A 112,673-nucleotide genomic window follows, 5' to 3' on the forward strand; every position below is an offset into this window, starting at 1 on the left:
GCGCTTTCAACGACCGGATCTCGTTCGTCACGAGCGGCAAACCTACTCAGTTCCGGGCGCGAGTCAACACGGTTCGCCTGCCGCACATTCCCGGTCGGCTGCGGGCGCTCCACCCTGGGTGTCGTACACCCCTTGCAGTTGACGCGGCGTCAAGCACTACAGTCGCCAGCATGAGCGCATCGACAGGCCCGGACGGCGCAGCTGCGAAAGCTCCCCACGCCATCACCGAGATGGCGCGTTCCGCCGGTGTGTCGAGTCGGACCCTGCGGCACTACGAGGCCGTCGGGCTGCTGCCGGCCACGGCCGTCGGCGCGGGCGGGCTCCGGCGTTACGACGACCGTGCGCTCGTCCGGTTGCAGCGCATCCTGCTGTTGCGCGGGCTCGGACTCGGGCTGCCCGCGATCGCGCGACGACTCGACGACGAGGCCGACGACGTCGCGGCGCTCACGGCACACCTGACGTGGCTCGAGCACGAACGGGACCGACTGGCCCGGCAGCTCGCGGCCGTGCGCACCACCGTGGCGCGCGTCGAACGCGGGGAGGACCTGACGGCGGCCGACGCGTTCGCCGGCTTCCCGCCGACACGGCTGCCGGCTTCCTGATGCGTCGGCGGCGCCCCCGCACGCAGCGGGCCGACAGACGGTGCGGACGACGGCCGGGAGGCCCTGGTCGCCACCGCCTGTCGGCCGCCGGCGGTCAGAGCGACTTGCGCAGCGCCTCCAGGCCGTCACGCAGACGCGTCACGGTGTCCGCACCGAGCGTCCCGCGGGTCGCTCGACGGCGCAGGTCCGCGCGCACCTGTTGCCGGAACGACGACAGGGCCATCTCGAGCTCGCGCAGGGCGCGGGCGCTGTCCGACGGCACGGACACGGGCTCCTCGGCGGAACCGGTCGCCGGACTCTCGGCGGCGGCGGCCAGGTCGGCACGGAGCGACCGCATGGCCTCGCCGACCGAGGCGCGCACGCCGTCGGCCAACGACTTGACCGAGTCGCTCACGCCGGACTCGACCGCGGCGATCTCGTCGGCACGCGCCGCGAGCTCGGCACGGCCGGCGTCCGTGATCGCGTAGACGGTCTTGCGGCCGTCGGCGGTCTTCGTGACCAGTCCGTCGTCCTCGAGCTTGGCGAGCCGAGGGTAGACGGTGCCGGCGCTCGGCACGTAGGTGCCGCCGAAGCGGTCCCCGAGTGCCTGGATGAGCTCGTAGCCGTGCATCGGGTGGTCGGCCAGCAGGACGAGCAGGTAGAGGCGCAGGTGGCCGTGGGCGAAGACGGGGCTCATTCGGGCACCTCGCTCTCGTTCGTCGGGGTGGTCGGCGGCGTGGTCGGCGTCGTCGGGGGTGTCGGCTCGGCGACCGGCGGGGCGTGCAGCACGGCGATGTCGCCGGAGACCGAGTTCACCCGCAGGTCGAGCCACTGGCCGGACAGCTCGCCGCCCTGCTTGACGTACGAACCGCGCACCCCGCGGATCTCGGCGTCGTCGAACTGCAGCTTGCCGGTCGCGGTGTTCACCGTGCACTTGTAGGCGACGCCGTCCGCCAGGCGGACGCTCACCGACCCGGACACCGTGTTGACGCGGGCGGACTCGGGGACCTCGTGCAGGTCGAGCACGACGTCGGCCGAGACGCCGTCGGCCTGGAACCGCGGGATCTCGCCGGTGGCCACGACGTCGCCGGAGACGGTGTGCACCGCGAGCGCGCCGTCGAGGTCGCGGATCGTGGTGGCTCCCGAGACGGCGTTGACCGTGACGTCACCCGCGACGCCGTCGACGACCAGGTCGCCGGACACCGTGTTGAGCGTCGCCCCGCGGTTCGTGCCGGACAGCAGTGCACCGGCCGAGACGACACCGAGCGTGATGCCGGCGTCGCGGGGGACCAGGATGCTGACGTCGGCGTGGGCCTTGCCGCGGAAGGACTTCAGGAACCCGATGGGGTCGTCCCACCGGACCTGGGGGTGGTCGACGGTGAGGGTGTCGCCGTCGACCTCGATGAGCATCTGCTTGCCGGACACGCTGTGGATCTCGACCCGGGCCGTGGGTTCGTCGTGTGCGACGACGTCCACCTGCCCGCCGACGAGGCCGACACGCACGGTGCGCACGATGCCGGTGTCGATGACCTTGGGCTCGTCGACGAGCCACTTCTCCTGCGCCATGTTGCCTCCTGGAACTCGCGATGTATCGCGTCTGTGCTGATCACGCTATATCGCGTTCCGCGCCGCCGCAAGGGGTCGCGCGGGATCGTGAGCAGGAATGGTCGGGTCGGGGTCGTGGACCCGACCGTTCCTGCTCACGAAGCGGGCGTGTCGGGGGTGGGGCGGGCCTCCCGGGCCGGTGCGGCGACGCTCGGAGCGGGCGCTGCTGCCGTGCGCTCGGGGCTCCACGGGAACCGGCGGAAGTGCGGCATGAGCGGCTGGACCATCGGGCCGATCGCGAAGGCGGCGACGACGGTGCCGGCGCCGACGTTCCCGCCGAGGACCCAGCCCACGATGACGACCGACACCTCGACCAGGGTGCGCGCGAGCCAGAGTGGCCAGCCGAAGCGCTCGTGCAGCCCGACCATCAGGCCGTCACGCGCGCCGGTGCCGAACCCCGCTCCGATGTAGAACGCCGTCGCGACGGCGAGCAGCGCCAGGCCCGCGGCGAACAGGGCGATCCGGGCGAGCAGTCCGGACGGCTCCGGCATGAGCCAGAGCACCAGGTCGGCGCTCGGCCCGATCGCCAGGGCGTTCAGCAGCGTCCCGATGCCCGGCTTCTGGCGCAGCGGGATCCACAGCAGCAGGATGACGCCGCTCGACACCACCGTGATGACGCCGAACGACCACGGCACGACGTTCTCGAGCCCCTGGGTCAGCACGGTCCACGAACTCACACCGACCACCGCGCGGACCTGCAGTGCGGTCGAGGCGCCGTAGAGGAACAGTCCGACGAGGAGCTGGACGAAGCGCAGGGTGCGGGCGGTGCGGCGGGGCATGTGGCCATCGTCCCGACAGATTGGCCTGCTGGTCGAGAGCCAATCGCGCTACCGTGGACCCGTGCCCCCTGTCCTGATCAGTGCCCGTGCCGCCTCCCACCTGCTGACCGACTGGCGCGCCGGCACCGACGCGCCCGCGTACGAGGCGCTCGCCGACGCCCTCCGGGTCCTCGTCATCGACGGGCGGGTCGCCCAGGGTGTCCGGCTGCCGGCCGAGCGCGGCCTGGCCGCGGCCCTCGGCGTCTCGCGCACCACCGTCGCGAACGCCTACGCCCGGCTGCGCTCCGACGGCTTCCTGGTGTCCGTCCGTGGCTCCGGCAGCGTGGTCCACCTGCCCCGTGACCTGGTCGGCCGGCCCGACCCCGAACGCCTGGGCGGGGTCGTCGAGGGGGACCTGCTCGACCTGCGCAAGGCGGCCCTGCACGCGGCCCCCGGCATCGACGAGGCGGTCGAGCGGGCGGTCCGGCACGTCCCGGCGGCGCTCGCCGGGATCGGCTACGACACCGTCGGCGACCCCGGCCTCCGCGCCGCGATCGCCGCGCGCTACACCGAGCGCGGACTGCCGACCGAGCCCACCCAGGTCATCGTCACGATCGGCGCGCAGCACGCGATCGCCCTGCTCGCGCGGGTGCTCGTCCGCCGCGGCGACGCCGTGCTCGTCGAGTCCCCGACCTACCCGCACGCGCACGAGGCCTTCCGCGAGGTCGGCGGCCGCCTGGTCGGCGTCCCCGTCGACGCGCGGACGGGGTGGGACGCCGCCGCGCTCGAGACGACGCTGCGTCGCACCGCGCCCTCCGTCGCGTACGTCATGCCCGAGCTCCACAACCCGACCGGTGCGACCATGTCCGCGTCGACCCGCCAGCTCCTGCTGTCGGTCGCGTCCTCGGTCGGCACGATCGTCATCGCGGACGAGACGATGGGGGAGCTCCGGATCGACGGATCGCCGTCACCGCCCTTGGCGTCGGCGGACCCGTCGGGGGCATCGGTCGTGATGATCGGTTCCGCCGCGAAGGTGTTCTGGGGCGGGCTGCGGATTGGCTGGATCCGCGCCGACCCGGCGCTGCTGCAGCGGCTGCTGCTCGCCCGCCCGACGGGCGACCTCGGCACCCCCGTGCTCGACCAGCTGGTCGTGCGCGAGCTGGTCCCGCGGACGGCGGCCGTCCTGGAGGCGCGGCGTGCGTCCCTGCGCGAAGGTCGCGACGCGGTCGTGGGGGCGCTCCGGGCGCGGCTCCCGGAGTGGGACGTCCCGGCACCGGCGGGCGGGTTGACGACGTGGGTGGGTCTCGGTCGGCCGGTGTCGAGCGCGCTCGTGCTCGCCACGCGGGCCGAGGGCGTGGTGCTGGCCTCGGGCGGGGTGTTCGGGCCGGACGGCGGGTTCGAGCGGTTCCTGCGGGTGCCGTTCACGATGGCCCCGGCCGACCGGGGGCGGTTGGTCGACGTGCTGTCGCGGTCGTGGGAACGGGTGGGCGGCGAGTCGAGCGGCGTGCGGGGGTCGTTGGCGGCGGTGGTCTGAGAGGTCATCCTCCGGGGTGAGGTCCGGTCGGGGGTTCTCGCTCCTCGGGGTGATGCGGCGTCGGTGGGATCCGGCGAGGCTGGTGCCATGAACGCCACCCTGTCCGCCGGAACCCCCTCGGCTGTGCCGACGCCCGTCGATCCGCCCGCGGCGGTCCCCGCCGTGGTGCGGGTCACCATCGCGCTGAGCGGGGCGTTCCTGGCGGGCGTCCTGACCTCGTTCGGGCAGGCGGTGCCCGCTCTCGCCGCCGTGTCGAACTCGGCCGGACCGTGGTTCCTCGTCGCCGCGCTGCTGTGCCTGGTGGCCGGAGTACGAGGGGGCCGGGTCGCCCTGCCGCTGGCGATGGTGCTCGGCGTCGTGCTCCTCGAGCTCATGCACGTCGGGTACTGGGCCGCGACGGTCCTGCGCGGGTTCCCCGACGTGCTGTCGATCACGAACCCCTGGGTGCTGCTCGGGGTGCCGGCCGGGCTGCTGGCCGGAGCGGCCGCCGTGGCGGTGCGGTCCCGCGATGCCCGGTGGCGAGCGGGGGCGCTCGGTGTGACGGCCGCGGTGCTCGTCGGGGAGGGGATCCGCGGGCTGCTGCAGGTCGCCGTGACGACGGGGCACGTCACCTGGGTCGTCGAGATCGTCGTCGGGGTGGCGCTCCTGGGCATCGGGGTGCTCGGCACACGGTCGCCCGTGGGGCGCGTGGTGGCGCTCGGCACCGGGGTGGTCGGGACCGTCGCGGTGCTCGGGGCGTACCTGGTGCTCGGCGGCTCCTGATCCGTCGGTCCTGATCAGACGGCGGGCCCTGGTCCCTCGGTCCTGATCCGACGGCGGGTTCTGGCTGCCAGCCGAGCGTTCGTCGGTCGGTCCTGCGAGGATCGATGACGTGCACCTCCTCTCGGTCTTCAGCCTGCGCAACCGGGCCCTCATCGCGCTCGTCACGATCGTGGTCGCGGTCTTCGGCGGCATCGCGCTCTCGAGCCTCAAGCAGGAGCTGATCCCCAGTGTCGAGTTCCCGCAGGTCGCGATCGTCAGCGCGTACCCCGGAGCCACGCCGGAGGTCGTGTCGAACGACGTCTCGACCAAGATCGAGCAGGCGATCCAGGTCGTCCCGGACCTCGAGTCGACCAGTGCGACGTCGTCGACCGGGCAGAGCGTGGTGTCGGCGTCGTTCCAGTACGGATCGAACCTGGCCAGCGCCGAGGACAAGATCCAGACCGCGGTGAACGCGCTGTCGCTGCCCGACTCGGTGCAGACGCAGATCGTCACCGGTTCCTTCGACGACCTGCCGGTGCTGCAGGTCGCCGTGTCGGCGTCCGGCAACCAGGAGCAGCTCGTCGACCGGCTGCAGGCCTCGGCGATCCCCGACCTCGAGAAGCTCGACGGTGTTCGGCAGGCGGACGTCTTCGGCAACCCGGGACGACGGGTCGTCATCACGCCGGACCCGGACGAGCTCGCCGCGCGCGGCCTGAGCCAGACCGCGATCTCGGACGCGCTCGACGACAACGGCACCCTGATCCCCGGCGGCACGATCACCGAGGACGGCTCGACCCTGTCGGTGCAGACGGGCGAGCGGATCGCTTCGCTCAAGGACATCCGCGCCCTGCCGCTGACGAGCTCGTCGAGTTCGTCGGGGTCGGACGGGTCCGGGTCGGGTGTCGCCGGTGCCGACGGGACTGCGACGTCCGGTGACGGCACGGCTCCGGGTGCCACCGGCACGGGGGCGACCGGCACGGGGGCGACCGGCACGGGGGCGACCGGCGCCGGTGCGGCCGGGACCGGCACGGGTGCGGCCGGTGCCGCGCCCTCGGGAGACGCCGCGACGGACGGGTCGACGACCGCGGCCACGGCGACGGACACCACCCTGGGCGACGTCGCGAAGGTCGCCATCACCGAGTCGCCGCGCACCTCCATCAGCCGTGTGGACGGGCGGCAGGCGCTGACGATCTCGATCACGAAGACGCAGGAAGCGAACACCGTCGACGTCTCGAACACCGTCCGCGACGCCCTGCCCGGGATCGAGGACAAGATCGAGGGCGACCCCCGCTTCACCGTCGTCTTCGACCAGGCGCCCTACATCCAGCAGTCGATCGACTCCCTGGCCGAGGAGGGCCTGCTCGGGCTCGCCTTCGCGGTGCTCGTCATCCTGGTGTTCCTGCTGTCGTGGCGCTCCACGCTCGTCACCGCGATCTCCATCCCGACGTCGGTGCTCCTCGCCGCGATCGGCATGCGTGCTGCCGGGTACACGCTCAACATCATCACGCTGGCCGCCCTCACGATCGCGATCGGCCGCGTGGTCGACGACTCGATCGTCGTCATCGAGAACATCAAGCGGCACATGCTCCCTGGTGTCGACCGCGGCCAGGCCGTGCGGGACGCCGTTCGCGAGGTGGCCGGTGCCGTCACCGCCTCGACCCTGACCACCGTCGCGGTGTTCCTGCCGGTCGCCTTCGTCGCCGAACTCGTGGGGGAGCTGTTCCGACCGTTCGCCGTGACGGTCACCCTGGCGCTCGTCGCGTCGCTGTTCGTCTCGCTCACGATCGTGCCGGTGCTGGCGTACTGGTGGCTGCGCCCGCCGAAGGCGAAGCCGGGCGACGCGACGGTGGCAGCGGATGCAGGGGTGGACGCCGCGCCGTCGGCTGCCGATGCCGACCGCGATCGCAACCGCGATCGCGATCGGGATCGCTCCGAGGGTGCGCTCGCCTCCGCCGCGGACCTGCACGACGCCGACCGGGTCGACCGCCTGCGCCGTGTCTACCTGCCGGTGCTCCGTTGGGTCGTCCGCAAGCCGGTCGTCGTCATCCTGCTCGCCGTGATCGTGCTCGGCGGCACGGCCGCCACGCTGCCGTTCGTCACCACGAACTACCTCGGCGACTCGGGGCAGAACACGTTCACGGTCACGCAGGACCTGAAGGCCGGTTCGAGCCTCGCCGTCCAGTCCGAGTCCGCACGCAAGGTCGAGCGGGCACTGCAGGACGTCGACGGCGTCGAGACCGTGCAGACCACCATCGGCACGAGCGGCCAGTCGATCCAGGCGGCGTTCGGCGGGGGCGGCAGCGCCTCGGTGCAGTACGCCGTGACGACCGACGCCGAGGCCGACCAGCCGACGATCCAGGCCGACGCCCGGAAGTCGATCGGGGCGATCGAGGACGTCGGCGAGGTCACCATCGCGTCCTCCGGCGGAGGGTTCGGTGGCAGCAGCGACATCGAGGTGGACGTCACCGCGCCCACCCAGTCGCAGCTCGAGACGGCGTCGCGCCAGGTGCTGCAGACCATGCAGTCGGTCCCGGACACCACGGGCGCCACGAGCAACCTGTCCGCCGCGGAGCCGTTCCTCGCCGTCCGGGTCGACCGCCAGAAGGCCGCGTCACTCGGCCTGACCGAGACCCAGGTGGGTGGCCTCGTCGCCGCAGCGGTCTCGCCGCGGGACACCGGCAGCATCGAGATCGACGACGCGACGCTCGACGTCTACATCGCCGACCCGGAGCCGCCGACGACCATCGCCGCACTCCGTGCCCTCGACGTGCCGACGAGCACCGGCACGGTCCCGCTGTCCGACGTCGCCACGGTCGAGGAGTCCGAGGGCCCCACCACCGTCACCACGACGAACGCGGCCCGTACCGCCACGATCACCGTGACGCCGGACGCGACGAACCTCGGTGCGGCCGTGCAGTCCGTCACGACCGCCGTCGACGAGCTCGACCTGCCGAAGGGGGCGACCGCCTCGATCGGTGGCGTCGCCGCCAGCCAGTCGTCGGCGTTCTCGCAGCTCGGGCTCGCGGTGCTGGTCGCCGTGCTGATCGTCTACGTGATCATGGTCGCGACGTTCCGGAGCCTGCTCCAGCCGCTGCTGCTGCTCGTGTCGGTGCCGTTCGCGGCGACGGGCGCGATCCTGCTGCAGATCGCCTCGGGCGTCCCGATCGGCGTCGCGTCGCTGATCGGGCTGCTCATGCTCGTCGGCATCGTCGTGACGAACGCGATCGTGCTCATCGACCTCGTCAACCAGTACCGACGGCGCGGGTTGCGGGTGCGCGAGGCCCTGATCGAGGGGGCCACCCGACGCCTCCGTCCGATCCTGATGACGGCGATGGCGACGATCTTCGCGCTGCTGCCGATGGCGATCGGGCTGACCGGCAAGTCCGGCTTCATCTCGCAGCCGCTGGCACTGGTCGTGATCGGTGGCCTGGTGTCCTCGACGCTGCTGACGCTCGTGGTGCTGCCAGCGCTGTACTTCGTGGTCGAGCGGGCTCGCGAACGCAACGACGACCGGATCGCCGCGGGGAAGACCCGCAAACAGGCGCGCGCTGAGCGACGCCAGGAACGCGCGGAGCTCCGGCAGGAACGACAGCGGCGACGGGCGGCGCGATCCGGCGGCGCTGCCTAGCGGCGGTACTCGGCGTCGATCGCGGCGAGGGGCGAGACGACGACGCGCTCGGGTCGCTCTTCGCGCTCGACGGCCCGGAACCACGACACCAGCACAAGGGTCAGTGTCACGAGGAACACCACGGCGGCGCACTGCGACACGACGGCCAGCTGCCCGGTGACCGAGGCGTACCCGCCGAAGGCCACCGCTGCGACGAACGACAGCCCGAGCAGCAGCTCCCCGAACGTCTGCAGCGCCGGGCGGTCCCAGCGGGTCGCAGCGGCGCGGGCAGGGCGGGTCGAGGTGTCGGTCACCCCCGAAGTCTGCGGCCGGGGGCTCGGCAGCGGCAGTCCCGACTCCGGGTGGCACCCACCCGGGGCACGCGGTCGGTCGCCGGCGCCGGCGCCGGCAGCCTGTCGGCCGATCGCGCTGCCAGCCCGTCGAGCGACCGTGCGGTCAGCCCAACTGCGTCCGCAGGAACGTGACCACCCGGCGGCTCATCGCCTCGTCGAGCTGGGCGATCGAGTGCGCCGTGCCCTCGACCGCCACGAACGTCACCGGGACGTCGTGGGACCGGAGCGTCGCGGCGAACTCCTGTGACTCCCACATCGGGATGAACTCGTCGGTGGAGTGGCCGATGAAGAACGGCGCGGTGTCCGAGGTGACGTGGAACTCCGGCGACGCCCGAGTGGCCGCCGGGCACCTGGCGTAGGACCGGCACCCCAGGTAGAGCAGCTGCTTGCGCTGGAAAGCCGCCGAAACACCGTCGGGCTCGGTGGACCGGGTGGTCAGGTTCGTCGGCCCGCTCAGGTCCACCACGGCGCGGATCCGGTCGCCGTCGGCGTACGCGGCGGAGTCGTGGTCGGTGACGGCGAGCATCGCGGCGAGGTTGCCGCCGGCGCTCCCGCCGAACACACCCACGCGCTGGGAGTCGACGTCGTAGGTCTCGAGCGTCGCCGGACGGAACACGTAGTCGAGCGCACGGCGGACGTCGTCGAGCCCGGCCGGGAACGGATCCGTCGGTGCCAGGCGGTAGTCGACGTTGAACGTCACGAAGCCCTCGGACGCCAGGTACTTGCACACGGACCGGTACGCGGCCGTCGCCTTGTCGCCGTGTGACCAGCTGCCGCCGTGGATCATCAGGACCGCCGGACGTCCGGTGGTGGCCTCGACCGCTTCGGCATCGGGGTCGGCGGTCGCCGAGGCGGACGGCGTCGTGGTGGGCGTCGCCGTCGTCGCGGGGGCGCTGTCAGAGGGCAGGCACACGTCGAGGCGCTGCAACGGGTCGGCGCCGTAGGGCACGTCGGCCACCACGTCGATGCCGTGGTACCGCAGCGACAGCGGGTAGATGATGCTGTCCGCGGTCACGGTGGCGTTCTCGTCACCGACCGGGTCCGTGCTGCAGGACGCCATCGCGCCGAGCGCCACGACCGCGGCGACGAGCGCGAGCACTGAGCGGCGGCCGGACTTCATCACGTCCACGCTAGCCGCCCCGGCGGCCGCCCACGTCACCCGAGCGGAGGAACCGCGAGCAGCGCTCCCGGCGTCGACCGGCCACACCGACGTCACCGGGCAGTGCGAGGATGAGCACGGCAGTCGCCGACCGGAGCACCGCAGGAGGACCCGTGAGCAGTCGCAAGGCCTGGAACGCCGATCCCGAACCACTGCTCCGCGTCGAACCCGGGTTCCGCCTCGACCAGGTCGACCCCGATGGCACCCCGGGCTTCCCCGGTCGCAAGATCGACGGCCTCGAGGCCCTCGCCGCCGGAGCCTCCCGCCTCGCCGCCCTGCAGGAACGCCTGTACGCGGCCTCGACCGCCGGTGACGAGCGCCGGGTGCTGCTCGTGCTGCAGGCGATGGACACCGCGGGCAAGGGCGGCATCGTCTCGCACGTCGTCGGAGCGGTCGACCCGAACGGCGTGCACTACGCGGGCTTCAGGGCCCCGACAGCCGAGGAACGCGAGCACGACTTCCTCTGGCGCATCGAGAAGCAGCTGCCCGCAGCCGGGCAGCTCGGCGTGTTCGACCGCTCGCACTACGAGGACGTGCTCGCCCAGCGGGTCCGTGGGCTCGCCGCGCCGGACGAGATCGAACGTCGGTACGGCGCGATCACCGCCTTCGAGGACGGGCTCGCCGCCGCCGGCACGACCATCGTCAAGGTGATGCTGCACATCTCGAAGGACGAACAGCGCGAGCGCCTCGGCGACCGACTCGACCGCCCCGACAAGCACTGGAAGTTCAACCCGGGCGACATCGACGACCGCCTGCTCTGGGACCGCTACCAGCAGGCGTACCAGATCGCCCTCGACCGCACTTCCACCCCGCAGGCGCCCTGGTACGTCGTTCCCGCGAACCGCAAGTGGTACGCGCGCCTCGCCGTGCAGCAGCTCCTGCTCCGGGCGCTGGAGGACATGCACCTGTCCTGGCCCAAGGCGGACTTCGACGTCGCCGAGCAGCGTCGTCGGCTCGCGGAGTCCTGAGCGCGACCACCGGCCTGGAGGCCGTCCCGCGCCCGGTACGCCGCCACCGGACCGCGTGGGGCTGGCGTCAGCGCGCCGGCTCGCGTAGACTCACTCGGTCGGCCTTCGACGTCGTGACATTGTGATCACGGAAATTCTGCTGGGTGTGTGTTGCTCGAGGGCTGGAATCACGTCGACTCGCGACGGGATGAACCCCCTCTCCGCAAGCAGCCCCCGCCGATGTCGCTGTCGGGCGCTGCGGTACGTTGCGCACCCGAGAAAGCAGCCATGGCCCCGTACAACAAGGGCGGCGCGGACAACCGCGCCTCCGACCGCGTCCGCCACCCGAACGGCACCCCCGCCGCCCGCAGCAGCAAGCACCGCGGGTTCCGCGCCGCCGACTCCTCGCAGCCGCGCCAGAAGCAGCGCTGGGACGCCGAGGAGCGTCGCGGTCGCGCGTCGCAGGGCGAGCGTCCGGCTCGTCCGAACTGGGAGCCGCGCGACAGCGGCGGCCAGCGTCGCCCCGACCGCGACGACCGTGGCGGCCGTGGCTTCAACCGCGACGACCGCGCACCGCGCAGCTTCAACCGCGACGACCGTGCACCGCGCAGTTTCAACCGCGACGACCGTGCTCCCCGTCGTGACAACGAGGACCGTCCGCGTCGCTTCGACCGTGACGACCGTGCTCCCCGTCGCTTCGACCGTGACGACCGTGCTCCCCGTCGTGACAATGACGACCGTCCGCGTCGTTCGTTCGACCGCGATGACCGTGCACCGCGCAGCTTCAACCGTGACGACCGTGCTCCCCGTCGTGACAACGACGACCGTCCGCGTCGTTCGTTCGACCGCGATGACCGTGCACCGCGCAGCTTCAACCGTGACGACCGTGCTCCCCGTCGTGACAACGACGACCGTCCGCGTCGTTCGTTCGACCGCGATGACCGTGCACCGCGTCGTGACAGCGACGACCGTCCGCGTCGTTCGTTCGACCGCGATGACCGTGCACCGCGTCGTGACAACGACGACCGTCCGCGTCGCTCGTTCGACCGCGATGCTCCGCGCAAGTTCGACCGTGACGGCCGCGCCCCGCGCAAGTTCGACCGCGACGACCGCACCGACCGTGCCCCGCGCCGCTCGTTCGACGAGCCCGAGCGCGGCGGGTTCGTGCCGGCCGACGACGTCAAGCTCGAGAAGCTCCAGGCCGAGGCCACCATCGCGGCCGACGTCGAGGGCGTGACCTTCGGCGACCTCGGCATCGGCGGCAACATCTCCCGCGCCCTGCAGGAGCTCGGCGCCTCGAGCCCGTTCCCGATCCAGGCGGCGACGATTCCCGACGTGCTCGCCGGCAAGGACGTCCTCGGCCGTGGCCGCACCGGCTCCGGCAAGACCATCGCCTTCGGCGCGCCGCTGGTCGAGAAGCTCATGGAGCACGGCGGTGGCACCAAGCGCAAGATGGGCCGCGCCCCGCGTGCGCTCATCCTCGCGCCGACCCGCGAGCTCGCCCTGCAGATCGACCGCACGGTGCAGCCCATCGCGCGTTCGGTCGGCCTGTTCACGACGCAGATCTACGGCGGCGTGCCCTACGGCCGTCAGGAGGGCGCGCTCGAGCGCGGCGTCGACATCATCGTCGGCACCCCCGGCCGCGTCCAGGACCTCATGAACAAGGGGAAGCTCGACCTCAGCGAGGTCATCATCTCCGTGCTCGACGAGGCCGACCACATGTGCGACCTCGGGTTCCTCGAGCCGGTGCAGGAGATCCTCTCCGCCACGGCCGAGGTCACCCCGCAGGGCAACCGCGCGCAGAAGCTGCTGTTCAGCGCGACGCTCGACACCCAGGTCGCGGCGCTCGTCGAGCAGTTCCTGCACGAGCCGAGCGTGCACGAGGTCGCGGGTGAGGACCAGGCGTCCTCGACCATCGACCACCGTGTCCTCGTGGTCGAGCAGCGCGAGAAGGACCGTCTCCTCGAGGAGCTGGTCGCCGGCGACGGCAAGACCATCGTCTTCGCCCGGACCCGTGCCTACGCCGAGCGTCTGGCCGACCAGTTCGAGGACGCCGGCATCCGCGCGACCTCGCTCCACGGCGACCTGAACCAGTCGCGCCGCACCCGCAACCTGCAGCTGCTCACCAGCGGCCGGGTGAACGTGCTCGTCGCCACCGACGTCGCCGCCCGCGGCATCCACGTCGACGACGTCTCACTCGTCGTGCAGGCGGACGCCCCGGACGACTACAAGGCGTACATGCACCGCTCCGGCCGCACGGGCCGTGCCGGCAAGGAGGGCACGGTCGTGACGATCGTCCCGCGTGGCCGCATCCGCAAGATCGAGGGCATCCTCGAGCGCGCGGAGATCGAGGCGGACCTGGTGCAGGCTGCACCCGGTGACGGCATCGTGTCGGAGCTCGCCGCGCGGTAGTCGCGACCACACGACGGACAGGAGGTGGGCCCCACCAGCTGGTACCGGGCCTCCCGTCCGTCACATGGTGCGCAGGAATGGTCGGGTCGCGAAGTCGGACCCGACCATTCCTGCTCACGAAGCGGCCGCGCGGCAGCGCGCCTTCAGCGGTTGAAGAACAGCAGCCCGCGTACGAAGCCGGCCTGCCCCGCGTGCTGCGTGCAGTCGTCCAGGATGCTCACGAGTCGCGCGCCGGCCGTCACGGGCGGGTCCCACGCGTCGTCGACGACGGGGTCGAGGTCGTCCGGGCCGAGCGTGCCGAGGTACGCGACCGTGCGCTCGTGCACGGCGCGCAGGTACCCGGTGAGCAGCTCGGCGGACGCCCGCACCCGCCCGACGTCGTCGCGGGACATGCCGTAGCCGAGCGCCTCGGCAGGGAACGGCAGGCCGAACCGGTCGTACCAGCCGTCCGCCGTCCAGACCTGCTCGGAGCCGGCGAGGTCGGCGATCTGCACGTCCTGGCCGCGGGCGATGTGCCATGCGAGCCACGCCAGGGTGTTCGCCCCGGCGGCCGGGCGTGCGGCGAGCTGGTCTTCGGAGAGCCCGTCGACGGCCCGCTCGACCGTCTCGGGGACGCGGGAGAACGCTTCGATGAGGAGTTCAGAGGGGGTCATGGCGCTCACGCTACGCGGGGGCCGTGACACCCGCTGTCACACGGCGGTGCTGCGGTGGTGGCGCTCCAGGGCGGCGCCGAGCCCCTCGAACGCGGCCGCGACCGCGGCACGTTCCGACGGTGCGACGACCTGCCGGAACGCGTCGGAGTAGACGGCGCCGACCTCGCGGGCGACCGCCGTGCCCGACGGTGTGAGGTGCAGCAGCACGCTCCGGCGGTCCTCGGGGTTCGGGCGACGCTCCAGGTGTCCGTGCTTCTCGAGCCGGTCGATCAGCGACGTCATCGCACCGGTGGTGAGTTCGAGGTACTCGCCGGCCTGCTTCGGGGTCACGCCGTGGCCACCGGCGGCGCTGAGGAAGAACACGAAGCGGGTGTCCGTGTCGTGCAGCCCGCGGATCGTGCTCTCGTGGTGCAGGACGCGCGCGTGCTGCACCTGGAGCACGCGGAAGGCGGTGAGGAGACGCGACAGGTCGACGTCCGGGTCCGCCTCGGTGCCGATCGGGTCGAGCGCCGTCACGTCGGGCGACACCGGCGCCGACGGGGTCACGGGGTCGACGCGTGCTGCGGGGGCGGCGGGTGTGTGCGGGGGGAGGACGACCGGGTCGGTGTCCGTCATGGGGGCTCGTCTCGGGTTCGGGGTGGGAATCTCAGTCAACAAGTATCTCAATCATTAAGATACCCCCAGCACGGGGGGTGTCCTCGCCCTTGTGAGCAACTCGACCGCAAAGTAGCTTGATCGTCGTACCACCTCGGCACGTAGCGCGACCAACCACCGCGGGCCCGTCCGAACCACCGATCAGATCTCTTCCTCACGGAGTCCAACCATGTCTCGTGTCACGCCTCGTGCTGCCCGCCTCGCCGCCTGGATCGCCATCCCCGCCGCCCTCGTCGCCTCGGGGGTCGTCGTCTCAACGGCCTCGTACGCGGCCTTCTCCTCGACCACGGTCAACCCGACGAACAACTGGACGGCCGGCAGTGTCGCCCTGTCCGACGACGACAACAACACCGCGCTGTTCACGGCGAACAACCTGAAGCCCGGCTCGACCGGTGCGAACTGCATCGCGGTGACGTCGACCGGTTCGCTGCCCTCGGCCGTGAAGCTCTACGGCACGAACGTCTCGACCACGAAGGACCTGGCGGCGAACGTCAACCTGACCGTCGAGCAGGGCACCGGCGGCGGCTTCGGCTCCTGCTCCGGCTTCACCCCGGCCGCCACGGGCGGGTCGCTCTACAGCGGCACCGTCGCGGGCTTCGGCGCCGCCTCGACCAACTACGCGACCGGCGTCGGCACCTGGGCCCCGACGGGCACCGCGTCCGAGACGCGCGTCTACCGCGTCACCTACACGGTCTCGAGCACCGCGCCGAACACGGTGCAGGGCGGCACCGCAGCCCTCGGCTTCACCTGGGAGGCCCAGAACAGCTGAGCCGGGCCCGGGGCCGAACCAGCCCCGTCCGTTCCCGCCCCGCAACGCGCCCCCGGTCGAAGGCAGTCATGAGCAGCATCGCAGTGCACGGTGGTCCCGCACCGCACGCAGCGGTCCGTGACGCCGTCGACTGGGGGCGCGTCGTCGTCGCCACCGTCGCCCGGGGCGTGGTCGCGACGCTGCTCGGCCTCGCGCTCTGGGCGGCCGCGCCGGCGCTCATCGGCTGGCAGCCGACCACCGTGATGACCGGTTCGATGCAGCCGCGGATCGTCCCCGGTGACGTGGTCGTCTCGCGTCCGGTCGGCTCCGGCGAGATCGCGACGGGCAAGGTCCTGCTCGCCGACGACCCGGACCAGGCGGACCACCTGCGCATGCACCGCTACGTCGAGGACGGCCCCGGCGGCACCATGGTCACGAAGGGCGACGCCAACCCGCAACAGGACTCGACACCGATCGAGCGCTCCGCGGTGCACGGCGTCGCCTTCCTGCGCATCCCCTTCATCGGCACCCCGATCCGGTGGATCAGTGCAGGGGAGTGGGGCCTGGTCGCGATGCTCGCGCTCGGCCTGACCGCGGTGCTCGCGCTCTGCACGATCGACGGGTCGCTCCGGCGACTCGTCGAAGCCGACGACGACACCGACGGTGCAGCCGGCGGTCCGGACGCCGCGGCTGGCCCGGACCACGCGGCCGGTCCGGCAGCCGGTACCGACGACGGCCTGGAGGCGCGGGTCGGCGCCGCCACGGGCCTCCCGGCCGCTGCGTCCAGCGTCCTCACGCGTCGCGCGCTGCGGCGACGAGCGCGTCGCGTGCGCCGACTGCGCCGCGTCGGCGGCGGCGCCGCGGTGCTCGTGCTCGCTGCGGCAGCCAGTGTCCTGCTGCCCGGAGCGGCGGACGCGGCTCCTTGGTCACGGACCACCGTCGCACCGACCGCGGCCTTCACGGCGGGCACGGCGACCCCCGCCACGGCGCTGACCTGCATGCCGAACGGTGACGGCTCGGTGAACATCGGCTTCGCGTACAACGGGCCGGCAGCGGCGTCCTTCTCGGTGCTCAACACGAACGCGAACACGATCGCGGCGACCGGACCGGCGGGCAGCACGGCGCCGATCCGGGTCACGGGCAGCGGCATCCTCACCCTCGGTGCGGTCGTCACCGTGAAGATCCGCACCAACTGGGCAGGTTCTTGGTACGTCGACAGCACGGCGACGACGCGCATCCAGACCGCGCTCGTCGGCACGAACCTGAGCTGCGCGAACTGACGCCCGATCGGTTGTCCACAGGGCACCGCGAGGTGTCCGGGGATGTCCCCGGCCGGCGTTACCGTGGCCGCATGCGCATCCTGCACACCGGCGACTGGCACCTCGGCCGCACACTGCTGGGTGCCGACCTGCTCGAGCACCAGGCCGCGTTCACCGACTGGCTCGTCGACCTCGCCCGCGAGCGCGCGGTCGACCTCGTCGTCATCGCCGGCGACGTCTACGACCGTGCGATCCCGCCGGTGGACGCCGTCCGCATGCTCTCCCGCGTGCTGGAGCGCCTCGCCGAGACCACGACGGTGGTGCTCACGCCGGGCAACCACGACTCCGCCGCGCGGCTCGGCTTCGGGGCCGGCGTGATGGGGCAGCGCGTGCGCATCCTCGCCGAGCCCGCACACGTGGCCGATCCGGTGCTCGTGACCGACGACGACGGCCCGGTGGCCGTGTACGGCATCCCGTACCTGCACCCCGACCTCACGCGGTACGCCCTGGCGGCGGTCCCCGACGAACCCCTCGCCCGCTCGCACCACGCCGTCGTGCACGCCGCCACCGAACGGGTCCGCGCCGACCTCGAGACGCGGGCCGGCACCCGGAGCGTCGTCGTCGCGCACGCCTTCGTCGGGGGCGCCGACCCGAGCGACAGCGAGCAGGACATCCGCGTCGGCGGGGTCGACCGCGTGGCCGAGTCGGTGTTCGACGGGTTCGACTACGTCGCCCTCGGACACCTGCACGGCCCGCAACGCGTCGGCGACGACGACCGGGTCCGGTACGCCGGGTCACCGCTGGCGTTCTCGTTCGGCGAGCGGCACCAGCGGAAGTCCGTGACCATCGCCGAACTCGACGCGGCCGGTGCCGTCACCGTCGAGCTCGTGCCGACCCCGGTGCCGCGGCGGCTCGTGGACGTCCGGGGCAGCATCGACGCCATCGAGTCCGGGGACTTCCGGGCCGATGCCGATGCCTGGGTCCGCGTCGCGGTGACCGACACCGTGCACCCGGAACGCATGTACGCCCGCGTGAAGGACCACTTCCCGCACGCCCTGGCGATCACGCACGAACCGGCGGACCGGCCGACCGCCACCGCCGCGCGGGCCGTCACCGCGACGTCCGACCCGGTCGAGGTCGCCGGTGACTTCGTGGCCTTCGCCACCGGCGGGCTGCCCGACGACGACGAACGGGCGGTGCTCACCGAGGCGTACGAGGCCGCGGCGCTCGCCCTGCAGCGTGAGGGGGACCGCTGATGTACCTGCACCGACTCGAACTGCGCGCCATCGGGCCGTACCCCGACCTCGTGACCATCGACTTCGCGGCGCTGGCCGCGTCCGGGGTCTTCCTGCTCGAAGGGCCGACCGGTTCCGGCAAGTCGACGATCATCGACGCCGTCGTGTTCGCCCTGTACGGCGGACTCGCCGGGTCCGACGCCAGCTCGGACCGGCTGCACAGCCAGCACGCCGACCCCGTGGTCGAGCCGTTCGTCGAGCTCGTGTTCGAGACCGGTGCGGGGGTGTTCCGGGTCCGGCGCACCCCGCAGTACGACCGACCGAAGCAGCGGGGGACCGGCACGGTGAAGCAGCAGGCGTCCGTGCAGCTGTTCCGGCTCGCGGCGTCCACCGACGTCGCCGGCGAACCCATGTCGTCCCGCATCCCCGAGGTCGGGGTCGAGATCGCCCGGATCGTCGGGCTCGACCGCGCGCAGTTCCTGCAGACCGTGGTGCTGCCGCAGGGCGAGTTCGCACGGTTCCTCCGCTCCCCGGGGGAAGACCGCCGGAAGCTCCTGCAGTCGCTGTTCGGCACCCAGGTCTACGACCGCACCGCCGACGAGCTCGCCGCTCGCCGCCGAGCCGTGCAGGCCGAGGTCGAGGGGGCCGACGACCGCGTCCGCGACGCCCTGGCCCGGTTCGCGCAGGCGGCCGGCCTCGCCGACGCTGACGAATCCGTGGTCCCCGGCACGGTGGCGTCCCTCCGCGCGACGGCCGACGCCGCCGGGGCAGCCCGGGCGGCTGCGGCTGCCGCTGCGACGGCGGCGACCGAACACGAACGATCGGTGACGGCTCGTGCGGCCGCCCTCGACCGGCGAGCGGCACTGCTGCGGCGGCAGGCGCTGCTCGACGACGACGCCCCGCAGATCGAGCAGGCGCGGGCAGCGGTCGCGACGGCCGAGCGTGCCGCCCGGGTCGCGGCGGTTGCCGACGGCCTCGACGCCGCAACCGTGCGGGCCGACGACACCGCCGCGGCAGCGGCCCGGCTGCGTGACCAGCACGCGCTCCTCGCCGCCGATGCAGGGCAGGTCGTCCGGCGCCGCGACACGTTGACCGACGCCCTGTCCGACGTCCGGCACGTCGTCGCGGTCGAGGCCGAAGCGGACGCACGACGCACCGCCATCGCCGAGACCACTGCGACCGCATCGCGGCTCACCGACGACCTCGCCGCCCTCGACACCGCGCTCGAAGCCCGGCCGACGGAACGAGCCCGGATCGTCGAGGCCGCCCGCACCGCCTCGACGACCGCTGCCGACGCCGACGCAGCCGCGCACGAGGTCGCCCGGGTGCAGTCGCTCCGCGCCGACCTGGCCGCGCGCGACCGCGCCGAGCAGCGCGTCGCCGATGCCGAACGCATCGTGGCCGGTGCCCGCCGTCGTGCCACCGAGGCGCTCGACGCCGAACGTTCCCTGCGCGAGCGGCGGATCGCCGGGCTCGCCGGAGAGCTCGGAGCCGCGCTGACCCCCGGTGACCCGTGCCCGGTCTGCGGGTCGACCGTCCACCCCTCCGTGGCCGCGCCGCAGGACGACCACCCGACGATCCAGGCGGTGGAGTCCGCCGGCGACGCCACGCGTCTGGCCGACCAGCAGCTCGCGGACGCCGCGGCCGACCTGGCCGTCGAGCGCGCCGAGCACCTCCGACTGGTCGCCGTCGTCGGCGCGGTCGACGCGGTCGCCCTCGACGCCATGGCGGTCGCCGCCGACGAGCGGGTCCGAGCGGCGCACGACGCCGCGGCGCTCGTGCTGGACCACGAGCGTGAGCGGACGGCGCACGACACCGCGACCAGGGCGCTCGAGCGTGAGCGGAACGACCTCGACGCCCGGCGGACGGTGCTCGTGACGACTGCGGCCGCAGATGCCGAGCGGCTCGAGGCCGACCTGCGATCCGTGCACGAGGCGATCGACCGGCTCGGCGCGCTGCTCGACGGCGACGACACCAGCGACAGCGCGCCGGTCTCGCTCCGGGCCGTGGTCGACGAGCTCGACGGACGGCTGACGGTGCTCCGCGCCGTCGCCGAGGCCGACGACCGCGCGGCAGCCGCGGCCCGCGCACGCGACGAGCGCAGCGCCGAGGTCGCCCGGGTCCTCGACGAGCAGGCGTTCCCAGACGTCGACGCCGCACGAGCCGGCCTGCTCGAGCCCGACACCGTCGCACGCTTCCGCAGCAGCATCAGCGCAGCCGAGGCCGAACGCGCCGTCGTCCGGGCAGGGCTCGACGACCCCGCGGTGGTGCAGGCCGCCGACGACGATCCGGAGCAGCTCGACCTGCAGGCGGCCCAGGCCGAACGGGTCCGCGCCACGGCCGAGCTCGACGAGGCCACCCGGCTCGCGGTCACCGCAGCGCACCGCGCCGAGGCCGTCGAGCAGTGTGCGACCGAGGTCGACCGCGCCGTTCGCGCGCGGCAGGAGACCTCGGCCCGCAGCCGCGCCGTCGTCCGGCTCGCCGACGTCGCAAACGGTGTGGCATCGGTGAACCCGACCGGCATCACGCTCGGCACCTACGTGCTCATGCGGCGCTTCGAGGACGTCGTGGCGGCGGCGAACGACCGGTTGCGCGGCATGCTCGCCGGGCGGTTCACCCTCGAGACCTCCGACGAACGGGAATCCGGGTCACGGTCGCGACGGACGGGGCTCGCCCTCGCCGTGCACGACCACACGACCGACACCATCCGTGATCCCCGCAGCCTGTCGGGCGGCGAGACGTTCACCGTGTCGCTGTGCCTGGCGCTCGGCCTGGCCGACGTCGTGCAGGCCGAGGCCGGCGGGGTCTCGCTCGGCACCCTGTTCGTCGACGAGGGGTTCGGCACGCTCGACCCCGAGACCCTCGACGACGTCATCGGGCAGTTGTCGCGACTGACCGCGGGCGGGCGACAGGTCGGGATCGTCAGCCACGTCGAGGAACTCAAGCAGCGGATCCCGGAGCGGATCGCCGTGCGACGCACCCCGGCCGGCGGGTCGCAGGTGACGACCACGGTCTGACCGGCGGGACGCTACGGGGTCGGCGTCGACTCCACCGTGCCGTCGGGCGGCGGCAGGATGTCCGCCGCGATCCACGGGAACACCCACTGGAACAGCACGAACACGATGGCGACGAGGAGCACGAGCAGCTCGAGCACCTTCAGGGCGGTGGGGCCGGGCAGCAGCCGCCAGACCAGGGGGAAGATCACTTGGCGGTCTCCGAGAGTTCCTTCGGGGTGCCCTCGGACGCGGGCATCCAGTAGTCGAGCTTCGCGTGCGTCACGAACCGCTCCGCCGCGGACCACATCGGGTGACAGGCGGTCAGCGTGAGCCAGCGGTCCTGGGGGGTCGGTTCCACGCCCGGCTCGTTCGGCACCGGCGCGATCGTCTCGATCTTGTCGGGCGTGACGATCTGGCTGTCGGTGACCTTGTAGACGTACCAGACGTCGAACTTCGTCTTGGCGTCGGTGACCCGGACCACGACCGAGTCGCCCTTCTGCAGCTCAGCGATCTGGTTGAGCGGCTTGCCGTAGGTGACGCGGTGTCCGGCCACGGCGAAGTTGCCGGGTGCTCCGGGCATCGCGGTGTCCTGGTAGTGGCCGAGCCCGATGGTGTTGAGGACCTGCTCACGATCCGTGCCCTCGCCGATCGGCCGGTTGTAGTCCTTGCCGAACCGGGGGATCTGCATCGTGCCGAACACGTCCGACAACCCCGGCGGTTCGTCCAGCACGGGTGCGGTGCCACGGTGCTCGGTGCCCTCGACCTTCGGCGTCTTGACCTGGTCGAGGCCCTGCACGAGCTTCGTCTGCTCGTTCACGGCGACGACGTCGGTCCACCACGCCGTCCACACGACGTACAGGCCGGTGCCGGCGCCCGCGATGATGAGCAACTCGGCGATGAGCGACACGATCGCGCCGCCGACCGTCTGCCGTCTGCGCGGGGAACGCCGGGACCGCGAACCGGCTTCGTCGTCCCGTGCGCTGCGGCGCGACGGGAGGGTGTCGTGTGCGGTCACGGGGCTCCTGATCGGCTTGGTGGTCGGACAGGTCTATCAGATCACGGCGACAGGCCGGTGACGACGTTCTCCCCACCCCCGTTAACGTGGGGGCATGGAGTACCGGATCCGCCCGTTCCGCACCGAGGACACCGACGCGGTCGTCGCCCTGTGGGAATCGTGCGACCTCGTCCGACCCTGGAACGACCCCCGGCGTGACATCGCCCGCAAGCTGACGGTCCAGCCCGAGCTCTTCCTGGTCGCGGAGCCGGACGGTTCCGACACCGCCGAAGTGGTCGCCGCGGGCATGGCAGGCTTCGACGGGCACCGCGGCTGGGTGAACTACCTCGCCGTGCGCCCGGACCTGCAGGGCTCCGGCCTCGGTCGCACCCTGATGGCCGAGTTCGAGCGGCTGCTCACCGACCTCGGCTGCCCGAAGCTCAACCTCCAGGTGCGGACGGGCAACGAGCAGGTGCTCGGGTTCTACGCGGCCCTCGGCTACACCGACGACCGCACGGTCTCGCTCGGCAAGCGCCTCATCCCCGACGCCTGAGGGCCTCCTCGTGCTCCGGGGCCCAGGCTGCACGGTGCGGGTTCGCTCATCGGGTGCGGTGTCGGCGGCCTCGTGCGGTGCTGCAGGTCTGCACCGGGCGGTCGACCTCGCACGGGGTGGCCGCCCCCGACCGGCCCAACCCCGCCCCGACCAGCCCCGCCCCGACCAGCCCCGACCCGACCCGATCCGACCCGTCCCGACCCGACCCGGCACCGTGCCAGCCCCGAACGGGCCCTACGCCAGCGCCAGCGCCACCGACGCGACGAACGCCAGCACGATGCCGATCCACTGCTGCGCGGTCAACCGTTCCCGCAGCACCACCCCGGCCAGCACCACCGTGCCGATCGGGTAGAGCGCGTTGAGCACACTCACGACGGGCAGGGTCGCCGGGTCGTCGCTGCTGTGCAGTCCCGCCTGGATGAACACGTTCGCCATCGCGTCGAAGACGCCGCACACGGCCACCGTGACCAGCAGCCGCGGACCCCATGCGCGACGCGACCGAGGCTCGAGGACGGCGGCAGCCCCGTCGGGGCGGGCCGACGTCGGGGCGGACACCGGGCCTCCCGTCCGGAGCACGACGACGATCGTCGCCGCACCCAGCAGCACCGCCTGCAGCACCCGCGCGACCACGAGGGGTGCGACGCCCGAGTCGGACGGCGTCATGTCGTAGGCCAGCACGATCCCGCCGAAGCCGCACCCGGCGACGGCGGCGGCGACGATGCCCCGCGCGGTGAGCCGTGTGCCCGAGGCGTCCCGGACCACCGCGACCAGGACCACCGCGACGACGGCGACCCCGAGCGCGCCGGTGGCCACGGGCGACAGCACCGTGCCGCGGAGCACCGCGACGAGCACCGGCACGACGGCCGCGAACACGGCGGTGACGGGGGAGAGCACGCTCATCGGTCCGATCGCGAGTGCCGCGTAGAGCAGCAGCACCCCGACACCGCCGGAGAGCCCGGCGACCGCGCCCCAGCCGCGGCCGGCCACGAGAACACGCCACCCAGGACCACCAGTCCGACGAGCAGCGGCACGATCCCGATCGCGGCGGCCACCGCGGTGACGACGACCGGGCGGATCTGGCGCGAGGCGAGTCCGCCCAGGAAGTCGGCGAACCCGTAGACGATCGCGCCGGACAGGCCGAACAGGACGGTGAGCACGGCTCCCATCCTGCCCGGCCCGGTACCCTGCGGTGCGTGAGTGTTCCCTACCAGCGCCTGCCCCGGATCGACGCGCGCTGGAGGTGGTGGCGGCCGCTCGTCGCCCTCGCGTTCCTGGCGGGGTGGTACCTCGTGTCGCAGATCGTCATCGCGGTCGCGTACTTCGTTCCGATCCTCCGCGCACAGGGCGCCGACGGCCTGATCCAGTTGCAGAACGACCTGGCGAGCGGTGCGCTCGACCCCACCGACCCGGTCGTGCTCTCGATGTCGCTGGTGTCGCTCGTGGTCCTGCTGCCGGGGATCCTGCTCGCCGTGAAGATCGCGCGGATCGGACCGGCCGGCATCCTGTCGTCGACGCGGTTCCGGGTCCGGTGGGCCTGGACGGCGTGGTGCCTGCTGCCGACGCTCGTCATCGCCGCGTTCATGTTCTGGGTGCAGGGGAGCGGCATGCTCACCCTCGACGGGGGCCTGGCGTGGAACCACGACGCGATCGGCCAGTCGACGGTCTCCCTCGGCACCCTCACCCTGACGATCGTCCTCGTCGTCCTGCTCGTCCCGTTCCAGGGCGCGGCCGAGGAGTACATCTTCCGTGGATTCCTCATGCAGACGATCGCGTCGTGGATCCCGCGTCGCGCCGGCACGATCATCGCCGTGGCGATCTCGACGGTCGTGTTCGCGGTGCTGCACATCCCGAACGGCTACAACGTCTGGGGCATCCTCGACGTCGGCTCGTTCGGCCTGATCGCGGCGATCATCGTCCTCCGGACCGGTGGGCTCGAGGCCACGGTCCTGCAGCACGCGTTCAACAACATCATGATCTTCGTGCTGCAGGCGCCCGGCTGGTCGCGGATCGACCTGACCTCGTCCGACGCGAACGGCACGTGGCAGGGCTGGCTCGTCACGCTGGGCACGTCGCTCGCGTTCTGGGGCATGGTCGAGTTCCTGGCGTGGTGGCGGGGCCTGGACCGCCGGTTCGCCGGGCACGAGGCACCCAGGTTCCGCGGTGTGACCCCGGCCTGGGCGGGCGGGGTGCGATGGACGCGGCCTGGAGGCACGGGCTGGGCGACCACGCCGGCCCGCGCCGACGACGTGGCCGGTTCCGACCGCCGTGCCGACTCCGGCACGGACGGCGCCGAGCACGGCGAGGCGCGCTGACCCCGACTGTGGACAGTGCGGTGGGTGTCGCCGGTCGCCCGTAGGCTCGTGGCATGAGCACCACGCCCGCGCCCGCTGCCGTGCCTGCTCCCGATGCCGTGTCCGCACCGCGTGCCGCTGCGCTCGACGTGCTGCACCGCGTGTGGGGCTACGACGACTTCCGCGGTGAGCAGGCGGCCATCATCGACCAGGTGGTCGGCGGTGGTGACGCCCTCGTGCTCATGCCCACCGGCGGTGGCAAGTCCCTCTGCTACCAGGTGCCCTCGCTCGTCCGCGACGGCGTCGGGGTCGTGGTGTCGCCGCTCATCGCCCTGATGCAGGACCAGGTCGACGCCCTCGCTGCGAACGGCGTGCGCGCCGCGTTCCTCAACTCCACGCAGGGCCCCGACGAACGGTCTCGAGTCGAGCGCGCGATCGTGCAGGGCGAGGTCGACATGCTCTACCTCGCGCCCGAGCGGCTCCGACTCGAGTCCACCCGTGCGCTCCTCGACCGTGCGCGCGTCTCGCTGTTCGCCATCGACGAGGCACACTGCGTCGCCCAGTGGGGCCACGACTTCCGCCCGGACTACCTCGAGCTGAGCGTCCTGCACGAGCGGTGGCCGACGGTGCCGCGCATCGCCCTGACCGCCACCGCGACGCCGCAGACCCACCGCGAGATCTCCGCACGGCTCGGCCTCGACGACGCCGCGCACTTCGTCGCCGACTTCGACCGGCCGAACATCCAGTACCGCATCGAGCCGAAGACCGGCGCGCTGCAGCAGCTGCTCACCTTCATCCGCACGGAGCACAGCGGCGACGCCGGCATCGTGTACTGCCTGTCCCGCAACTCCGTCGAGCGCACCGCGACCGCCCTGGCCGAGCAGGGGATCAACGCCCTGCCGTACCACGCGGGCCTCGACGCCCGGGTGCGTGCGCGCAACCAGTCGACGTTCCTGCGCGAGGACGGCGTCGTCATGGTGGCCACCATCGCGTTCGGCATGGGCATCGACAAGCCCGACGTCCGGTTCGTGGCGCACCTCGACCTGCCGAAGTCGGTCGAGGGGTACTACCAGGAGACGGGCCGTGCGGGTCGTGACGGGCTGCCGGCCACCGCGTGGCTCGCGTACGGCCTGAACGACGTCGTGCAGCAGCGGCGGATGATCGACCAGTCCGAGGGCGACGCCGCGCACCGTCGGCAGCTCAGCGCCCACCTCGACGCGATGCTCAGCCTGTGCGAGACGATCGAGTGCCGCCGGGTGCGGCTGCTCGCGTACTTCGGGCAGGAGAGCTCCCCGTGCGGCAACTGCGACACGTGCATCGCGCCGCCGGAGTCGTGGGACGGCACGATCCCCGCGCAGAAGCTCCTGTCCACCGTCGTGCGGCTCGAGCGCGAGCGCCGCCAGCGGTACGGCGTCTCGCACCTGGTCGACATCCTGATCGGCAAGCGTTCGCCCCGCGTGCAGGAGCTGCAGCACGACACCCTGGCGACCTTCGGCATCGGTGCCGACCTGTCCGAGGGCGAGTGGCGCGCGGTCGCACGACAGGTGCTGGCCCAGGGCTACGCGGCGGTGTCGGGCGACGGCTTCGGCACGGTCGTCCTCAGTCCCACGAGCGCCGAGGTCCTGACCGGCAAGGTGCAGGTGCGGATGCGTCGCGACCCGGTCAAGGCACCGCGGGCCGGACGCAGCGGTCGACGGACGGTCGTCACCGACATGCCGCAGGAAGCCGTCGGCCTGTTCGAGGCCCTTCGTGCCTGGCGTGCAGCCGAGGCCCGCGAGCAGGGCGTCCCCGCGTACGTGGTCTTCAACGACGCGACGCTCCGCGGCATCTCCGCCGTCCGACCCGCCGACGTCGACCAGCTCGGCGAGATCTCCGGGGTCGGCGCGGCGAAGCTCGAGCGGTACGGGCGCGCGGTCCTCGACGTCGTCGCCGCGGCCGACTGACGCCCTGCCACCACTGCATGCCGTTCCGGGCATGTGCCCTCCGCACGCCTCATTACACTCGGTAGCTCGTCACCACGAGGAGGTCCGGTGTCCGGTTCGACGAAGTTCGCCACCGTGCTCAGTCGCGCGGTGGTGACCCCGCTCGCCCGGTTGCTGTGGCGCCCGAAGATCATCGGTCGTCGGAACGTCCCGAAGCGCGGCCCGGTGATCCTCGCGAGCAACCACCGCTCGTTCATCGACTCGCCTGCGATCACGCTCATGGCGCCGCGCAAGGTGTCGTTCCTGGCGAAGCAGGAGTACTTCACGGGCTCGGGTCTCAAGGGAGCCGTCTCGCGGGCGTTCTTCGGTGGCATCGGCGCCATCGGGGTCGAGCGTGGCGCGGGTGCGGCGGCCCAGCAGGCCCTCGATCTCGGGCTGGCACGCCTGCAGGAGGGCGAGGCGTTCGCGATCTACCCGGAGGGCACGCGCTCGCTCGACGGCCGGATCTACAAGGGCCGCACGGGTGTGGCGTGGCTGGCGTTGACGAGCGGTGCCCCCGTGGTCCCCGTCGCGCTCTCCGGCACCGAGGACGTGCAGCCGGTCGGCTCCCGGCTGCCGAAGCTCGCCCGCGTGACGATCGAGTTCGGGCAGCCGATCGACCTGTCGTCCTTCGGCGAGGCGTCGTCCGGCCGTGCTCGGCGCCACGCGACCGATGCGGTGATGGCGGCGATCCAGGAGCTCAGCGGCCAGGAGCCGGCGAACGCCTACAACAACCCACCCGCGACGATCGTCGAGCGGGTCCGTCGTGCGCTGCAGCCGGACGACCCGACCGCTGCCGCCGTCGACCCCGACTGATCGCCGCCACTGTCCGGTCACTATTGCACATCTGAAATATCGATGGTTGAATGGCGGACGTGCCGCTCGGCACGCCGCCATCGCCGGTCGCCCGAGAACGACCAGCCACGACATCCAGATCGGACCGTCCGCAGCATGTCCTCCACCCCGCTCTTCGACTCCATCGCCCAGCGTCGCGATCAGGCCGACGCCCCGCACTCCACCGCGCACTCCACCCTGTCGCCGGCGATCGCCGTCGTGACCCCGGTGCCGACCTCGCCGATGTCCGCGCCCGTCCGACCGGGTGACTCCACGCTGGTGCCGGCCGCGCTCGTCGCCGCGATCGACGAGATCCCGGTGCGGGTGGCGTCGGCTCTCGTGACCGAGGTCACGATCCGTCCCGAGCACCTCGTCCTGGTCGAGACCGTCGCCGACGCGATCACCCGCGCGGTCGTCGACGCCGTCGTGGGCGAGCTCGACCGGATCGCCCGTGACGGCGTCGTCCGCGTCTGACCGGGCCGGTCTCCGCACGATGTCGACCCTCGACGATGGCCTGCCCCGACGCCCACGCGGCGCCGAGCGCCGCGCCGCCGACCGACCGCCCGCGCCCCGGCCGCGCCGTGCACGGCACGCTGCACAGCCGGGGCCGCTCCGAGCCGCCGGGGTGGCGGTGCCCCCTCCCGCCACCCCGGCTTCCACACAGCCGATGCGACGCATCCGGCCTGCACAGCCCATCCGGCCCGCGCACCCCGCCCGGCCCACGGAGTCGGCTGCTCCCGCACAGCCTGTCGCTCCCGCACGTCGCCGCCCCGCGTCCTTCCGGATCCCCGCCCGGCGGACCCTGCCCGCCGTGGCGGTGACCGCGGTCACGTGCCTGTTCGTCGCGGTCGGCTCCCCGCAGACCGCCTTCGCTGCTCCGGCCGCTCCGGAACCCACGTCGGCACCCGCTGGTGTGCAGCACTTCGTCGCCGACGGTTCGACCGGGCCGACCGCCGGCCGCGACGACTTCTCGGTCGGTCGTGCTGCTGCGGCGCTCCGGGTCCCCGGCGGCGCGGCCCCGGCCGGTGGAGCCGTCCGCCCCACGGCCGGTGCGATCCCCGAGGCCGGTGCCTTCGGCTCCCGCTGGGTCGTCGGCTGCGCGGCCTGCTCCTCGAATCACCAGGGGGTCGACTTCGCGGCGGACATCGGGACCCCGGTCGTCGCCGCGCTGCCTGGGCGGGTCGTCTCGGCGGGTGTGCTCGGTGGCTACGGCAACCAGGTCCTCCTGCAGCACGCCGACGGCACCGCGACGCGGTACGGGCACCTGTCGGCGATCGACGTCCGCCCCGGACAGGTCCTCCGCGCGGGGGAGCGCCTGGGGGCCGTCGGCAACACGGGCGTCTCGACCGGCGCCCACCTGCACTTCGAGGTCATCGTGGCCGGCACCCCGATTGACCCGGCCGCGTGGCTGCAGGCTCGCGGGCTCCTCTGACGGCGTCGGGCGTAGCGTCGGAGCGGTCGCGGCATGCTGTCGCGCCAGGACGGAGACGCACGTGCGAGTGACGGTGTTGGGGACGGGTGCGATGGGTGCAGGCGTGGCGGGATCACTGCTCCGCGACGGCCACGAGGTGACGGTCTGGAACCGCAGTGCCGACAAGGCCTCGCCCCTGGGTGACCGCGGCGCGACGGTGGCGAGCGACCCGGGCAGCGCCGTCGAGCGCGCCGAGGTCGTCCTGCTCACCCTGTTCGACACCGACGCGGTCGTCGACGTCCTCGAGCGGGCCGCCGGCGACGCCCCGACCGACGCCGTGTGGGTGCAGGCCTCGACGATCGGGGTCGACGGCACCGCGACGGTCCTGCAACTGGCCGAGCAGTGCGGCATCACCCTGGTCGAGGCGATGATGCTCGGCACGAAGGCCCCCGCCGAACAGGGCAAGCTCACGATGCTCGCGGCCGGCCCGGCGGACCTGCTCGACCGCGTCGACCCCGTGCTCGACGCGATCGGCGCGAAGACCGTCCGCGCCGGCGACCACGTCGGCGACGGCACCGCACTCAAGCTCGCCGCGAACGCCTGGATCGCCTCGATCACCGCGGCGACCGGGCAGTCGCTGGCCCTCGCGGCGGCGCTCGGGCTCGACCCCGCGCTGTTCCTGCAGGCCATCGAGGGCAGCGCGAGCGACTCCGCCTACGCCCACACCAAGGGCGCTGCGATGATCGCCGGTGAGTTCCCCGCCCAGTTCGCACTCGACGGCCTGCGGAAGGACATCGGGCTCATCACCGATGCCGCCCGGACGGCGGGGGTGGCCACCACGCTGCTCGAGGCACTCGGGCGGGTCTACGCCGATGCCAGTGCAGCCGGGCACGGGCGTGACGACATCGCCGCGGTCGGCACCGCGTTCTGACGCACAGGCACAGGCACAGGCACACGCACGCGCAGGCACACGCACGGGCACGGGCACACGCACGGGCCTGCCGAGCGATCAGCCCCGGCGGAACACCTGCCGGAGGCGCTTCGTGAGCCGCCCCACGGCCTCGTCGTTCATGGTGTTGGCGAGGTCGAACGCCTCACGAGCCGGGTCGGACCCGGCCTGGATGCGTCGGAGTGCGGCATCGGCGCGGGCCCGCGAGTCGAGTTCGGCGAGCGGCATGTCGTCCTCGGGGTGGTGCTCGCCGCGAGGGTCCATGCGGTCCAGGTTACGCGCGACCGGGGTCGTCCGACCCGGCGTCGAGCTCGTCCACGACGCGGACCATCTCGTCCAGGAAGTCCACGACGACCGCCATCTCGTTGCTCGGCAGGTGCTCGGTGACCTCGAGCGCGCGTGCGTCGAGCTCCTCGATGACCCGAAGTGCGTGCCGCATCGAGGTGCCGGTGGCGGTGAGGATCACGCCACGGCGGTCGTTCGGGTCGGCGTGCCGTTCGACGTGGCCGCTGCGGACGAGCCGGTCGACGAGCGCCGACGTCGACGCTGCCGTGATCTCGAGCCGCTCGGCGAGGTCCTTCGCGTTGACGGTGCGGCCGTCGTGCTCGGCGTCGATCAGGAACCGGAGCGCCAGCAGCGCGTTCTCGCCGATCCCCAGTGCCTCTCGCGCTCGGCGCTGGGCAGCGCTCTCGGCCGTTCGGTACCGCCGCAGGGCGTTGAGGACGTCCACGGCGGAGACCGCGGAGTCCTCGTACCAGTACCCCGCGGTGCTGGTCATCACCTCGGACGTCATGCCCCCAATGCTAGACGCTCTAGTTAGATTGTCTAGCGAGCACGGAGACGGGACACCTGCAACACCCGTGACGCGGTTCTGTAACACCCCGGCAACGCCGGCTCGTTAGGTTCTGGACATGCAGGAGCAGCCGTGCTGAGTCGCCTCGCGGGGAACGTCTTCCACGTCGGGAGCGCGGTGGAGCGCACCGACGTCGTCGCACGGTTGCTCGACGTCTACGTCGCCCGCCGCGAACCAGGCACGCTCGACGACGACCGACTCGTGTCCACCGAGCTCCGCAGCGTCATCGGGACCACCGGCCCTGCGAACGACCCGGACCGCGCCGCCACCGTCGACGCCCTCGCGCTCGACCGGCACGAACCCGCGTCCATCGCCGCCGCGGTCGCCGTTGCCCGCGACCACGCACGTCGTGCCCGCGAGGTCGTCTCGAGCGAGCTCTGGGACTGCCTCGACGTCACGCGGTCGCGGATGCCCCGGAAGATCGCCCCGGACCGTGCGCACGAGTTCCTCAGTTGGGTGCGGGAGCGCAGTGCCCTCGCGATCGGGGTGGTCGAGGGGGACGCCAGCCGTGACGAGGTGTGGGAGTTCTTCACCCTCGGGCGCTCGCTCACCCGCTGCGCCTCCACGGCACGGCTGCTGGCGTCGCGGCTGCTCGAGCCGGACGCGGTCACCTCGTGGACGGCGGCGCTCCGGGCGTGCGGCGCGGGCGAGGCCTTCCTGCGTGGCCGTGACCACCTACCGGTGCCGTCCGACGCCGCCGCCTTCCTGCTCCTCGACGCGCACAGCCCGCGGTCGTTGCGCTTCACGGTGCACCGCGCGGCCGAGTGCCTGGCTGACGTCGCGCCGGCCTGCGTCGCGGACGAGGTCGCCGGGTTCGACGAGGTCCGCGCCCTGCTCGACGGGATCCCGGAAGAGTCGGCGCTCGCCGTGGCGGGCGACGTCGGGCTCCGGCTGGCGGTGGCTGCCGACCGGGTCGCCGCGGCCCTCGACGAGCGCGTCTTCGCGTCGTCCGCGCCCGTGCTCTGAACCCGCCCGGCGCGCGTGTCCGGAGCCGGGTCGGCGCGTGTGTGGGGACCGGGTCGGTCCGCGCGGCGCGACCGCGGCCGTGTGTCCGGGTGACGTCGGACGGGAGGCCCGTGGCGGCGCCGGTGCGGGCCTCCCGTCCGACCGTCGGTGCGTCACGGGCCGTCGGCCGACGGGCAGGGCGACCCGCCTGTCCGTCAGACGGCGCTGGACCGGTCGGCGAGCGTCTCGTCCCGTTCCAGCTCGCGGCGGAGCGCCGCGCGCGAGCCGACCACCGGCACGGCGTGCGTGATCGCCAGGTGCAGCCGCGAGTCGGCGTCGTAGCGCAGCCGGACCCGCTGGTACCGGACGAGCCAGACGAGCGCGATCCCGAGTGCGACGAAGCCCGAGGCCGCGCCGACGACGATCGCCCAGCGCGGGCCGAAGGCGTCGGCGACGGCGCCGACGAGCGGGGCGCCGATGGGAGTGCCGCCCGCGAAGATCGCCATGTACAGGGCCATCACGCGGCCACGCATCGCGGGCTTCGTCGTGGTCTGCACCAGGGCGTTCGCCGTGGTCATGAAGGTCAGGGACGCGAGCCCGACGAACACCAGGACGATCGCGAAGGTCCAGTACGTCGGGGCGAGGGCGGCCGCGGTGCACGCGAGCCCGAACCCGCCGGCGGCGAGCACGAGGGTGCGCATCCGCGGCTTGTCCCGGCGGGCGGACAGCAGCGCACCGAGCACGGAGCCGATGGCCATCACCGAGTTGAGCAGCCCGAACTCGCCGGCGCCCTGGTGGAACTCGACCCGCGCCATCGTCGAGGTGAAGATCGGGAAGTTCACGCCGAACGTGCCGACGACGAAGATCATGCAGAGCACGACGACGATGTCCGGCCGGGTGCGGACGTACCGGAAGCCGGCGACGATCTGCCCCTTCCCTCGGCCCGCCCGGACCCGTTCGGCGAGCTGGGCGGGGTCGACGAACCGGAGTGCGACGAGGACGGCCAGGAACGACCCGGCGTTGATGACGAACACCCAGCCGGACCCGATCGCCGCGATGAGCACACCGGCGACCGCGGGGCCGATCAGGCGCGCGGCGTTGAACGACGCGGAGTTCAGGGCGACGGCGTTCGAGACGTCCTCGCCCTGCACGACGTCGGAGACGAAGGCCTGCCGGATCGGGGCGTCGAACGCGGCGACGATGCCGAGTGCCAGGGCGAAGCCGTACAGCGCGAGCAGGGTGGCGGTGTGGGTCAGGACCATCACGCCGAGTCCCAGCCCGAGCAGCCCCATCAGGCCCTGGGTGACCATGAGCATCTTCCGGCGGTCGAACCGGTCGGCGGCGAGCCCGGTGAGCGGCAGGAGCAGCAGCTGGGGGCCGAACTGCAGGGCCATCGTGATGCCCACCGCGACGGCGTCGTCGTCGGAGAGCTGGGTCAGCACGATCCAGTCCTGGGCGGTGCGCTGCATCCAGGTGCCGACGTTCGACACCAGGGCCCCGGCGAACCAGATGCGGTAGTTGCGTCCGGCGAGGGAGCGGAACATGGCGGTCACTGCTGGGCCAGCCTCCTCATGATCTCGGTGGCGTCGGCGAGGGTGCTCCGCTCGTCAGCCGTGAGCGCTGCGAGTCGCGGGCTGAGCCAGCCGTCGCGGCGACATCGGGTCTCCTCGACGAAGGCCACTCCGGCGGGCGTCGCGCCGAGCAGCACCTTGCGGCGGTCGTCGCCGTGCCCGCACTTCGACACCAGACCCCGCTCGACCAGCACCGCGATGGTCTTCGTCATCGAGGGCGGTGTGACGCCGTCCTGTCGGCTCAGGTCGGCCAGGGTCATGGCGCCGTCGCGGTGGAGTCGCGCGAGGGCGGAGAACTGCGCGTCCGTGACGCTCGAGTCGGCCTTCTGGGCACGGAGTGTGCGGGACAGCCGGTTCACCGCGGTGCGGAGGTCGGTGGCGTCGGTCATCGGTCGTCAGCCTATCTCATTAGTTCAGCGAACGAACTTGATTTCGGGTGTACCGTGCTCATAGACAACACGTGTTGCCGAGAGAGAAGGAGAACATGTCCGAGTTCGAGGGCAAGGTCGCCGTCGTCACCGGTGGTGGCAGCGGCATCGGCGAGTCCGTCGCGAAGGAGCTCGCCGCGGCGGGCGCCACGGTGGTCGTCGCCGACATCAACCTGGCGGGCGCCGAGCGCGTCGCCGCGTCGATCGTGGAGGCCGGTGGCACCGCCCGCGCGTTCGAGGCGAACTCCGCGGTCGCCGCGGACAACGAGCGCATGGTGCAGTTCGCGGTCGACACGTTCGGCGCGCTGCACCTGGCCGTGAACAACGCCGGCATCGGCGCAGCACCGCAGCCCATCGGCGAGTACGACGTCGCCGGCTGGGACCGCGTCCGTGCGGTCGACCTGGACGGCGTCTTCTACGGGCTGCGCTACGAGATCCCCGCGATGGTGGCTGCCGGTGGTGGCGCGATCGTGAACATGGCGTCGGTGCTCGGCACGGTCGGCATGGCGCAGAACGCCGCCTACGTCGCCTCGAAGCACGCGCTCGCCGGGCTGACCAAGGTCGCCGCACTGGAGTACTCGTCGCAGGGCGTCCGCACGAACGCCGTGGGCCCCGGGTTCATCGACACCCCGCTGCTCCGCGGGTCGCTCTCGTCCGAGGCCATCGCGGCGCTCGAGGACGAGCACGCCTCGAAGCGGCTCGGCACCGACGCCGAGGTCGCCGCGCTCGTGCTGTTCCTGCTGAGCGACAAGGCCTCGTTCATCACGGGCAGCTACCACCTGGTGGACGGCGGCTACTCCGCCCACTGACGGCTCGGGTGCACCGCGTCGTTCCGGGCGTACCTGGTCGAAACGGGCGTACCTGGTCGGTTCTTCCGACCAGGTACGCCCGTTTCCGCTCTCCAGCGCTGGTGCGATGGGAAGGAACGTCGGACGGGAGGCCCGCCCAGCGTGCGCCGGTCGGCTCGCGCTGGGCGGGCCTCCCGGCCTTCAGAGCCGCGGGTCCGTCAGGATCGCGTCGTGCGGGAGCAGGGCGTGCACGCCCCACGTGCGGTTCGCGACCTGCGTGATGCGCATGCTCACCGCCACGCTCGCCATCGCGAGGGCCTCGGCGCGGCCGATCCCGTGCATCCCGGCGATCCAGTCGACCATCCGGTCGAGTGCCGTGGCCGTCGCGAGGTTGAGGTCGGCGTCGAAGCCGAAGGTGACGCGCCCCGCGGGGGTGTCGGCGTGCACGCCCTCGACCGGGGCCTGGTCGAGGAGCGTCAGGGTCATCGTCGTCGTCATGCCGCACTCGACCGCCGTGCCGGAGACCTCGCCGTCGCCCTGGGCCGCGTGCCCGTCCCCGACGTGGAGCAGGGCGTCCGGCACCGTCACGGGCAGGTACAGGGTCGAGCCGGCGATCAGCTCGCGGCAGTCGACGTTGCCGCCGCCGACCGTGCGGGGCGGGATCGTCGAGTGCGCCCCGGTGGCCTCTGGTGGGACGCCGACGACGCCGAGGAACGGTGCCGTCCGCACCCCGAGGCCGAGCTGGTTGACAGCCACCCGGGCAGCCACGTCGATGTCCCAGAGGAGCGGGCCGCGCGACGCCGGGTCGGTCAGGCCGAGTGCGCGGTTCACGGGGGAGTCGACCCCGCCCGAGGCCGTGTAGCCCCAGTCGTCGGGCACGAGGTCGTCGAAGTGCACCGCCAGGACCATCCCCGGACGTGCTCCCGCGACGGCGATCGGCCCGACCAGGCAGTGGCCTCGGCGCGGGTCGATCAGGGTCGGGGCGTCCAGGCCCGGGCCCGGCTGGCGTTCCGTGTAGCCCGCGGCGCTCAGGGTGCGGACGGTCACCGTGTCGCCCGGCTCCACGGTCAGGACCGGCTGGCGTTCGGCAGTGAAGACGTCGACGGCGGAGTCGACCGTGGCGTCGAGGTGGTGGGTGGTCACCGCTCGATCATCCCAGGGGGCGGTTCTGGCGGTTCCGGGCGTTCTGGGAAGGAACGTCCTCAGTGGAACTGGGGGATCGTGAGCCAGATGCCGGCCAGCACGGCGGCGGTGCACAGCGCGAAGCACACCACGGCTCCCGCCAGTGCCGCCGGCGGGGTGTGCCCGGAGCGCGGGGTCTCGTCGGAGTACTGCGTGCGCTCGCCGCCCGCGTCGTCCGGCTGCCCCGTGCCGAGCAGCCGGAGGCCGAGCGTGTACACGAGCACCAGGCCCACGGCGGCCACGAAGCCGACGCCGGCGACCGTGCCGATCGCGGTGAAGTCGATGTCCATCGTCGTTCCCCTCAGTTCGTCGCGCCGGTCGGCTGCGGCTCGGTCTGCTCGGCCGGCCCTGCAGCGCCGGTCGTGATGTCCTCGTGCGAGATCGGCTTGCGCTTGGCGAGGAGGAGGAAGGTGAGCCCGCCGGCCAGGGCGAGGACCGCGACGAGCACCAGCCCGAACACCGAGGTCGACGCGAGCCAGGTCGCGAGCGCCCCGACCACCGCAGCGGCCGGCAGCGTGATCACCCATGCGACGACGATGCGGCCGACGACCGACCAGTGCACGTCGGCGAGCTTCTTGCCGAGGCCCGAGCCGACGACCGCGCCGCTCGTCACGTGGGTCGTCGAGAGCGCGAAGCCCAGGTGCGACGAGATGAGGATCGTCGCGGCGGAGCTCGTCTCGGCGGCGAAGCCCTGCGGCGACTGCACGTCGGAGATCTTCTTGCCGACGGTCTGCATGATCCGCCAGCCGCCCATGTAGGTGCCGAGGCCGATCGCGAGCCCGCAGGCCAGGATCACCCAGAGCGCCGGACCGGTGCCGGCGGCCTGGTAGTTCGCGGCGATGAGGGTCAGCGTGATGACGCCCATCGTCTTCTGCGCGTCGTTCGTGCCGTGCGCGAGCGACACCAGCGACGCCGAGATCGTCTGTCCGTGCCGGAACCCGGTCGCGGCACCGTGGGTCGTCGCGTTCTTCGTGAGCACGTACGCCAGGTACGTCGCGACCAGGGCGATCACCCCGGCGATGACCGGGGAGAGCAGCGCCGGCAGCACGACCTTCGACACCACCGTCGCCCAGCTGATCGAGTTCAGCCCCGCCCCGATGATCGAGGCGCCGATGAGCCCACCGAACAGCGCGTGGGTGGACGACGACGGCAGCCCGAGGTACCAGGTCGCCAGGTTCCACAGCACCGCGCCGACGAGTCCCGCGAAGATCATCGTCGGGGAGATGTGGATGCCGTCCTGCCCCTCGCGGATGATGCCCTGCGAGACGGTCTTGGCGACCTCGGTGGACAGGAACGCGCCGACCACGTTGAGCACGGCGGAGATGAGCACGGCGGTCCGGGGCTTGAGCGCTCCCGTGGCGACCGACGTGGCCATGGCGTTCGCGGTGTCGTGGAACCCGTTCGTGAAGTCGAACACGAGGGCCACGACGATCACCAGCGTGACGATGACGATGACGTCCATGCGCAGGACGGTAGGCCCGCCCGGAACCCGCTGCGTGAACGCCGGGTGAACAGGTCCGGGATGGGGCGCGTCTGCGAAGATGCGGGTGTGCCAACCTTCTCCGCCGCTCGCGGCGACGCCTCGTTCACCGACGCCCACGGCGTCGAGATCGTCTACTCGACCTGGCGTGCGGCGCGGCCGAAGGGCGTCGTGCAGATCGCGCACGGCGTCGGGGAACACGGGCTCCGCTACGAACCGCTCGCGCAGGACCTGGTGCGCGCCGGGTACACCGTGCACGCCAACGACCACCGCGGGCACGGGCGTACCGGGCTGACCCAGTGGGACGGCGACCACGCCAAGCTCGGTCGGCTCGGCCCCGGCGGCCTGCGCGCTGCGATCGCCGCGGTCGAGCAGATGAGCGCGGTCGCGCGGGCCGACGAACCCGGGCTGCCGCTCGTGCTGCTCGGTCACTCGTGGGGGTCGCTCATGGCGCAGCGGATCGTGAACACCTCGTCGGACCGCTACGACGGCGTCGTCCTGTCCGCGAGCGCCTACCGGCTGCCCGGTTGGATGAACAGCGGCGACCTCAACGCCCGGCACGCAGGGTCCGGGCCCACCAAGTACGAGTGGCTCACCCGCGACCGGAAGATCATCGACGCGATGGCGCTCGACCCCCTGGCGGTCGAGGCCGACGTCATCGGGCTGTTCGGGCTCGCCGACACCCTCCGGCTGCTCGGTGTGCCGCGGCGGGGGATCCCGCACGACCTGCCGATGCTGCTGCAGGTCGGCTCCGACGACACCCTCGGGGGCCCGCGTTCGATCGAGCGTCTGGCGCAGGCGTACCGCCGACGCGGCCGGCTGTCCGACGTGACCGTGCAGGTGTACGACGGCGCCCGGCACGAGGTCTACAACGAGACGAACCGCGCCGAGGTCATCGGGGACCTGGTCGCGTGGCTCGACCGGGTGACCACGCGCTGACGGCGCTCGCCGGATCCTGCGACGCGACCGGTGACGGCCTGGAGGCCCGTGGCGGCGCCGCCACGCGCCTCCAGGCCGTCACCGGGCCGACTCACTGCCGGGCCGTCGGCCGTCCGGAATAGGGTTGCGGCATGCACGGTGAGTACAAGGTCCCCGGAGGCAAGCTGGTCGTCGTCGACCTCGAGGTCGTCGACGGCACGATCCAGCAGTTCCGCCTGGCGGGTGACTTCTTCCTGGAACCCGACGACGCGCTGCCGCTCATCGACGCGGCCGTGAACGGGCTCCCCGCCACCACCGACGCCGCGGGCATCGCCGCAGCGGTGCGGGCGGCCCTGCCGACCGATGCCGTGCTGCTCGGCTTCACGCCCGAGTCCGTCGGCGTCGCGGTGCGCCGTGCGCTGTCGCGGGCCTCGACCTGGCGCGACCACGACTGGCAGATCGTGCACGAGGGGCCGATCAGCCCGAACGAGCACCTCGCGCTCGACCAGGTGCTGACCGAAGAGGTCGGCGCCGGCCGCCGCGGTCCGACGCTGCGCATCTGGGAGTGGGACCAGCCGGCCGTCGTGATCGGCTCGTTCCAGTCGCTGAAGAACGAGGTCGACCCCGCCGGCGCCGAGAAGTACGGCGTGCAGGTGGTCCGACGCATCTCCGGCGGGGGCGCGATGTTCATGGACGCCGGGGCCGTCATCTCGTACTCGCTCTACGTGCCGTCCGACCTGGTGCAGGGCATGACGTTCGCCGACTCGTACGCGTTCCTCGACGAATGGGTGATCGAGGCGCTCAAGTCGCTCGGCATCGAGGCGTACTACCAGCCCCTCAACGACATCACCTCGACCAAGGGCAAGATCGGCGGGGCCGCACAGAAGCGCCTCGGCACCGGTTCGCTGCTGCACCACGCCACCATGAGCTACGACATGGACGGCGAGAAGATGGTGCAGGTGCTGCGCATCGGGCGCGAGAAGATGAGCGACAAGGGCACCACCAGCGCCGCGAAGCGTGTCGACCCGCTGCGCTCGCAGACGGGGCTGTCCCGCGCCGAGATCATCGAGCGGCTGATCGGCACCTTCACCCGGCTCTACGGGGCGACTCCCGGCGCGGTCACCGATGCCGAGCGTGAGAAGGCACAGGAGCTCGTGCGGACGAAGTTCGCGACGAAGGAGTGGCTCGAGCGGGTGCCGTGAGCCTGCGCCCGATCGACGGTGGACGCGGCGGCCGGAGCTGAGGGGGGACGTCCCGGCCGCCGCTGCTGTCGAGTGTGCGCCTCGACCTCATGAACCAGACGTGTGGATGATGAGAATCCCCCGCGCGGCTGATCCGCTCACCGCGCAGCCCACGTAGCGTCGCTGCCGTGAACTGGTTGATCTTCCTGGGGGCGGTGGCCGCCGTGGCCGTCGTGGTGTGGATCGCCGATCGCATGGGGTGGATCGACCTGTCGAACAAGTCCCAGCGGAGCGGCGGATCCGGAGGCATGGGCGGAATGCTGGACGAGGTGTTCGCGCCGACCCGGCACGAGACGCAGGCCGAGTACGAACGGCAGGCGAGCCTGCCGGAACAGGCCCCGTCACCGGCGGATCACGACCACGACCTGCTCAGCGGCAGTGTGCTCATCCGGGTGCCGACGGTGCGGACCGCCGGGCGGCACGAGGCCCGCGCGGGGACGCACGACCGGTCGTACTGAGCGGACGGGCGTCGCGCCCGTCTGTGCGTCGCTCGCGTCAGCGGGTCGTGAGCTCCTGGTAGTCCGGGTGCCGCTCGATCCACGCGTGCACGTAGCTGCACTGCGCGACGACCCGGCGCGACGAACTCGCGCGAACGTCGTCGAGGGCGTGCTGCACCAGGATCGACGCGTGCCCACCACCGCGGTGCTCGGGATCGACCTCGGTGTGCACGAAGCGGATCTCGTCGCCGTCGATCTCGTACGCAGCGAGACCGATGACCTCGCCGTCCTCGATCAGGGAGTACTGCTGCTTGTCGGTGTCGTTGCGGACCTCGGGTGCTGCTGCCATGCACTCGACCGTACGCCGGGGGCTGGGCGTGCGGTGCGTGTCTGCTCGGTGCGGTGCGGTGCGGTGCGGTGCGCGTCGAGCGTGTCCGCGCGGTGCGCGACAATGGGTCCGTGCGCAGGGGAGACGACCGAGGCCCGGACCGCGTCGTCCTCGGCGACGCCCTCGACGTGGTCCCCGCGTACCCGGAGGGCTCCTTCACGCTGGTGTACCTGGACCCGCCGTTCAACACCGGCCGGTACCAGCGTCGGCACGCGACCTCCGCCGTACCGAAGGCCGACGGCCCCGTGATGGGGTTCCACGGCCGGACCTACGAACGGGTGCGCGGCGACCTGATGCGCTTCGACGACCGATTCGAGGACTACTGGTCGTTCCTCGAACCCCGACTCATCGAGGCCTGGCGGCTGCTCGCCGCCGACGGCACGCTGTACCTGCACCTCGACTACCGCGAGTCGCACTACGCGAAGGTGCTGCTCGACGCGCTGTTCGGCCGCGAGTCGTTCCTGAACGAGATCGTCTGGGCCTACGACTTCGGTGCCAAGTCCAAGACGCGCTGGCCCACCAAGCACGACACGATCCTGGTCTACGTGAAGGACCCGTCGCGGTACTGGTTCGACTCCGAGGCCGTCGACCGCGAGCCGTACATGGCGCCGGGGCTCGTCACCCCCGAGAAGCGCGAGCGCGGCAAGCTGCCCACCGACGTCTGGTGGCACACGATCGTCTCGCCGACGGGCCGCGAGAAGACCGGCTACCCGACGCAGAAGCCCGAGGGCGTGCTGCGGCGGATCGTGCAGGCGTCGTCACGCGAGGGGGACTGGGTCCTCGACTTCTTCGCGGGCAGCGGGACCACGGGTGCCGTGGCACAAGCGTTGGGCCGACGGTACGTGCTGGTGGACGACAACCCTGCGGCGATCGACGTGATGCGGAAGCGGTTGCCGGGGGCGTCGTTCGAGGTGGCGGCAGCCGGGGCGGGGTCGGCATCGGGGGACGCGGCGCCGGCCGTCTGAGGCACGGTGTCGGCGGTGGCCGGTGCGCGGTGCGCGTGGTACACACGGGTGCATCGAGCGACAATGCGCGAGTCGTTCGACGCCCGTTCTGTCGGATGTTGCCCACGCACACGATGCGGGTGCGTGCTTCGACGATCCGCGAGTCGTTCGACGCGTGGATCGTCGGAACATGCCCACGCACCGAGCGAGCGTCCGCGCCGGCTACTCGACCGAGTGCCGCCCGTGCCCGTGCCCGTGCCCGTGCGCGTCGTCAGCGTCCGGCCGGGAGGCCCGGCTCGCCTCCGCCGCATCAGCGCTGGCACCATGGGCGTCCGGCTCCACGACCGCAGCCGCATGGGCGGCCCTGGTCCGGATCGCACCAGTCGTCGTCGGGGGTTCGTCGACCGGCGCAGCCGCCGAGTGCGCACCGTGCGTCGTGGCGTTCGGCAGCGGAGCGCGGGTGTCGTCGACCCCGCTCGGCAGCACCGAGACGTCCGACGCTCCGGCGGCCCGGGCGGACCGAGGCTGCACGTCCGGCGAGGTCGGCACGTCGGGCGAACGCGGCACGTCGGCGGAGGACGACCCCGACGGCACCGGACCAGCCCCGGGTGCCGCGGCGCCAGCGGCTGCGGCGGCACTCCCGTCCGACTCCGCACCGGCAGCGGTCCGCGCGGCGTCCGCCTGCTCCTGCAGCGCCGACGTCTTGCGCAGCGGCGGCACCCGGAAGAACCAGGTCAGCACGAACGCGAGCAGGATCACCGCGAGGCCGACGTAGTACACGCGGACGGCCGAGTCGCTGAACCCGACCAGGAACGGACGGCTGAGCCGGGGGTCCGCCCCGTTCAGGAACGACGTGTCGCTCGTCGCCGAGTCGGTGGACGAGCTCGCGGCCGAGTCGCCGCTCTTGAGCTGCTTGATGAGCGTCGGCGCGACCTGGTCGACGACGTTCTGCCGCTGCGCCTCGTCCGAGTAGTCGATCTGCAGCTTCCCGTCGACGACCGAGGCGTTCGCCTTCGAGGCCGCGGTCTCGAGCGCCTGCTGCTCGGCCGCGGGCTTCGCGTCGTCGACCTGCTGGGCGATGATCGTGTCCGCTGCGGCGGCGGGGACCGTGCCCGCGGCGACCTGCCGCTGCACGGCTGCCGTCACCTGCTTGGTCACGGCAGCATCCGCGGCCTGCTTCGCCTGCGCGGTGCCCTGGTCGAGACCGTCCTGCACGTTCTGCTGCACCGGGTCGACGATCTTCGTCCAGATCTCGTCCATCACGCCCTGGTTCTTCGACGCGTTCGCGACCGACGGGGTCATCGCGGCGTTCAGCGCGCTCTTCAGGTCGGACTCGTTCTGCATGGCGGCGCTGATGTTCGTCGGCATCAGGGTGAACAGCACGGAGAGCAGGACGGCGGTGCCCATCGTGCCGCCGATCTGCCGGAAGAACGTCGCGGCGCTCGTGGCGACACCGATGTCCCGCGGCGAGACCGAGTTCTGCGCGGCCAGGGTCAGCGTCTGCATGAGCTGCCCGAGTCCGAGCCCGATGCCGAACATGCCGAGCATCAGGAACCACAGGGGCCGGTCGGCGGTCAGGAACGTCAGGACCGTGAAGCCGACGGCCGTGAACGCCGTGCCGGTGATCGGGAAGGCCTGGTAGTTGCCGGTGCGGGAGATGATCTGGCCGGAGGCGATCGACGAGATCATCAGACCGAGCACCATGGGCAGCATGGCGAACCCGGACTCGGTCGGGGTCACGCCCTTGACGATCTGCAGGTACAGCGGGATCGTCAGCATCGCGCCGAACATGCCGAAGCCGACGAGCACGGACAGGATCGCGGACATCGAGAACACCCGCGATCCGAAGAGCTTCATCGGCAGGATCGCGTCGTCGCCCATGGCCCGCTCGACGATGATGAACGCGATCAGGCCGAGGGCGCCGATGGCGTAGCAGGCGAAGGCGGCGGGGGAGTCCCAGCCCCACTCGCGGCCCTGCTCGGCGATGAGCAGCAGCGGCACGAGCGTGACGATGACGAGCGTCGCGCCCCACCAGTCGATGCGGGGCTTGCCGCGGTCGCCGAACTTCGGCAGGTGCAGGAACGTCAGCACCATGAACAGGGCGATGATGCCGATCGGCACGTTGATCAGGAACACCCAGCGCCAGCCGGCGATGAACAGCAGCTGGTCCGCGCCGGCGAAGACGCCGCCGACGAGCGGCCCGATGACGGACGAGATGCCGAAGACCGCCAGGAAGTAGCCCTGGTACTTCGCCCGCTCGCGAGGGGCGAGCATGTCGCCCATGATCGCCAGCGGCAGGGACATCAGACCACCGGCACCCAGGCCCTGCAAGGCGCGGAAGCCGGCGAGCATGAGCATCGAGTCGGAGAACGACGCCGCGAACGAGCCGACGATGAAGATGCCGATCGCGGTGATGAAGAGCGGCCGGCGACCGAAGATGTCGGAGAGCTTGCCGTAGATCGGGGTGGTCACCGTCGACGCGATGAGGTACCCGGTGGTGACCCAGGCCTGCTGGTCGAGTCCGTGCAGGTCGTCACCGATGGTGCGGATCGCGGTGCCGACGATCGTCTGGTCGAGGGCACCGAGGAACATGCCGGCCATCAGGCCGTAGATCACCAACAGGATCTGTCGGTGGTTCATCACGACGTTGGACGCCGTGGTGGGGGCCGCGGGTGCGGTCGCCGTCTGGGTCATGAGCAGGGTCTCCCGGGTACCGATGCGCTGGCAGAACGATTTTTGCGCTGCCTGCAAAGTTACAACTGCCGCAAGTGCTCGGTCGCGCCGAGACCGCTTCCTGAGTGGATCGGCAGTCACGGTACGCCCGGTTCACCCCGGCGGCACACGGCCTGGAGGCCCGGCTCGGTTCCGTCGACGGGCTGCGGTGTCCGAGACCCGCAGCCCGTCCGACGAGGGCGCTACGCGCCCAGTGCTGCGTCGACGATCTCCTTGGCCTCGCGCTGCACCTGCTCGAGGTGCTCCTGCCCGACGAAGCTCTCCGCGTAGATCTTGTAGACGTCCTCGGTGCCCGACGGGCGCGCGGCGAACCACGCCTTGTCGGTGACGACCTTCACGCCGCCGACGGCTGCGTCGTTGCCCGGGGCCTTCGACAGCTTCGCGGTGATCGGGTCACCGGCCAGGGTGTCCGCGGTGATGGCGTCGCCGTCGAGCTTGCCGAGGCGCGCCTTCTGCTCCTTCGAGGCCGCGGCGTCGACGCGCTGGTAGACCGGGGCGCCGAAGCGCTCGGTCAGCTCGGCGTAGAGCTGGGACGGGGTCTTGCCCGTGACGGCGACGATCTCGGACGCCAGGAGCGCCAGGATGATGCCGTCCTTGTCGGTGGTCCACGCGGTGCCGTCGGTGCGCAGGAACGACGCACCCGCGGATTCCTCGCCGCCGAAGGCCACGGAGCCGTCGATCAGGCCGGGGACGAACCACTTGAAGCCGACCGGGACCTCCCACAGGCGACGGCCCAGGGACTCGGCGACGCGGTCGATGATGCTCGACGACACCAGGGTCTTGCCGATCGCGGCGTCGTCGCGCCACTCGGGTCGGTGCGCGTAGAGGTACTCGATCGCGACCGCGAGGTAGTGGTTCGGGTTCATCAGCCCGCCGTCGGGCGTGACGATGCCGTGCCGGTCGGAGTCGGCGTCGTTGCCGGTCAGGACGTCGAAGTCGTCCTTGCGCGCGAGCACCGAGGCCATCGCCGAGGGGCTCGACGGGTCCATCCGGATCTTGCCGTCCCAGTCGAGCGTCATGAACGCCCACGTGGGGTCGACCTCGGGGTTCACGACGGTCAGGTCGAGGCCGTAGTGGTCGCGGATGGCGTTCCAGTACGGCAGCGAGGCGCCACCGAGCGGGTCGGCGCCGATCTTCACGCCGGCACGCTTGATCGCCGCGATGTCGATGATGTTCTCGAGGTCGGCGACGTACGTGTTCAGGAAGTCGTAGCGCTCGGGCTCGGCATCCTCGGTGCGCTGCACCTCGGCGTTGCCGCCCTCGATGATCGCGTTCGCCCGGTTCGCGATCCAGCTCGTGGCGTCGCTGTCGGCGGGACCACCGTGCGGCGGGTTGTACTTGAAGCCACCGTCGCGGGGCGGGTTGTGGCTCGGCGTGATGACGATGCCGTCGGCGGTGTCCGGGTTGCCGGCACGGTTGTAGCGGATGATCGCGTGGCTCAGCGCCGGCGTCGGCACGAAGCCGTCCGCGCTGTCGGCGAGCACGCGCACGCCGTTGGCGGCGAGGACCTGCAGTGCAGTCTGCTCGGCGGGGGCGGAGAGCGCGTGGGTGTCGCGGCCGATGAAGAGCGGCCCGTCGGTGCCCTGGTCGCGGCGGTACTCCACGATCGCCTGGGTGATGGCGGCGATGTGGGTGTCGTTGAAAGCGGTGTCGAGCGACGACCCGCGGTGTCCGGACGTGCCGAACACGACCTTCTGCTCGGGGACCGAGACGTCGGGGACTCGGTCGTGGTACGCGGCGAGGAGCTCGTCGAGGTCGACGAGGTCGTCTGCGGTCGCTGGGGTGCCGGCACGGTCGTTCATGCGTCCATCCTGGCACCGAGTTGCCGAACTGGTCCGAACCTGACTTAGAATCAGGTCCGGAGGGACTTTGATGTTTGATGGTGAAGCGCAACCCGGCTGGTTCGACTGGCTTGGTATCGCTCTCGCGGTGATCGGCTTCGGCATCGGTTGGTGGCAGCTTCATAAAACGACCGACGCGGCTGAGGTTGCTACGACTGCCCTTGCAAAGGCTCGCAAGAAGCTAGTTTTTGATCAACTCGCTGCCGTTCAGGGCCAAGTAAGCTCGGTGATCGCCGATCTAGACTTTGCGATCGATTCGAACGACCGAGAAGTTGCTCACCGCGCTCTCCTTCGGTTCAGCTATGCAGCTTCGGAGATACGAGCTCTTTTGGCGGCGGTCGATGAGGAATTTGGCGACTACTTCGACCTGACCGAGCGTTTCGCTAGTTCAAGCGGGACGGCGCTCGATGTTAAGGCGAACATCGTTGGGCGGCCAAGCCCAGATATTGCTCGCCTGGCTAAGGCCGTGACCAAAGAGATTAGATCGGTGTCGGTTTCTTTAGACAACGAGATTGCCAAGGGTCGATATGAATTAGGAGATAGTGCAAATGTTTGATGAACGCGAGTGGTCGCAAATCGTCGACCGCCTTATCAGACTAACTCGCCAGCAGTCGGTTGCGTGGAAGACGGTACAAACGGAGGACGGATCGCGTGAGTGGGTCGAAACGCGCGCTGGAGATCTGGAGTTTTTGGTCGGGTCTGTCGATGAGGACCGAAGGCCGCCATTTTACCTGGCGGTTTGGGATGTTGAAGCAACTCGTTACTTGGCTCGCGTAGAATCAGAGCCTTGGCCCGACGACGTGGGGTCAGACGCCTCACTCAGTGCTGCTCAAAAGTTGATCGAGCTCCGTGCATTGGCCTATCGATCCGCGCAGGGCTCTCCGCAGTTACTCGCCCGAATCATGGAGAACCTCAACGAGGTCGAGCGGGACCAGGATCTGTTCTGACAGCTCGGGGGAAGTGGCTTGCGCCGCGTGTTTCCCGGCGAAGCGGCTAGCGCCTAGGGGGAAGTGCACGAGCGGCCGCCCGGCCCGGGTCGAGGGGGGACACCCGGGAGGACGACCGCTCGCGGTCTGGGGGAGGCCGGAGCCTCAGGCGGTGCGGAACGAACCCGTCGCGGTGCGGAACGAGCCGGTGACCGTGCGGGTCGACGCGGTGACCGTACCGGGACGCGACCGCTGCGTGTCCACGAAGCGGCCGAGGCGCCCGGCGACCGGCACGCCCGTGTAGGTGCCCGACGGCTCGGTGGTGCTGCGGCCGGTGTACGACCCGCGCACGTCACGCCCGTCGATGCCGGACACGAAGCTGCCGCCGAACGGGAAGGTGCTGTTCGTCATGGGGTCTCCTCGGTGGTGACGCCGTCGGGACCGTCGGACCGACGACCCTGGCGACGTCGGCTGTGACCCGAGCCTACGACACAGTCTTGCATCATGCAAAAGAACTGCACGAACGTGCACGGTCAGGCCAGCAGCTCGCAGAAGTTCCGTCCCTCGGTCGTCCAGCTCTGCCGTGCGACCAGCCCGGCGTCGGCCGCGTGCCGGTGCAGCGCGTCGAGCCCGACCTCGGCCCACGGGAACTCGGCGCTCTCGTTGCCGTCCGCGTCGACCACGCGGGCCGTGTAGACCCGGTCGGCGTCGACGTCGGGGTTCGTCTCGACGACGACGCGACCACCGACCCGCACGATCTCACGGCAGCGGACGAGCAGTGCGGTGGGGTCGCCGCCGATGCCGATGTTCCCGTCGATCACCAGCGCGGTGTCCCAGTGGCCCTCGTCCGGGACCGCGTCGAACACCGATCCCTGCATGGCGGTGCCGCCGGAGCGCTGCGCGATCGCGACGGCCTCGGCCGAGACGTCGACGCCGAGCGCCGGGATGCCACGAGCCTGCGCGGCGACGAGCATCCGCCCGGGGCCGCAGCCGATGTCGATGACCCCGCCGTCGACGTCGTCCAGGAGCGAGCGGTCGACCCGGTCGGCCGCGGCGCTCCAGCGACCGACGTCCATCGTCGTGACCTCGCCGGGACGCGACGGGTCGGTGAGGCGCAGGCGGCCGTCGGTACGGAGGGCCCTGGCGTAGGGCTCGCCGCCACCGGCGCCGAACGAGACGGGTGCGTGCATGGTCATCGGGTGCTCCCCACGGTCTCGGCACGGAGTGCCCGGCTGAACTCGGAGTCGGGCACCAGTTCGGCGACCCGTTCGGCGTCGGCGACGGTGTCCACGTCGAGCAGCTCGCCCAGGATCCCCACGTCGAGACCGGCGTCGGTCAGGCGGGCGAGCTGGACGGCGCCGGTGTCCTCGCGGGACATCGGGACGCCGCGGAGCAGGTCGCCGGAGGGCTCCCGCAGGTACAGCGACCAGAAGCCGCCGTCCTCGGCCGGTCCGAACCAGCCGTCGCGCTCGGGGGCGTCGAACACCGGGGCGAGCTCGGCGGCGGACGCCTGCGGAGTGTCCATGCCGACCAGGAGCAGCGGGCCGTCGACCGCGTCGAACAGGAACCCGAGGCGCTCGTCCAGGCCGCCGCCAGGCTGGTGCAGGACCTCGAAGCCCTCGGCGCCGGCTGGCACGACGGTGCCGTCGAAGAACAGGACCCGACGCGCCGCGGGCAGGGCCTGCACGGTGGCGAGGGTGTCGGCGAGGCTGCCGGCGGCGACGCGGGCCGCGCCCTCGGGGGAGAGCGCCGGTGTCAGGCGGGTCTTCACCTTGCCGGGCAGGCACTCCTTCGCGACGACGGCCACGGTGACGGGCGTGCTGGTGGGGGTCTCGGTGGTCACGAGCGCGCCTCCTCGGCGACGGTGCCGGATGCGGCGACGGGGGCGGATGCGGCGCCGGCGAACGGGGCGGAAGCGGACGCAGCGGGACCGGCCACGGGGGTGGAGCCGGCCACGGTGCGGACGGGGGCCGGCGCGACGACGCGGGTCCGCGCCTCCCGGCGGTACGCACGGAGCAGACGGGACATGTCCCGCACCGCGTTGATCGTGCCGCGGAGCGTGCCCGTGACCTTGCTGTCGCCGATGCGCTGTGCGTACCCGATGTCGGACTCGTCGACGCGCCATCCGGCGGCGTGGGCGGCCAGGACCATCTCGAGCGGGTAGCCGCTGCGGCGGTCGCGCAGGTCGAGGGAGACGAGGTCCTCGCGGCGCATCACGCGCATCGGGCCGAGGTCGCGCAGGCGGTAGCCGGTCGCGCGGTGCATGAGGACGGCGAGGACGCGGTTCGCGAAGCGCGCGTGCGGGGCCCACGCACCGCGGCCGGTCGGGACGCGACGGCCGAGTGCCAGGTCCACGCGGCCACTGGCCACGCGGTCGACCAGGGGCGGGAGCTCGGCGGGGTCCATCGAGGCGTCGGCGTCGCAGAACGCGACGAAGTCGGCGGTCGCCGCGGCGACCCCGGCGGCACAGGCCGACCCGAACCCCTTGACGGGTTCCGTCACCACCAGGGCACCGTGGGCGCGGGCGACGTCGGCCGATCCGTCGGTCGACCCGTTGTCGACGACGATCGCCCGGTAGCCCGTGGGGAGGCGCGCGATGACCTTCGGCAGGGCATCCGCCTCGTCGAGGCACGGCAGGATCACGTCGACAGTCATGTCCGTCATTCGGTGCGGTCGGTCGGATCGACGGGTCTGTCCTGGCATGCACTCGACACAACACGACGACGCGCTGCGGGGTACAGGAAACTGCCGGGTCCTGGTCGTTCAGCGCGCTCGACGCGCGTCCGGTCCCCAGAACGGGGGACAGGGGCACGCGCGGGTCTCGCGTCCTGGGGGTCCCAGGAGGCCGTCGTGTCGTCGAGACGCCGCCGAGTACGGCGGCGTCTCGCGCACCAGGGGGCGTGGTTCCGACACGACGGCGTCCCGCGGGGACGTGGGGGGCGGGGACTCCGGACGGGAGGCGCGGGGCGGGGCCGTCACGGGCCTCCCGTCCGGTGGCTGGCCGCGTTCTCAGGCACGGCCTGCGGTGCGCCGCTCGCGCACGCGTTCCGGCTAGCGGACGGCGCTGCGGAGCGGAGCCGTCGCGAAGTCGCGCATGCCGGCCTCGAAGTCGACCTCGGCGTGCCAGCCGAGCTCGGCGGCGATGCGTGCCGAACTCGCCGTGACGTGGCGGACGTCGCCCAGACGGTACTCGCCCGTGACGACCGGCTGCGGGCCGTCGGGGCCGGCGATGGCGGCGGCCATGTCGCCGATGGTGTGCACGGTGCCGGAGCCGACGTTGTACGCGCGGAACGTGTCCGACGGCAGGTCGGCGGTCGCCGCGATGGAGGCAGCGTTCGCGCCGGCGACGTCGTCGACGTGCACGAAGTCGCGTCGCTGGGCGCCGTCCTCGAAGACGCGGGGTGCCTCGCCGCGGGCCAGCGCCGAGCGGAACAGGGACGCGACACCGGCGTAGGGGGTGTTCGCCGGCATGCCCGGTCCGTACACGTTGTGGTAGCGGAGGGCGATCGCGCGACCGCCCGTGGCGCGTGCCCAGCTCGAGGCGAGGTGCTCCTGCGCGACCTTCGTCTGCGCGTACACGTTGCGGGGGTCGAGTGCGGCCGACTCGTCGATCAAGCCGGGCAGCAGGGGCTGACCGTCGGAGCCGATCGGGTCGAAGCGGCCGGCGTCGAGGTCCTCGCGGCGGCGAGCCGGCGGACGGGTGGGTTCGCCGGAGGCGGTGGTGTACGCACCCTCGCCGTAGACGACCATCGAGCTGGCGACGACGAGCCGGCCGATGTCGTGCCGGTCCATGCCGGCGAGGACGTGGGCGGTGCCGGCGTCGTTCGACGAGACGTAGTCGGGGGCGTCCTGGAAGTCCACGCCGAGGCCGACCTTGGCGGCCTGGTGGCACACGACGTCGATGCCGTCGAGGGCGGCGTCGAGGGCGACCCGGTCGCGGACGTTGCCGTGCACGAACGCGATGCCCTGCTGCTGGTGGGCGTGGACGACCTCGGCGGGGTCGCCGTGCACGTCGTCGCGCAGCGAGTCGAGGACGCGGACCTCGTGGCCGTCGGCCAGGGCATGGCGGACGATCGCGGAGCCGATGAAGCCCGCGCCGCCGGTGACGAGGAGGCGGCTCATGCGGTGACACCCGCGTTGGCGGTGGCGTCGTCGGTGGCATCGGCGGTGGGCCGGGCCTGCATGATGCGGGCGCTCGCGCTGGTCGGGACGAGTTCGCGCGGGGTGAAGTCAGCGGGGACGGCGGCGACGATCCGGCCGATGGCGCGGACGATGACCTCGTTTGCGCGGGCGAGGCGTTCCATGACGAGGGCGTGGGTGACGACGGCTCCGGCGTCGTCGACGTCGGGACTGCTGGCTGCTGCAGCGGCTGCGGCCTCGTCCTCGGTCGGGGCCAGGCCGGCGTCGGCGTCGGTGACGAACGACAGGTTGACCGTGGCGATGCCGAGTTCGGCGGCGAGCGGGACCTCGGGCGTCATCGTCATGTTGATGGTGTGGCCTCCGGCCTGGCGGAGCCAGACGGACTCGGCGCGCGTCGAGAAGCGGGGGCCCTGGATGACGACGCACGTGCCGGTCGGACGGAACGGCACGTCGAGCCCGGCGACGGCGTCGATCGCCGCGCGGCGGAGCGTCGGGTCGAACGGGTCGGCGAAGGACAGGTGCTGCACGTCGTCCTCGAAGAACGTGTCGGCGCGGCCCCAGGTGCGATCGATGAGCTGGTCGGTCACGACGAAGGTGCCCGGGGCGTAGTCGGGATGCAGGCCGCCGACGGCGCTCGAGGACACGACCGCGCGGACGCCGAGCGAACGGAGCGCCCAGACGTTCGCACGGTGGTTGATGCGGTGTGGGGCGACGGAGTGCTCACGGCCGTGGCGGGTCAGGAACGCGACCCGTCGTCCGGCCATCGTGCCGATGCTGATCGGGCTCGACGTCGGGCCGAACGGGGTCGGGACGTCGAGCTCGTCGGCGGTGCCCTCCTCGAACAGCTGGTAGAGGCCGGAGCCTCCGATGACACCGATCGTCACGGCTTCGTCGTTCTCCACAGGTCCTCCGGTTGGTCGTCGGCGCGGGCTGCGCGCTGGATACGCTACTGACGGCGCCACCGGGCGAACCGGGAGCGGCGCCGCCAACCCCTGTTCGGAGGCACCTGTGCGAACGATCGGTCAGCACCGCGACGACCTGGCGGCGTTGCTCGCGCCGGTGGTGGCGGGCCTCGGAGCGGAAGAACTGTCGCTCGACGAGCTCGTGGGTGCGGGTGCGCGTGTCGGATCCGCGCACCGCGTGCTCGCTGCTCCCGTCGCGTCGCCCGTTCCGCTGCCGCCCTTCGACAACAGCCAGATGGACGGGTTCGCCGTGCGGGTCGCCGAGGCCGGGCAGCAGGTCCGGGTCGTCGGACCGGTGCCGGCCGGCGTGGTGCCCGAACCGCTCGAACCCGGCACCGCCGCGCCGATCATGACCGGTGCGCGGATCCCCACCGGTGCAGACGCGGTGTTCCCCGTCGAGGCGACCGAGCCCGGTGCGTTCCCGGCGGCGCTGGAGCTGCCATGGGTGACGGTGCCCGCCGACCTGACCGCGGGCACCTTCGTGCGGGTCACCGGCAGCGACCTGCCCACCGGCGCCGAGCTCGCTCCGGCCGGTTCCGCCGTCACGCCGGCGCTGCTCGGGGCCCTGGCTGCTGCGGGGGTGACGACCGTTTCGGTGCGCCGACCCCTGCGGGTCCTCGTCGTGTCGACCGGCTCGGAGCTGCAGGGCGCCGACACGGACGCGGCGACCATCGGCGACGCGAACGGCATCGCGCTGCGCGCGGCCCTGGCGCAGGTCGGTGCGGACCCGCGTACGGTCCGGGTGCCCGACGACGTTGCCGCCTTCGACGGCGCGCTCGATGCGGCCGTGGGGGACTGGGCCGACCTCGTGGTGACCACCGGGGGCATCAGTGCGGGGGCATACGAGGTCGTGCGACAGGCACTCGGACCCCGTGGGCTCGCGGTGACGCCGGTCGCGATGCAGCCCGGTGGGCCGCAGGCATTCGGCAGCGTCGTGTTCGGAGACGGTCGCGCCGTACCGGTCGTGTCCTTCCCCGGCAACCCGGTGTCGGCGCTCGTCTCGTTCGAGGTGTTCCTGCGCCCCCTGCTCGCCGCCGCCGTCGGGCTCACGCCGGACCGCCCCACGCAGGTCCTGCCGGCGGCGTCCGCTGCCGGCTCACCCGCCGGCAAGCACCAGATCCGCCGCGGCCGGGTGCAGGACGGCGCCGTGCACTTCGTCGGTGGGCCGAGCTCGCACCTGCTCGTGCACTACGCCGCCGCCACCCACCTGGTGCACGTCCCCGTCGGCGTCGACACCGTCGAACCCGGCGACCCCCTGACCGTCTGGAGCCTCCGATGACCGACCCGTCCGCCTCCGACCAGCTGTCGCACGTCCGCGCGGACGGCAGCGCGCACATGGTCGACGTCTCCGCGAAGGACGTCACCGACCGCTCGGCGACCGCCACCGCCACCGTCGTCAGCCGCCCCGACGTCGTCGCACGCATCCTCGACGGCTCGCTGCCCAAGGGCGAGGTCGTCGGCACCGCCCGCATCGCCGCGATCATGGCGGTGAAGAAGACCTCCGACCTGATCCCGCTGTGTCACCCGCTGCCGATCGCCGGCGTGCAGGTCGACATCACCGGCGCCGACGACCGCGTGCTGATCGAGGTGTCGGTCCGCACGACCTCGCGCACGGGCGTCGAGATGGAAGCCCTGACCGGGGCGAGCGTCGCCGCCCTGACGGTGTACGACATGGTGAAGGCCGTCGACCGAGCGGCCGTGATCACGGACGTCCGCGTGCTCGAGAAGCACGGCGGACGCTCCGGGGACTGGAGCAACCGATGACCGCCGAGCCGACCAGGGGCCGGGCGGCCGTCGTCGTGGTGTCCACGCAGGCCGCCGCCGACGCCGCGCTCGACCGCACCGGACCCGTCATCGCCGACTGGCTGCGCGAGCTGGACTTCACCGTCGCCGAGCCCGTGATCGTCCCCGACGGCGGGGCGATCACCGAGACCGTCACCGCCGCACTGCTGGCCGGGGCCCGGATCGTCATCACGACCGGGGGCACCGGCGTCACCCCGACCGACCGGACGCCCGAGGCCGTCGCGCCCCTCATCGACCTGGAGTTACCCGGTCTCCTCGAAGAGATCCGTCGTCGCGGGCTCGTGGGCGCCGGTCCGACCGCACTGTTGAGCCGCGGCATCGCCGGCATCAGCAGCGGCGGATCCCTGATCGTCACCCTGCCCGGGTCGCGCGGCGGGGTGGCGGACGGGCTGGCCGTGCTCGACGGGCTGGTCGAACACGTGCTCGCGCAGGTGCACGGCGAGGGCCACGCCCGGCGGAGCGCGTCGTGAGCGTCACCGAGGCCGCCGCACGGGTCGTGCTCGCTGACGTCGTCGACCGAGACATCAGCGTCGACGAGGTCGCAGCCGTGGTGGCCACCGAGCAGGACGGCGCCGTGGTGACCTTCGCCGGCGTCGTCCGCGACCACGACGGTGGCAAGGGCGTCACCGCGCTCGACTACGAGCGGCACCCCAGCGCCGGCGAGGTCATCGCCGAGGTCGCCCGGACCATCGCCGAGGACCACCCCGACGTCCGGATCGCCGTGCTGCACCGGGTCGGGGCGCTCGGCATCGGGGACGTCGCGCTCGCCGCAGCGGTGTCGTCGTCGCACCGTGCGCAGGCGTTCGCCGCGTGCGGTGCCCTGGTCGACCGGGTGAAGGAGCGCGTGCCGATCTGGAAGCACCAGCGGTTCACCGACGGGACGGACGAGTGGGTCGCGGCGCTGTGACATCTGCCGAACGGTCCAACGCCGAACTGACAGCGGTGGAACGCCGGTGGACCGAGTCCGAGGACCGCGCTCGCGCCGTCTCGGCGAAGCCCCAGGGTGCGCTCCTGCAGGTCCGTTGGTTCGTCCTGGCGATCGTGCTGGTGTTGGTCGTGCTCGGCGTCGGGGCGATCGTCCTGCCCGCCGGCTCCGACGCGCGCTTCGCACTCTCGGCGGCGGTCGCCGCACTGGGTTTCGGGGCCGGTCTCGGTGAAGCCGTGCAGGTCGGCATCCGCCGGAGACGGAACGGGGTGGCAGCTCGTCCTGCGCCGGTGCTCGCGCCGTTGCAGCAACACGAGCAGCGCGCGGTGACCGCGGCTGCGACCGGGCGGCGCGCTGCCCCCGCCGACCGGCTGGCGATCGTTCGAGCTCGAGCCGTCGAACTCGCCGACGGCACCGGCCTCCAGCTGACCGTGGGGCTCGTCGTCGTTTGGGCGGCGGTTGCGTTCTCCGGGTTCACGTTCTGGCCCGTCTACCTGGCGGGTGGTATCGCCGCCGCGGGGCAGTTCGCCTTGACGGCACGTTCCGTCGTGCTCGCCCGTCGGTACCTCGACGCCCACCCTGTGCACCTTCGCAACCACGACGCTCGTTCGGGGAATGGTGAGACTCCAAGCGGGTCCATAGAATCGCGAACATGAGCGTCTTGCTGCCCGGGATCACCGTCATCCTGTTGGTCTTCGCCCTGATCGACATCCTGACGAAGACGGATGACCAGATCCGCGGCCTGCCGAAGATCGCGTGGGTGATCCTCGTGATCCTGGTCCCCGTCGTCGGCAGCATCGTCTGGTTCGCCATCGGGCACGACTGGGCTCCGGGCGAACGGAACCACGGTCGCTACATCGAGCCCACCCGCCACGAGGACCGCTACGCCACCCTCGGCGAGGCCCGCAGCGCCCACGGCACGAAGCGCGTGACCGGCACCGAGCAGGAGCTCGCCGAGCTCGAGCGCGAGATCGAGTACTGGGAGGCGCAGGCCCGCCTGAAGCGCGCGAAGGAAGCCGCGGGCGAGGGCGACACCGCCCCCGCGAGCTGATCGTGTCCACGCCGGCCCCGCATGAGTTCGCCGGAGCCACGGTCTCCGAGGAGACCTGGCAGCAGGTGGAGGACCGTCTCGCGGGGGCGCCAGTCGGACCGCGTGTCCGCCGTTCGATGGTCCGGCGGGTCATCTGGATCGTGCTGGCCGTCGTCGCCGCGGTTGCAGCCGGGTGGCTGAGCGCCGAACACCTGCCGCGCTTCGAGCTGCCCTCGACCGGAAGTGGCCTGCCGGACTGGGCGTTCTTCGTCATCGTCCCGCTCATGATCGTTGGCCCGGTCTGCTGGGTCACCGCAACCGTCCGAGGCGGTGGACAGTTCCAGAGCGCGCTGTCCGACCCGATGCTCGGGCTTCCTCGTGCCGTCCGCCGACGGATCGAGCGCATGGCTCGTGGGCAGCAGCCCGCCGATCCGCAGCACCGGACCGCGCTCGTCGCACTCGCCGGCCGTCGGCTCGGTCAATCGACATCGACGTTCTGGCTCGCCCTCGGATGGACGCCGTTCGCGTTCGCGCAGTTCCTGCTCAACTGGGCGACGATGTTCGGGCTGCTGTACGCGCTCCTCACCGTGTTCTTCCTCGCGATGCTGCTCTGGACCGTCAGCAAGCGGAAGCAGTGGCGAGCGTTCCTACAGGAGACCGAGCCCCGCGCAGGAGCGGAGCCAGCCCCCGCGAGCTGACCCGGGCCTCCAGGCCATCGCACCGTGCGCGGTCCGTCGGCTGGTGCGAGGTTGCGCGTTCCGTGTGCCGCTCCAGGCTCGCACCGAGCGGGCAACCTCGCACCACTCGAACAAGCGCGCACGCCCCCAACCACCCGCCCCGCACCCACCACCCCGCCGCGCCACCTACCCTTGACGCGTGGCACATCTCCTCGGCGCCGAGAACCTGCATCTCGAGTTCCCCACCAAGGTCGTCTTCGACAACGTCACCCTCGGCATCGACGAGGGTGACCGGATCGGCGTGGTCGGTCGGAACGGCGACGGCAAGTCGACCCTCCTCGCACTGCTGTCGCAGCGCCTCGAGCCGGACGGCGGCCGCGTCACGCACCGCCGCGGGCTGACGATCGGCTACCTGGACCAGCGCGACATCCTGCCCGAGGGCGCGACCGTCGGCAGCACCGTCGTCGGCGAGCTCGAGGAGCACGAGTGGGCCGGCGACCCGAAGATCCGCGACATCATCGGTGGGCTGGTCTCGGACATCCCGTGGGACGTCAGCGTCGACGACCTGTCCGGTGGGCAGCGTCGTCGTGTGGCACTCGCGCGGCTGCTGGTCGGCGACTGGGACGTCCTGTTCCTGGACGAGCCGACCAACCACCTGGACGTCGAGGGCATCGAGTGGCTCGCCGGGCACATCAACCGCCGCTGGTCGTCGAACCAGGGCGGCATGGTCGTCGTGACGCACGACCGGTGGTTCCTCGACGCCGTGTCGACCGACACGTGGGAGGTCCACGACGGCGTCGTCGACCCCTTCGAGGGCGGCTACGCCGCGTACATCCTGCAGCGCGTCGAGCGTGACCGGCAGGCGGCCACGATCGAGCAGCGCCGGCAGAACCTGGCCCGCAAGGAGCTCGCGTGGCTGCGCCGCGGTGCCCCGGCCCGCACGAGCAAGCCGAAGTTCCGCATCGACGCGGCGAACGCCCTGATCGACGACGTCCCGCCCATCCGCGACACGGTCGCGCTGTCCCGGACCGCGACCGCACGCCTCGGCAAGGACGTCGTCGACCTGCTCGACGTGAGCGTCTCGTTCGACGGCACGCAGATCCTCGACCGCATCGAGTGGCGCATCGCCCCGGGGGAGCGGACCGGCATCCTCGGCCCGAACGGTGCCGGCAAGTCGACGCTCCTCAACCTGGTCTCGGGTCGGCTGCAGCCGACGAGCGGGCGGGTGAAGACCGGCAAGACCGTGCAGGTGGCGGTGCTCGACCAGCAGCTCGCCGACCTGCAGCAGTTCGCCGACGACCGCGTGCGCGAGGTCGTGGCGCGCAAGAAGACGAGCTACGTCGCCGACGGCAAGGAGATGACGCCGTCGCAGCTGCTCGAGCGGCTCGGCTTCACCTCGGAGCAGCTCTCCACGCCGGTCAAGGACCTGTCCGGTGGGCAGAAGCGGCGCCTGCAGCTCATGCTCATCCTGCTCGACGAGCCGAACGTGCTCATCCTCGACGAGCCCACCAACGACCTCGACACCGACATGCTCGCCGCCATGGAGGACCTGCTCGACACCTGGCCCGGCACCCTGCTGGTCGTCAGCCACGACCGGTACCTGCTCGAGCGCGTCACCGACCAGCAGTACGCCGTGCTCGGCGGGCACCTGCGCCACCTGCCCGGCGGCGTCGACGAGTACATGCGTCTGCGCGAGGCCGGCACCGGTGGCGGGACCGCCTCTGCGGCTGCCGCCGCATCTGCCGGGAGGCCCGACACCGTCGGCGGGACCGGCTCGGCCGGTGCCGTGGCCGGGTCCAGTGCATCGACGTCCGGTTCCGGGTCTGCCGCGTCGTCGCTGTCGGGCGCGGAGCGTCGCACGGCCGAGAAGGAGATGTCGGCGCTCGACCGGAAGATCGCGAAGGTCGGCGCGGACCGCAAGAAGCTGCTCGACCAGTTCGCGACGCACGACCAGTCCGACTACGCCGGGTTGGGGACGCTCCAGGCTCGTCTGGGGGAGCTCGAGGCGGAGGTCGAGCAGCTCGAGGAGCGCTGGCTCGAGGTCGCGGAGCTGCTCGGGGTCTGAGTCGGTCTACTCGACCGATGCGGGGTCGACCGTCTCCTGGCCGCTGTCCGTCGGTGTGGCGTCCTGGGGTGCCCCACCGCCGGGGTTCGCCACGACCTCCCACAGGTGCCCGTCCGGGTCCTGGAAGAAGCCGGACCACATGCCCCACGGGCGTGTGTACGGCGGTTCGGGCATCGTTGCGCCCGCTGCCTGCGCTCGCTCGAGGAACGCCTCGGCCTCGGCCTGACTGCCCGTGAAGTGCCCGATCGTGCTGCTCGGCGCCGTGGCCAGCTGCACGCCGGAGTCCTTCGCCATGTCGTCCCGGCCGTAGACGCTGACGATCAGGCCGTCGTCGAGAGTGAACATCGCCGTGGTGCCGCCGGCCTGCGTCTCGGTGGCGGGGTATTCGGTGCCGATGACGCCGCTGCCCTCGACGCCGAGCAGGGCGCGGTAGAACTCGGCCGATCGAGCGACGTCGGCGACGGCGAGGGTGATGGCGTGCATGCGCCGCACGCTACGCCGGGGCCGCTCGGCCCGCGTCGCGCTTTCGGTCAGTCCCCGAGACCCAGGATGAGTCGGCGGAGCAGCCCGGCCAACTGGCCCTGCTCGTCGGCGGAGACCCCGGACAGGATGTCGCGCTCGGCGGCCAGCAGGTCCGCGATCGCCGCGTCCACCGCCACCCGGCCCTTGCTCGTCAGCGAGACGAGGATGCCGCGACCGTCCTTCGGGTCGGTCCGTCGGCCCACGAACCCCCGGGCCGCCAGGCGATCAACCCGGTTCGTCATCGTGCCGCTCGACACCAGGGTCTGCTGCAGCAGGGTCTTCGGGCTCAGCTCGTACGGCTCACCCGCTCGCCGCAGGGCGGACAGCACGTCGAACTCCCACGGCTCCATGTCGCTCGCGTCGAAGGCCGTCCGCCGGGCACGGTCCAGGTGTCGGGCGAGCCGGTCCACGCGGGACAGCACCTCGAGCGGGCCGAAGTCGAGGTCGGCACGCTCACGACCCCACGCCGCGACGATGCGATCGACCTCGTCCTCATGCGGCATCCCTCCATCTTGGCCGAACCCGGAGCGGACAGCCAGCCTCGTCGGTCGTGGGAGGATGGAGGAGCACCTGCGGGTGCGTTCCGCCTTGGTGTAATGGCAGCACGACGGCCTTTGGTGCCGTTAGGTCCGGGTTCGAATCCTGGAGGCGGAGCGGTTTCGTGCTCCGAGCCGCACTGGTGCTCGCCCGCACCGGCGGGGAGCTCGTGCTGCACCCCGTGCCCGACGACGAGCTGCCCTTCGCCGAATGCGGACACACGCGACCGGGTGTGTGACGGAGACCACCACCGTGGTGTCCTCGGTCGTCATCGTCGCTGGCCTCCCGGTCTCTCCGGCTGGCGCTCGAACCCGCTGCGCGACACAGCTGGTACCGGATCGCCCGGTTGCCCACCGAGCTCCTGAACGGACTTCGTGGTCGTTCGGCGCAGCTGCCGCAGCTGCCGCAGCGCCGAGTCCGTCGGCGACTCCGGCGTGGCTCGGTAGGTGACGAGGGTCTTGTCCTCTTCCCCCGAGACGCGGAACGACTCGACGTGCAGTTCGAGCGGGCCGACGTCGGGGTGGTCGATGCGGTGGAGGCGGTGGCAGCGGTCCTGGATCTCGTGTCGGGCCCAGAGCCGGGCGAACGTCGGGCTCTTGACGGCCAGTTCGCCGACGAGTGCTGCGAGGTGCGGATCGTTCGGGTGGAAGCCGGCGTCGACCCGGAGCTGTCCCACGACGTCGGCTGCCTTCTGGTGCCAGTCGATGAAGCGGTTCCGGTACTCCGGGTGCAGGAACACCAGCCGCGCCCAGTTGCGCTCCGAGCGGGGGAGACGCGCGAGGTCGCCGAACACGAGCGACCCCAGGGTGTTCCAGGCCAGGATGTCCGATCGTCGGCCGACGATCATCGCAGGGACGTCGCCGAGGACGTCGAGCAGCGACTGCAGTTCCGGTCGGATCGCTGGATCGCTGCAGGTGTTCCTCCGTGCTTCGGCTCGCGGGTTCACGAGGCGGAAGAGATGGTCGGCCTCCACCGGCGTGAGGTGCAGGGCTCGGGACAACGCACCAACGACCTCGTCGGACACCCGGCCGGCGTCACCCTGTTCCAACCGCGTGTAGTAGGCCGGGGAGACGCCGGCGAGCATGGCGACCTCTTCGCGCCGCAGTCCCGGTACCCGGCGGCGACCACCCGCTGGCAGTCCGACGTCGTCCGGCCGTATCCGCGCCCGCCTCGCGGCGAGGAACCGTCCCAGTTCCTGTCCCTCGTCCTCGTCGGCGGTCACCAGCGGAGCCACCGGATCGGACGAGGAGGGCATCTGACCAGTATGTGGGCGATCGCTCCGGTTTCCCCACCACTGCCAGTGGTACCCACGGCGGACGTACGCAGCAGGAGGGTCTGGCTCCGGACGGTGTCCGGGGTGAGTGTTGACGTGTTCGTGGGGCAGGACTCGCCCTGCTCCGGCACCACCGTCGAGGAGAACCACCCATGCCGATCGTCCCCGCCTACGCCGCTGCAGCCGCCGGAGCCCCCTTGGAGCCGACGACGGTCGAACTCCGGGAACTCGGTGCGCACGACGTCCTCATCGACGTCCGGTTCACCGGCCTGTGCCACACCGACATCCACCTGACGCGCGACGAGTGGGGTCCGGGGACGTACCCGATGGTCCCGGGACACGAGATCGCGGGCACCGTGGCCGCCGTCGGCTCCGCGGTCACCGCGCACCAGGTCGGTGACCGTGTCGGCGTGGGGTGCCTGGTCGACTCCTGTGGCGAGTGCGAGCGTTGTCTCGCAGGCCAGGAGCAACAGTGCCTCCGGGGTGCCACCGACACGTACAACGCGATCGGCCGCGACGGGAAGCCGACGTACGGCGGGTACGCGAAGCAGGTCGTCGTCACCGAGGCCTTCGTCCTCCGCATCCCGGACGCCCTTCCGCTCGACGTCGCTGCACCGCTGCTCTGCGCGGGCGTCACCACGTACTCTCCGCTGAAACGCTGGAACGCCGGCCCCGGCAAGGAGGTCGCGGTCGTCGGGCTCGGCGGTGTCGGCCACATGGCGGTGAAGATCGCCCACGCCATGGGCGCAGAGGTCACGGTGCTGTCCCAGACGCTCAGCAAGCAGGAGGACGGGTTGCGTCTCGGTGCGGCGGGCTACCGTGCGACGTCGGACCCGGCGATCTTCACCGAGCTCGCCGGCCGTTTCGACCTCATCCTGTCGACCGTGTCCGCCCCGATCGACCTCAGCGCCTACCTCGGCCTCCTGCACGCCGAGGGGACCATGGTCATGGTCGGCATCCCCGACGAGCCGCTGCCGCTGCACGCCTTCTCCTTGGTCGCCGGCAACCGGGCACTCGCCGGTTCCATGATCGGCGGCATCGCCGAGACCCAGGAGATGCTCGACTTCTGCGCGGAGCACGGCCTCGGCGCGGAGATCGAGACGGTCGCCGCGTCGGACATCAACGACTCCTACACGCGGATACTGAGGAGCGACGTCCGGTACCGGTTCGTGCTGGACGCCAACACGATCTGACGCCGCGCCGCGCCGCACCGCGCCGCGCGGCGTCGTATCGCACCGCGCTCGAGCCGGAGCTCGAGCTCCCGTCGACGTCCCACGACGGTGCCGCCGACCGGTCGTCGGCGGCACCGTCGACGCCGTGGTCAGTCGGTCCGCTCGGCGGCTCGGATCTCCTCGATGCGTTCGCCCTGCCCGCCGATCTGCTCCAGCTCGTGCGCCAGCTGTTCGAGCTCGGCACCGCCGGCCATCATGCCGGTCAGTTCCGGCAGGGTGATCTCGTCCTTCTCGAAGTAGCCGATGCTCTTGCCCCGTCGGAGCAGCAGGAACCGGTCGCCGACGGGGTAGGCGTGGTGGGGGTTGTGGGTGATGAAGATGACGCCGAGACCACGATCGCGCGCTCGGAGGATGTACTTCAGCACGACCCCGGACTGCTTCACCCCGAGTGCGGCGGTGGGTTCGTCGAGTATCAGGGCCTTGGCGCCGAAGTAGACGGCCCGGGCGATGGCGACGCACTGACGCTCACCGCCCGACAGGGTGCCGATCGGCTGGTCGACGTCGCGCAGGTCGATGCCTATCTCGAGTAGTTCGTGCTTCGTGATGTCCTTCATCCGCTGGACGTCGAGCACTCCGAGGCGCTTCCGGAGCTCCGAGCCGAGGAAGAAGTTCCGCCAGATGGGCATGAGCGACACGACCGCCAGGTCCTGGTAGACCGCGGCGATGCCGGCGTCGAGCGCTTCGCGTGGCGAGGAGAGTCTCCGGTCCTCACCCATGATGGAGAACGTCCCGGCCGAGTGCTCGTGCAGGCCGGCGATGATCTTGATCAGCGTGGACTTGCCGGCACCGTTGTCACCGAGGACGCACGTCACGCGGGCTGCGTCGACGTCCATCGAGATGTCGGACAGCGCGATGACGTTGCCGTAGTGCTTCCCGACGTCGCGCAGGGAGATCAGGTGCGGTGCGCCGGCGACGGTCTCGGAGCTGTCGGAGACCGGGACTGCGACGGATTCGGTGGTGGGTGTGTCGGTCATCACTTCTGCTCCGCTCGCTTCTTCACGATGAGGTTGATGATCGTGGCCAGTAGGAGCATCAGCCCGAGGAAGAACTTGAACCAGTCCGGGTTCCACTGCGCGTAGACGATGCCCTTGTTGGCCATCCCGAAGATGAACGCACCGATCGCTCCGCCCAGTGCCGATCCGTACCCGCCGGTGAGCAGGCATCCGCCGATCACCGCGGCGATGATGTAGAGGAACTCGTTCCCCACTCCTTCGCCGGACTGCACGACGTTGAAGGCGAACAGGTTGTGCATCCCGGCGATCCAGGCGCAGAACCCGACGCCCATGAACAGGCCGATCTTGGTCTTGGTGACGGGGACGCCGACCGCGCGGGCGGCGTTCTCGTCGCCGCCGACGGCGAAGATCCAGTTGCCCACGCGGGTCCGGAGCAGGATGAACGACGCGATCGCGACGAGGACCACCCAGATGAAGACGGTGACCTTCACGTTCACGCCGCCGATCGGGATGTCGGCCGCGAACACCTGCTGTGCGACGGCGAACCCGTCGAGCTGTGACACGTCGGGTGACGAGACCCCGCCGGCGATGATGCGGGTGATCGCGAGGTTCAGTCCGGTGAGCATCAGGAACGTCGCCAGGGTCACGATGAAGCTGGGCAGCTTGGTCCGGACGAGGATCCAGCCGTTCAGGGCGCCGACGCCGAGCGACAGGACGAGGCCGAGCGCGACGCCGACCCAGATGTTCGTCGCGAAGTACCAGGAGAACAGGCTCGCGGTGAGCGAGGACGAGATGACGCCGACACCGGCGGACAGGTCGAACTCCCCGCCGATCATGAGGAGTGAGACGCCGACGGCCATGATGCCGATCGTCGACGAGCCGTACAGGACGGTGGAGATGGAGTCGGCCTGCACGAAGACGGGAGCGATGATCGCGAAGAACACGAACATCGCGATCGCCCCGACGACGGCACCGACCTCGGGACGGCTGAGGGCTCTGCGGAGTGGACTGCGGCGGGCGATGCGTTCGTCGCCGGCCGGGATGGCGGTTGCGGTGGTCATGAGGGTTCCGTTCTGCGGGTCCGGTCTGGAGGGTCGGCGTGGGTCCGCAGCGTCGGCTGCGGACCCACGCGGGGCCGGATCAGCGGATGCCCTGCTCCGCGTACTCCAGGACGGCGTCGACGTTGTCCCGGTCGACGATGGTGGGGCCGGTGAGCGTCGGCTGGCCGCCGCCGAGTTCGAAGCCGCCCTGCTCGTACATGACGAGAGAGTCGACGGCTTCGTAGCCCTGCAGGAACGGCTGCTGGTCGACGGTGAAGAGCACATCGCCGTCCTTGACGCTCTTCGCGAGGTCGGCGTTCAGGTCGAACGACGCGATCTTCACGTCACTGCTGGCTGCGGCGACGGCCTTCTGGATGACGGCGGTGTACGGCGCACCGAGGCCCACGATCGAGTCGGCGGTCTCGTCCGCCTGCAGCTTCGCGGTGACGGTCGACTGCACGGCGCTGTTGTCGGTGCCGTTGACGTAGAGCGTCTCGGTGTCGGGGAGGACCTTCTTGATGCCGGCGCACCGCTGGTCGAGTGCCACGTTGCCCTGTTCCTGCACGACGCAGATCGGCTTGCTGAGGCCCTCCGCCTTGAGCTCGTCACCGACCGCAGCACCGGCCACGTCCTCGTCCTGGCCGAAGTGCGCGAGGATGCCGAGGTCCTTGTAGGCGGCGCTCCCGGCGTTGAGGGAGACGACCGGGATGCCGGCCTCGGTCGCCGCCTCGACGGAGCTCTTCAGCGCGTCGGGCTTCGCGAGCGACACGGCGATGCCGTCGACCTTCTGGTCGGTGTACTGCTGCACGAGCTGCGCCTGCTTCGACCCGTCGGGGTCCGACGCGTAGACGAGCTTGACACCGTTCTTCTTCGCGGCGTCCTCGGCGCCCTTGCGGACGATGTCCCAGAAGGTGTCGCCGGCGGACGCGTGTGTGACCAGGGCGATGGTGAGCCCGGAGCTCTTGCCGCCGCTGGAGGCTCCAGCGGCATCGTTCGTCGTGCGACCGCCCTGGCTGGAGCAGCCGGCCAGGGCGAGGGTTCCTGCTGCGACGACGGCGGTCAGGCTGATGAGTGCAGGGATGCGCTTCACGGGGGACTCCTTTGTCTCGTGTTCCGATCCCGTCGTCCGGCGGTGGACGAGCGGGCGCCTGGTGCTGTGGGACCGGCTCGTCGGGTGTGACATCTCCGTCGATGCCGACCGGTCTCCGAGCGGTGCCGCCGGGTCGATCCGGCGTTCCTGCTGAGGATTGTGAGGAAAGTAGCACGTGCAACTCGCACGTGCTAGTGCCAGTTTTGTTCTTTGTCGGAACCAGTGGTGCGTTGCTCCTGGAGCGGCTCTGCGGACTCGACGGAGAACACGCTCGGCGAGAGCTGCGCGACGATGCTGCACGTCCGACCGGTGAACAGGTCGGCGATGTCGGTGCGGATCCGCAGCATGAGGGTCGTTCCCGTCGTCGCCGGGTCCAGGTCGACCCGCGTCCGGCGTCGGCAGCCTTCCCATCCACGGTTCCCGCCGAGGACGTCGATGTCCGCGAGCTCGTCGGGGGTCTTCCACGAGGCGGGGTGCAGGGTGACCTGGAACTGTCCGACGGTTGCTCCGTGCGCGACGGCCGTCACCTGCACGGACGGTCCGGAAGGGACATCCGGCAGGAGGGCGAGGGCTTCGGTGGCGTGGATCCGGACGGTCGTCGTCGGCGGCATCCGTTGCGCCGTGGTGACGAACGTACCGATGCCCTGACGTCGCTGGACGAGGCCCTGAGCGGCGAGGTGACGAACGGCGCGGACGACGGTGTGTCGACTCGCACCGAAGGAGCCCGCGAGTTCGTGCTCCCCGGGGAGTCGCGAGCCGACGGGGAGCGAGCCGCTGGTGATCGCCTGCTCGATCGCCGACGCGATTCCCCGCCACAGGAGGGCGTCCGGGGTGGCGGGGAACGCGTCCGACGGCACGTTCAGACAGCGCTGGGTTCGGCCACCGGGAACGCTCGGCGGAAGGCTGCCAGGGCGTCCTCGCTCGAGTCGCGTGCCCAGCCCTCGAGGCCGACCACGCCGGTGTACCCGATGCGTGTCAGGGCCCGTGCGACGGCCGGGTAGGCGATCTCGCCGGTGCCCGGCTCGAACCGTCCGGGCACGTCGGCCACCTGGATCTCTCCGATGAGCGGCTGTGCTCGCTGGATGAGCTCGATGAGGTTCCCTTCACCGATCTGCGCGTGGTACAGGTCGAGGTTGAGCCGGAGGTACGGGCTGTCGACCGCCTCGACGAGCGTGATGGTGTCGGCCGCGCGGGCGAACGGCGTGCCGGGGTGGTCGACCGCGGTGTTCAGGTTCTCCAGCGTGAAGACGCGTCCGGCTCGCTCACCGAGTGCGGCGACCTGCTCGAGCGTGTTCGCCGCGGTCAACCAATCGGCCGCCGACACCGTCTCGCGGGGGAGCACGGGGAGCCCGGATCCATCGAGGCCGGTGCCGTGCAGGTTGAGACGGGGGCTGTCGATGACGGCGGCGGCCTCGAGTGACTGTTCCGCGGTGCGGAGGAGTTCGGCGATGCCGTCCTCGTCTGTCAGGTTGCCTGCCAAGTACCCGGTCATCGACGAGAAGGTCGCTCCGGTGTCCGCCAGGGCGGCCAGGTCCTTGGTCGTCCAGTCCCAGATCTCCACCTGGAACCCCCGCTCGTCGAGCGCGCGCACCCGCTCCTCGAACGGGAGATCGGTGAAGAGCATCTCCGCCGACGCGGCGAGCGTCACGCCCCGAGCCTCGGTCGGCACACTCACGCGACGCCCCCGTCCTCGCCGAAGCGCACGACCGTGTTCCGTTCGACCGATGCGCGACAGGCGAGGGCGATCGCGAGGGCTGCCCTGGCGTCCTCGCCGCGGGCGCCGACGACCTCGCCGGTCCGGACCGCTTCGGCGAACGAGGCAAGCTCGTCGGTGTACGCCTGGTGGAAGAGGTCGATGTTCAGTCGAGTGGTGTCGGTCGACTCGCCGTCGGCACCGTAGTAGCGCATGGACGTCGCGCGGACGTCGCCCGCCGTGACCATGCCGGCGTCGCCGAAGACCTCGCCGCGGACGTCGTACCCGTAGACGGCCGAGAAGTTCGCCTCGGCGACCGCGATGGCACCGTTGTCGTAGCGGATCGTGACGACGGCGGTGTCGAGCAGGCCGCCGTCCTTGAAGTCGGGAGCCACGAGTGCGTCCGCGAGGGCGACGACCTCGACCGGCTTCGCGCCGGCGTTGAACCAGTTGAGCGTGTCGAAGTCGTGGATGAGGGTCTCGTTGAAGATGGTCCACGGTTTGACGGCCCCGGGGTTCGCGAGCCCGGGGTCGCGCGTCAGCGACCGGAGCAGCTGCGGAGTGCCGACCCTGCCGTCACGGACGACCCGCCCGGCGGTGGCGAAGTCGGTGGAGAACCGGCGGTTGAAGCCGACCTGCAAGGGGACGCCGGCGCTCGACGCCGCAGCGATGGCGCGGTCGGCGTCCTCGAGTGTGAGGGCCATCGGCTTCTCGACGAACACGGCCTTGCCCGCCTCTGCGGCGCGGACCACCAGATCCGTGTGTGTGAACGCCGGAGAAGCGATCACGACGCCGTCGATGTCCGGCTCGGCCAGCAGTTCGGCGGCGTCGAGGAACGTCCTGTCGACTCCGAGCGGGCCGGCGACGCGTTGTGCGGCACCGGGGACGGGGTCGGCGACCGCGGCGAGGGCTGCACCAGGGAGCCGACGGGCGATGGACTCGGCGTGGAACGCGCCGATCCAACCGGAGCCGATCAGCCCCAGCCGGACGGGGCGGGTCGGGCCGGCTCGGCCGGACGAGGCCTCGGCGACGGGGGTGGAGAGGGTCATGGGTGCCTCCAGCACATCGTTGTGCGGCGCTGTCCTGCACAGCAGCCGGTGCGGGCAAGGTAGCACGTGCTAGGCGCACGTGCCAGTACACGTCCGCCTCGCGGTCGCTCGCGTCGTCCACGGCAAACGGCCGGGCGCGTGCCACGATGGGGTGTGCCCGAACAGCGCCCGACGATGAAGGACGTTGCTGACAAGGTGGGAGTGTCTCGTCAGCTCGTCTCGCTCGTGTTGCGCGATCTCCCCGGCGCGAGCGGCGAGACCAGGCGGCGCGTGCGAGAAGTGGCGCAGGAGATCGGCTACTACCCCGATGCCTCCGCTCGGGTCCTCCGCGGGCACCGGAGTTTCCAGCTCGGTGTCCTCTTCACCATGCACGAGCCGTTCGAGATCGACCTCGTCGAAGCGCTGCTGCGCGAGGCCTCGTCGAGGGGGTACTCCCTGGTGTTGGGGCCGCTGACCGCCGAGCGCACACAGCGCAGCGTCGTCGCTGAGCTGCTGGGGCAGCGGATCGAAGGCCTCATCGTCCTCGCCGCTGACGGAGGCGGTTCCCGCATCTCCGACCTGCCCGAGCGGATCCCGGTCGTGCAGCTCGGTGGCCCGCGCAGTGACGGCCCGGTGGACGACGTCCGCGTCGACGACCAGATCGGCATCGCCCTGCTCCTCGACCACCTCGTGGGACTCGGGCACCGCGCCATCACCCACGTCACCGGCGGGGCGGGTCCGAACGCCGCCGAGCGGCGGAGCGAGTACTGCGCGGCGATGACCGGACGAGGCCTCGCTCCGGACGTCGTCGAGGCCGAGTACACCGAGGAGGCCGGGGCACATGCAGCAGAGGTCCTGCTCGCCCGGCCGGATCTCCCGACCGCGATCCTCGCCGCGAACGACCGGTGCGCGACGGGGGTGCTCGGCACGCTCGTCCGTCGGGGGATCGCCGTCCCGAACGACGTCTCGATCGTCGGGTTCGACGACAGCTCGGTCGCGCGCCTGCCCTACGTCGAGCTGACCACGGTCCGTCACGATCCGCGGCGGCTCGCGGCGCAAGCGCTCGACGCCGTCACCGCACGCATCGATTCCCCCGGGGCTGAGCGCGTGGCCCGCCGCGATGCGCCCGAACTCGTCATCCGCCGCAGCACGGGCCCGGCACGCTCCTAGTCGCTCCGAGGCGCTGCGCTGCGCTCGACCGTCGGGTGAGTACTGTCCACGGCGACTAGCACGTGCTACTGTCCTCGTCGTCGCCTTGTCAGGACAAAGGAGTTCCCATGTCGAGCACCACCGACCGCACCCCGGCCGAGCGGGTCCCGCTGCCCCCACTCACGCATGGGCCACACCGGAAGCGCCTGGGCGTCGTCGCCCTCGTCGCGACCTTCGGTGGCCTCGCCTTCGGGTACGACACGAGCGTCATCAACGGCGCCCTCGACCCGATGGTCCGCGAGCTCGGGCTCACCCCGCTCACCGAGGGGGTGGTCACGAGCTCCCTGCTCTTCGGCGCCGCCGTCGGCGCCATTCTGGGTGGTCGCCTGTCGGACGCGTGGGGACGGCGGAAGACGCTGATCCTCCTCGCCACCCTCTTCTTCGTCGGCACCCTCGTCTGTGTCTTCGCTCCGACGTTCGGTGTGATGGTCATCGGCCGGTCCCTGCTCGGTCTGGGGGTCGGCGGCGCGTCCACCGTCGTGCCGGTGTTCCTCGCGGAGCTGGCGCCGTACGAGATCCGCGGTTCGCTCGCCGGTCGCAACGAGATGATGATCGTCTCCGCCCAGTTGGCTGCCTTCGTCGTGAACGCGATCATCGGCAACACCCTCGGCGAGGGCAACGGTGTCTGGCGGATCATGCTCTCGGTGCAGATCCTGCCCGCGATCGGACTGTTCGTCGGCATGCTCCGGATGCCCGAATCGCCCCGTTGGCTGGTCGATCACGGACGCACGGACGAGGCGCTGCGCGTGCTCGCCACCATCCGCTCGAAGGACCGCGCCGAGGCCGAAGTGCAGGACATCGCGCAGGTCGCGAGTGCGGACGCGGAGGTCGTCAAGATGGACTGGCGCAGCATCCTCCGGAACAAGTGGCTCGTCCGCATCGTGCTGATCGGCATCGGGATCGGGGTCTTCCAGCAGCTCACCGGCATCAACTCGATCCTCTACTACGGCCAAACCGTCCTAAAGGAGGCGGGTTTCTCATCGAGCGCTGCGCTCATCGCCAACATCGCTCCCGGTGTGATCTCCGTGATCGGTGCGGTCGTGGCGCTCCGTATGATCGACCACGTCAGTCGCCGGAAGACCTTCATCGCGGGCTACGCGCTCACCACCCTCTGCCACCTGCTGATCGGCCTCGGCGCTCTGCTGCTCCCCGCCGGCAATCCGGCGCGACCGTGGGTCCTGTTCGTGCTCATCGTCGCCTTCGTCGGCTCGATGCAGACCTTCCTCAACGTCGCGACCTGGGTGACGCTGTCCGAGGTCTTCCCGCTGAAGATGCGGGCGTTCGGCATGGGGGTGTCGGTGTTCATGCTCTGGATCACCAACGCGTTCCTCGGGCTCTCCTTCCCGACGATCGTCAACGGGATCGGCATCACCGGCTCGTTCTTCGCCTTCGCGGTGGTGAACGCGGTCGCGCTGGTCTTCGTGACGAAGCAGCTCCCGGAGACCCACGGCGCCACCCTCGAGCAGCTCGAAGAAGACGTCACGACAGGGTCCATCCACGTCCGCACACCCCGTTCGTGACCTGTACTACTGCCGTGAAGTGATATCACAGTGAAGGTACTCTGATCGGCGGGGCAGCACTCCGCTGCCCGACGAGCAGAGGATCACCCATGGCGACCGTGCCCCACCACCGACCGCGCGTCCTGATCACCGGCGCGAGCGTCGCCGGACCCGCACTGGCGTGGGGGCTCGATCGATCCGGGTTCGACGTCACCCTGCTGGAGCGGTCGCCACAGCAGCGCACCACCGGTCAGAACATCGACGTGCGCGGACCGGGGCACGAGGTGCTCCGGCGGATGGGTCTCCGCGACACCGTGATGCAACACCTCACGGGCGAAGCGGGCACCCGGTACGTGGACGACGAGGGTGCCCCGTACGCCACGTTCCCGAAGGCCGAGGGGCAGGACGGCCCGACCGCCGAGATCGAGATCCTGCGCGGGACGTTCGCCGGGATCCTCGTCGATGCGTTGCCGGACACGATCGAGCGCCGCTACGGGGACTTCATCACCGGAGCCGAGCAGGACGACACCGGGGTGGACGTCCGGTACGACAGCGGCGCTCCGGAGCGGTTCGACCTGGTCGTCGTCGCCGAGGGCAGGAGCTCGCGGAGCCGCCGGATCCTGTTCGCCGACGAGACCGAGTACCGCGACTTCGGCGTCAGCATCACCTACGGCACCATCGACCGGATCAGCAGCGACACCGACCACTGGGACTGGTACACGGCACCGCGTGGACGTGTCGCGTCGATCCGCCCGGACAACGAGGGGACGATCCGGGCGAGCATGTCGTTCGAGTCGGAGCCGATGGGTTTCGAGCAGCTCCCCGTCGACGTGCAGCTGCGGATCCTGCGCGAGCGCTTCCGGGGAGCGGGGTGGCAGACCGAGCGGATCCTCGACGGGTTCACCGAGCGGTCCGACGAGTTCTACACGCAGCGGATGGAGCAGGTCGTCGTGTCGCGGTGGAGCAAGGGTCGGATCGCCCTGCTCGGTGACGCTGCCTGGGGCTCCGGGCCGACCGGCATGGGCACCACGCTGTCACTGGTCGGCGCACACATCCTGGCCGGGGAGCTGGCGCGGACGATCGAGCCCGGCACGGGCTTCGCGATCGCGGACGCCTTCGCGCGCTACGAGGACCTGCTCCGCGGGTACGCCGACAGCGCCCAGGGCCTGCCCCGCGGCGGTGCACGCCTGCTGCACCCGTCGTCGACGACCGGAGTCCGCGCGATGCGGACGGTGTTCCGGGTGGCGTCCCTCGGTCCGGTCCGCGGTTTCGCCCAGAAGTACCTGCTGACGAGCGAGAAGCACGTCCCCGTCTTGCCGCACTACCCGACACTGCAGGGGGCACCGAACGCGGGAGAATCGGTCGCATGACCGACCTGCGCTCCCAGACCCTCGAGGCGCTCCGCCACTACGCCGTCCGGTACCAGGAGTCGGCGTTGCACTTCGCGGCGTGGATGGAGCTGCCGACGTCGGACGGCGTCGCGCTGGGGGAGATCCTCTGGGCCGAGAACGAGGGCGAGCCGATGACCGGCACGCGTCTCGCCCGGCGGATCGGGATTACCTCGGGTGCGGCGAACGCGTTGGTCAACCGACTCGAGGAGCGCGGGTTGGTCGAGCGGAGCCGTGAGAGCACGGACCGCCGGATCGTCACCCTCCGCGTCACCGAGCTGACCCGAGAGCGCAGTAGCGGGTTCCTCGGGGCACGCGCCGCAGAACTGGACGCGGCGCTCGCTTCGTACGACGACGCAACGCTGACGGCGGTGCGGGACTTCCTGCTGCGGTTCGCCGCTGTCCTGCCGCAGGAGACGGCCGCGCCCGAGCGCTGACGGGACCGGTCCGGTCAGCCGCCCGTCACCACGAACTGGGCGCGTAGTCCTTCAGGAAGACGCCGAACACGTCCTCGCCCGCTTCGCCTCGGACGATCGGGTCGTAGACACGGGCCGCCCCGTCGACCAGGTCGAGCGGCGCGTGGAAGCCCTCTTCCGCGAGCCGGACCTTCGTGGGGTGCGGCCGTTCGTCGGTGATCCAGCCGGTGTCGACGCTCGTCATCAGGATGTCGTCGGTCTCGAACATCTCCTGCGCGCTCGTGCGGGTGAGCATGTTCACGGCGGCCTTCGCCATGTTCGTGTGCGGGTGTCCCGGCCCCTTGTAGGCGCGGCCGAACACGCCTTCCATGGCACTGACGTTCACCACGTAGGTGCGGCGTCCCGTGCTCGCGGCCATCGCGGGGCGGAGCTTCGAGATCAGGATGAACGGTGCCGTGGTGTTGGCCAGCTGGACCTCGAGCATCTCGAGCGGGTCGACCTCGTCGACGGCTTGCGTCCACGAGTTCTCGTCGTGCAGGTCGGGGACCAGGCCGCCGGCGTCGATCGCGGTGCCCAGGGCGAGCCGTTCGAGCGAGCTCGATCCCGGTGCCATCGCCTGTTCCGTCAGTTCGTCGGCTCGGGCTGCGGCCGCCGCGAGGATCGGGTGCGCGGCCACCGAGCGGGCGAGCGCCAGCGGGTGCTGGTCGTTCGTGTGCCCGAAGGTGACGAGTTCGGGCAGCGGTCCGTCGGGCAACGGCGCGAGTTCCGCGTCGACCAGCGGCTGGTAGGCCCCGGTCGACCGGCGCACGGTCTGCGTCGCGTTGTTGATCAGGATGTCGAGGGGACCGGATGCGGCGACGTCCTCGGCGAGCCCGATCACCTGCGCGGGGTCGCGCAGGTCGATGCCGACGACCTTCAACCGGTCCATCCAGTCGGCGGCGTCGGGCAGGCTCGCGAACCGGCGTACGGCGTCTCGGGGGAACCGCGTGGTGATGGTGGTGTGGGCGCCGTCGCGCAGCAGCCGGAGGGCGATGTACATGCCGATCTTCGCGCGGCCACCGGTGAGCAGCGCCCGCTTGCCGGTCAGGTCCGTCCGGGCGTCGCGCTTCGCGTGGCTCATGCGAGCGCACGCCGGGCAGAGCTGGTGGTAGAACGCGTCGACGACCGTGTAGTGCTGCTTGCACATGTAGCAGGGCCGCGATTTCAGCAGCGTGCCGGCGGTCGTCGACGCGGTCGAGGTGCTGATCGGGACGCCGCGGGTCTCGTCGTCGATCCGGTCGGCGGCACCTGTGGCGGTGGCGGCGATCACCCGACGGTCGGCCTCGGCGATGACGCTGCGCTTCTCGAGACGGTGCGCACGCTTGACCGCCTTGAACATCTTCGCGGTGGCCTGGCGGACCCGGATGAAGTCCGGATGCGTCTCGTCGATCGACGGCAGCTGCTCGAGCACCCGGAGCGCGACGCTCAGGTCGTCGGGGTCGATGCCGCTGGGTTCGGGGTGCTCGGAGCTCACACGCGATCCTACGTCGGGACCGAGGGCCGAACAGACGAGCTGCTGCGCGCCGATCAGCCGAGCTGCCGCTCCATGCACACGCTCGTCGGGTCGTCGACGTACGGGCCGAACCGCGGGATGTCCGCGTACCCGGCCTTCCGGTACAGCGCGATGGCCGCGGCCTGCGGCAGGCCGGTCTCGAGCCGGACGGTCCCGATGCCGACCGCACGGGCCCGGTCGTGCAGGGCGTCGAGCAGCCGCGTCCCCACGCCGAGCCCACGCGCGGCGTCGCTCACGAACATGCGCTTGACCTCGCCGGTGCCGTCACCGGCGTCGACGAGCGCCACCGTGCCGAGGGCGGTACCGTCCTCGCGCGCCACCAGGAACGTGACGTCGGGCTGGTCCAGATCGTCGACGTCGAGGGCGTGGTAGTTCTCGGCCGCGTAGAGGCTCAGTCCGTAGTCGTCGCCCTGCTGCAGCAGGTGCAGGACGTCGTCCTGCCGGGGGCTCTCGATCCGCACGGTCAGCACCGTCACACAGTAGCGAGGACGACGAGGACGATGAGTAGACGAGGCCCCCCGGCCGACCACGATCAGGCCAGGAGCCCCTCGCTGACCTCCCACAGTCGCCGGGCATCGTCGGCGTCGAGCATCGCCGAGTTCGCGACCGACGGGATGCGGTCCGCGGTGAGGGGCAGGACCCGGTCGTCGATCACGGCGACGTCGCTGTCCTTCAGGTAGACCCCGCCGACGCCGTCGAGCAACGGGCTCGCGGCACCGAACACGAGCGTCGCTGCGCCCTGCTCGACGGTCTTCTTGCCGACCTCGGGGTCGATGACGGTCACCCCGTGGTCGTCGACCAGCCCCTGCTCGCGGTACGACGCGAGCACCGTCGGGTCGTGCGGGCCGGGCCCGATGATGACGCCCGGGTGCGCGGCGAAAGCACGGATGCCCTGGTCGGCGTACCGGCTGTCGAGCTCCACCGTGAACAGGACGTTCGCCCGCTTCGACTGCCCGTAGGCGGTGACCGGGTCGTACTCGCGGGCGAACGTCAGGTCGTCCCACCGGATCTCGCCGAACCGGGCAGCGCCGGAGGTGACGGTCAGGACCCGCGCACCACGGGCCTCCAGGAGGGCGGGGAGGAGCGCCCGCGTGAGCTGGAAGTGCCCGAGGTGCGTCGTCGAGAACGCCAGCTCGTTGCCGCGCCCGTCGAGCCGGCGGTCCGGGGTGAAGAGCATCGCGGCACTGTTCACGAGCATGTGCAGCGGGCGGCCGGAGGCCGACCAGCGCGTGGCGAAGGCATCGACCGACGCCGGGTCGGTGAGGTCGAGGGCCTCGACGTGGATGCCCGGGATGTCGGCGACGGCTGCCGATGCCCGGTCGACGTCACGGGACGCGACGGTGACGTCGGCGCCGACCGCCGCGAGGGCGCGGCTGGTCTCGCGTCCGAGCCGGCTGTGTCCGCCGGTCACGACGACGTTCCGGCCGGTCAGGTCGATGCCGTGCAGGACGTCGGCGGCGGTGGATGCGGCGGTGAACGGAGTGGGCAGGGGGTGCTGGTCGGTGATCACGAGTGGTGCTCCTTCGATTCGATGTGGCCGACGGCGGCAGCAGAGCCGACGGCGGTGGCAGGGCCGACGGCGTCGACGATCGCCGACCACGCGTCGGGGTCGAGGCCGAGCTCGGTGCGGAGGAACGCCGTCGTGGTGCGGCGGACGAGGTCCACACGTTCGGGGCTCTCGTCCGTGGTGGCGGTCGACTCGTAGTCCTGGATCCCGCCGAGCAGGTGCTCCCCGCCGTGGACGGTCACCAGGTGCCGCGCACCGGGGCTCAGGTGGTAGACATCGGTGAACCAGTCCGGGCCTCGCGTCGAGAGCTGGGACTGGTCGTGATCGCCGGCGACGACGAGCGACGGGGTGTGCAGTCGGCTGAAGTCGGGGCTCATGAACGCGAAGTGCTCCTGCGCGAACGGCACGAGGTCGCCGCGCGCGATCCCCGTGGTGGACAGCAGGACCCCGGCACGCAGGCGGTGGTCGGTGCGGTCCTCACCCGGCCGTCCGTCGGCGTCCAGGACGCGGGCCCCGAGCAGCATGCCCACGGACTGTCCGCCCCACGAGTGTCCGACCGCCGCGATGCGCGCGGTGTCGACGCGTCCGGTGAGGCCGGGGACCGCGTCGATGATCTGGTCGAGGTCGTCGAGCACCCGCTCGAGGTCGTCGACCCGTGTCTGCCAGATGGTCGGGTACCGCGGGTCGTCGAGCGTCAGTCCGTAGGCCTTCGCGTCGAGGAACGTCGGCTGGACGACGACGAAGCCGTTCGCGGTCCAGTGGTCGACCAGCGGGTCGCCGCCGGTCATGGACTGGCCGAAGCCGTGGGCGAAGACGATGACGGGCAGGTCCGTGCCGGTCGTCGGTGCGGTGATGCGGACCTCGAGGTCCTGACCACGTGAAGGGGCCGAGAGCGTGACGGGGCGCACGCTGATGACCTGCGGTCGAGGTGCTGTGGGTGCCATGGGGGCCTTTCCTGAAAGCGGTGTCGCCCTCGGATGGGGCGACTGTCACTCGAAACGGAGCGACGTTCCGGAACGATACGGAACAACGATCCGGATTGCAAGAGAAAGCGGATCGCTGTTCCGCATCGCGTCGGTGGCGTGCGATGATCGATGCATGAGCACCCCGTCGACCGACCCCGTGCCGCGTCGCCGTCGCGACGTCGAGCGCAACGAGCGCACGATCCTCGACGCCGCTGCCGCGGTCTTCACGGCCTCGGGCGTCGGAGCACCGGTGCGCGAGGTCGCCGCCGCCGCCGGTGTCGGGGTGGGCACGCTCTACCGGCACTTCCCGACCCGTTCGGACCTGGTCGTCGCCGTCTACCGGCACCAGATCGAGGCCCTGGTCGACGCGGGGCCGGCGCTGCTCGACTCCGAGCCGACACCGTTCGCCGCCCTGCTGCGCTGGGTGCACCAGTTCGTCGACTTCCTCGGAACCAAGCACGGTCTGGCGCGCGTCTGGGAGGGCGACGCCGACGGGTTCACGGCGCTGCACACCCTGTTCGTCGACGAGCTCGTGCCTGTGCTCGGACGGCTGCTCGACGCCGCGCGGGAGTCCGGTGAGGTGGCGGCGCCGACCCCGCCCTACCAGCTGCTCCGGGCCGTCGGCGACCTGGTGGCGTGGAGCCCCGAGGACCCCGACTACGACGTCCGGACGATCGTGACGCTCCTGGTCACCGGGCTGCGGCAGGCGCAGCCGACGGCGACCGACAGCGCGTAGCCGGCCACGCGCACTGGTCGCGACCGGCGTCGGACTGGAGGCGCGGGGCGGGCCCGTGACGCGCCTCCCGTCCGTCGTCGCTGCCGCCTCGGGCCGCACCGGCGCCCGTGCCGCCCGGGCCGGGCCCTACGATCGTTCCGACGAAGGGGGACCACCATGACGGAACCGGCGGACTGGGAGACCGAGGGGGCCCGGGCCCGTCCGGCTCGTCCTGGTGACCACGAACCGGTGCCGACCGCGCTGCGGGCCGTGACGATCATCGGGGTGTTGTTCCTGATCGCCGCGGGGTGCGTGTTCGTCGCGTCGGCGTTCCTCCCCGCGTCCGACGAGACGGCCGTGCCGGACGGCCTTCGGATGCTGATGGCGACGGTCGTGTCGGTCGGGATCGCCGCGGTCGGTGTGGTCGCCCTGCTGCTCCGACTCGTCGCCGGGGTGCTCGTCCGGCGCTGAGGTGCTGGGGCGCTCAGTCGCGCGGGCGCTCAGCCCGCCGGCGTCGAGTACAGGACCGCCAGGGTCGCCACCAGGCCGACGGCCACGATGCCGAGGTCGAGTGCGGCCAGGGTGACGAGTCGTGCACGTCGTGGACGGATGGCCGCCCGCACCACGACCATCGCCACGAACAACGCGACGACGAGCAGCAGCGCCGGCCAGCCGATCGCCGGCGCTCGGATCGCCATGAGCACCATCACCGCGGCGACGATGACGGCCGTGACGGCTCCCCACACGAGCCAGTTCGAGCCCGACGCCGTCCGGAGTGCGGGCTGGTCGCCGACGCGGGTGGGATCGGGGCGGCGGGGCTGTTCGTCGGACACGAGCCGGACGGTACGCGGCGGCCCCTGCCCGGGCCCGCAGCCGCTCAGCCACGAAGGGACACGAGAGGATGGGGTGTGCACACCGCCGCGACCATCCTCGACGCCGTCGTTCGCCACATCGACTCGACGGGGTTCGCCGCGCACGGCATCCACGTGCACACGCGGACCGCGGCTCCGGGTACCGACGGCACCGCCGACGACGTCGCCGAGCACCACTGGACCCCCGACGTCCGCCGCGAGGTCCACTCCGCCGCGAAGGGCGTCTGCGTCCTGGCCACCGGCATCGCGGCCGACGACGGCCTGGTCGACCTCGACGAACCGATTGCGACGTCCCTGGTCGGCAGCGGCCTCGCGCTCGGCCCCGGCGTCGACCGGGTCACCCTCCGGCACCTGCTCACCATGGCGAGTGGCATCGACATGCCGTGGTCGGCCTCCGAGCTGACGGACTGGCCGGACCTGGCCGCCGAGTTCCTGCGGCGACCGTCCCGCGGCCGGGTGTTCCAGTACGCGAACGCCAGCACCTACACCGCGATGCGCGTGCTCGAGACCCGGGTCGGTGACGTCGGCGCGTTCGTCACCGAGCGGCTGTTCGCCCCGCTCGGCATCCAGGACGTCGAGTGGCAACGCTGCCCGAACGGGTTCGTCGCCGGCGGCGAGGGGCTGGCACTCCGCACCGAGGAGCTCGCCCGCATCGGACGCCTGATCCGCGACCGCGGGGTCGTCGACGGACAGCGGATCGTCGGCGCGCGGTGGTGCGACGCGATGCACACCGACTGGGTGGAGCGCGAGGGCACCGGCCCCGGCTACGAGCGGTACGCGATGGCCGGGTGGGGTGGCCCCGGCCGACTCTGGCGGCTGCACGGCGCGTACGGCCAGATGCTGCTGTTCGACGAGCCCGCGGCGAACTCCGACTCCGGCACCGGCACCGTCGTCACCATCACCGCCGACGACCACTTCGGCGCCGACGCGCTCGCCGCCTTCGTCGCCGACGAGCTGGCCCGCCAGGACCCCCGCCGGTAGCGACCGCGACGACCCGGCCTGCACGTCCGCGCGCGCCCGGCGTGGGAGGATCGGTCAGTGCAGCAGCAACCCGTCGCGATCATCATCGCGGCCATGAGCGAAGAGGTCTCGGCCTTCGCCGACCTCTTCGGCGGTGTCCCCGTCCTCGACGGCCCCGTCGGTGGCCACGACCCGCACCAGCTGCTCGACATCGGCGGCGCCACGGTCGTCGTGCGCCGCAGCGGCATCGGCTTCACGAACGCCACGGCCGCCGTCGCCCACGGCTTCCACGACTTCGGCCCGGGCATCCCGGTCATCAGCGTCGGGACCGCCGGCGGGCTCATGCACGGCGTCGCCATCGGTGACGTCGTGGTCGGTGACCGGTACGTGAACCTCAACGCCGACGCCACCGCGTTCGGCTACGCCCTGGGCCAGGTCCCCGGCATGCCGACCGGCTACGCGCCGGACGCCCGGCTCGTCGAGCTGGCGATGGGCGCCGAGATCGCGTGGCCGCTGCGGTCGGCGACGATCGGCTCGAGCGAGGTCTTCGTGACCGAGGGCCGTGCCCGCGCACTCCGGGTCGCGTTCCCCGAGGTGGCCGCGGTCGACATGGAGTCGGCAGCGATCGCGCAGTTCGCCCACGTGCACGACATGCCGTTCGTGTCGGTCCGGTGCATCAGCGACCTCTGCGCGCCGGACGGCGCCGAGTTCCGCGAGCACCTGGACGACGCGGCGGCGCGCGCAGCGCGCGTGGTCCACGACCTGGTGCTCGGCCTGCGTTCCTGAGCCCGCCCCGCTCTCCGGCCTGGAGGCGCGACTCGCCGCCGCCGGTCTGCCGACGGTGATCCGGGCCTCCCGTCCGTCCCCGCCTGGTCGCGTACGTCCGCCCACCCGCTCCGTCAGCGCTCGACGACGCGCCACTCGCTGACGAACGTCGTGACGTCCTTCTCGTCCAGGTCTCGTTCCACGGTCTCGAGGAGTCGCTCGGCCTGATCTGCGTCTCCGGCTCGTGTCCGGAGGACCTCCGCGCCGTCGTCACGACGGCGGACGACCAGGTCGAAGCTCGGCAGGAAGTCCTCACCCGCGCCGCCCATCGCGGCCAGAGCCAATGCGGCCGTCGTCCTGGCCAGACGCCTGAACGAGTTCTGTCGGGAGCCCTCCACGGCCGCCTGCAGCACATCGCCGGCTCGCGTGCCGCCGTTCACGCGACGGCCCCCACGGCACGGAGCCGACGGACGGCGAGCCGGTCCGCGGCTCCGGGTGCTGCGCCGAGGGCGTGCGACGCGATCGTGACGTCACCGTGCCGGAGCAGGCAGACGCCGGCGTCCCGTGTCTGCCCGCTGTGCCAGATCAGCCCGTCGCGGTGCTCCCACGCCAGGAAGTCCGGCTCGATGCGTCCGATCCCCACGCCGAGTCGCAGGAGGTCGGACATGGTCGACCAGATCCCGCCGGCCGGTGCGTAGGGACCTGATCCGACGCTCCAGGGTTCACGGGGGCGGCCCCGCCACGATCGGAGCAGAGTTCGTCGTTCGCGTGCCGGGTCGAGGGTGGCGCTGGTGATGCCGAGCGGAGCCAAGACCGTCCGCTCGGCGACCGTGAACCATGCTTCCCGCGTGACGTGCTCGACCAGCCGACCGAGCACCGCGTAGCCGAGGTTGGAGTAGTCACGCTCACCCGGTGTGGTCGGGGTCTGCCGCAGCGCACGCGTGACGTCCGCCTCGGACACGGTCGCGTACGGGTCGCCGACGATCCCGGCCGACATGCCCTGGTGCACACGGGGCAGGCCCGAGCGGTGTCGGATCAAGTCATCGACCGTGTAGGTGGCGTCGTCGGGGACGTCCGGTACCAGGTCGCGTGCGGGGGTGTCCCGCGGGATGTCCCGTTCAGCGAGGACGGCGAGCGCGGCGGCGGCGGTCACGGTCTTCGTGACGCTCGCCCACTCCACCAGCGCGCCCGCTTCGTAGCGATCGCCGAGGTCGGCGGTGACGTCGCCCCCCACGTCGGTGATCACGGCTCGGTTCGCAGCGGTCACGCTCGTCCTCCTGATCGGGTCGGAGCCTCCATGATCGCAGCCGGTCATGCGGGGATCCGCGTTCGGGGCGTGTGGGCCCCAGGTGCCGGAGGGGCGCGTTCCGGCTCGCTGCACGGCCGGAACTGCGTTCGACGGACGTTCCGGGACGGATCGCGAACTCGGCGCCGCGCCCCTCGCTAGCCTCCCTTTCGGGGGGCCAAGGAACCACGGCCAATCACACAGGGAGATCAGCCATGAGCGCCTACACGAGCGACGAGAACGTCGAACCAGCACGCATCACCACCTTCAAGCGCGTCCGCAAGCAGTGGCGTCGGACGGGTGAGGTCGGCTACAACCACAGTGGCAGCGACTTCTTCCGCGACGACGCCCCGGAGGCGGTCGAGCGGTAACCAACGGCAACCACGGAGTGCCCGCCAGGAGCGATCCTGGCGGGCACTCCTGCGTCAGCGACCGAGCTGGTCCCGCAAGTAGGGCGCGGTCCGGCTGGCGGTCGAGGCGGCGACCTCGGCAGGCGTACCGGAGGCGACGACCCGGCCGCCGGCATCGCCGCCCGAGGGACCCATGTCGATGACGTGGTCGGCGCTCGCGACGACGTCCATCGCGTGCTCGACCACGACGACGGTGTTGCCGGCGTCGGTCAGGCGGGCGAGCTGGGCGGTGAGCAGCTCGACATCGGCCGGGTGCAGGCCGGTGGTGGGCTCGTCGAGCAGGTACAGGGTGTGGCCGGTCCGTGCGCGCTGCAGCTCCGTCGCGAGCTTGATGCGCTGCGCCTCACCGCCGGACAGCTCCGGAGCGGGCTGCCCGAGCCGCAGGTAGCCGAGGCCGACCTCGCGGAGGGTCTCCAGTCCGCGCCCGGCTGCGGGCAGGGGCGCCAGGAACGGTGCGGCTTCGTCGACGGTCATACCGAGGACGTCGGCGATGGACGCCCCGTTCCACCGGACCTCGAGCGTCTCGGCGGTGTAGCGGGAGCCGTGGCACTCGGGGCACGGTGCCCAGCTGCCCGGCAGGAAGAGGAGTTCGACGGACACCGATCCCTCGCCCTGGCAGACCTCGCACCGGCCGCCGGCGACGTTGAACGAGAACCGTCCGGCGGTCCAGCCCCGCGCCTTCGCCTCGTCGGTCTGGGCGAAGGCGGCTCGAACCGCGTCGAACAGGCCGGTGTAGGTGGCGAGGTTCGAGCGGGGCGTCCGGCCGATCGGCTTCTGGTCGACCTGCACGACGCGGTCGACGAGTGGGTGCGACGTCGCGACGCCGGGCAGCACGCCGCCGACGAGCGACGACTTGCCGGACCCGCTGACCCCGGTGACCGCGGTGAGGACACCGAGCGGCAGGTCGACGTCGAGCCCTCGCAGGTTGTGCAGGGTGAGGTCGCGGAGCTCGAGCGTGCCGACGGGGGTCCGGACGGCTCGGTCGGCGGTCGGCTGCCGGGGCTCCAGGAAGCGCCGGGTGACCGACGCCTCGACCTCGGCCAGGCCGGCGACCGGCCCGCTGTACAGGACGGTGCCGCCGCCGGTGCCCGCGCGGGGGCCGACGTCGACGATCCAGTCGGCTCGGCGCACGATGCTCATGTCGTGTTCGACGACGAAGACGCTGTTGCCGCCGGCGCGGAGGTCGTCCAGGACGTCGACGAGGGACTCGGCATCGGCGGGGTGCAGCCCGGCGCTCGGTTCGTCGAGCACGTAGACGACGCCGAACAGGCCGGAGCGCAGCTGCGTCGCGATCCGCAGCCGCTGGCTCTCGCCGGGGGAGAGCGTCGGGGTGGCGCGGTCGAGCGCCAGGTACCCGAGACCCAGGCCGACCAGGACCTCGACGCGCGTGAGCAGGTCGCGGGAGATCGCCACGGCGACCTCGGTGTGCTCGCCGGACGATGCCCGCGACGTCGCCGCTGCCGCGTCCGTGATCGCGGCGATCGGGCGCAGGACGTCGGCCAGGCCGGTCAGCGGCAGCGCGTTCAGCTCGGCGATCGAGTGGCCGCCGATCGTGACGGCGAGGGCTGCTCGGGTCAGGCCGGTGCCGCCGCAGAGCGCGCACGGGCCGGACTCGACGAACTGCAGCACCTTCCCGCGCTGGGTCTCGCTCTGCGAGTCGGCGAGGGTGTGCAGCACGAACTGGCGAGCGCTCCAGAACCGGCCCTTGTAGGGCTTCGCCACGCGGTCGCGCTTCGGCTGCACCTGCACGACGGGCTGCTCCTCAGTGAAGAGCAGCCAGTCGCGGTCCTCCCGGGACAGCTCGCGCCACGGGCGGTCGATGTCGTAGCCGAGCACGGCGGTGACGTCGCGCAGGTTCTTGCCCTGCCACGCTCCGGGCCAGGCGGTGATCGCGCCGTCGCGGATGCTCAGCGACGGATCGTGCACGGCCGATGCCTCGGTGACCTCGTGCGCGGTCCCGATGCCGTGGCACCGGGGGCAGGCACCGGCGACGGTGTTCGGCGAGAAGGAGTCCGACTCGAGCCGGTCGGCGCCGGACGGGTAGGTGCCGGCGCGCGAGTAGAGCATGCGCATCGAGTTCGACAGCGTGGTCATGGTGCCGACGGTGGAGCGGGAGCTCGGGGCGCCGCGACGCTGCTGCAGGGCGACGGCGGGCGGCAGCCCGGTGATCGAGTCGACGTGCGGGGTGGACCCCTGCGCGATCAGCCGCCGCGCGTACGGGGCGACGGACTCCAGGAACCGGCGCTGCGCCTCGGCGAAGACGGTGCCGAAGGCGAGCGAGGACTTGCCGGAGCCGGAGACGCCGGTGAACGCGACGATCCGGTCGCGGGGGATGTCCACGTCGACGTCGCGCAGGTTGTTCTCGCGGGCGCCACGGACGCGGATGAAGTCGTCCGGCCCGGGTCGGTCGTCGGTCTGGGTCGAGCGGGGAGCGGGCATTCGCTCGATCGTAGGCTCGGCCACTGGGAGGAGCAGCACCACCGGCGGAACCGCGAACGACGAAGAGCCGCTCCGCCCTGATCGGCGGAGCGACTCTTCGTGTCGCGTGGTGGTGCGGGGTGTTACTTGATCTGTGCGGTGATGGTGGCGGTGCCGACGAGGAGGCCGCGCTTGACGGCGTCGGTGCCGAAGGTCTTGTTCAGCAGGCCGGCGGCGTCCTCGGAGATGTGGACGGTGGTGCCGGTGAGGATGGCGTTGTCGCCCTCGAGCTGGAGGGGCTTGAGGGAGCCGCCGTGCAGCTCGAACAGGAACGCGTTGGCCGCGGCGACCTTGCCGTTGACGAGGACGTCGCCGTAGAGCTTGGACGAGCCCGGGTTCACGACGAAGTTCTCCAGCGTGACGGTGGTGTCACCGGCCTTCAGGGTCAGACCCGAGTCGTCGTGGTTCAGCAGGCCCTGCACGTAGGGGCGGTAGTTGCCGTCCGGGGACCAGTAGGTGACCGACCCGGCGGTGATCGGGAACGACACCGACCCGTCTTCCAGGGTTGCGTCGCCGGAGACGCCGGGGGTGAGCTTCAGGGCGGTGAGGGCGTCGGTGAAGCCGGAGTCGAGCTTCACGGCGGTGGAACCACCGAGGACCTCGGGGACCGAGGCGACGGGTGCGGGGATCTTCGACTCGGACGACGAGGACACCGTGTGCACGGTCGGGGTCGCGGCCTGGGCGGAGGAGATCCCGAACGCGGCACCGCCGAGGACGAGGGCGCCGGTCGTGGCGAGGGTGATGGAGGTCTTGAGGCTCTTACGCATCGTGATCAGTCCTTTGCTGTTGTCGCGCTCGGCGCGGCTGCTGTGTGCGCGCCGAACACACCCTTGGTGGGGTGGAGAACCAGCGATGTGCGGCTGGTGAGCGCTCCGGGTGTTTCCCGGTCGTTGCAGGTGATTCGGCACCCTCCGGCGAAGGGTTTGGACCGGTCTCCGGTCGTTACCGCTCTGTGACCTTCGAGCCTCCGTCGCCACTGAGCGGGCGTGCGTGCGGAGGCGCTCCTGCGTGACGCACACCGGTCGCTGAACGCGACCACCTGACGCAACGGGAGGCCCGGTGCCAGCTGGCACCGGGCCTCCCGTTGCGTCGTCCACCGGGTCAGAACGCCTTGCCCGGGTTCAGGGTCCCTGCCGGGTCGAGCGCGTCCTTGACGGAGCGGTGCATCGCGAGCACGCGTTCGCCGAGTTCGACGCGCAGGCCCGGCAGCTTCAGCAGCCCGACGCCGTGCTCACCGGTCACGGTCCCACCGAGCGCCAGGCAGTCCGCCACGATCTGGTCGAACGCGGTCTTCGCGCGGGCCTTCGCGGCGTCGTCGCCCTCGGGCGCGATGATCAGCGGGTGCAGGTTGCCGTCGCCGGCGTGCGCGATGTTGGCGATCGTGACGTCCTGCGCGTCCGCGGTCACCTGGATCCGCCGGAGCATCTCGGGCACCGCGCTCCGTGGCACGCAGATGTCCTCGGTCAGTACCGGACCGAGCCGTTCGAGCGCCGGGTAGGCGAGCCGGCGGGCCTGGAACAGCCGGTCGATGTCCTGAGGGTCGGTGGCCCGCTCGACGTCCGTGCCACCGGCCTCGGCGAAGACGTCCGCGACGTGGTCGGCGATCGCGTCCCCGGCGGCACCGCGCTCGTCGACCCGCGCGAGCAGCAGGGTGTCGACGTCCGCCGGCAGCCCGAGGTGCATCCAGTCGTCGACGGCCCGAAGGCAGGTGCGGTCGACGATCTCGAGCGCGGCGGGGACGATCCCCGCACGCGAGATCGCGGCCACGGCGTCGCCCGCGGCGGTCAGCGAGGGGAAGTACCCGATCACCGCACGTTCGTCACGGCCGGCCAGGGGGAGCAGCTTCACGGTGACCGAGACGACGATGCCGAGCGTGCCCTCGGAACCGACCATCAGTCCGGTGAGGTCGTACCCGGCGACGCCCTTCGCCGTCCGGCGGCCGAGTTCGACCACCGACCCGTCGGCCAGCACGACGGTCATGCCGAGCACGTAGTCGCGGGTGACCCCGTACTTGACGCAGCAGATGCCGCCGGCGTTCGTCGCGACGTTGCCGCCGATCGTCGAGATCGCCGAGCTCGCGGGGTCCGGCGGGTACCAGAGGCCGTGCTCGGCGACCGCGGCGCGGAGTGCGTCGTTGATGACGCCGGGTTCGGTGACCGCGTACCGCTCGTCGGTGTTCACCTCGAGCACCCGGTTCATACGCTCGAGCGACACGACGATCGAGTCGGCCATCGCGTTGGCACCGCCGGACAGGCCGGTGCCGGCACCGCGGGGGACCACACGCAGACCCGCTGCGGCTGCCCACCGGACGGCGGTGACGACGTCGTCGGTGCTGCGTGCCAGGACCACGGCGAGCGGTGCCGCGGAGTCGGCCCACTCGGCGTCGTCGTGGCGGTAGTGCTCCAGTGACTCCGGGTCGTGGAGCACCTGCTCGGACCCCAGCAGGTGTTCGAGGGCGGTGGCGTCGGCTGCGGTGGTGACGGTCATGCGGAGTGCTGGTCCTTCCGGCGTGCTGCGGTGCGGAGCGTCCGACGATACGCCTCGGCGCCGTCCGTCCGTGTGCTCTGCCAGCCACGCTGAGGAGCGTTGGGCCCGCGGCGGAACCGTCGTACGGAGCAAGGAGGCCCCATGTACTTCCACGCACAGACCTGGATCAACGAGATCGCCGACGGTGAACCGGACCCCGCCGCCGCGAACGCCCTGCAGGAGGGGCTCGGCGGACAGTTCGGCGAGATGCGCACGATGATGCAGTACCTCTTCCAGGCGATGAACTTCCGCGGCCCCGCCGCCAAGCCGTACCGCGACCTCATCCAGGGCGTCGGCACCGAGGAGATCAGTCACGTCGAGCTCATCGGCACCACCATCTCGCGGCTGCTGGACGGCTCGCCCGAGTACAGCGGCAAGCTCACCGACCCGCTCGACACCCCGGGAGCGAAGGGCGCGACGCCGCTGAACATCGCCCTGGACACGAGCAACATCCACCACTACCTCGTCGGTGCCCAGGGAGCCCTGCCCGTCGACGCCGCGGGCAACCCGTGGAGCGGCAGCTACGTCTACAACTCCGGCAACCTGCCGCTCGACCTGCTGTACAACCTGATGCTCGAGTCGACCGGTCGCCTGCAGAAGTGCCGGATCTACGAGATGACGGACAACCCGACCGCCCGCAGCACGATCGCCTACCTGATCGTGCGTGACCAGGCGCACGAGAACGCCTACGCGAAGGCGCTCGAGACGCTGGGTGTCGAGTGGAAGACGCTCCTGCCGATCCCGAAGACGAACGCCGAGCGGTTCCCAGAGGTCAAGGAGCTCGTCGACCTCGGACTGCAGAGCAAGCAGTACAGCTTCGATCTCGACGGCGCGTCCGAGGCGGGCAAGATCTTCCGCGGGGCGTCGCCCTCGAAGGACGGCACCGACCTGTCCGCCACGGAGCAGGCCCCGGTCGGTGTGCCGTCGTTCATCGCGGAGGAGCGGCTCGAAGAGTTCGCACCGGGGCTCGACGCAGACCTGCTCGCCCTCATCCAGCAGACCGCCGAACTCGAGCTCGACCAGGCGGAGACGCCGATCTACGGGCCGGTGGCCTGACACCCTGCGGGACGTGGTGACGCCAGGCCGGTGACGCGTCCGCCACCGGCCTGGCGTCGGGTCGTCAGTCCAGGCAGAACTCGTTGCCCTCGACGTCCTGCATGACGATGCACGACTCGTCGACCTGGTCCGCCGTCATCCGACGGATCTGGGTGGCGCCGAGTGCGACGAGTCGAGCGCTCTCGGCGTCGAGGGCGGCGAGTCGTTCGGCGCCGACCATGCCGGTTCCGACCCGGACGTCCAGGTGCACGCGGTTCTTCACCGTCTTGCCCTCGGGGACGCGCTGGAAGAACAGGCGCGGGCCGGTGCCGGTCGGGTCGACGCACGCGAAGGCCGACCCCTGGTGCTCCGGCGGCAGCGACCGGTCGAAGGCGTCCCAGTCGGCGAACCCCGGTGGGGGCGGTGGGACCACGTACCCGAGGACCTCGCACCAGAACCGGGCGACACGCTCCGGCTCGGCGCAGTCGAACGTCACCTGGACCTGTCGCACCGTTGCCATGGCGCCGAGGATACGACGATGCGCGACCGGCGTCCGCCCGGGCCGCCCGCGTCCGCCCCGCGTCCGCCCCGCGCCCGCCCGGCGCCCGCTCAGCCGAGCTGGGCTGCCGCCGCTCGGAGCTCGGCGAGCGCGGCCGTGGCGTGGTCGGCCAGCCGGTCGTCGTCCGCGCGCCCCACACCGGACCACCGCTCGAAGCCCTGCTTGAACGCCAGGACCCCCATCTCGGCGGCCAGCCGAGCGGGCGCGTCGGGGACTCCGCGGCCGACCAGGGCGTCGGTCATGGCCGCGGCCATCCCGACGCTCTTCAGGGCGTCGCGCTCCTGCAGCTCGACACTCGCGGCGACGGCCGCTCGCAGTCGTGGTCCGAGCTCGCGGTTCATCGGTCCCATCTCGTCCGAGGCCCGTTCCAGTCCTGCTGCGACGGCGTCGAGCGGGGTGGTGTCGGCCGGTGCGCCGGTGATCCCTTCGGCGAGCAGTCGGCTCAGGGTCTCCTGCCCGGCGACGAGCAGTTCGCGCTTGTCCGGGAAGTGCCGGAAGAACGTGCTCTTGGTGACACCGGCGCGCTCGGTGATCTGCGCGACGGTCGTCTCGTCGTAGCCCTGCTCGGAGAACAGGTCGACCGCGGCCAGGACCAGTCGTTCCCGGGCCCCGGGTTGCCATCGCGCCATGGGACGATCATACGCGACGGGACAATTGTCCCGTCGGGGGTGTACGGTGACGGTACAAAAGTCCCATCACTTCTGAGGAGCACCCATGCACGTCTTCGTCACCGGCGGCACCGGCACCATCGGCACCGCGGTCGTCACCGAACTCATCGCCGCCGGGCACACCGTCACGGCACTGGCCCGGTCGGACCGGTCGGCAGCTGCCCTCATCGCCGCGGGGGCGACCCCCGCCCGCGGTGCACTCACCGACCTCGACGTGCTGCGCGAGGGCGCGCGCTCCGCCGACGGCGTCGTCAGCCTCGCGTTCTCGAACGACTTCAGCTCGGCGGAGGCGCTCGAGCGGGGCATCGCCGAGGAGCGCGCCGCCATGGCCGCACTCGGCGAGGCGCTCGTCGGCAGCGACCGCCCGTTCGTCGTCGTCTCCGGCACGCCGTGGGAGTCCGGTCGAGCCTCGGTCGAGACCGACCCGCTCCCGCTCGAGGGGCCGGTCGCGGGTCGCGCCCGATCCGTCCTCGCCGCCCTCGAACTGGCGGCACGGGGCGTCCGAGTCTCGGCGATCCGGCTGCCGCGCACCGTGCACGCCGACGGCACGGGTGGGTTCGCGGGGATCCTGACGGAGACGGCCCGACAGGCGGGGGTCGCGGGCTACCCCGGCGACGGCGAGCAGCGGTGGCCCGCCGTGCACGCCGCGGACGCGGCGGTGCTGTTCCGGCTCGCGCTCGAAGGTGCTCCGGCGGGGACCGTCTGGCACGCGGTCGCCGACGAGGGCGACCGGGTGCGTGACCTGGCCGAGGTCATCGGGCGTCGGCTCGGCCTGCCGGTCGAGCGGGTGGCCGACGAGACGTTCGGCGCGTTCGCGCCGATCTTCGCGATGGACCAGCCGGCGTCGAGTGCCCACACGCGCGAAGCGCTCGGCTGGGTCCCGACACACCCGAGCCTGCTCGAGGACCTGGAGAACGTGCAGCGCTGAGCGCCGCGGAGCACCGTCAGCGGTGGGCGGACGGCGCGCTGGACGGGAGGCGCGGTGCCGGGCCGCCACGGGCCTCCTGTCCGCCGTGCAGCCGCGTCAGTGCTGCCCGCCGCGCAGGCGGCCGATGCCGAGCACGATGCCGACGACGACCATGCCCAGCGCGAGGCCGGCCACGGCCGACACGGCGGTGTCGGCGATCCACACGACGACGGGGCCTGCGGCCTCGAGTGCGTGCTCGATCACGTGCAGCAGGTCGTACGGCCCGTGCCAGACGGTCTCGGCGAGGTTCGCGATGACCAGGTGTCCACCGACCCAGAGCATCGCGACCGTGCCGATGACGCTGATGACCCGGAAGACCATCGGCATCGCACGGACGATGCGGGCACCGATCCGGCGGGTGCGGCGGACGGAGTTCTTCATCATCTGCAGGCCGATGTCGTCGACCTTCACGAGTAGTGCCACGGCGCCGTAGACGACCGCGGTCATGACCAGGCCGATCACGATCAGGGCGCCGAGCGTCGGCCAGAGCCCCAGGTCGGGGTCGAGGCCGGCAAGTGCGATGAGCATGATCTCGGTGCTCAGGATGAGGTCGGTGCGGATGGCGCCGAAGACGAGCTTCGGTTCGGTGACGGCCTCGTCGGACCCGCCCTCGTGGTGCACGCCGAACCACTCGGTGACCTTCTCGGCGCCTTCGAAGCACAGGTACGTGCCGCCGAGCAGCAGGAGCCACGGCAGCACGCCGGGCGCGAAGGCCGTCAGCAGCAGGGCCAGCGGGATGATGATGACGAACTTGTTGAACAGGCTGCCGAGCGCGATGCGCCCGACGACCGGGAGTTCACGAGCGGGCTCGAGGCCCTGCACGTACTGGGGCGTGACGGCGGCGTCGTCGATGACGACCCCGGCGGTCTTCGCGCTGGCCTTGAGGGCTGCGGAGAGGATGTCGTCCACCACGGCGAGCAATCCGACTGACAATTCGTTCTCCACTCGTCTGACCTGTGACCGTGCACAGCGTAGTGGCCGCGGGGCATCCTGAACGCCAGCCACCGGACGTCCGTAGGCTCGCGGCATGGCTGACTTCACCGCATCCCAGGCCGCCGTCGTCCGGATCGAGCGTTCCGAGCAGGGGCGCTGGGACCTCTCCGTCATCAGCGACGCCGGTGTCGCGATGGGGCACGGGGTGTACCTGTTCGACGCGGCCCAGGACGACGCCGAGGACGAGCAGGCCGCAGCCCTCGACTTCGTGCGCGACTACGGGTTCCGGTTCGAGCGCGACGCGGTGCAGGCCGACGGTCCCGACGCCTTCTGGGCGCCGCTGCTGCCGTCCGACCAGCAGTAGGCGCTGCAGCGCGCGGGACGCAGCGCGCCTGGGTCAGCGTGCCGAGCCCTCGAACCCGATCAGCCAAATGACCCCGAACGCGTCACGGACGGTGCCGTCCCAGTCGCCCCACGGCCGCTGCTGCAGCGGGTCGACGACCGTACCGCCCTCGGCGAGCCGGTCGAACCACCGACGCAGGACGTCCGGTTCCGCAGCGCCGAGCAGTGAGAAGAGCAGCCCCGTCGCCGAGAACGGGGTGTCGCCCTCGCTCGCGTCCGCGGCGAACAGCTGCAGCTCGCCGGTCAGCTGGCCGTGCGCGACGGCGTCGGCCGGACCGTCCGTGCGGGAGAAGTCCGCATAGGTCGCGATCCGCACCTCGCCACCGAACACCCGCTGCCAGTGCTCGAGGGCACGCCTGGCGGTGCCGGCGAACTGGAAGTACGGCGCGGGTCCGGTCGTGTGCATGCCCGGCAAGGTACTCCGGCGTGCGGCGCCGGGGAAGCCCGGGGTTCGTCAGTCGAGCAGCGCCAGTGCGCGCTCCACGACGTCCTCCGGTCGTCCGTCGCCGTGCAGGGCCCACCAGGTGAGTGCGGCGCTCGCGGCGGCGGCCAGCGTGTGGGCGCGCACGGCGGCGGCGAGGTCGTCGGCGGTGCCCCCGTCCCGCTCGGCCACGTACCGCAGGATCTCGTCGGTCAGGGCCGTGACCGTGGCTGCGCCGACGTGCTCGAGCGACGGGTTCGCGCGGATGACCCGGAGTCGGTGCCGGGTGACCTCGACCGCGTCGTCCGGGAACGTCGCACCGATCCGGTAGGCCGCCCGGAGCGCGACCGCCGAGGGCTCGTCGGCCGGCCGTGCCCGGAGGGCTTCGCGGAACCGTGCTGCGAACTCGTCGAGACCTCCCCACACCAGCGTCGCCTTGTTCGGGAACAGCCGGAAGAGCGACCGGCGACTGACCCCGGCCGCCGCGGCGACGTCGTCCATCGACACCGCGTCGAAGCCCTGGTCGTCGAACAGCCGGAGTGCGACGAGGGACACGGCGTCGGGGTCGATGGTGCGCGGGCGCCCCGTCGGACGGTCGTTCGTCGAGCTCATGGAGACCTTTCGGCACTGAGTGCTATAACCGGTGTGGCGCAGCGAGCGCCTCTCATCGAGGAGACGACATGACCGACACCACCACCGCCGGACGGTTCACCGGCAGGACCATCATCGTCACCGGAGCGGGTTCCGGCATCGGACGCGCCACGGCGACGCGCATCGCGAACGAGGGCGGCCGCGTCATCGCGACCGACGTCGTGACCGAGCGGCTCGACGCACTCCGCACGGAACTGGAGGGCTTCGCCGTGGAGACCGTCGTCGGTGACGTCGCCGCGAGCGAGACCATCGACGCACTCATCGCGGCCGCCGGTGACCGGGTGGACGGACTCGCCAACGTCGCCGGCATCATGGACGCGTTCCTGCCGCCGGACGAGGTCGACGACGCCACCTGGGAGCGTGTCTTCAGCGTCAACGTCACGGGCCCGATGCGCCTGACCCGCGCCGTGCTGCCCCTGATGATCGCCGCCGGCAAGGGGTCGGTCGTGAACGTCGCGTCCGAGGCCGCCTTGAAGGCCTCGGCCGCCGGCGCTGCCTACACCTCGTCCAAGCACGCCATCGCCGGGTACACCAAGAGCGTCGCGTTCTTCCACGGGCCGCAGGGCATCCGGGCGAACGCCGTGGCACCGGGTGCGGTCGCCACGAACATCGAGGCGCCGATGCGCAGCGAGTACGCGGCTCGCCGGGTCGGTCCGATCATGCAGACCACCATCCCGCCGGTCGCCCAGCCCGAGCAGCTCGCCGCCGCCATCACCTGGCTGCTGAGCGACGACTCGGCGAACGTCAACGGCGCGGTGCTGCCGAGCGACGGTGGCTGGTCCGTCGTCTGACGCTGACCACCTGACGAACGGGAGGCCCGTGGCGGCGCCGCCACGGGCCTCCCGTCCGCCTTCGGCCACGTCGACGACGCGCGGTTCCTTCCCAGAGCGCGTGCGCTGGAATGCGGAACCGGGCGTACCGGGCCGGAAGTTCCTGCCCGGTACGCCCGATCCGACACGGCGAGCCAGCGGCCGGCGGCTCAGGAGACGAGCGCCGCCATCTCGCGCACGACGGAACGGAGCCGATCCGCGAGCTCGTCGTTGCTCCGCACGGTCTCGCGGTGCGCCGCCTCGCTGAGCGCGGACATCACCAGGGTCACGGCGGTGCGGGCGGTCTGCGCGTCGGTGCGGGTGCCGACGACGCTGAGCAGGGACTGGCGCGACTCGGCCATCCACCGCATCACCATCGCGGACATCTCCGGCCGGAGCACGAGCAGCTCCTTCATGCGACGGCGGTCCTGCGAGAGCGGGACGGTCGCCGCGACCAGGGTGCACAGGTCGTCGACGAGGGCGCCGTCGGCCTCGACGAACCGGGCCGCGGCACGCTCCGGGACCTCGACGGAATCGAGCCCGAGCGCCGCGTGCGCCTTCGACGAGAAGTAGTTGAAGAAGGTGCGGGGGGAGACGTCGGCGTCGGCGCAGATCTGCTCGACCGTGACGCCGTCGAGCCCGTGCGCCGACACCAGGGTGAGCGCTGCGTCGTGCAGTGCCTGTCGGGTCTGCTGCTTCTTCCGTTCACGCAGCGTGCACGGCTCCGTTGCCGCAGCCACTGCCGGTGTGGTGATCACGTGGACTCCTGGCGGTTGATGTGTCTGTGTGTGGGAGGGGCGCCCGCCCGGAAAGGGGGCACGGACGGACGCCCCGGTCGGTCACCGACGGTGCGTCGGCGTGGATCCGGTCGAACCCTGTCCGGTCGAACCCGATCCGGTCGGTACGGACCCGGTCATCGGTCCGGTGAACGAGCCGGCCTCGGCTGCTGCGGCACCCGCCTCGGCCTCGAGCTGCGCCTCGGCGGACATGTCGGCCTGCTCCTGGAGCGCGGAACGCTGGCGCAGCGGCGGCACCCGGAAGAACCAGGTCAGTACGAACGCGAGCAGGATGACGCCGAGACCGACCCAGTAGATCGTCACGGACGAGGCGTTGAAGCCCGCCATGAACGGCCGGGTCAGGCGGCTGTCGGCACCGGTCAGGAACGAGGTGTCGTTCGTGCTGGTGGCGCTGTCGCTCGTGCTGGTGCCGTCGTCGATCTTCTTCGCCAGCTCCGGGGTGAGCTCGTCGACCCAGTAGGAGCGCTGGTCGGCGTTCGACCAGTCGACGGACACGGTGCCGCCCTGCACGCTGGCGTGCGCCTGGTCGGCGACCTGCTCGAGCGCGGACTGCTCGGCGGCCGGCGTGGCCGCCGCGACCTGCTGGTCGATGACGCTCTGCGCTGCTGCGGCGGGCACGGCACCTGCGGTGACCTGCTGCTGCACGGCCGCGGTGACCTGCTCGGTGACCGCGGCGTCGGCGGCCTGCTCCGCCTTCGCCGAGGCCGCGTCGAGCTGCGACTGCACGGTCTTCGTCAGCGGGGTGACGACGGGCGTCCAGATCTTGTCCATGGCACCCTGGTTCGCCTTCGCGCTGGCGACGGTCGGGTTGAGCGCGGCGTCGAGTGCCGGACCGAGGTCCTTCTCGTTCGCCGTGGCCGTCAGGATGTTCGCCGGCATCACCGAGAACAGGATGGACAGCAGCACGGCGGTGCCGAGCGTGCCACCGATCTGACGGAAGAACGTGGCGGACGACGTGGCGACGCCCATGTCGCGGGCCTCGACGGATCCCTGCGACGCCAGGGTCAGCGACTGCATGACCGATCCGAGGCCGAGGCCGATGAGGAACATGCCGATCATCAGGAACCAGAGCGGCTTGTCGATCGTCATGAAGGTCAGGACGACGTAGCCGGCGGAGACGAGCGCGGTGCCGATGACCGGGAAGATCCGGTACCGGCCGACGCGTGCGACGATCTGACCCGAGGTGATCGAGGCGATCATGAGACCACCGACGAGCGGCAGGGTGGCGAAGCCGGACTCGGTCGGGGTCAGTCCGACGACGATCTGCAGGTAGAGCGGGATGGTGAGCATCGCGCCGAACATCGCGAAGCCGACCAGGAACCCGATGACGGTCGCCATCGAGAACGTGCCCGAGCGGAACAGCTTGAGCGGGATGATCGCCGCGTCGCCCATCTTCGACTCGATGAGCAGCAGACCGATCAGGCCGACGACACCGACGACGTAGCAGGCGATGGCGGCGGGGGAGCCCCAGCCCCAGATGCGGCCCTGTTCCGCGACGAGCAGGAGCGGCACGAGGGTGACGATGACGGCGGTCGCGCCCCACCAGTCGACCTTCGGCTTCGCGTCGCCGGCGCCGTGCACCTTCGGCAGGTGCAGGAACACGATGACCATGAGGAGCGCGGCGACGCCGATCGGCACGTTGATCAGGAGCACCCAGCGCCAGCCCGTGATCCACAGGATCTCGGAGGAACCGGCGAGCAGACCGCCGATGAGCGGGCCGATGACGGACGAGATGCCGAAGACGGCGAGGAAGTACCCCTGGTACTTGGCGCGCTCCCGCGGGGCGAGGATGTCGCCCATGATCGCCAGCGGCAGCGACATCAGCGCGCCGGCACCGATGCCCTGCACCGCGCGGAAGGCGGCGAGCATGAGCATCGAGGTCGACATCGACGACAGGACGGCGCCGAGGATGAAGACGACGATGCCGAAGATGTACAGCGGGCGCCGGCCGAAGATGTCGGAGAGCTTGCCGTAGATCGGCGTCGCGATCGTCGAGGTGATGAGGTAGGCGGTCGTCACCCAGGCCTGCTGGTCGAGCCCGTGCAGGTCGTCGCCGATCGTGCGGATCGCCGTGCCGAACACCGTCTGGCCGAGCGAGGACAGGAACATGCCCGCCATCAGGCCGTAGATCACCAGGAGGATCTGACGGTGGGTCATCAGCGGCTGCTGGCCGGCGCCCCCGGAGGCCGCTGGGGCCTCGGCGGTGTGCCGACCGTGCTGCACCGGGACGGGTGCGGTGGCGGTCATCGAACTCCTTTTTCTGACTGTGAAACTTTGCAGACCGCGCAACGATACATCTGTTGCTTCCGGCAAGCAACTAAATGTGCCCGCTACGCTGAGCGCGTGACCGACGACCGGCGTGCCGCCGAGCGACTCCTGCGATCCCAGCTCGACCGGCTGTGGGTCCGGCAGACCCTGCGCTCTTCGCTCATCGAGTCCCGCGGTGGCCTCGACCCGACGGCCCGCGTGATCCTGCGAGCCGTCGCCGGGCACGGGCCGGTCCGGGCGACCGCGATCGCCGACGCGACGGGGCTGTCACGCCCGGTGATCAGCCGCCGGGTCGCCTCGCTGATCGAGGCCGAGCACCTGATCGGGTCGCCCGACCCCGCGGACGGCCGCGCCACGCTCGTCACGCTCGCCCCCTCCGGCCGACGGCTGCTCGACGAGCTGGACGCCGCCGGGGCCGAGGTGTTCGACGACCTGACGGAGGAGTTCGCCTCCGACGAGCTGCGCTCGCTCGCCGAGATGCTGACGCGACTGAACGACCGGGCGGACGCGGTCCTGGGGATCGGCACCACGCGCTCCTGAGGTGACCGAGGGCAGGGACGGGAGGCCCGTGGCGGCGTCGCCACGGGCCTCCCGTCCCTGCGGAGCGCGCATCCGAGATACCGTTGGTGGTATGAGCACGGACACCACCCCAACCACTGAGACCCTCGACGACGGGCCCGTGGTGACGTTCGCCGGTCTCGGCCTGAGCGACGCTGTGCTCAAGGCCGTCAAGGACATCGGCTACGAGACCCCTTCCGCCATCCAGGAAGCCACCATCCCCACGCTCCTCGCCGGGCGCGACGTCGTCGGACTGGCGCAGACCGGTACCGGCAAGACCGCGGCCTTCGCGCTGCCGATCCTGTCCCGCATGGAGTCCGGCAGCAAGAAGCCCCAGGCGCTCGTGCTGTCCCCGACGCGTGAGCTCGCCCTGCAGGTGTGCGAGGCGTTCGAGCAGTTCGCGTCCCACATGAAGAACGTGCACGTCCTGCCGGTCTACGGCGGCCAGGCCTACGGCGTGCAGCTGTCCGCCCTGCGCCGTGGCGTCGACGTCGTCGTCGGTACCCCCGGCCGCATCATGGACCACCTGGCGAAGGGCACGCTCGACCTGTCCGAGCTCAAGTACCTGGTGCTCGACGAGGCCGACGAGATGCTCAAGATGGGCTTCGCCGAGGACGTCGAGACGATCCTCGCCGACACCCCCGACGACAAGCAGGTCGCGCTCTTCTCGGCGACCATGCCCGCGCAGATCCGCCGCATCTCGCAGCAGTACCTGACCGACCCGGCCGAGATCACCGTCAAGACCAAGACGAAGACCGCCGCGAACATCACGCAGCGCTACCTGATGGTCTCGTACCCGCAGAAGGTCGACGCGCTCACCCGCATCCTCGAGGTCGAGGACTTCGAGGGCATGATCATCTTCGTCCGCACCAAGAGCGAGACCGAGACCCTGGCCGAGAAGCTCCGTGCCCGCGGGTACGCAGCCGCCGCGATCAGCGGTGACGTGGCCCAGGCCCAGCGCGAGCGCACGGTCAACCAGCTGAAGTCGGGCAAGCTCGACATCCTGGTCGCGACGGACGTCGCCGCCCGTGGCCTCGACGTCGACCGCATCACGCACGTCGTGAACTTCGACATCCCGGTCGACATCGAGTCCTACGTGCACCGCATCGGCCGGACCGGTCGCGCCGGCCGCTCGGGTGACTCGATCAGCTTCGTCACCCCGCGCGAGCGTCGCCTGCTGTCCGCGATCGAGCGTCACACCAAGCAGCCGCTCACGCAGATGCAGCTGCCGACCATCGACGACGTCAACGAGACCCGCCTGACGCGCTTCGACGACGCCATCACCGCGGCGCTCGAGGACCAGGGCCGGATCGCCGCCTTCCGCGACGTCATCGCGCACTACGTCGAGCACCACGACGTCCCCTCGGACGACGTCGCCGCTGCCCTGGCCGTCGTGGCGCAGGGCGACTCGCCGCTGCTCCTCACCGCAGCCGACGACGCCCTCCGCACCCAGATGGAGCGCGACGCCCGTCGCAGCGAGCGCGACGAGCGTGGTGCCCGCGACGACCGTGGCGGCCGCAGCGACCGCGGCGACCGTGGTGGCGACCGCGACCGTGGTGACCGCGGCGACCGCGGCCCGCGCCGTTCGCAGCCGATGTCCCCGTACCGCATCGAGGTCGGCCGTCGTCACCGCGTCGAGCCGCGCCAGATCGTCGGTGCCCTGGCCAACGAAGGTGGCCTGCGCCGCGACGACTTCGGTGCGATCCAGATCCGTCCGGACTTCTCGATCGTCGAGCTGCCGGCCGACATGGACCCCGGTGTGCTCGAGCGCCTCACCGACACCCGGATCAGCGGCAAGCTCATCGAGATCCGTGCGGATCGCCGTGGTGGCGGTCGCCGCTCGGACGACCGCGCCCCGCGCGGTGACCGCGACGACCGTCCGGAGCGCAGGCCGCGCTACTGAGACGCGCGCGTCTGCGACGCGACCTCTTCTGACGGGAGGCCCGGTGCCAGCTGGCACCGGGCCTCCCGTCCGTCGTCAGTGCGGGTCCCGGGCCTGCGGCATCTTGCGGTGCGGGGAACCGCAGATCCCTCCCGCAGGCGTTCCCCCGGAGTCCGCACGGTGCTGTGATGACCGGAGCCGTGACGCAGGGAGCCGCGGAGAAGGCAGGGGAACCATCGTGTACCGAGCACTCATCACCGCGGTCGCCGCCGCGGCGCTCGTCTTCGGAGGCGCGGTGCCGGCGACGGCGCACACCTCTCCGTCGGTGCCGGGAGCGCCGACCGCCGTCCGCGTCACCGGCGACGCGGACAGTGCCACGCTGACGTGGCGCGGTCCGAAGCACGGCGCGAAGGTGACGGGCTGGAAGGTCGCCGTCGCCGCCGTCGCGAACCGGCACGACCGCCAGGTCGACCGACTCCACCCGCGCGCCCGCTCCGACCGGTTCGACGAGCTCTCGCCCGCCACCACGTACCGCTTCTCGGTGCGTGCCCTCGGCCACCGGGGGACCGGCCGCACGATCACGCTGCGCTGGACGTCACCGTCGGTGCCCGAGCCGGAGACGACGCAGTCGCTGTTCGCGCTCGACGGCAACGGTGACGTCGTGCGGTTCGCGGATTCCGGCAGCGGTGCGAAGACCGTCGTCGCGACGGACGGCGAGGGCTTCGCCGCGAACGCCGACGGTGACGTCTTCACCCCGTCGGCGGACGGCACCGAGATCCTGCTGCACCCGGCAGACGGTGGCGGGATCTCGATCATCGCGTCCGGGCTGCACCTGACCCCGGACCTGCGCTCCGACGCCGAGGGCAACCTGTACTGGGTGGACTCGGTGAGCGGTGCGGTGCAGAAGCTGTCCGTCGGCACCTCGACGCCGAAGATCGTGCTGGACCTGGGTGGCAAGGCCGTCGGGAGCGATCAGCGTTTCTGGACGGTCACCCCGGACGGCAAGGTCGTCGTACTCGGCGGAACGGTCAGCCAGCCGTACGTCAAGGGCACCGGCATCGCGCCCCGCACGTTCACCGGGCCGATCGGCACGGTCGTCGGCTACCCCGCCGGCGTGCTCGCCGACTCGCACGGCAACGTCTACGTCGACATCCGATCGACCGGTGGCGCCGGGTCGTGGGTCTGGTACCAGCTCAAGCCCGGCGCGACCCGACTGACGCAGATCGAACCGCGGTACGCGTTCGAGTACGCCGCCGCGAACGCCGACGGCTTCTCGCTCCTGCAGTCGGCGCAGTTCTGCCCCGCCCCGTCGGAGTACCGGCCGGGCGGGTGCACGATCGACCGCGGCATCCCGGACAAGCTCGTGGTGGGCAGCGGCGGCACGTCCACCGTGCCGGTGACCGGGCTGACCGCCGGGTCGCGTGGCGAGCACCTGGGTGCTGCCTCCGCCGACGGGGACGTGTTCGTCTCCATCGACAGCGGCCCCTCGGTCGGGCTGTGGAAGGTCCCCGCCGCGGGTGGAGCTGCCCGGCAGCTCGACGCGGCGCAGTACTCGAGGCTGCTGGTGATCTGACCGGCGGTGCGAGGCGGAAGGGGGTGGGACGCAACGGCGCGTCCCACCCCCTTCCGTGTGCGGCGGCGGCTGTCCAGGCGGTGTCGCGGCGGTGTCGCGGCGGCGGCGGTTCAGGCTGCGCCGTCGGCCGTCCGGCGGCACACCTCGTCCCACGGGGTCGGTTCGATCCCGAAGTGCGCCCGGCTCTCGCGGTCGTCGACCACGTACGGCGCGGTCCACTGGTAGGTCAGGTCGGCCAGCTCGCGCATCATCGGCGACACGAGCCCGCCGACGCGGAACAGGGCGGCGGGCATCCGGCGCACCGGGACCGCGGGCTTCCCCGCCGCCGCGAGGACGTCGGTGAGGGCCTGGCGCTGCGTCCGCGGTGCGTTGCTCGGCACCGTCCACGTGCGGCCGTGGGCGCCCTGGTCCTCGGCGGCGGCGACGAGGGTCCGGGCGACGTCGAGCACGTCGGTGAAGGTGTGCGGCAGGTCCGTGCGACCGACCATCGACACCGCCCGGCCCCGCAGCGCCGCCGGCAGCACACGCGTGACGTGCCCGTTCGCGCCGATCCCGGGGCCGAGGTAGTCCGAGGCGCGGACCTCGACGGCGCGGACACGGCCGGCGTCGTGCGCGGCGAGGGCATCGGCCCACAGGGTGGCGCGGAGCACTCCCTTGTGGTCGGTGGCGGCGTCCGGCAGTCCCTCGTGCATCGGCCCGTCGACCGGGCCGTACGGGTACAGGTTCCCGGTGATGGCGTAGGTCGCCCCGGTGCGTTCGGCCGCGGTGAGCAGTGCTGCGGCGAGCGGGGGCCAGGTGTGCTCCCACTGCGTGTAGTCGCCGGGGTTCGCGCAGTTGTGGAGGACGGCTGCTCCCTCGGCGGCGCGGGAGAGGGCGTCGGCATCGGACGCGTCGAGCGCGAGGTGCTCGACGCCGGCGATGCCCGTGCTGCGACCGGAGCGGGAGACGACGGTGGCGCGGTCACCCCGGACGGTCAACAGCTCCGCGACGTGCCGGCCGACGGGGCCGGCGCCGACGACGAGGTGGTGGGTCATGGTCTCCTGCTTCCTGGTGGATCGCTTCTCGGTCGATCGCTTCCTGGTCGATTCGAGAGCACTGCTCTCGGGGTCGAGCATGACGCTTTGGCTTCGAGAAAGCAAGAGCAGTGCTCTCCTTTGTGTGCGCTGCTCTCCCGTGTCAGGATCGTCGGATGGCACCCACCGCCCGAGTACTCGCACGGCAGACGGTCACCGCAGACATCCTGGCCGCGGCACGCACCCGCCTGACCGACGAGGGTCCGGCGGCCCTCAGCCTGCGGGCCGTCGCCCGTGACGTCGGGATGGTCTCGTCGGCCGTGTACCGGTACTTCCCGAGCCGCGACGACCTGCTGACGGCCCTGCTCATCACCGACTACGACGAGCTCGGCGCCGCGGTCGAGGCCGCCGGTGCCGCGGCCGGACCGGCTCCCGGTGCGCGCTGGGTGGCGATGTGCCGGGCGGTCCGGGACTGGTCGATCGCGCACCCGGGGGACTTCGCGCTGCTGTTCGGCTCACCCGTGCCCGGGTACACGGCACCGCGCGAGACCGTCGTGCCCGCGACGCGGACGACGTTGGCGCTGGTGCGCGTGGTCGCGGACGCCGTCGGCTCCGGTTCGCCTGGTGCGCCTGGTGCGTCGGGCTCGTCCGTCACGTCGACGCCGGAGGCGGCCGGGAGGCCCGGGTCGCCCACCGCTCCCACGGCGGCTCCCGGGGTGGCCGGTCCCGCCGTCGCGGACGCGGTCGTCACGCTGCGCTCGTTCGGCATCGCCCTGCCCGACGAGGTCCTGGTCCGCACCCTGATGGCCTGGACGACGGTGTTCGGGACCATCTCGTTCGAGCTCTTCGGCCACTTCGTCGGTTCCGTGTCCGACCCGGCCGCCTACTTCGACCAGGTCATCGTGCGCCTGGCGGATGACCTGGGGTTCGCCGCCGCGTTCTGACGCCGATGCTGTCCCCAGATCGGGTGCGCAGCCTGACAGAGTCGCCGCCGGTGCGGTAGACAGGTCGTCACGCCGAGGTCGTGCCCGAGGACCGGAGCGGACGACCGGCACGGTGGCCCCTGGGCCAGCTGCCGGACGCAACCACACCCGGGCGTGCGCAGCGGCCGGGGCCCGCGCGGATCAGGAGGCATGCTTGCGACGCAGCACGTGCGGCGGCACCACGAACGGGGCGACCCGGTGACCGCGCTCGACGTCAGCCGACAGGACCGCCGCCGGCTCACCACCGGCACCGCCCGCCGACGCCTGGTGACCGTGCGCACGGTGGCGCTCCTGGCGTCCCTCGCCGGTGTCAACTACATCGTGTGGCGCTGGGCGGCCTCGGTGAACTGGCACTCGTGGTGGATCGCGGTGCCGCTGATCCTCGCCGAGACCTACAGCGTCATCGACTCCCTGCTCTTCGCCCTCGGGGCCTGGCGGCTCCGGGAGCGCGGCGAACCACCGGCGAAACCGTCCACCGACGTCACCGTGGACGTCTTCATCACCACCTACAACGAGCCGATCGACCTGGTCGAGCGCACCGCCAGGGCGGCCAAGGCGATCTCCCACCCGCACACCACCTGGATCCTCGACGACGGCAACCGCCCCGAGATGCGTGCGGCGGCCGAGGCGCTCGGCATCGGCGTCATCACGCGCGGCGCCGACTGGGTGGACCGGCCCCGGCACGCCAAGGCCGGCAACCTCAACAACGCCCTGCTCGCGACCCAGGGCGAGTTCCTGCTGATCCTCGACGCCGACCAGGTGCCGGACCCGGCGATCCTCGACCGCACGCTCGGCTACTTCAAGGACCCGAGGATGGCGCTCGTGCAGACCCCGCAGTGGTTCGAGAACGTGCCGGAGTCGGATCCCCTCGGCAGCCAGGCACCGCTGTTCTACGGCCCGATCCAGCAGTCGAAGGACGGCTGGAACGCCGCGTTCTTCTGCGGGTCGAACGCGATCCTGCGTCGCGAAGCGCTCATGCAGCTCGGCATCTCGCGCTACGTGGCCGAGGTCGAGGCGTCCGTGCAGCGCACCCTCGCGACGTCCCGCAAGCTCCTCGCCCGTTCCAGGGAGACCGAGACCGACCCGCGCGTGCTCGCCGCGCTGGACGACGCCGAGCTCGTCGTCGACCAGGCCCGCGAGCAGGTGCGCGCCGGTGAACCCCTCGGGGACGTGACGTACGCGTTCCAGCGCGGGATCGACGCCATCGCGTTCCGGTTCGCCGCCGCCGACCTCGAGTCGGTGCGGAACGACCTGCAGGAACTCGCGGCGATGTCCACCGACGCGAACACCTTCGCCGGTCTCGACGACGCCGCGCTCGACGTGCTCGGCCGGCGTGAGGCCTCGCCGGTCGCCGCCATCGAGTCGATCGCCGTGCTCGCCCGTGCCCTCGACGTCAACCGCGACGACGAGGCGCAGCCGATCATGCCGCTGGCGACGATCTCGGTGACCGAGGACATGGCCACGGCGATGCGCCTGCACGGCCTCGGCTGGAAGTCGGCGTACCACGACGAGATCCTCGCGAAGGGCCTGGCCCCCGAGGACCTGCCGACGATGCTCGTGCAGCGGCTCCGCTGGGCGCAGGGCACCATGCAGGTGTTCTTCCGCGAGAACCCCCTGGTGCAGAAGGGGCTGTCGTGGGGGCAGCGGCTCATGTACTTCTCGACGATGTGGAGCTACCTGTCGGGGTTCGCCGCGATCGTCTACATCGCCGCCCCGGTGCTCTGCCTGTCGTTCGGGGTCGTCCCCGTGCAGGCCTACAGCGTCGACTTCTTCGCCCGGCTCATCCCGTTCCTGGTCCTGAACCAGCTGCTGTTCTGGGTGGTGGCCGCCGGCAGACCGACCTGGCGCGGTCAGCAGTACTCGCTCGCGCTGTTCCCCGTGTGGATCGAGTCGGTGACCAGCGCCTTCGAGAACGTCTTCCGCGGCAAGCCGCTCGGGTTCCGTGTCACCCCGAAGGTGCGGGACGAGACCGAGCAGAAGCCGCGGTGGGACCTGGTCAAGCCCCAGCTCTACGCGATGGGCGCCCTGGTCGCCGCCCTGGTCATGATCGGCATCCGTTACCTGACCGGCCAGGCCGAGGGGATAGCGCCGCTCGTGAACACCGCGTGGGTCGTCTTCGACCTGTTCATCTTCAGCATCGTGATCCGGGCCGTCCGGTACCGCGGACCGGCCACGCCAGCCCAGTCCGAACACGAGTCGAGCACCGCCGGAGGGCCACTGTGAGCACCGTCACCACGTTCGAGGTCGCGGCCGTGCCCGAGTCGCTCGACGTCGTCCAGGACCGCTTCGCCGCGTGGTGGGACGGCCTGGGCATCGACGACGTGCGGATCCGTTTCGCGCTCGAGACCGCGCTCGCCGAGGTCGCCGCGAACATCGTCGAGCACACCGTGCGCACCGACCGGCAGATCGGTCGCCGCTACACGGTGCGGCTCGAGGCGACCGACCGCGAACTGACGGCGGTCCTCACCGACAACGGACTCCCCGTCGACATCGACCTGAGCGCCGTCACCATGGCCGACGTCGAGCAGGAGAGCGGCCGGGGCCTCGCGCTCGCCATCGCTGCGCTCGACCGGTTGGAGCACCGGCACGAGCCCGGCCACAACGTCTGGACCCTTGCGTGCGAGCGGTGAAGAAGCCCGTGGCCCGCGCGGTCGCCCTCCTCGTCACGTTCGCCACACTCCTGCTCGGTGGTGCGCTGCCGGCGTCGGCTGCGTCCGTGCACCCGGCGGCCGCCGTGCAGCCGGCCGAGGGGTCGACGTGGTTCGGCCCCGACCTCGACTGGGCGAGCGACTCGCCCGAGGGGTACGCGGGGCGGCTCGGCGCGACGCCGTCGATGTACGGGGTGTCCGTCGACTACCCGCTCGACCGCACGGCGAAGCAGGAGCTCCTCCGCTCGGCGCGTGCGGCGGCGACCCAGGGTGCGGTGCTCGTGGTGAGCCTCGAACCCGATCGCGCACTCGGGTCGCTCGACACCGCGGACACCCGTGCCGTCAACACCGTGTTCGAGGACCTGCACGACCAGTACGACACCCAGGTGCTCGTGCGGTTCGCACCGCAGATGAACGGCACGTGGGTCCGCTGGGGCCAGCAGCCCACGGAGTTCGTCCGGGTGTTCCGGGCGCTCTCCACGACCGTGCACGCGGGCACGTCGGACGCGCTCATGGTCTGGTCGCCGGGGTACGGCGCCGGCTACCCGTTCGGCGAGTCCGCCGGGCGGCTGCGGAACCTGTCCCCGGTCGACGTCGCGAAGGCGGACACGAACGGCGACGGACAGCTCACCGGCGCCGACGACCCGTACGGGCCGTACTGGCCGGGGGCCGAGGCCGTCGACTGGGTCGGTCTCTCGATGTTCTCGTACGGCAAGGGCGACCCGACCGAGGCCGCCGGTCGTGCCGTGCCGCTCACCCGCAGCGGTGAGGTCGAGTCGCGGTTCGACGAGGACTGGGGCTACGACCAGCCGCAGTCGGACACGTTCTACGACCGGTTCGCGGTGGCCGACGACCGTCCGATGCTGCTCGACACCGGTGCCCTGTACAACCGTGAGCTGCAGGGCGACGCCGAGCTCCAGGTCAAGCGGAGCTGGTGGCGGCAGGTGCTCGCCGCCGTGCAGGAGCGTCCGCTGATCCGGGGCATGACCGTGCTCGAGGCGGAGCGACGCGAGCCCGAGGCCGGCAACCGCGTGGCCGACTGGCGACTCACCGCGGACCCGGCCGTCGCGGAGTCCTTCCGCGCCGACCTCGAGCGGTCCGGCGACTTCGCCTTCGGCCCGGTCACCGACCGCGTGACCGTGCAGCAGGGCAACGCCGCGATCTCGCAGGAGTACGAGACCGGCGGCGACCAGATGGCGTGGATCGTCTGGCTGGCCGCCGGGTTGGCGATCGTGTTCCTGCTGAGCGGGGTGTTCGGGCGGCTCCTGCCGAGCTGGCGCTACCCCGACGACGGCAAGCCCGGCCGTGACCTGCGGCTCGACCTGTTCCGCGGGTTCATCATCCTCGCCGTGGTGATCACCCACATCGAGATCGGCGGGCCGTACTCGTACCTCACGCTGCACGCCGTCGGGGCGATCACCGGCGCCGAGATGTTCGTGTTCCTGTCCGGCATGGTCCTCGGCATGACGTACCCGTTCGCCGTGAAGAAGTTCGGCGAGTGGGCGGCGGCCATCGGGGCGTGGAAGCGCGCGCGCAAGCAGTACGTCGTCACGCTCGTGGTGATCCTGGTGGTCTTCGCGCTGAGCTTCGTCCCGTTCCTGAACACCGACGCCATCACCACGTTCACCGACCGCGGGACGGGCACCGGCGGCGTCGAGGCCGAGGGCCGGGTCTACGACCTGTACCCGAACGCGATGCAGCTGCTCGCCTACCCGCCGCCCTGGTACGCGATCCGCCAGTTCCTGCTGCTCGAGATGGGGCCGTGGCCGTTCAACATCATGGGCCTGTTCGTGGTGCTGAGCCTGTTCATCCCGGTGTTCATCTGGGTGATCCGCCGCGGGTTCTGGTGGGCGCTCCTCGCCGCCAGCTGGGCGCTGTACGTGTTCCAGGCGCTCCACCCCGACTTCCGTCCGCTGAACTCGCAGTTCGAAGCGGTCTTCCCCCTGCTCACCTGGCAGGTCGTGTTCACCCACGGGCTCGTGCTCGGCTACTACCGACGGCAGATCGTCGGTGCGCTCACCGGGCGCCTCGGCAAGGTCCTGGTCGGCATCGCCGTCGGCGGGTACGCGGCGTTCCTGGTCTACGTCTGGGCGGGCGACCACTTCGGGTTCACACCGGTGCCGTTCCCGGCGACGATGTACGAGTCGCTGTACAACACGGCGTACCAGCGGGTGGACCTGCAGTGGGGCCGCCTGGTGGACATCGCGTTCTTCGCGATCGTGTCCTACGCGATCCTCACCGTGTTCTGGAAGCCCATCGCCGCCGCTATCGGCTGGCTCTGGATCCCGCTCGGGCAGGCGAGCCTGTACGTCTTCGTCTGGCAGGTGTTCTTCGCCCTGGCGATCGCGTCGATCCCCGGAGTGCCGTGGGGCGACTTCTGGATCGGGTTCGTGGTGCACACGGCGCTGATCCTGCTGGCCTGGTACATGGTCCGCAAGAAGTTCCTGTTCTCGGTCATCCCGCGCTGATCGTGCGCACGGACGGACAGGAGGCCCGTGGCGGTGTCGCCACGGGCCTCCTGTCCGTCATGCGCTCACACGGTCCGCGTGACCGCCAGCGGCGTCGGGTCCACCGGGTCCGGCGGGACCGGGAGCGACCCGCGGATCTGGTTCTGCGCCTGGCAGTCGCTGGTGCAGTTCGTCGCACCCTGCGACAGCTCGACGGCGTCCTCGCCGAGCACCCCGCCCAGACGTCCGCCGGGCTGGACCGTCCACGTGGTGGTGGTCGTGGTCTGCGAGGTCTTCGTGGCGACCTGCGGGCTGTCCTTGCCGAGGAGCATCTGGTGGGCACCGCTGCCCGACGACACCGCGGCCGTGCCGTCGCCGAAGTTGATCTTGCCGGTGTACGGGTTCGTGAAGTAGAACAGTCCCGCCCCGAGGGTGTGGGTGAAGGTCACCGGTCCCGCGAACTCCGTCTCCATCTGGAAGACGCCGCCCTGGGCGCCGTCCTTCGCCTGGATCTTGAGCTTCCCGGCACCCGTCGAGAAGATCGCGACGAGGGTGTCGTCCTTGACCTCGAGCGACGACAGCTTCGTGCTGGCGAGCTGCGCGGCAGTGAGGGACGGGACCTTCGACGCGAACACCACGGTCGGCTTCGTCACCATCCGCTGGGTGTCGGCAGCGCCGGTCAGCGTGTAGTCATACACGCCGAGGTCGGCGATCCGGATGTCGAAGCCGTTGTGCTTGCCCCGTACCGCGATCGTGCCGGAGACCGCGGTGTCGCGCACCTTGAGTTCCTTGCCCTGAGCGGGGTTCGCCGTGACGCCGTTCACGGTGACGGCGTAGTCGCCACCGGTCGAGGTCTTGCCGGACGCGTTCGCGGGGGAGACCCCGACGAGGGCAGCGGCGGCGACGGTGCCGAGGGCGATCGCGGCGACGATGCCGCTGCCGATCCTGCGTGAGCGCTGGGTGTGCATGGGTTCCTCCTGGTGGGCCTGTCTGGCCGGTACGACCATCGTCGCCGCCGGCCCGACTCCGCACCATCGGACCTTGGTACTAGTACCCGTCAGCAGTGCCCGTTCAGCAGTGCCGGTTCAGCAGTGCCCGTTCACCACCCGTGGTCGCGCGCCCACAGTGCCGCGCTCGTGCGGTCCGCGACGCCGATGCGCCGGAACAGCGAGCCGACGTGCACCTTCACGGTCCGCTCCGCGATGCCGAGCTCCGCGCCGATCTGCCGGTTCGACATGCCTCGGGCGATCCGGACGAGCACGTCCCGTTCACGGGGTGGGAGCTCCGGGTCCCGGTCCACCGCGGCTCCGGCGGCTGTTCCGGGCAAGAGCGCCCGGGCCACCCGGGGGTCGATCGGCGTCTCGTCGCGCGCTGCGGCACGGACCGCCGCGACCACGTCGTCGGGCGCGGCGTCCTTGAGCAGGTAGCCCGTCGCGCCGGCCGCCAACGCGGCCCGCACCCGGTGGTCGTCCGAGAACGTCGTGACGACGAGGACCCGGACCGACGGCAGGAGCGCCCGCACCTGCCGGGTCGCCTCCACACCGCCCGCACCGGGCATCGACAGGTCCATCACGACGACGTCGGGCTGGAGCGTCGGCACGAGCGACACCGCTGCTTCGCCGGTGGCTGCCTCGCCGACGACCTCGCAGTCGTCCGTCGTCCCGAGCACCGCGCGCAGCCCGCTCCGGACCAGCGCGTGGTCGTCGACCAGCAGGACCCTCAACGCAGGGCCTCCGCGTCGACGGGGACCTCGAGGTCCCAGGTGGTGCCGGCACCCGGCGCGGTCCGGAGCAGCAGGGACCCGCCGGTGTCCTCGGCGACCTCGCGCAGCAGGGTGGTGCCGAGGTGTCCGGTGCGGCCGCCCTCGACGACCACGGCGGGGTCGAAGCCCGCCCCGTCGTCGTGCACGACCACCCGGACCGAGCCGCCGGCCTGCGTCACCGTGACGTCCACCCGGGTCGCTTCGGCGTGCTTGACGACGTTCCAGACGGCCTCACGGACGAAGCGCACGACCGCGAGCAGCGCGGCGGAGGACGCTTCGACGACGTCCGGCACCCGCACGGTGGTCGCGAGCCCCGCAGCACGCGCGCGGGCACAGACGTCGTCGAGGGCGGCGCCGAGTCCCTCGGGCGTCGGAGCCGCTGGCCGGATCGTCGCCATCGAGGTCCGCAGCGACGACACCGCACCCCGGAGCACCGTGGCGGCGTCGCGCGTGGCGGGATCGGCACCGAGGGACAGCGCGAGTCCGGCGACGTCCTGCACCGGTCCGTCGTGCAGTTCGGCGGCCATCCGTCGGCGTTCCGCGGCCTCGGCGTCGAGTGCGCGACCGAGCAGCCGCTCCCGCAGGCGCTGCCCGGAACGGATCCGCAGCAGCAACCCGAGCAGCAGCGGCACCAGGAGCGCGAGCACCACGGCCACCGTGCCGAACGCCAGGACGGCGAACGACCGCCGCAGGTCCGCGGCGCGCGCGAGCACCTGGTCGTACGGCTGGTACGCCTCGAACAGCAGCGCCTCGCCGGACGGCGTGTGCACCGCCTGGTACGCCTCGAGCAGCGGCCCGTGCCCGCGCTCGTAGCGGTTCTCCGGCTCGGTCAGGTCCGACACCTCGGCGTCGGAGCGGTCCGACTCCAGCGCCTCCAGGTCCTCGTCGGACAGCGGGAAGCGCTCGCCGACCAGTCGACGTTCGTCCGACCAGAGCACCGTGCCGTCGGCCGCCCAGAGCTTCATCCGAACGGCCGATCCGGCGCGCAGCTCACCGGCCACCGCGTCGTCCAGGCGCGTCCGTGCGGCAGCCCGGTCGACGGCCGGCCGCAACGGGTCGGCGACCGCGTCGAGCAGTGCGGGTTCGACCACGACGCGTGCGAGCGCCGCGGTGTCGCTGGTCGCGTCACGGACGGCGAACGACTCCGCGATGCGCTGCGCCACCAGGGTGCCGGCGGTCGCGACCGCGGCGCCGCCGACGACCGCGGCGAGCACGACGCCGACCAGGACGAGTCGCCAGGGTGTCCGGCCGGTCTGCCGGCGCGGGTCTGCCGCGACGAGCACGACCGGCTCCGCCGCCGTGTCACTGTCCGACGACCGTTGTCCGTGCACCCGGACACCGTAACCGGCGGCGTCCCAACCGGGCGCGCCCGGGGCCCGGATCGCCGCAGAACGCAGGCCTGGAGGCCCGTGGCGGTGTCGCCACGGGCCTCCAGGCCTGCTCGGGGTGCGTCGTACCGCACATGGTGAGCAGGAACGGTCGGGTCGCGGTGCGCGACCCGACCGTTTCTGCTCACGAAGCGGGGAGCCGCTCGCGCAGGGCGCCGCGGACCGACTCCCACCCGGCCAGGCGGTCGCGGATCGCGACGTCCTGCTCGGCGGTCAGCGCGTCCCGGTGCGCCTGTTCGAGCACCTCGTCGATGACGACGCGGCGGCCGCTGCGGGCCGAGGTGATGGCCGCGTCGACCATGGTCAGGCTCATCACGTTGCCGTGCACCTCGCCGTCCGGCACCTCGCCCGAGCGGACCGCCCGGACGAAGGACGCCAGCGAACCGGCGATCTCGTGCCCGACCGACGGCGCCGCTGCCGGGGACCCCGGTGTGCCGTCGAGGTCGCTCGACGGGTCGTGGTCGCCGTCCCAGAGCGCCGTACCGGCCGCTCCGGAGGCACGCCAGTCGCCGTTCCACGAGGTCTCGGCACCTGGCGCGCACCACGAACCGTCGTAGACGTAGCGGACGTCGTCCTCGAACGTGAAGACGGCTGCGGCCGCCGCATCGCCCCGGTACCAGGACCACGAGGGGTTCCACGATTCGCAGTACACCGACACCGGGTCGCGTTCGAGCACGTACCGGGCGGAGTCGAAGGCGTGGATGGCCATGTCGAGCAGCAGGACGTCGTCCATCTCCTCGCGGAAACCACCGAAGTGCGGGGCCTTCGCGAACCGGGTGCTCAGCCCACCCACGGCGCCGAGGTCGCGGACGTGCTGCCGGAACGCGACGAGCTGGTCGTTGTAGCGACGGGACTGCGACACCATGAACAGCTTGCCGGTGGCCTCGGCGGCGGCGGCGAGTGACAGCGCCTCGGCGACGGTCTGTGCGGCCGGTTTCTCGCCGAGCACGGGGAGCCCGGCTCGGAGCGCCTGCAGGGTGACCGGGTGGTGCGCGACCGGCACGGTGATGTCGAGGACGGCCTCGGCACCGGTCTCGGCGGCCAACACCGTCAGGTCCGTGCCGACCGGGATCGACGGGTCGCCGGCGAGCTCGGCCCCGGCGCGGGCGGCGTCGAGGTCGAGGTCGACGATGCCGACCAGCTCGACCTCGGGGTCGGCGGCGACGGTGGCGAGCCAGGCCCGCCCCATCCCGCCGGCGCCGACCTGCAGGACGCGGAGGGGGCTCACGCCTGCGCCCCGTCGCGCTCGGCCGCCGGCTGGCTGGCCGTCGGTTCGGCGGGCTCGGGCTCGGCGTCGTCGAACGGACCGCGGTAGTGCTGCCCGTCGAAGTACTCGCCCAGGTCGTAGCGGCGGAGCGTCGGGATCTCCCGTTCGCGCTCGGGCCGCGCCCACTCGGCGCCGTTCGCGATCACGCGGCGGACGTCCGGGTGGTGGTACACGGGGAAGTCCTGGTCACCGGGGGAGAAGTAGAAGATCTTCCCGAGGCCGCGGCGGTACGTCATGCCGCTCCGGAACACCTCGCCGCCCGTGAAGCCCGAGATGAACACCAGCTCGTCGGGCGTCGGGACGTCGAAGTACTCGCCGTACATCTCCTGCTCCGGGATGACGATCGGGTTCGGCACCCCGCGGGTGATCGGGTGCTGCGGGTTGACGGTCCAGACGAGTTCCTGGTCGTGCTCGCTGCGCCAGCGGAGGGTGCAGGTGGTGCCCATCAGCTTGCCGAAGATCTTCGACCAGTGGCCGGAGTGCAGGACGAGCAGCCCCATGCCGGAGAGCACGTGCCGGTGCACCCGGTCGACCACGGCGTCGTCGACGTCCTGGTGTGCTGCGTGCCCCCACCAGGTGAGGACGTCGGTGTTCGCGAGGACCTCGTCGGTGAGGCCGTGCTCGGGCTCCTGCATGGTGGCGGTCCGGACGACGGCCTCGGGCAGGTGCTCGCGGATGCCGTCCGCGATCGCGCCGTGCATGCCGTCGGGGTACCGCTCGGCGACGTGCTGCTCGACCTGTTCGTGGACGTTCTCGCCCCAGACGGTGATGCGGAGCGGGGTGGTGGTCATGGTGTGTGCCTTTCGGGAGTGGTGGGACCCGGTCACTTGACTGCGCCGCCGGTGGCCCCGGCGGCGATGAACTTCTGCGCCACGAGCAGCAGCACGATGGCGGGGATCGAGGCCATCACCGCGGCGGCCATGACGGTCGACCAGTCGGCGGTGAAGGTGCCGATGTAGTTGTAGATGCCGAGCGTGATCGGCCGGACGTCCTCGGTGGTGGTGAGGGTCAGGGCGAACAGGAAGTCGCTCCAGGTGAACAGGAACGTGAACAGTCCGGCGGTGATCAGGGCGTTGGCACTGATGGGCACGACGACCGAGCGGAAGGCCCGGAAGTTGCCGGCACCGTCGACCTTCGCGGCCTCGATGATCGACGGCGGGATGTTCTGCATGAACGCCCGCATGATCAGGATCGCGAAGGGCACGCCGGCGGTGC

General features: G+C 71.6%; 115 protein-coding genes, 1 tRNA gene and 1 pseudogene (2 of these 117 only partly in view). 56 read left to right on the top strand and 61 right to left on the bottom strand.

Features of this window, described 5'->3' with window-relative positions; genetic code table 11:
* Positions 1-40 carry the beginning of an APC family permease gene (locus OE229_RS05915; protein ID WP_262136931.1) on the bottom strand. The gene continues 2,186 nt to the left of window position 1, outside the view, so the window shows 40 of its 2,226 coding nt (coding positions 1-40); its start codon is at positions 38-40; the stop codon falls past the left edge of the window.
* 130 nt (positions 41-170) lie between these two features.
* Between OE229_RS05915 and OE229_RS05920 the strand changes: the two genes are divergently transcribed.
* Positions 171-602 (top strand): MerR family transcriptional regulator, encoded by a 432-nt coding sequence (locus OE229_RS05920; RefSeq protein WP_209133123.1) that lies wholly within the window; start codon positions 171-173, stop codon positions 600-602.
* A gap of 94 nt (positions 603-696) precedes the next feature.
* On the opposite strand, the gene OE229_RS05925 is transcribed toward OE229_RS05920, so the two are convergent.
* The 3 genes from OE229_RS05925 to yczE form a co-directional block, all read right to left on the bottom strand.
* Entirely contained in the window at positions 697-1,278 is a 582-nt protein-coding gene (locus tag OE229_RS05925) for a PadR family transcriptional regulator (RefSeq protein ID WP_027465044.1), read from the bottom strand.
* Positions 1,275-2,147 (bottom strand): DUF4097 family beta strand repeat-containing protein, encoded by an 873-nt coding sequence (locus OE229_RS05930; protein WP_259580430.1) that lies wholly within the window; start codon positions 2,145-2,147, stop codon positions 1,275-1,277. The genes OE229_RS05925 and OE229_RS05930 overlap by 4 nt, the downstream gene beginning before the upstream one ends.
* Before the next feature lie 134 nt (positions 2,148-2,281).
* Positions 2,282-2,965, bottom strand: coding sequence for a membrane protein YczE (gene yczE, locus OE229_RS05935; RefSeq protein ID WP_262136935.1), 684 nt, complete (start codon positions 2,963-2,965; stop codon positions 2,282-2,284).
* A 61-nt stretch (positions 2,966-3,026) separates the two neighbouring features.
* Between yczE and yczR the strand changes: the two genes are divergently transcribed.
* The 3 genes from yczR (at position 3,027) to OE229_RS05950 (ending at position 8,847) form a co-directional block, all read left to right on the top strand.
* Complete coding sequence (gene yczR / locus OE229_RS05940; protein WP_262136937.1) at positions 3,027-4,478, top strand: MocR-like transcription factor YczR; 1,452 nt, start codon at positions 3,027-3,029, stop codon at positions 4,476-4,478.
* Between the two features lie 87 nt (positions 4,479-4,565).
* Entirely contained in the window at positions 4,566-5,240 is a 675-nt protein-coding gene (locus OE229_RS05945) for a DUF6518 family protein (RefSeq protein WP_262136938.1), read from the top strand.
* Between the two features lie 109 nt (positions 5,241-5,349).
* Complete coding sequence (locus OE229_RS05950) at positions 5,350-8,847, top strand: efflux RND transporter permease subunit (protein ID WP_262136940.1); 3,498 nt, start codon at positions 5,350-5,352, stop codon at positions 8,845-8,847.
* Here OE229_RS05950 and OE229_RS05955 read toward each other — a convergent pair.
* Together OE229_RS05955 and OE229_RS05960 are read right to left on the bottom strand one after the other, a co-directional pair.
* On the bottom strand, positions 8,844-9,140 hold the full coding sequence (locus OE229_RS05955) for a hypothetical protein (protein ID WP_262136942.1): 297 nt from the start codon (positions 9,138-9,140) through the stop codon (positions 8,844-8,846). The genes OE229_RS05950 and OE229_RS05955 overlap by 4 nt on opposite strands.
* A gap of 142 nt (positions 9,141-9,282) precedes the next feature.
* Positions 9,283-10,299: an alpha/beta hydrolase gene (locus OE229_RS05960; protein ID WP_209133135.1), complete on the bottom strand. Its 1,017-nt coding sequence runs from the start codon at positions 10,297-10,299 to the stop codon at positions 9,283-9,285.
* A gap of 152 nt (positions 10,300-10,451) precedes the next feature.
* On the opposite strand from OE229_RS05960, the gene OE229_RS05965 reads away from it, so the two are divergent.
* Together OE229_RS05965 and OE229_RS05970 are read left to right on the top strand one after the other, a co-directional pair.
* On the top strand, positions 10,452-11,306 hold the full coding sequence (locus OE229_RS05965; RefSeq protein WP_262136943.1) for a PPK2 family polyphosphate kinase: 855 nt from the start codon (positions 10,452-10,454) through the stop codon (positions 11,304-11,306).
* Between the two features lie 267 nt (positions 11,307-11,573).
* The gene (locus tag OE229_RS05970) at positions 11,574-13,697 is read left to right on the top strand and encodes a DEAD/DEAH box helicase (RefSeq protein ID WP_262136944.1); all 2,124 of its coding nucleotides are present in this window, start codon (positions 11,574-11,576) and stop codon (positions 13,695-13,697) included.
* A 143-nt stretch (positions 13,698-13,840) separates the two neighbouring features.
* Here OE229_RS05970 and OE229_RS05975 read toward each other — a convergent pair whose 3' ends face one another.
* Both OE229_RS05975 and OE229_RS05980 read right to left on the bottom strand, forming a co-directional pair.
* Positions 13,841-14,350 (bottom strand): mycothiol transferase, encoded by a 510-nt coding sequence (locus OE229_RS05975; protein WP_182066133.1) that lies wholly within the window; start codon positions 14,348-14,350, stop codon positions 13,841-13,843.
* A gap of 36 nt (positions 14,351-14,386) precedes the next feature.
* Entirely contained in the window at positions 14,387-14,965 is a 579-nt protein-coding gene (locus OE229_RS05980; protein ID WP_262136945.1) for a MarR family winged helix-turn-helix transcriptional regulator, read from the bottom strand.
* Between the two features lie 208 nt (positions 14,966-15,173).
* Between OE229_RS05980 and OE229_RS05985 the strand changes: the two genes are divergently transcribed.
* From OE229_RS05985 to OE229_RS06000, 4 genes are all read left to right on the top strand, one after another.
* Positions 15,174-15,773 (top strand): M73 family metallopeptidase, encoded by a 600-nt coding sequence (locus OE229_RS05985; protein WP_110864334.1) that lies wholly within the window; start codon positions 15,174-15,176, stop codon positions 15,771-15,773.
* Positions 15,774-15,841: 68 nt separating this feature from the next.
* Positions 15,842-17,032, top strand: a complete 1,191-nt coding sequence (locus tag OE229_RS05990; RefSeq protein ID WP_262136947.1) for a S24/S26 family peptidase — start codon at positions 15,842-15,844, stop codon at positions 17,030-17,032.
* Positions 17,033-17,103: 71 nt separating this feature from the next.
* Positions 17,104-18,267, top strand: coding sequence for a metallophosphoesterase family protein (locus OE229_RS05995; RefSeq protein ID WP_209133147.1), 1,164 nt, complete (start codon positions 17,104-17,106; stop codon positions 18,265-18,267).
* The gene (locus OE229_RS06000; RefSeq protein WP_262136949.1) at positions 18,267-21,263 is read left to right on the top strand and encodes an AAA family ATPase; all 2,997 of its coding nucleotides are present in this window, start codon (positions 18,267-18,269) and stop codon (positions 21,261-21,263) included. Before OE229_RS05995 ends, OE229_RS06000 begins: the two co-directional genes overlap by 1 nt.
* A gap of 11 nt (positions 21,264-21,274) precedes the next feature.
* Here OE229_RS06000 and OE229_RS06005 read toward each other — a convergent pair whose 3' ends face one another.
* A complete protein-coding gene (locus OE229_RS06005; RefSeq protein ID WP_156463787.1) occupies positions 21,275-21,451 on the bottom strand; it encodes a hypothetical protein in 177 nt (58 codons plus the stop codon).
* Positions 21,448-22,257 (bottom strand): class E sortase, encoded by an 810-nt coding sequence (locus OE229_RS06010; protein WP_259580444.1) that lies wholly within the window; start codon positions 22,255-22,257, stop codon positions 21,448-21,450. The genes OE229_RS06005 and OE229_RS06010 overlap by 4 nt, the downstream gene beginning before the upstream one ends.
* A 94-nt stretch (positions 22,258-22,351) precedes the next feature.
* Between OE229_RS06010 and OE229_RS06015 the strand changes: the two genes are divergently transcribed.
* Positions 22,352-22,789: a GNAT family acetyltransferase gene (locus OE229_RS06015; RefSeq protein ID WP_209133151.1), complete on the top strand. Its 438-nt coding sequence runs from the start codon at positions 22,352-22,354 to the stop codon at positions 22,787-22,789.
* Positions 22,790-23,023: 234 nt separating this feature from the next.
* On the opposite strand, the gene OE229_RS06020 is transcribed toward OE229_RS06015, so the two are convergent.
* Together OE229_RS06020 and OE229_RS06025 are read right to left on the bottom strand one after the other, a co-directional pair.
* Positions 23,024-23,776 (bottom strand): DMT family transporter, encoded by a 753-nt coding sequence (locus OE229_RS06020; RefSeq protein ID WP_263345119.1) that lies wholly within the window; start codon positions 23,774-23,776, stop codon positions 23,024-23,026.
* Positions 23,686-23,946: a hypothetical protein gene (locus OE229_RS06025; RefSeq protein ID WP_263345120.1), complete on the bottom strand. Its 261-nt coding sequence runs from the start codon at positions 23,944-23,946 to the stop codon at positions 23,686-23,688. Before OE229_RS06025 ends, OE229_RS06020 begins: the two co-directional genes overlap by 91 nt.
* 36 nt (positions 23,947-23,982) lie before the next feature.
* Here OE229_RS06025 and OE229_RS06030 point away from each other — a divergent pair, with 36 nt between their 5' ends.
* The 6 genes from OE229_RS06030 to OE229_RS06055 all read left to right on the top strand — a co-directional run bounded on the left by OE229_RS06030 (position 23,983) and on the right by OE229_RS06055 (position 30,217).
* Positions 23,983-25,101 (top strand): CPBP family intramembrane glutamic endopeptidase, encoded by a 1,119-nt coding sequence (locus tag OE229_RS06030; protein ID WP_263345121.1) that lies wholly within the window; start codon positions 23,983-23,985, stop codon positions 25,099-25,101.
* A 53-nt stretch (positions 25,102-25,154) separates the two neighbouring features.
* Entirely contained in the window at positions 25,155-27,023 is a 1,869-nt protein-coding gene (gene recQ / locus OE229_RS06035) for a DNA helicase RecQ (RefSeq protein WP_209133156.1), read from the top strand.
* An 87-nt stretch (positions 27,024-27,110) separates the two neighbouring features.
* Entirely contained in the window at positions 27,111-27,857 is a 747-nt protein-coding gene (locus OE229_RS06040) for a lysophospholipid acyltransferase family protein (protein WP_209133158.1), read from the top strand.
* Between the two features lie 135 nt (positions 27,858-27,992).
* Entirely contained in the window at positions 27,993-28,349 is a 357-nt protein-coding gene (locus OE229_RS06045; protein WP_209133160.1) for a hypothetical protein, read from the top strand.
* A gap of 337 nt (positions 28,350-28,686) precedes the next feature.
* Entirely contained in the window at positions 28,687-29,307 is a 621-nt protein-coding gene (locus OE229_RS06050; RefSeq protein ID WP_209133161.1) for a M23 family metallopeptidase, read from the top strand.
* Between the two features lie 73 nt (positions 29,308-29,380).
* Entirely contained in the window at positions 29,381-30,217 is an 837-nt protein-coding gene (locus OE229_RS06055; RefSeq protein WP_262140091.1) for an NAD(P)-dependent oxidoreductase, read from the top strand.
* Positions 30,218-30,295: 78 nt separating this feature from the next.
* Here OE229_RS06055 and OE229_RS06060 read toward each other — a convergent pair whose 3' ends face one another.
* Both OE229_RS06060 and OE229_RS06065 read right to left on the bottom strand, forming a co-directional pair.
* Entirely contained in the window at positions 30,296-30,499 is a 204-nt protein-coding gene (locus OE229_RS06060; protein ID WP_209133163.1) for a hypothetical protein, read from the bottom strand.
* Positions 30,500-30,509: 10 nt separating this feature from the next.
* Entirely contained in the window at positions 30,510-31,028 is a 519-nt protein-coding gene (locus tag OE229_RS06065; RefSeq protein ID WP_262136958.1) for a MarR family winged helix-turn-helix transcriptional regulator, read from the bottom strand.
* 132 nt (positions 31,029-31,160) lie between these two features.
* On the opposite strand from OE229_RS06065, the gene OE229_RS06070 reads away from it, so the two are divergent.
* Complete coding sequence (locus OE229_RS06070; protein ID WP_262136960.1) at positions 31,161-32,054, top strand: alpha-E domain-containing protein; 894 nt, start codon at positions 31,161-31,163, stop codon at positions 32,052-32,054.
* A gap of 194 nt (positions 32,055-32,248) precedes the next feature.
* Here the strand turns inward: OE229_RS06070 and OE229_RS06075 are convergent, their stop codons facing one another.
* Entirely contained in the window at positions 32,249-33,586 is a 1,338-nt protein-coding gene (locus tag OE229_RS06075) for an MFS transporter (RefSeq protein WP_182066148.1), read from the bottom strand.
* Positions 33,583-33,993 (bottom strand): MarR family winged helix-turn-helix transcriptional regulator, encoded by a 411-nt coding sequence (locus tag OE229_RS06080; RefSeq protein ID WP_259580458.1) that lies wholly within the window; start codon positions 33,991-33,993, stop codon positions 33,583-33,585. The genes OE229_RS06075 and OE229_RS06080 overlap by 4 nt, the downstream gene beginning before the upstream one ends.
* Before the next feature lie 95 nt (positions 33,994-34,088).
* On the opposite strand from OE229_RS06080, the gene OE229_RS06085 reads away from it, so the two are divergent.
* Complete coding sequence (locus OE229_RS06085; protein ID WP_262136963.1) at positions 34,089-34,841, top strand: SDR family NAD(P)-dependent oxidoreductase; 753 nt, start codon at positions 34,089-34,091, stop codon at positions 34,839-34,841.
* A 180-nt stretch (positions 34,842-35,021) separates the two neighbouring features.
* Here the strand turns inward: OE229_RS06085 and OE229_RS06090 are convergent, their stop codons facing one another.
* From OE229_RS06090 to OE229_RS06100, 3 genes are read right to left on the bottom strand one after another with little or no spacing between them, the layout of a single operon-like run.
* Complete coding sequence (locus tag OE229_RS06090; RefSeq protein WP_209133170.1) at positions 35,022-35,963, bottom strand: acetamidase/formamidase family protein; 942 nt, start codon at positions 35,961-35,963, stop codon at positions 35,022-35,024.
* A 59-nt stretch (positions 35,964-36,022) separates the two neighbouring features.
* On the bottom strand, positions 36,023-36,292 hold the full coding sequence (locus OE229_RS06095; protein ID WP_182066152.1) for a hypothetical protein: 270 nt from the start codon (positions 36,290-36,292) through the stop codon (positions 36,023-36,025).
* Positions 36,293-36,303: 11 nt separating this feature from the next.
* Positions 36,304-37,464 (bottom strand): inorganic phosphate transporter, encoded by a 1,161-nt coding sequence (locus tag OE229_RS06100; RefSeq protein ID WP_209133172.1) that lies wholly within the window; start codon positions 37,462-37,464, stop codon positions 36,304-36,306.
* Between the two features lie 87 nt (positions 37,465-37,551).
* On the opposite strand from OE229_RS06100, the gene OE229_RS06105 reads away from it, so the two are divergent.
* The 3 genes from OE229_RS06105 (at position 37,552) to OE229_RS06115 (ending at position 40,099) form a co-directional block, all read left to right on the top strand.
* A complete protein-coding gene (locus OE229_RS06105) occupies positions 37,552-38,421 on the top strand; it encodes an alpha/beta hydrolase (RefSeq protein ID WP_259580465.1) in 870 nt (289 codons plus the stop codon).
* A 131-nt stretch (positions 38,422-38,552) separates the two neighbouring features.
* Positions 38,553-39,602: a lipoate--protein ligase family protein gene (locus tag OE229_RS06110; RefSeq protein ID WP_259580467.1), complete on the top strand. Its 1,050-nt coding sequence runs from the start codon at positions 38,553-38,555 to the stop codon at positions 39,600-39,602.
* Between the two features lie 167 nt (positions 39,603-39,769).
* Complete coding sequence (locus OE229_RS06115; RefSeq protein WP_262136965.1) at positions 39,770-40,099, top strand: hypothetical protein; 330 nt, start codon at positions 39,770-39,772, stop codon at positions 40,097-40,099.
* A gap of 37 nt (positions 40,100-40,136) precedes the next feature.
* On the opposite strand, the gene OE229_RS06120 is transcribed toward OE229_RS06115, so the two are convergent.
* A complete protein-coding gene (locus tag OE229_RS06120) occupies positions 40,137-40,427 on the bottom strand; it encodes a GNAT family N-acetyltransferase (RefSeq protein WP_027465074.1) in 291 nt (96 codons plus the stop codon).
* 110 nt (positions 40,428-40,537) lie between these two features.
* On the opposite strand from OE229_RS06120, the gene OE229_RS06125 reads away from it, so the two are divergent.
* Complete coding sequence (locus OE229_RS06125; RefSeq protein ID WP_262136966.1) at positions 40,538-41,431, top strand: DNA-methyltransferase; 894 nt, start codon at positions 40,538-40,540, stop codon at positions 41,429-41,431.
* 201 nt (positions 41,432-41,632) lie between these two features.
* Here OE229_RS06125 and OE229_RS06130 read toward each other — a convergent pair whose 3' ends face one another.
* Together OE229_RS06130 and pgm are read right to left on the bottom strand one after the other, a co-directional pair.
* Positions 41,633-44,104, bottom strand: a complete 2,472-nt coding sequence (locus tag OE229_RS06130) for an MDR family MFS transporter (protein ID WP_262136967.1) — start codon at positions 44,102-44,104, stop codon at positions 41,633-41,635.
* A gap of 221 nt (positions 44,105-44,325) precedes the next feature.
* Complete coding sequence (pgm, locus tag OE229_RS06135; protein WP_209133176.1) at positions 44,326-45,945, bottom strand: phosphoglucomutase (alpha-D-glucose-1,6-bisphosphate-dependent); 1,620 nt, start codon at positions 45,943-45,945, stop codon at positions 44,326-44,328.
* Between the two features lie 70 nt (positions 45,946-46,015).
* Here pgm and OE229_RS06140 point away from each other — a divergent pair, with 70 nt between their 5' ends.
* Both OE229_RS06140 and OE229_RS06145 read left to right on the top strand, forming a co-directional pair.
* On the top strand, positions 46,016-46,540 hold the full coding sequence (locus OE229_RS06140) for a hypothetical protein (protein ID WP_262136969.1): 525 nt from the start codon (positions 46,016-46,018) through the stop codon (positions 46,538-46,540).
* Entirely contained in the window at positions 46,533-46,931 is a 399-nt protein-coding gene (locus OE229_RS06145) for a hypothetical protein (RefSeq protein ID WP_262136971.1), read from the top strand. The genes OE229_RS06140 and OE229_RS06145 overlap by 8 nt, the downstream gene beginning before the upstream one ends.
* Positions 46,932-47,075: 144 nt before the next feature.
* On the opposite strand, the gene OE229_RS06150 is transcribed toward OE229_RS06145, so the two are convergent.
* The 6 genes from OE229_RS06150 to OE229_RS06175 all read right to left on the bottom strand — a co-directional run bounded on the left by OE229_RS06150 (position 47,076) and on the right by OE229_RS06175 (position 51,952).
* Positions 47,076-47,321 (bottom strand): hypothetical protein, encoded by a 246-nt coding sequence (locus tag OE229_RS06150; protein WP_262136973.1) that lies wholly within the window; start codon positions 47,319-47,321, stop codon positions 47,076-47,078.
* Between the two features lie 122 nt (positions 47,322-47,443).
* Positions 47,444-48,106 carry a class I SAM-dependent methyltransferase gene (locus OE229_RS06155; RefSeq protein WP_262136975.1) on the bottom strand — a complete coding sequence of 221 codons (663 nt, stop codon included), beginning with the start codon at positions 48,104-48,106 and terminating at the stop codon, positions 47,444-47,446.
* Positions 48,103-48,753 (bottom strand): TIGR04282 family arsenosugar biosynthesis glycosyltransferase, encoded by a 651-nt coding sequence (locus OE229_RS06160; protein ID WP_225559208.1) that lies wholly within the window; start codon positions 48,751-48,753, stop codon positions 48,103-48,105. Before OE229_RS06160 ends, OE229_RS06155 begins: the two co-directional genes overlap by 4 nt.
* Positions 48,750-49,565, bottom strand: a complete 816-nt coding sequence (locus OE229_RS06165) for a glycosyltransferase family 2 protein (RefSeq protein ID WP_315973822.1) — start codon at positions 49,563-49,565, stop codon at positions 48,750-48,752. The genes OE229_RS06160 and OE229_RS06165 overlap by 4 nt, the downstream gene beginning before the upstream one ends.
* Before the next feature lie 396 nt (positions 49,566-49,961).
* Positions 49,962-51,032 carry an NAD-dependent epimerase/dehydratase family protein gene (locus tag OE229_RS06170; RefSeq protein WP_263345124.1) on the bottom strand — a complete coding sequence of 357 codons (1,071 nt, stop codon included), beginning with the start codon at positions 51,030-51,032 and terminating at the stop codon, positions 49,962-49,964.
* A complete protein-coding gene (locus OE229_RS06175; protein WP_262136980.1) occupies positions 51,029-51,952 on the bottom strand; it encodes an MTAP family purine nucleoside phosphorylase in 924 nt (307 codons plus the stop codon). The genes OE229_RS06170 and OE229_RS06175 overlap by 4 nt, the downstream gene beginning before the upstream one ends.
* 106 nt (positions 51,953-52,058) lie before the next feature.
* On the opposite strand from OE229_RS06175, the gene OE229_RS06180 reads away from it, so the two are divergent.
* The 9 genes and pseudogenes from OE229_RS06180 (at position 52,059) to OE229_RS06215 (ending at position 58,512) form a co-directional block, all read left to right on the top strand.
* Positions 52,059-53,291, top strand: coding sequence for a molybdopterin molybdotransferase MoeA (locus OE229_RS06180; RefSeq protein ID WP_262136981.1), 1,233 nt, complete (start codon positions 52,059-52,061; stop codon positions 53,289-53,291).
* Entirely contained in the window at positions 53,288-53,776 is a 489-nt protein-coding gene (gene moaC / locus OE229_RS06185; RefSeq protein ID WP_182066168.1) for a cyclic pyranopterin monophosphate synthase MoaC, read from the top strand. Before OE229_RS06180 ends, moaC begins: the two co-directional genes overlap by 4 nt.
* A complete protein-coding gene (locus OE229_RS06190) occupies positions 53,773-54,285 on the top strand; it encodes a MogA/MoaB family molybdenum cofactor biosynthesis protein (protein ID WP_262136983.1) in 513 nt (170 codons plus the stop codon). The genes moaC and OE229_RS06190 overlap by 4 nt, the downstream gene beginning before the upstream one ends.
* Entirely contained in the window at positions 54,282-54,722 is a 441-nt protein-coding gene (locus OE229_RS06195; RefSeq protein WP_259580482.1) for a molybdenum cofactor biosynthesis protein MoaE, read from the top strand. Before OE229_RS06190 ends, OE229_RS06195 begins: the two co-directional genes overlap by 4 nt.
* The gene (locus OE229_RS06200) at positions 54,719-55,396 is read left to right on the top strand and encodes a hypothetical protein (protein ID WP_262136985.1); all 678 of its coding nucleotides are present in this window, start codon (positions 54,719-54,721) and stop codon (positions 55,394-55,396) included. The genes OE229_RS06195 and OE229_RS06200 overlap by 4 nt, the downstream gene beginning before the upstream one ends.
* A complete protein-coding gene (locus tag OE229_RS06205; protein ID WP_182066172.1) occupies positions 55,393-55,791 on the top strand; it encodes a PLDc N-terminal domain-containing protein in 399 nt (132 codons plus the stop codon). The genes OE229_RS06200 and OE229_RS06205 overlap by 4 nt, the downstream gene beginning before the upstream one ends.
* Before the next feature lie 2 nt (positions 55,792-55,793).
* Positions 55,794-56,468 (top strand): hypothetical protein, encoded by a 675-nt coding sequence (locus OE229_RS06210; protein ID WP_209133192.1) that lies wholly within the window; start codon positions 55,794-55,796, stop codon positions 56,466-56,468.
* A gap of 280 nt (positions 56,469-56,748) precedes the next feature.
* Positions 56,749-57,115, top strand: a pseudogene (locus OE229_RS18155) (ATP-binding cassette domain-containing protein); the annotation flags it as partial.
* Positions 57,116-57,138: 23 nt separating this feature from the next.
* Positions 57,139-58,512 (top strand): ABC-F family ATP-binding cassette domain-containing protein, encoded by a 1,374-nt coding sequence (locus tag OE229_RS06215; RefSeq protein ID WP_410007333.1) that lies wholly within the window; start codon positions 57,139-57,141, stop codon positions 58,510-58,512.
* A 6-nt stretch (positions 58,513-58,518) separates the two neighbouring features.
* Here OE229_RS06215 and OE229_RS06220 read toward each other — a convergent pair whose 3' ends face one another.
* The gene (locus OE229_RS06220) at positions 58,519-58,995 is read right to left on the bottom strand and encodes a VOC family protein (protein ID WP_262136990.1); all 477 of its coding nucleotides are present in this window, start codon (positions 58,993-58,995) and stop codon (positions 58,519-58,521) included.
* 47 nt (positions 58,996-59,042) lie between these two features.
* Entirely contained in the window at positions 59,043-59,537 is a 495-nt protein-coding gene (locus tag OE229_RS06225; RefSeq protein ID WP_071406000.1) for a MarR family winged helix-turn-helix transcriptional regulator, read from the bottom strand.
* A 79-nt stretch (positions 59,538-59,616) separates the two neighbouring features.
* On the opposite strand from OE229_RS06225, the gene OE229_RS06230 reads away from it, so the two are divergent.
* A tRNA-Gln gene (locus OE229_RS06230) sits at positions 59,617-59,688 on the top strand.
* Between the two features lie 151 nt (positions 59,689-59,839).
* On the opposite strand, the gene OE229_RS06235 is transcribed toward OE229_RS06230, so the two are convergent.
* A complete protein-coding gene (locus tag OE229_RS06235) occupies positions 59,840-60,826 on the bottom strand; it encodes a helix-turn-helix transcriptional regulator (RefSeq protein ID WP_262136993.1) in 987 nt (328 codons plus the stop codon).
* A gap of 170 nt (positions 60,827-60,996) precedes the next feature.
* On the opposite strand from OE229_RS06235, the gene OE229_RS06240 reads away from it, so the two are divergent.
* On the top strand, positions 60,997-62,037 hold the full coding sequence (locus OE229_RS06240; RefSeq protein ID WP_262136995.1) for an NAD(P)-dependent alcohol dehydrogenase: 1,041 nt from the start codon (positions 60,997-60,999) through the stop codon (positions 62,035-62,037).
* A 128-nt stretch (positions 62,038-62,165) separates the two neighbouring features.
* Here the strand turns inward: OE229_RS06240 and OE229_RS06245 are convergent, their stop codons facing one another.
* The 6 genes from OE229_RS06245 to OE229_RS06270 form a co-directional block, all read right to left on the bottom strand.
* Positions 62,166-63,050: an ATP-binding cassette domain-containing protein gene (locus OE229_RS06245; protein ID WP_262136997.1), complete on the bottom strand. Its 885-nt coding sequence runs from the start codon at positions 63,048-63,050 to the stop codon at positions 62,166-62,168.
* Positions 63,050-64,090, bottom strand: coding sequence for an ABC transporter permease (locus OE229_RS06250; RefSeq protein WP_262136999.1), 1,041 nt, complete (start codon positions 64,088-64,090; stop codon positions 63,050-63,052). Before OE229_RS06250 ends, OE229_RS06245 begins: the two co-directional genes overlap by 1 nt.
* A 79-nt stretch (positions 64,091-64,169) precedes the next feature.
* On the bottom strand, positions 64,170-65,159 hold the full coding sequence (locus OE229_RS06255) for a substrate-binding domain-containing protein (protein WP_262137001.1): 990 nt from the start codon (positions 65,157-65,159) through the stop codon (positions 64,170-64,172).
* Positions 65,160-65,350: 191 nt separating this feature from the next.
* Positions 65,351-66,016 (bottom strand): GntR family transcriptional regulator, encoded by a 666-nt coding sequence (locus OE229_RS06260; RefSeq protein ID WP_262137003.1) that lies wholly within the window; start codon positions 66,014-66,016, stop codon positions 65,351-65,353.
* A gap of 2 nt (positions 66,017-66,018) precedes the next feature.
* Entirely contained in the window at positions 66,019-66,783 is a 765-nt protein-coding gene (locus OE229_RS06265) for a TIM barrel protein (protein WP_262140095.1), read from the bottom strand.
* Positions 66,784-66,830: 47 nt separating this feature from the next.
* The gene (locus OE229_RS06270) at positions 66,831-67,901 is read right to left on the bottom strand and encodes a Gfo/Idh/MocA family oxidoreductase (protein ID WP_262137005.1); all 1,071 of its coding nucleotides are present in this window, start codon (positions 67,899-67,901) and stop codon (positions 66,831-66,833) included.
* Positions 67,902-68,054: 153 nt separating this feature from the next.
* On the opposite strand from OE229_RS06270, the gene OE229_RS06275 reads away from it, so the two are divergent.
* The 4 genes from OE229_RS06275 to OE229_RS06290 all read left to right on the top strand — a co-directional run bounded on the left by OE229_RS06275 (position 68,055) and on the right by OE229_RS06290 (position 72,413).
* Positions 68,055-69,050, top strand: coding sequence for a LacI family DNA-binding transcriptional regulator (locus OE229_RS06275; RefSeq protein ID WP_262137007.1), 996 nt, complete (start codon positions 68,055-68,057; stop codon positions 69,048-69,050).
* A 107-nt stretch (positions 69,051-69,157) separates the two neighbouring features.
* Positions 69,158-70,609, top strand: coding sequence for a sugar porter family MFS transporter (locus tag OE229_RS06280; protein WP_262137009.1), 1,452 nt, complete (start codon positions 69,158-69,160; stop codon positions 70,607-70,609).
* 89 nt (positions 70,610-70,698) lie between these two features.
* Complete coding sequence (locus OE229_RS06285) at positions 70,699-71,958, top strand: FAD-dependent monooxygenase (protein WP_262137011.1); 1,260 nt, start codon at positions 70,699-70,701, stop codon at positions 71,956-71,958.
* The gene (locus OE229_RS06290; protein ID WP_262137013.1) at positions 71,955-72,413 is read left to right on the top strand and encodes a MarR family winged helix-turn-helix transcriptional regulator; all 459 of its coding nucleotides are present in this window, start codon (positions 71,955-71,957) and stop codon (positions 72,411-72,413) included. Before OE229_RS06285 ends, OE229_RS06290 begins: the two co-directional genes overlap by 4 nt.
* Positions 72,414-72,438: 25 nt before the next feature.
* Here the strand turns inward: OE229_RS06290 and OE229_RS06295 are convergent, their stop codons facing one another.
* The 4 genes from OE229_RS06295 to OE229_RS06310 all read right to left on the bottom strand — a co-directional run bounded on the left by OE229_RS06295 (position 72,439) and on the right by OE229_RS06310 (position 76,395).
* Positions 72,439-73,905, bottom strand: a complete 1,467-nt coding sequence (locus OE229_RS06295) for an SDR family oxidoreductase (RefSeq protein ID WP_182066179.1) — start codon at positions 73,903-73,905, stop codon at positions 72,439-72,441.
* Positions 73,906-73,958: 53 nt separating this feature from the next.
* Entirely contained in the window at positions 73,959-74,414 is a 456-nt protein-coding gene (locus OE229_RS06300) for a GNAT family N-acetyltransferase (RefSeq protein ID WP_262137014.1), read from the bottom strand.
* Positions 74,415-74,476: 62 nt separating this feature from the next.
* Positions 74,477-75,454 (bottom strand): SDR family NAD(P)-dependent oxidoreductase, encoded by a 978-nt coding sequence (locus OE229_RS06305; RefSeq protein ID WP_262137015.1) that lies wholly within the window; start codon positions 75,452-75,454, stop codon positions 74,477-74,479.
* Complete coding sequence (locus OE229_RS06310) at positions 75,451-76,395, bottom strand: alpha/beta hydrolase family protein (protein ID WP_262137017.1); 945 nt, start codon at positions 76,393-76,395, stop codon at positions 75,451-75,453. The genes OE229_RS06305 and OE229_RS06310 overlap by 4 nt, the downstream gene beginning before the upstream one ends.
* Before the next feature lie 154 nt (positions 76,396-76,549).
* Here OE229_RS06310 and OE229_RS06315 point away from each other — a divergent pair, with 154 nt between their 5' ends.
* Together OE229_RS06315 and OE229_RS06320 are read left to right on the top strand one after the other, a co-directional pair.
* Positions 76,550-77,152: a TetR/AcrR family transcriptional regulator gene (locus OE229_RS06315; protein ID WP_262137019.1), complete on the top strand. Its 603-nt coding sequence runs from the start codon at positions 76,550-76,552 to the stop codon at positions 77,150-77,152.
* 156 nt (positions 77,153-77,308) lie between these two features.
* The gene (locus tag OE229_RS06320) at positions 77,309-77,602 is read left to right on the top strand and encodes a hypothetical protein (RefSeq protein ID WP_182066184.1); all 294 of its coding nucleotides are present in this window, start codon (positions 77,309-77,311) and stop codon (positions 77,600-77,602) included.
* 29 nt (positions 77,603-77,631) lie between these two features.
* Here the strand turns inward: OE229_RS06320 and OE229_RS06325 are convergent, their stop codons facing one another.
* Positions 77,632-77,964, bottom strand: a complete 333-nt coding sequence (locus OE229_RS06325; protein WP_262137022.1) for a hypothetical protein — start codon at positions 77,962-77,964, stop codon at positions 77,632-77,634.
* A gap of 75 nt (positions 77,965-78,039) precedes the next feature.
* Between OE229_RS06325 and OE229_RS06330 the strand changes: the two genes are divergently transcribed.
* Together OE229_RS06330 and mtnN are read left to right on the top strand one after the other, a co-directional pair.
* Positions 78,040-78,984 carry a serine hydrolase domain-containing protein gene (locus OE229_RS06330; RefSeq protein ID WP_262137024.1) on the top strand — a complete coding sequence of 315 codons (945 nt, stop codon included), beginning with the start codon at positions 78,040-78,042 and terminating at the stop codon, positions 78,982-78,984.
* A 57-nt stretch (positions 78,985-79,041) separates the two neighbouring features.
* The gene (gene mtnN, locus OE229_RS06335) at positions 79,042-79,749 is read left to right on the top strand and encodes a 5'-methylthioadenosine/S-adenosylhomocysteine nucleosidase (RefSeq protein ID WP_084741295.1); all 708 of its coding nucleotides are present in this window, start codon (positions 79,042-79,044) and stop codon (positions 79,747-79,749) included.
* Between the two features lie 113 nt (positions 79,750-79,862).
* Here mtnN and OE229_RS06340 read toward each other — a convergent pair whose 3' ends face one another.
* On the bottom strand, positions 79,863-80,072 hold the full coding sequence (locus OE229_RS06340) for a hypothetical protein (RefSeq protein WP_209133214.1): 210 nt from the start codon (positions 80,070-80,072) through the stop codon (positions 79,863-79,865).
* A 92-nt stretch (positions 80,073-80,164) separates the two neighbouring features.
* Positions 80,165-80,995: a serine hydrolase domain-containing protein gene (locus OE229_RS06345; protein WP_263345129.1), complete on the bottom strand. Its 831-nt coding sequence runs from the start codon at positions 80,993-80,995 to the stop codon at positions 80,165-80,167.
* Positions 80,996-81,228: 233 nt separating this feature from the next.
* Between OE229_RS06345 and OE229_RS06350 the strand changes: the two genes are divergently transcribed.
* Complete coding sequence (locus OE229_RS06350; RefSeq protein WP_209133216.1) at positions 81,229-81,384, top strand: hypothetical protein; 156 nt, start codon at positions 81,229-81,231, stop codon at positions 81,382-81,384.
* Between the two features lie 54 nt (positions 81,385-81,438).
* On the opposite strand, the gene OE229_RS06355 is transcribed toward OE229_RS06350, so the two are convergent.
* The 3 genes from OE229_RS06355 to OE229_RS06365 form a co-directional block, all read right to left on the bottom strand.
* Positions 81,439-83,862 carry an excinuclease ABC subunit UvrA gene (locus tag OE229_RS06355; protein ID WP_262137029.1) on the bottom strand — a complete coding sequence of 808 codons (2,424 nt, stop codon included), beginning with the start codon at positions 83,860-83,862 and terminating at the stop codon, positions 81,439-81,441.
* Between the two features lie 122 nt (positions 83,863-83,984).
* On the bottom strand, positions 83,985-84,668 hold the full coding sequence (locus OE229_RS06360) for a hypothetical protein (protein ID WP_259580523.1): 684 nt from the start codon (positions 84,666-84,668) through the stop codon (positions 83,985-83,987).
* Positions 84,669-85,002: 334 nt separating this feature from the next.
* Positions 85,003-86,388 carry an FAD-binding oxidoreductase gene (locus OE229_RS06365; protein WP_259580525.1) on the bottom strand — a complete coding sequence of 462 codons (1,386 nt, stop codon included), beginning with the start codon at positions 86,386-86,388 and terminating at the stop codon, positions 85,003-85,005.
* A 141-nt stretch (positions 86,389-86,529) separates the two neighbouring features.
* On the opposite strand from OE229_RS06365, the gene OE229_RS06370 reads away from it, so the two are divergent.
* Positions 86,530-87,483, top strand: a complete 954-nt coding sequence (locus OE229_RS06370; protein ID WP_182066428.1) for a manganese catalase family protein — start codon at positions 86,530-86,532, stop codon at positions 87,481-87,483.
* A gap of 64 nt (positions 87,484-87,547) precedes the next feature.
* On the opposite strand, the gene OE229_RS06375 is transcribed toward OE229_RS06370, so the two are convergent.
* Positions 87,548-87,982, bottom strand: a complete 435-nt coding sequence (locus OE229_RS06375; protein WP_182066429.1) for a VOC family protein — start codon at positions 87,980-87,982, stop codon at positions 87,548-87,550.
* Between the two features lie 89 nt (positions 87,983-88,071).
* Positions 88,072-88,650, bottom strand: a complete 579-nt coding sequence (locus tag OE229_RS06380; protein WP_182066430.1) for a TetR/AcrR family transcriptional regulator — start codon at positions 88,648-88,650, stop codon at positions 88,072-88,074.
* A gap of 85 nt (positions 88,651-88,735) precedes the next feature.
* Between OE229_RS06380 and OE229_RS06385 the strand changes: the two genes are divergently transcribed.
* Complete coding sequence (locus OE229_RS06385) at positions 88,736-89,617, top strand: SDR family oxidoreductase (RefSeq protein ID WP_262137033.1); 882 nt, start codon at positions 88,736-88,738, stop codon at positions 89,615-89,617.
* Positions 89,618-89,713: 96 nt separating this feature from the next.
* Here OE229_RS06385 and OE229_RS06390 read toward each other — a convergent pair whose 3' ends face one another.
* On the bottom strand, positions 89,714-90,589 hold the full coding sequence (locus OE229_RS06390; RefSeq protein WP_182066432.1) for a DUF808 domain-containing protein: 876 nt from the start codon (positions 90,587-90,589) through the stop codon (positions 89,714-89,716).
* Positions 90,590-90,683: 94 nt separating this feature from the next.
* On the opposite strand from OE229_RS06390, the gene OE229_RS06395 reads away from it, so the two are divergent.
* Positions 90,684-90,953 carry a hypothetical protein gene (locus tag OE229_RS06395; RefSeq protein ID WP_182066433.1) on the top strand — a complete coding sequence of 90 codons (270 nt, stop codon included), beginning with the start codon at positions 90,684-90,686 and terminating at the stop codon, positions 90,951-90,953.
* Between the two features lie 33 nt (positions 90,954-90,986).
* Here OE229_RS06395 and OE229_RS06400 read toward each other — a convergent pair whose 3' ends face one another.
* Together OE229_RS06400 and OE229_RS06405 are read right to left on the bottom strand one after the other, a co-directional pair.
* Positions 90,987-91,397 carry a VOC family protein gene (locus OE229_RS06400; RefSeq protein WP_263345132.1) on the bottom strand — a complete coding sequence of 137 codons (411 nt, stop codon included), beginning with the start codon at positions 91,395-91,397 and terminating at the stop codon, positions 90,987-90,989.
* Between the two features lie 48 nt (positions 91,398-91,445).
* Positions 91,446-92,024 carry a TetR/AcrR family transcriptional regulator gene (locus OE229_RS06405; protein WP_262137038.1) on the bottom strand — a complete coding sequence of 193 codons (579 nt, stop codon included), beginning with the start codon at positions 92,022-92,024 and terminating at the stop codon, positions 91,446-91,448.
* A 68-nt stretch (positions 92,025-92,092) separates the two neighbouring features.
* Between OE229_RS06405 and OE229_RS06410 the strand changes: the two genes are divergently transcribed.
* Positions 92,093-92,854 carry an SDR family NAD(P)-dependent oxidoreductase gene (locus tag OE229_RS06410; protein ID WP_262137040.1) on the top strand — a complete coding sequence of 254 codons (762 nt, stop codon included), beginning with the start codon at positions 92,093-92,095 and terminating at the stop codon, positions 92,852-92,854.
* 188 nt (positions 92,855-93,042) lie between these two features.
* On the opposite strand, the gene OE229_RS06415 is transcribed toward OE229_RS06410, so the two are convergent.
* Entirely contained in the window at positions 93,043-93,630 is a 588-nt protein-coding gene (locus OE229_RS06415) for a TetR/AcrR family transcriptional regulator (RefSeq protein ID WP_259580534.1), read from the bottom strand.
* An 81-nt stretch (positions 93,631-93,711) separates the two neighbouring features.
* On the bottom strand, positions 93,712-95,916 hold the full coding sequence (locus OE229_RS06420; RefSeq protein WP_262137041.1) for an MDR family MFS transporter: 2,205 nt from the start codon (positions 95,914-95,916) through the stop codon (positions 93,712-93,714).
* Positions 95,917-96,012: 96 nt separating this feature from the next.
* Between OE229_RS06420 and OE229_RS06425 the strand changes: the two genes are divergently transcribed.
* From OE229_RS06425 to OE229_RS06435, 3 genes are all read left to right on the top strand, one after another.
* On the top strand, positions 96,013-96,477 hold the full coding sequence (locus OE229_RS06425; protein WP_259580537.1) for a MarR family winged helix-turn-helix transcriptional regulator: 465 nt from the start codon (positions 96,013-96,015) through the stop codon (positions 96,475-96,477).
* 91 nt (positions 96,478-96,568) lie between these two features.
* A complete protein-coding gene (locus OE229_RS06430; RefSeq protein WP_209133735.1) occupies positions 96,569-98,398 on the top strand; it encodes a DEAD/DEAH box helicase in 1,830 nt (609 codons plus the stop codon).
* Positions 98,399-98,615: 217 nt separating this feature from the next.
* On the top strand, positions 98,616-99,950 hold the full coding sequence (locus OE229_RS06435; protein WP_262137042.1) for a fibronectin type III domain-containing protein: 1,335 nt from the start codon (positions 98,616-98,618) through the stop codon (positions 99,948-99,950).
* Positions 99,951-100,060: 110 nt separating this feature from the next.
* Here the strand turns inward: OE229_RS06435 and OE229_RS06440 are convergent, their stop codons facing one another.
* Positions 100,061-100,984, bottom strand: a complete 924-nt coding sequence (locus OE229_RS06440) for an NAD-dependent epimerase/dehydratase family protein (RefSeq protein WP_262137044.1) — start codon at positions 100,982-100,984, stop codon at positions 100,061-100,063.
* Positions 100,985-101,139: 155 nt separating this feature from the next.
* Between OE229_RS06440 and OE229_RS06445 the strand changes: the two genes are divergently transcribed.
* The 4 genes from OE229_RS06445 to opgC all read left to right on the top strand — a co-directional run bounded on the left by OE229_RS06445 (position 101,140) and on the right by opgC (position 107,062).
* Positions 101,140-101,907: a TetR/AcrR family transcriptional regulator gene (locus tag OE229_RS06445; protein WP_262137045.1), complete on the top strand. Its 768-nt coding sequence runs from the start codon at positions 101,140-101,142 to the stop codon at positions 101,905-101,907.
* A 189-nt stretch (positions 101,908-102,096) separates the two neighbouring features.
* Positions 102,097-104,169: a glycosyltransferase gene (locus OE229_RS06450; RefSeq protein ID WP_259362897.1), complete on the top strand. Its 2,073-nt coding sequence runs from the start codon at positions 102,097-102,099 to the stop codon at positions 104,167-104,169.
* The gene (locus OE229_RS06455; protein WP_262137046.1) at positions 104,166-104,576 is read left to right on the top strand and encodes an ATP-binding protein; all 411 of its coding nucleotides are present in this window, start codon (positions 104,166-104,168) and stop codon (positions 104,574-104,576) included. The genes OE229_RS06450 and OE229_RS06455 overlap by 4 nt, the downstream gene beginning before the upstream one ends.
* Positions 104,573-107,062: an OpgC domain-containing protein gene (opgC, locus tag OE229_RS06460; protein WP_262137047.1), complete on the top strand. Its 2,490-nt coding sequence runs from the start codon at positions 104,573-104,575 to the stop codon at positions 107,060-107,062. Before OE229_RS06455 ends, opgC begins: the two co-directional genes overlap by 4 nt.
* Before the next feature lie 65 nt (positions 107,063-107,127).
* Here the strand turns inward: opgC and OE229_RS06465 are convergent, their stop codons facing one another.
* The 6 genes from OE229_RS06465 to OE229_RS06490 form a co-directional block, all read right to left on the bottom strand.
* Positions 107,128-108,009: a hypothetical protein gene (locus tag OE229_RS06465; RefSeq protein WP_262137048.1), complete on the bottom strand. Its 882-nt coding sequence runs from the start codon at positions 108,007-108,009 to the stop codon at positions 107,128-107,130.
* A 131-nt stretch (positions 108,010-108,140) separates the two neighbouring features.
* A complete protein-coding gene (locus OE229_RS06470) occupies positions 108,141-108,764 on the bottom strand; it encodes a response regulator (protein WP_259580546.1) in 624 nt (207 codons plus the stop codon).
* Entirely contained in the window at positions 108,761-110,134 is a 1,374-nt protein-coding gene (locus OE229_RS06475) for a sensor histidine kinase (RefSeq protein ID WP_262137049.1), read from the bottom strand. The genes OE229_RS06470 and OE229_RS06475 overlap by 4 nt, the downstream gene beginning before the upstream one ends.
* A gap of 181 nt (positions 110,135-110,315) precedes the next feature.
* Positions 110,316-111,419 (bottom strand): Gfo/Idh/MocA family protein, encoded by a 1,104-nt coding sequence (locus tag OE229_RS06480; protein WP_262137050.1) that lies wholly within the window; start codon positions 111,417-111,419, stop codon positions 110,316-110,318.
* Positions 111,416-112,249, bottom strand: coding sequence for a ThuA domain-containing protein (locus OE229_RS06485; protein WP_262137052.1), 834 nt, complete (start codon positions 112,247-112,249; stop codon positions 111,416-111,418). The genes OE229_RS06480 and OE229_RS06485 overlap by 4 nt, the downstream gene beginning before the upstream one ends.
* A gap of 32 nt (positions 112,250-112,281) precedes the next feature.
* Positions 112,282-112,673, bottom strand: partial view of a carbohydrate ABC transporter permease gene (locus tag OE229_RS06490; protein WP_410007306.1) — the final stretch only. It continues 496 nt past the right edge of the window; the window shows 392 of its 888 coding nt (coding positions 497-888); its start codon lies off the right edge, out of view; its stop codon occupies positions 112,282-112,284.

This window comes from Curtobacterium poinsettiae, assembly GCF_025677645.1.
GTDB lineage: Bacteria > Actinomycetota > Actinomycetes > Actinomycetales > Microbacteriaceae > Curtobacterium > Curtobacterium poinsettiae_A.

Coding starts and splice junctions, on each gene's coding strand:
- OE229_RS06225 (WP_071406000.1), bottom strand. CDS start 59,537: ATGCCGCATGAGGACGAGGTCGATCGCATCGTCGCGGCGTGGGGTCGT.
- OE229_RS06060 (WP_209133163.1), bottom strand. CDS start 30,499: ATGGACCCTCGCGGCGAGCACCACCCCGAGGACGACATGCCGCTCGCC.
- OE229_RS05930 (WP_259580430.1), bottom strand. CDS start 2,147: ATGGCGCAGGAGAAGTGGCTCGTCGACGAGCCCAAGGTCATCGACACC.
- OE229_RS05920 (WP_209133123.1), top strand. CDS start 171: ATGAGCGCATCGACAGGCCCGGACGGCGCAGCTGCGAAAGCTCCCCAC.
- OE229_RS06315 (WP_262137019.1), top strand. CDS start 76,550: ATGAGCACCCCGTCGACCGACCCCGTGCCGCGTCGCCGTCGCGACGTC.
- pgm (WP_209133176.1), bottom strand. CDS start 45,945: ATGAACGACCGTGCCGGCACCCCAGCGACCGCAGACGACCTCGTCGAC.
- OE229_RS06420 (WP_262137041.1), bottom strand. CDS start 95,916: ATGACCGCCACCGCACCCGTCCCGGTGCAGCACGGTCGGCACACCGCC.
- OE229_RS06445 (WP_262137045.1), top strand. CDS start 101,140: ATGGCACCCACCGCCCGAGTACTCGCACGGCAGACGGTCACCGCAGAC.
- OE229_RS06000 (WP_262136949.1), top strand. CDS start 18,267: ATGTACCTGCACCGACTCGAACTGCGCGCCATCGGGCCGTACCCCGAC.
- OE229_RS06240 (WP_262136995.1), top strand. CDS start 60,997: ATGCCGATCGTCCCCGCCTACGCCGCTGCAGCCGCCGGAGCCCCCTTG.
- OE229_RS06270 (WP_262137005.1), bottom strand. CDS start 67,901: ATGACCCTCTCCACCCCCGTCGCCGAGGCCTCGTCCGGCCGAGCCGGC.
- OE229_RS06220 (WP_262136990.1), bottom strand. CDS start 58,995: ATGCACGCCATCACCCTCGCCGTCGCCGACGTCGCTCGATCGGCCGAG.
- moaC (WP_182066168.1), top strand. CDS start 53,288: ATGACCGACCCGTCCGCCTCCGACCAGCTGTCGCACGTCCGCGCGGAC.
- OE229_RS05960 (WP_209133135.1), bottom strand. CDS start 10,299: ATGAAGTCCGGCCGCCGCTCAGTGCTCGCGCTCGTCGCCGCGGTCGTG.
- OE229_RS06440 (WP_262137044.1), bottom strand. CDS start 100,984: ATGACCCACCACCTCGTCGTCGGCGCCGGCCCCGTCGGCCGGCACGTC.
- OE229_RS06320 (WP_182066184.1), top strand. CDS start 77,309: ATGACGGAACCGGCGGACTGGGAGACCGAGGGGGCCCGGGCCCGTCCG.
- OE229_RS06405 (WP_262137038.1), bottom strand. CDS start 92,024: ATGAGCTCGACGAACGACCGTCCGACGGGGCGCCCGCGCACCATCGAC.
- OE229_RS05945 (WP_262136938.1), top strand. CDS start 4,566: ATGAACGCCACCCTGTCCGCCGGAACCCCCTCGGCTGTGCCGACGCCC.
- OE229_RS06485 (WP_262137052.1), bottom strand. CDS start 112,249: ATGACCACCACCCCGCTCCGCATCACCGTCTGGGGCGAGAACGTCCAC.
- OE229_RS06375 (WP_182066429.1), bottom strand. CDS start 87,982: ATGGCAACGGTGCGACAGGTCCAGGTGACGTTCGACTGCGCCGAGCCG.
- OE229_RS06235 (WP_262136993.1), bottom strand. CDS start 60,826: ATGCCCTCCTCGTCCGATCCGGTGGCTCCGCTGGTGACCGCCGACGAG.
- OE229_RS06205 (WP_182066172.1), top strand. CDS start 55,393: ATGAGCGTCTTGCTGCCCGGGATCACCGTCATCCTGTTGGTCTTCGCC.
- OE229_RS06465 (WP_262137048.1), bottom strand. CDS start 108,009: ATGCACACCCAGCGCTCACGCAGGATCGGCAGCGGCATCGTCGCCGCG.
- OE229_RS05980 (WP_262136945.1), bottom strand. CDS start 14,965: ATGACGGACACCGACCCGGTCGTCCTCCCCCCGCACACACCCGCCGCC.
- OE229_RS06100 (WP_209133172.1), bottom strand. CDS start 37,464: ATGGACGTCATCGTCATCGTCACGCTGGTGATCGTCGTGGCCCTCGTG.
- OE229_RS06250 (WP_262136999.1), bottom strand. CDS start 64,090: ATGACCACCGCAACCGCCATCCCGGCCGGCGACGAACGCATCGCCCGC.
- OE229_RS06085 (WP_262136963.1), top strand. CDS start 34,089: ATGTCCGAGTTCGAGGGCAAGGTCGCCGTCGTCACCGGTGGTGGCAGC.
- OE229_RS06450 (WP_259362897.1), top strand. CDS start 102,097: ATGCTTGCGACGCAGCACGTGCGGCGGCACCACGAACGGGGCGACCCG.
- OE229_RS06380 (WP_182066430.1), bottom strand. CDS start 88,650: ATGGCGCGATGGCAACCCGGGGCCCGGGAACGACTGGTCCTGGCCGCG.
- OE229_RS06400 (WP_263345132.1), bottom strand. CDS start 91,397: ATGCACACGACCGGACCCGCGCCGTACTTCCAGTTCGCCGGCACCGCC.
- OE229_RS06045 (WP_209133160.1), top strand. CDS start 27,993: ATGTCCTCCACCCCGCTCTTCGACTCCATCGCCCAGCGTCGCGATCAG.
- OE229_RS06170 (WP_263345124.1), bottom strand. CDS start 51,032: ATGAGCCGCCTCCTCGTCACCGGCGGCGCGGGCTTCATCGGCTCCGCG.
- OE229_RS06355 (WP_262137029.1), bottom strand. CDS start 83,862: ATGCCCGCTCCCCGCTCGACCCAGACCGACGACCGACCCGGGCCGGAC.
- OE229_RS06140 (WP_262136969.1), top strand. CDS start 46,016: ATGTTTGATGGTGAAGCGCAACCCGGCTGGTTCGACTGGCTTGGTATC.
- OE229_RS06150 (WP_262136973.1), bottom strand. CDS start 47,321: ATGACGAACAGCACCTTCCCGTTCGGCGGCAGCTTCGTGTCCGGCATC.
- OE229_RS06360 (WP_259580523.1), bottom strand. CDS start 84,668: ATGCGTAAGAGCCTCAAGACCTCCATCACCCTCGCCACGACCGGCGCC.
- OE229_RS06350 (WP_209133216.1), top strand. CDS start 81,229: ATGAGCGCCTACACGAGCGACGAGAACGTCGAACCAGCACGCATCACC.
- OE229_RS05985 (WP_110864334.1), top strand. CDS start 15,174: ATGTCTCGTGTCACGCCTCGTGCTGCCCGCCTCGCCGCCTGGATCGCC.
- OE229_RS06155 (WP_262136975.1), bottom strand. CDS start 48,106: ATGACCATGCACGCACCCGTCTCGTTCGGCGCCGGTGGCGGCGAGCCC.
- OE229_RS06370 (WP_182066428.1), top strand. CDS start 86,530: ATGTACTTCCACGCACAGACCTGGATCAACGAGATCGCCGACGGTGAA.
- yczE (WP_262136935.1), bottom strand. CDS start 2,965: ATGCCCCGCCGCACCGCCCGCACCCTGCGCTTCGTCCAGCTCCTCGTC.
- OE229_RS06120 (WP_027465074.1), bottom strand. CDS start 40,427: ATGGCAGCAGCACCCGAGGTCCGCAACGACACCGACAAGCAGCAGTAC.
- OE229_RS06430 (WP_209133735.1), top strand. CDS start 96,569: ATGAGCACGGACACCACCCCAACCACTGAGACCCTCGACGACGGGCCC.
- OE229_RS06065 (WP_262136958.1), bottom strand. CDS start 31,028: ATGACGTCCGAGGTGATGACCAGCACCGCGGGGTACTGGTACGAGGAC.
- OE229_RS06145 (WP_262136971.1), top strand. CDS start 46,533: ATGTTTGATGAACGCGAGTGGTCGCAAATCGTCGACCGCCTTATCAGA.
- OE229_RS06310 (WP_262137017.1), bottom strand. CDS start 76,395: ATGGCACCCACAGCACCTCGACCGCAGGTCATCAGCGTGCGCCCCGTC.
- OE229_RS06280 (WP_262137009.1), top strand. CDS start 69,158: ATGTCGAGCACCACCGACCGCACCCCGGCCGAGCGGGTCCCGCTGCCC.
- recQ (WP_209133156.1), top strand. CDS start 25,155: ATGAGCACCACGCCCGCGCCCGCTGCCGTGCCTGCTCCCGATGCCGTG.
- OE229_RS05975 (WP_182066133.1), bottom strand. CDS start 14,350: ATGACCCCCTCTGAACTCCTCATCGAAGCGTTCTCCCGCGTCCCCGAG.
- OE229_RS06410 (WP_262137040.1), top strand. CDS start 92,093: ATGACCGACACCACCACCGCCGGACGGTTCACCGGCAGGACCATCATC.
- OE229_RS06265 (WP_262140095.1), bottom strand. CDS start 66,783: ATGCTCTTCACCGATCTCCCGTTCGAGGAGCGGGTGCGCGCGCTCGAC.
- OE229_RS05995 (WP_209133147.1), top strand. CDS start 17,104: ATGCGCATCCTGCACACCGGCGACTGGCACCTCGGCCGCACACTGCTG.
- OE229_RS06165 (WP_315973822.1), bottom strand. CDS start 49,565: ATGACTGTCGACGTGATCCTGCCGTGCCTCGACGAGGCGGATGCCCTG.
- OE229_RS06015 (WP_209133151.1), top strand. CDS start 22,352: ATGGAGTACCGGATCCGCCCGTTCCGCACCGAGGACACCGACGCGGTC.
- OE229_RS06245 (WP_262136997.1), bottom strand. CDS start 63,050: ATGACCGACACACCCACCACCGAATCCGTCGCAGTCCCGGTCTCCGAC.
- OE229_RS06290 (WP_262137013.1), top strand. CDS start 71,955: ATGACCGACCTGCGCTCCCAGACCCTCGAGGCGCTCCGCCACTACGCC.
- OE229_RS06130 (WP_262136967.1), bottom strand. CDS start 44,104: ATGACCCAGACGGCGACCGCACCCGCGGCCCCCACCACGGCGTCCAAC.
- OE229_RS05990 (WP_262136947.1), top strand. CDS start 15,842: ATGAGCAGCATCGCAGTGCACGGTGGTCCCGCACCGCACGCAGCGGTC.
- OE229_RS06395 (WP_182066433.1), top strand. CDS start 90,684: ATGGCTGACTTCACCGCATCCCAGGCCGCCGTCGTCCGGATCGAGCGT.
- OE229_RS06190 (WP_262136983.1), top strand. CDS start 53,773: ATGACCGCCGAGCCGACCAGGGGCCGGGCGGCCGTCGTCGTGGTGTCC.
- OE229_RS05925 (WP_027465044.1), bottom strand. CDS start 1,278: ATGAGCCCCGTCTTCGCCCACGGCCACCTGCGCCTCTACCTGCTCGTC.
- OE229_RS05970 (WP_262136944.1), top strand. CDS start 11,574: ATGGCCCCGTACAACAAGGGCGGCGCGGACAACCGCGCCTCCGACCGC.
- OE229_RS06080 (WP_259580458.1), bottom strand. CDS start 33,993: ATGACCGACGCCACCGACCTCCGCACCGCGGTGAACCGGCTGTCCCGC.
- OE229_RS06365 (WP_259580525.1), bottom strand. CDS start 86,388: ATGACCGTCACCACCGCAGCCGACGCCACCGCCCTCGAACACCTGCTG.
- OE229_RS06110 (WP_259580467.1), top strand. CDS start 38,553: ATGCACGGTGAGTACAAGGTCCCCGGAGGCAAGCTGGTCGTCGTCGAC.
- OE229_RS06385 (WP_262137033.1), top strand. CDS start 88,736: ATGCACGTCTTCGTCACCGGCGGCACCGGCACCATCGGCACCGCGGTC.
- OE229_RS06095 (WP_182066152.1), bottom strand. CDS start 36,292: ATGGACATCGACTTCACCGCGATCGGCACGGTCGCCGGCGTCGGCTTC.
- OE229_RS06285 (WP_262137011.1), top strand. CDS start 70,699: ATGGCGACCGTGCCCCACCACCGACCGCGCGTCCTGATCACCGGCGCG.